Source organism: Aeromicrobium senzhongii (genome assembly GCF_014334735.1).
Taxonomy (GTDB): domain Bacteria; phylum Actinomycetota; class Actinomycetes; order Propionibacteriales; family Nocardioidaceae; genus Aeromicrobium; species Aeromicrobium senzhongii.
Map to the genome: position 1 here is coordinate 2316776 of NZ_CP060587.1, position 111720 is coordinate 2428495.

A 111720-nucleotide genomic window follows, 5' to 3' on the forward strand; every position below is an offset into this window, starting at 1 on the left:
GTGACCGATATCGATCAGATCCAGTGAAGGATTGCCCATGCTCGACGTTCGCCGGTTGCGCCTCCTGCGCGAGCTGCAGATCCGCGGCACCCTCGCCAGCGTCGCGGCGGCGCTGCACCAGAGCCCGTCCTCGGTCTCGCAGCAGCTGTCGCTGCTGGAACAGGAGGTCGGGGTCGAGCTGCTGCGCAAGGTCGGCCGCCGCGTCCAGTTGACGCCGCAGGCCGAGATCCTGGTCGAGCACACCTCCGCGGTCCTCGAGCGACTGGAGCGTGCGGAGTCCGACCTGGCCGCATCCCTCGACGAGGCCACGGGCACGTTCCGCCTGGCCGTGTTCCAGTCCGTCGCGCTCGCGCTGATGCCGGCGACGCTGTCGATCCTCGAGACCGAGCACCCGAGGCTGCGCGTCACGATGACCCAGCGCGAACCGGAGTCGGCGCTTTACGAGACGTGGGCGCGCGAGTTCGACCTGGTCATCGCCGAGAAGTACCCCGGCCACAACACCCCGTGGCACCCCGAGCTGGACGCCGTCGACCTCACGACCGACGAGGTGCGTCTCGCGGTCCCGCCGGCCGGAAACCGGTTCGGCGACATCACGTCGATCGCCGAGGCGGCGGACGCGCCGTGGGTCATGGAGCCACCGGGCGTGGCCTCGCGGCACTTCGCCGAGCAGGCGTGCCGGGTCGCGGGCTTCGAGCCCGACGTCCGGTACGAGACCGCCGACCTGCAGGCGCAGATCAGCCTCATCGAGTCCGGGCACGCGGTGGCGCTGCTGCCCGACCTGCTGTGGCAGAACCGCCGTCCCGCGGTGACCCTGCACCGACTCGAGGGCCGACCGCACCGCACGATCTTCACGTCCGCACGGCGCGCGTCGGCCCACTCCCCCGGCGTGGCCGCGACGCGCCAGGCGCTGTCGCGGGCGGTGGCCGAGGGTCAGTCCTGACCGGTCACAGGTTCATGCAGAGCCGGCGGGCATCGAAGATGGCCGCATGGACGCCGCGACTCGAGACCGCGTCGCCGATCCGGTAGAGCTCGAAGTCGCCGTCGGTGCGCACGACCCGCTGGCGCTCACCCCGCACGAAGGCGTCGATGTCGAGCTGTCCGCGGTTGGCCGAGCGTTCGCGCAGCTCGTCGTAGACCTCGCTGATCGGAACGGTCCCCTGCTCGACCACCACGACGTCGGCCCGCTTCTCGATCCGCTCGCCGGTGTAGTCGTTGGCGAACGTCGCGACCAGCTCGCCGCCGTCCTTGCGCACGCCCTGCAGGACCAGGTCGGGCGTGATCGCCACGCCGCCGTTGTAGAGCATCTTCATGAAGTCCGGACGCACCGTGTGCACGATGTCCAGGCCGACCTCGGCATCGGAGGTCACCAGTTCGATCTCGTTGCCCTGGCCGAGCAGGTGCTCGACCGCCGAGAGCGCGTGCTCGTCGCCGTGCTCGTCGTAGACCACGACCTGCTTGCCCGCGACGGGGGCACGCCCCAGGACGTCGGCGCTGGACACGACGAACCGCTCCCCTCCCTCGGGCAGGGTCGGGTCGGCCATCCCTCCGGTCGCGATGATGACGACGTCGGGATCCTGGGCCAGCACGTCGGCGGCCTCGACGTAGGTGCCGGTCCTGAGCGTCGCGCCCGCCATCCGCGCCTCGGCGGCCAGCCACTCGGTGATCGAGCGCTTCTCGGACTGGCGGTGCACCTTCGACATCGGGACGACCTGTCCGCCGAGGGTGTCGGACGCCTCGAACAAGATCACGTCGTGGCCGCGCTCGGCACTGGCGCGGGCGGCCTCCAGACCGCCGGGACCGCCGCCCACGACGACCACCCGGCGCCGGTCACGTGCCGGGGTGATCAGCTGCGGGATCGTCTCCTCGCGGCCGGTCGCCGGGTTGTGGATGCAGAACATCTCCGTGTTGAGGCAGAAGCTGGCGCCGACGCACGGCCGGACCCGATCCTCCTCGCCGCGCTCGATCTTGGCGACGATGTGCGGGTCGGCGATGTGGGCCCGCGTCATGCCGACGAGGTCGACGTACCCCTCGCGCAGCGCGTGGCGCGCGGTGGCCAGGTCGGCCACGCGTCCGGCGTGGAACACCGGGACCGGCACGGCCTCGCGGATCCGCCCGGCGACCGGGAGGTGGGCACCGAGCTCACGCCCCGTCGGCGGCATGATGTCCGACAGCTCGCGGTGGGTGAACCCGCCGCCGTAGATGATGTTGAGGTAGTCCACGTGCCCCGAGCCCGCCACGAGCCGGGCGATCTCGACGGCCTCGTCGGGCTCGATGCCGCCCTTCGCACCCTCGTCCCCGGGCAGCCGCACACCCACGACGTAGTCCGTTCCCACCTCGGCGCGGACCGCCTCGAGCACCTCGAGCAGGAAGCGCACGCGGTTCTCCAGCGAGCCGCCGTAGCGGTCGTCGCGCAGGTTCGAGCGCGGCGCGAGGAACTGGTCGATCAGATGACCGGCCAGACCGGCCAGCTCGACCCCGTCGAGACCGCCGCGCCGGGCCCGGCCGGCCGCCGCGGCGTAGTCGGCGATGACCCGCGGGAAGTCGAAGTCCTCCATCGGCTTGGGATAGCTGCGGTGGGCGCGCTCACGGATCCCCGAAGGGCTGACGGTCGGCAGCCACGGACCGGACGCGTCCCAGCCGCGGCGCCCGAAGTGGGTCAGCTGCACCATCGTCGCCGCCCCGTGGCGATGCACCCGCTGCGCGACGTCCTCGTAGAACGGCAGGACGGCGTCGGTGCTGGCGTCGATCGATCCGAACGAGGTCTGCGAGTCCGCCGACACGAAGCTCGACCCGCCGAACATCGTCAGGCCGATCCCGCCGCGCGCCTTCTCCTCCTGGTAGAGGGCGTAGCGCAGGCCCGGCCCCTCCGGCCCCACGAAGCCCGCCGGGGCGTGGGCCGTGCTGAAGATGCGGTTCTTCAGCGTCAATCCCTTGAGGGTGAAGGGTTCGAGCAGCGGGTCGGACATGCGGGGCCTTCCGGGGAAGAGGAAAAGGACAGGGGAAGCCAGGACGGGGTCGCTCGGGGGCGCGACCCCGCCCTGGCGGTCTGGGGGGTGGGTCAGCCGTTGATGGCGGACTGCTCGGAGATGCCGGCCTTCTCCAGGTTCTTGGCCAGCTCACCGGACGACTGGTACTCGGCGAGCACCTGGTTGACCGCGTCGCGCAGGTCCGTGGCGCCCTTGCGGATCATCACGACGGTCGCGTCGGTGCCGGTCGTCATGGCGATCTTGGGGGTCTCCTGCATGACCTCGTTCTTGATCTTCGCCGGGTTGCCGTCGGCGGTCAGGTAGCCGGCCAGGGCACCCTCGGTGAACAGTCCCGCGTCGATGCGACCGGCCTTCAGATCGTCGTAGACGGCCTGCTCGCTCTGGTAGAGCTTCACGTTGTCCGCGCCGAGCGCCTTCTGGGCCTCCCCGGTGAACAGGTAGCCCGTCGTGGTGCCGACCTTCTTGCCCTCGAGCTGCTCGATCGTGTCCCAGCCGTCCTTCGAGCCGACCGACATCAGCGAGAGGTAGACCGGGTCGGAGAGCTCGTACTTCGCGCGACGCTCGTCGTTCACGGTCCACGACCCGGCCGACAGGTCCGCCTTGCCCGTGTCCAGGGCGCTCACGACGCCGGGGAACGACGTGCTCTGGGCCTTCAGCTCCAGGCACAGGTCGGCGGCGACCTTCTTGAGCAACTCACCGTCGATGCCGGTCGGCTGGCCGTCCTTCGCCCCGATGTAGGGCGGGAAGTTCGCGATGGCCGCGGTCAGCGTGCCGTCCTTGACCGTCTCGACCTTGGCGATGGGCTCGCAGTCGTCCGCGACGGTGGAGGCTGCGTCGTCCGAGCCGCAGGCGGCCAGTGCCGACAGGCTGACGACGGCGCCCAGCGCCAGGCCGAACGTACGGGTGATGCGCTTCATGGTTCTCCTTGGGGGGATCAGGCCGGCAGGACTGCCGGACCGGACTTGTCGCGCCGCAGCACGTGGATCAGGGCGGAGGCGACGATCGAGACGGCGGCGTAGAACCCGCCGGCGACGAGGAAGACCGTCAGGTAGTCGAAGGTGACCGAGCCGATGCCGTACGAGCGGGCCAACAGCTCGGGCAGACCGATCGCGAACCCGATGGCGGTGTACTGGAAGATCAGCACGGCGAACGAGATCACGGGCAGTCGCACGATCGACAGTGCCTGCGGCAGCACCACGTGGCGCAACTCGTGCCACCCGGTCAACCCCAGGCTGCGCGCCGCCTCCCGCTGCCCGTTCGGGACGTCGAGGATGCCGACCCGGAAGATCTCCGAGGTGTAGGCGGCGGCGCTGATCGCCAGGCCCGTGACCAGGGCCGGTCCGGCGTCGAGCACGACGTCGATCGACGGCAGGCCGAAGTAGATGAGATAGACCACCACGAGCAGCGGCAGGCCGCGCAGCAGCTCGACCACGGCCAGCGTCGTCCAGCGGACGAGGCGGCTCGGGGCGGTGCCCAGCAGGCCCAGGACCAGGCCGAGCGGCAGGCCCGTCGCGATCGACAGGACGGCGTACCAGGCGCTGAGCTTCAGGCCGCCGAGCAAGATCATCAGGTCGTCGGTGGTCATGCCGCACTCCTTCGGCGCAGGGTCGCGTCCAGCCATCGCGAGGATGCGGCGATCGGCAGGCTGAGCACGAGGTACACGGCACCGGCGACCAGGAAGGCCGCCAGCGCGGGCTGCCCGCCGTTGGCGAGGTTGAGCGCCTGGAAGGACACGTCGCTCACGCCGATCACCGAGGCGAACGCCGACTCCTTGAGCAGACCGATCGCATAGGTCGCGCACGGCGCCATGGCGACCGCGATGCCCTGGGGCGCGATGATCCGCCAGAACAGCTGGGAGCGCTTGAGGCCCAGGGCCTGCGCGGCCTCCCACTGCCCCACCGGCACGCTCAGCAGCGCGGCCCGGTAGTTCTCGGCGACGTAGGCGGTGGCCACGAGTGTCAGCGCGATGATGGCCGTCGGGATCGGCTCGGAGCCGGTGAGGTTGGCCAGGCCGTAGAACAGCAGCAGCATCCAGGCGATGACCGGGACGCCGCGGACGACCTCGACGTAGGACGTGCCGACCCAGCGCAGCGGAGCGATGCGCGACACCCGCATGAGCGCGACCGGGAAGCCCAGCACCAGCGCGAGCGCCATCGAGACGACCGTGAGCAGGACCGTGACCCCGACACCCTCGAGCACCGTGGAGACGATGAGTCCCCAGTCCGCGTTCACTGCTCGGCCACCGCTTCGAGGAATCGTCGGGTCACGGCGTGCTGCGGCCGGGTGAAGAGCTCGTCGGGGTGCGACTGCTCGACGATCGCCCCGTGGGCGAGCACCGCGACCTGGTCGGCGACCTTGCGGGCGAAGCCCATGGCGTGGGTGACGACGATCATCGTGGTGCCCTGGTCGGCCAGCTCGCGCATGACGGCGAGCACCTCCTGGCCGACCTCGGGGTCGAGGGCGGAGGTCGGCTCGTCGAACAGCATGACGACCGGGTCGAGGGCCAGGGCACGCGCGATCGCGATGCGCTGCTGCTGGCCGCCGGAGCACTGCATCGGCTTGGCGTCGGCCTTGGCGGCCAGGCCGACCCGGTCCAGCAGCTTCAGGGCGACCTCGCGGGCCTCCTGCGGCTTGCGCCCGAGGACGAGTTCTTGGGCCAGGGTGACGTTGCGCAGCACCGACAGGTGCGGGAACAGGTGGAAGCCCTGGAAGACCATGCCGGTGCGCCGGCGGACGGCCAGAAGCTCGGCCTTGGTCGGCTTGCTCGGGACGGCCGCGACCGGCTCACCCGTGATCGAGATCGTGCCCGAACTGGGCGTCTCCAGGTAGTTGATGCACCGCAGCAGGGTGCTCTTGCCGGCACCACTGGGGCCGATCAGCGCGACGACCTCGCCGGGGTAGACGTCCAGGGCGATGTCATCGAGGACGACGTGGTCGCCGTAGGACTTGGTCAGGCCCTCGATACTCACCAGCGGGGTCGCTCCCGGGGTGTTCCTGGCGAGGCTTGCTCGTCGATCGTTCACGCGTCGTGCTCCCGTTGGTCGCGGACAGTGCGCTCAACGTACGGATGATGAGACGGGTGTCTCATCATGCAGACGTGCAGAATCGACGACTCACCCTTGGGACAGGCGTTCAAAGACCCCCCGCTCCTGAACAGATGTGCAGTCGGAGGGGTCGCATAGTTGAACACCTGCCCCTGACCCCGGCGCCGCACGGCGAACTAGCGTCGCTGCAATGACGAACGACGTGGGCAACACCGGACTGGACCTGTCCGGGCGGATCGCGGTCGTCACGGGGGCCGCCGGCGGGATCGGATGGACCACGTGCCTGACCCTGGCGCAGGCGGGAGCCGCCGTGGTGGCGCTGGCCCGCCGGGTGGCCGAGGCTCCCGGACCCGGTCACGTCATGCCCGTCGGCGACGGCGAGATCTGGACGGCGGAGGCGGACGTCACCGACACCGCCTCGGTGGCACGGGCCGTCGACGCCGCGATGCTGCGCTACGGCCGGATCGACGGCCTGTTCGCGAACGCCGGCGTCCTCTACCCGGGCGAGACCGTGACGGGCGACGACCAGCACTGGCACGAGACCATCGCCGTCAACCTGACGGGGGTCTGGAACACCGTGCGCGCCGTCGCCCCCGCCATCCGGGCCGGGGGCGAGGGCGGCTCGATCGTGATCAACAGCTCGGTCAACGGCGAGCGCGCGGCTGCCGGGTGGTCGGCCTACAGCGCCAGCAAGTTCGGCGTCGTCGGACTCGCCGGATCACTGGCGCAGGAACTCGGGCCCGAGCGGATCCGCGTCAACTGCGTCCTGCCGACCTCGGTGGACACCCCGATGATCAACAACCCCGCACACACCGCCCGCATGGGCGGCGAGGCGCAACAGGCCCTCTACCGGTCGGGGCACGCGCTGCCGACCGGGTGGATCGAGGCCCAGGACGTGGCCGACGCGGTCCTGTGGCTGATGTCCGACCGCTCGCGCTACGTGACCGGCGCGTCGCTACCGATCGATGCGGGGTATCTGGTGAAGGCCCCGGGCTCCCACGACCTCGGAGACGACTCGCTCGGAGCTGACGTGGGTCTGCTGACCTGAGTCGCGCAGGCGCATGACGGCCAGCCCGACCTGCAGCGTCATGCGGTCGGCACCGTCCTTGAGGGACAGGCCCGAGATCGTCTCGGCGCGCTGCAGCCGGTAGTACACGGTGCCGCGGCTGATCGACAGCAGCCGACAGGTGTCGGGCACGCTGCAGCCGGTGGCGAAGTACGCATCGAGTGTCTCGGCCAGGAACGGCGACTCCTCCTGCAGCATCGCGACCCCCGGCGGGATCGCGTCGTCGAGGAGCTCGTCGGGGATCGAGACGACCGCGCGCAGGGCCCCCAGGTCGCTCCAGGACTGGATCCGCGGCAGGGTGTCGAAGGCCGTGAGCGCCCGCACGGCCAGCCGCGCCTGGCGGAAGCTCGTCGAGGCCTCGTAGAGGTTCGCGACGGGATCGCCGATCCCGATGACCACCGAGCCAGGCGCATCGAGCTCGGTCTCGGTGACCTGCTTCGCGTGCTCGGCCACCCGCTCGGTGGCGCCCCGGCGCGTGACCGTCTCGGGCGGCAGCAGCATCACCGCGCGGCGCTGGTCCACGAACCGCCACACCTCGCCCGGCACCGCTCGCGGCAGCGGACCGTCCAGGATGCTGATCGGCAGGTTGGCCGTGTCGACGTCGCCGGTCAGGCTCATGACCAGCACGGCGACCGGTCCCTGGGGGTATCCCGCGACGTCGTAGAGCCAGCCCGCGGTGTCCAGGTGACCACGACGGTTGCTCAGCAGCAGGTCGCGCACGCTGCTCGCGCGATCGCGCAACCGGGACGTACGCCGGTGGATCGTCTCCGCGATCCGCTCGGCGTAGTCCGTCAGGTCCTCGATGTCCGACTGCGGGACGGACGTGCCGTTCTCGTCGATGATCCAGATGTAGCCGTACGTCCGCCCGCTCCACCGCGCCGGGACGACCCAGCGTGCCGAGACGCCGTTCTCGACGTCCTCGGGCGTGTGCAACGGCCCGGTCATCGAGGGTCGGACGCCCAGGGCCGCGTAGTACTCCTGCGACTTGCGCGGAGCGGCCCGGCTCAACAGCGACTCGCGCCGCATCCAGTCGACGTTGAGGGGGTGCGGGCCGGCGGCCAGATGGGCCAGCGTGAGGTCCGAGATCCCGACGGGCGCGGCGAGCCGGATCGTCAGCTCGTCGGCGAGATCCTGCAGGACGGACATGCCCACAGTATGGAGGAGCGCCGCGCAGGGTCCCGAGGAGGCATCGGGCCCCCGAGAAACCCCTGTGACCCCGGCCACTTCCCAAGATGTGTCAGGGGTGGCCCCGGCCTACCGTGAGACATGGTCACCATCGCGAGGAACATCGTCGACACGCTCGAGGCCAACGGCGTGGAGCGGGTCTACGGGATCCCGGGCGACTCACTCAACGGCTTCACGAACGCCCTGCGCAACTCGGGAATCAGGTGGATGCACGTCCGCCACGAGGAGGCCGCAGCCTTCGCCGCCGGTGCCGAGGCGGCGACCACCGGCCGGATCGCGGTGTGCGCGGGCAGCTGCGGACCGGGCAACACGCACCTGATCAACGGCCTCTACGACGCCCATCGCTCGCGCGTGCCCGTGCTGGCGATCGCCGCGCACATCCCGACCTCGGAGATCGGGTCCAACTACTTCCAGGAGAACCATCCGACGGAGCTGTTCCGCGAGTGCAGCGTGTTCGTCGAGAACGTCTCCAGCCCTTCGCAGATGCCGCGACTGCTGCGGATCGCCATGCAGACGGCGATCGAGAAGCAGGGCGTGGCCGTCCTGGTGATCCCCGGCGACGTCGCGCTCACCGAGGCCACCGACGAGACCGTCACGATCCTGCGCCCGACCGACCCCGTCGTGACCCCTTCACCCGCGGACCTGCAGCGTGCCGCCGACCTGCTCGACCGGGCCGGCCGGGTCACCATCCTGGCCGGGGCCGGCTGCGCCGGTGCCCATGACGAGGTCGTCGCCCTGGCCGACCACCTGGGTGCGCCCATCGTCCACGCGATGCGCGGCAAGGAGTACCTGGAGTACGACAACCCCTTCGACGTCGGCATGACGGGCCTGCTGGGCTTCGCGTCCGGGTACCGCGCCATCGAGGCGTGCGACGCGCTGCTGATGCTGGGCACCGACTTCCCGTACCCCGACTTCCTCCCGCGGGAGAAGACGATCATCCAGATCGACGTGCGCGGCGAGCAACTCGGCCGGCGGGTGCCGCTGGACCTCGGCCTGGTCGGCAGTGTCCGCGACACGGCACCGGCCCTGCAGGAGCTGCTCGACCACAAGGACGACCGCACCCACGTCGACGACTCCGTCGCGCACTACGAGAAGACCCGCGAGAAGCTCGACGAGCTGGCCGGACCCGTCAAGGAGGGGCGCGACCAGCACCCGCAGTACGTCGCGCGCACGATCGACGAGATCGCGAACGACGACGCGGTGTTCGTGCCGGACGTCGGATCGCCGGTCATGTGGGCCGCCCGCTACGTCCGGATGAACGGCAGGCGCCGTCTGATCGGGTCGTTCAGCCACGGCTCGATGGCCAACGCCGTGTCCCAGGCGATCGGCATCCAGGCCGCCCACCCCGGCCGCCAGGTCGTCGCCATGGCCGGCGACGGGGGCCTGACGATGATGCTCGGCGAGCTCATCACGCTGGTGCAGCTGAACCTTCCGGTGAAGATCGTGGTCTTCGACAACAGCTCCCTGAACTTCGTCGAGCTGGAGATGAAGGCGGCCGGCTTCGTCAACTGGGGCACGGGCCTGCAGAACCCCGACCTGGCCCGGGTGGCCGAGGCCATCGGACTGCGCGCCCTGCGCGTCGACCGCTCCCAGGACCTCGCGCCGGCACTGGCCGAGGCGTTCGCCCACCACGGGCCCGCGCTGGTGAACGTCGTCACCGAGCGCCAGGAGGTCACGATCCCGCCGTCGGTGAACGCCACGCAGATCAAGGGCTTCTCGCTCTACGCCATGCGCACCGTGATGTCCGGGCGCGGTGACGAGATCCTCGACCTGGCTCGCGCGAACCTGCGTCAGGTGTTCTGATCGGACGATGACCGAGGACCGCGTGACCGCCGCCCTGGACGCGGCGGGAATCGACTACACCGTGACCCGCCACGGGCAGGTCGGCTCCCTCGCCGAGGCGGCCGCCGCGCGGGGCGTCGACCCCGACCGGATCGTCAAGACGCTCGTCGTGCGGCGCGGGGACGACGATCACCTGTTCGTGCTCGTCCCCGGCGACCGCCAGATCGACTGGCCGAAGCTGCGCCGCGTCCTGGGCGTCTCGCGGTTGTCGATGCCCTCACCCGAGGACGCGTTCGCGGCGACGGGCTACGAGCGAGGCACGATCACGCCGTTCGGGTCGACCCACGCCTGGCCCGTGATCGCGGACCAGCACGTGACCGGCACGATCTCGCTCGGCGGCGGGGCCCACGGCGTCTCGGTGACGGTGCGGGCCCAGGACGTGATCGACGTCCTGGGCGCCACCGTCGCCGATGTCACCGACTCCCCCACCGACTAGCGGCGGGACCGGGTCCTACTTCTCCAGCTCGCGCTGCGCCGCGGCCAGCGCCTCGGCCATGTCGTCGATGCGCGCCTGGTACGTGGCCAGGTCGCCGTCCTCGAGCGCGGCCTGGGCCTGGTCGTAGTAGCGCGACGCGTCCGAGAGGTACTGCTCGGCCGTCTTGGCCGGTGCCGGGGCACCGCCGGCCTCGCCACCGCCCTCGGGCGCGGGCTCGGCCTCGGGCGTGGTGCCCTCCTCCAGGCCCAGTGCCACGCGCAGCGCCTCGTCGAGGGTCTGACCGACACCCACGCCGTCACCGAACGTCGCGGTGATCAGCTGGAGCACCGGGTAGGAGCCCTCGCCGACACGCTGGATGTAGATCGGCTGGACGTAGAGCATCGCGCCGCTGACCGGCAGCGTCAGCAGGTTGCCTCGGAGGATCCGCGTGTTCTGCGACTGCTCGTACTGCAGCAGCGCCGCGCGAACGCCCGCGTCGGACTCGAACTGTGCCGCGATCTGGTTGGGACCACCGACGCGCGTGTCACTGGGCAACTCGAGGATCTCGAGCTTGCCGTAGTTCTCGACGTCGGACGCCTCGGAGTTCACGCTCATGAACGCGGCCAGGTTCTGACGGTTGTTCGGCAGGTACACCGAGGTCAGGCTGAACTTCGGCGACGCGTCGCCGGGCCCGCTCGTCGACAGGTAGTACGGCGGCTGCTTGGTGCTGCCGGCCGCGGACGGGTCCTCGGGGATCTTCCAGCGCTCGCCGTCCTCGTAGAACGTCTGGGCGTTCGTCACGTGGTAGCGGCTGAGCACATCGCGCTGAACCTTGAACATGTCGACCGGGTAGCGCAGGTGCTGCAGCAGCGCGGGCGTGATCTTGGACTTCGGCTCGACCGCGTCGGGGAAGACCTTGGACCACGTCTTCAGGATCGGGTCCTCGGTGTCCCACTCGTAGAGCGTGACGGTGCCGTCGTACGCGTCGACCACGGCCTTGACCGAGTTGCGCATGTAGTTGACCTGGTCGGTCGGCAGCGCGATCTGGCTGGCGCCCTCGGTCAGCGTGTCACTGGTCGCCGTGGCCAGCGAGCGCGACTCCGAGTACGGGTAGGTGTTGCTGGTCGTGTAGCCGTCGACGATCCACACGACCTTGCCGTCGACGACGGCCGGGTAGGTGTCGCCGTCGAGCGTCAGCCACGGGGCGACCTTGCGGACGCGCTCGCGGGGGTGACGGTCGTAGATGATCTTGGAGTTCTCGTTGACGCGGTCCGACAGCACGATCTTCGGCTCGGCGAACTTGAACGCGTACAGCACCTGACGGAACAGCGAGCCCATCTCGACGCCGCCCTTGCCGTCGTACGTGTTGGCCGTGGAGTCACCGGCCTCCTCGTCGTCGGAGGCGCCGCCACGCGGCGTGTCGACCTCGATCGGTGCCGCGTCGTCCGGGCGACCCACGATCGAGTACGAGGGCGAGCTCTCGCCGAAGTAGATCCGCGGCGGGCCGTCGAACTTCAGGTCGCCGGTGGGCGGGATGTCCTTGGCGACCCACACCGGCTCGCCCTGCGAGCCGCGCTTGTTGCCGTACGCGGCGATCACGCCGTAGCCGTGCGTGTAGACCGTGTGGTCGTTCGACCAGGTGCGCTGCGTGGCCTGCAGGCCCTCGAGGTCGACCTCGCGCGCCGCGATGATGACGTCCTGCGGCTGCGGGTTGTCGCCCAGGGCGTAGCGGTCGACGTCGAGCGTCTTGGGGACCGTGTAGTAGCCGCGCACCTGCTGCAGCTGCTGGAACGCCGGCGAGATCAGCGTCGGGTCGAGCAGACGGGTGCTGACGCGCGACTCGGCCGAGGCGCTCAGCTCCTTGGGGGTCAGCTCGGTCTTGGCGGAGTAGTCGTTGGTCCCGACGTCCGCGACCCCGAAGGCCTCGCGGGTGCCCTTGATGTTCTCCTCCAGGTACGGGCCCTCGCGGTCCGGCTCGGAGGGGTTGACCTGGAACTGCTGCATGATCGCGGGCCAGGCGGCGCCGATCAGCAGCGAGGTCAGGAACCACAGGCCCAGGCCCAGCGCGGGCAGCGTCCACGAGCCCAGGAAGATCGTCGAGAAGAACATCAGGGCGCACAGGATCGCGACGACCATGAGGATGTTCTTGGCCGGGATCTCGGCGTTGGCCGCGGTGTACGTGATGCCGTCGAACAGGCCCGAGTTGTCGTAGGCCATCGCGTAGCGGTCGAGCCAGTAGTTGGCCGCGCGCACGAGCATCGCCAGGCCGATCAGCACGGCCACCTGGATCTGGGCGGCACGGCTGAACTTCGGGCCCTTGTTCGCCAGGCGGATCCCACCGAACACGTAGTGGACGAACGCCACCGCGATGGCCGTGATGAGCAGCAGCGCGAACAGGTAGGACACGATGAACTGCAGCCACGGCATGTCGAAGACGTAGAAGCCCACGTCCTTGCCGAAGTGCGGGTCCTTGCGACCGAACGACTCGCCGTTGAGCCAGAGCTGGAAGGTCTCCCAGCGGCTGCTGCCGATGATGCCCGAGAACAGGCCCACGAAGAGCGCGACCGCGAGCAGCGCCCAGCGGGCGATCGGCGTGATGGCCATGCGGTACCGGGCGGCCGGGTCGTCACGGCGCAGCCCCAGCGGGTTGGGGCGGTTGCGGTGCGCGAGCCAGACGTTCACGCCGATCACGAGGGCGCCGAACACCGCGAACGCCACGAACAGGGCGGAGCGGGTGAGCAGGACGGTCGTGAAGACGCCCTGGAAGTCCACCGAGCGGTACCAGAGGCGCTCGGTCCACAGACTGACGAACAGCGACCCGGCGACGAGCAGCACCGCCAGGGTGACGATCGTCGGGATCAGGACACGACGTCCACGATCAGAACGCGATTCGGGGTCGCGTCGAGGGGGTGTCGATCCGAAGATGTCGCTCACGGTTCTCCTGGCTCACGGCAGTGTGGGTCTGGCGCCAGCCTACGTGGTGCGGACGAACCCGGGTCGCGCGCGTGATCGCCTCGACGGCTCAGGCGTCCTCGACGAGCGTCTCGGCCAGCATCTCGACCAGTCCCGGGACAACGCCGGGGCCCTCGATGAGCGGGGCGTCGGCCGGATCCCGGGGGCGCACCGCGACGTGGGCCGAGCCGTCGCGCAGGACCGCCGCGACGATCCGCATCTCCTGACGGTCCGGGTGCGCGGCGGCGAACTCGATCGCTGCGGCCGGGTCGTCGGGAACCTGGTCCTGGGCGTCGGCCGGCAGGGTGAGCCGCTCCATGACGACGGCGCACCCGCCCACCTCGGCGGGCCAGCCGATCTCGGGCAACAGCTCCTCGACCTCGCGGCCGGGCGGGAGCTCCTGCTCGATCGGCGTGTACGACTCGGGGTCGCCGAGATCGTCGGCCAGCTCGGGCTGGGCGGCCAGCAGGTCGGCGGTCAGCACCAGGGCGAACAGGCGCGGCGGCTGGTCCCACCCACCGCCGTCGACGTGGGACTCGACCTCGAGGGCGGCCTGACGCACGGGCGAGTCCTCGCCCATGCCCTCGCCGCTGACGGTCAACCGGGGTTCATTCACAGCTCGACACCTTCGCGTTCGGGTTCTTCGCGAGCGCGCTCACCGCGTCGATCGCGTCCTGCAACTTCTCGACCTTGACCAGCGTCATGTCGAAGTCACCACCGGCCGTGGCCTCCTGACAGTTCTGCGCGGGCACCAGGAAGATGTCGGCACCCGCCTTCGCGGCGCCGGCCATCTTCTGGCGGACCCCGCCGATCGCCCCGACCTTGCCGTCCGGATCGATCGTGCCGGTTCCCGCGACGTTCTGCCCGCCGGTGAGTGCCCCGGGGGTCAACTCGTCGTAGATCGCCAGGGCGAACATCGCGCCGGCGCTCGGGCCGCCCACGCGGTCGCCGATGTGGTTCTCGATCTCGATCGGGAACTCGAACCCGGTGCCGACGGAGATGCCGACCCGAGCCTTCTCGGGGTCGTCGGGCATCTCGGTCGTGGTGATGGTCGCGGTGCCGTCCTTGCCGTCACGGCGGTAGCCGATCGTGACCTCGGCGCCGGGCTTGCGAGCGCTGATCGCCTTCCCCACCGCCTCCTGGTCGGCGACCTTGCGGCCGTCGACGGTCAAGATGAGGTCGCCGGCCTGCAGCTTGCCCTCGGCAGGGCCCCCCTCGACGACCTGGGCGACCTTGGGCAACTCGACGACGGTGAGGCCGGCGGCCTTCAGCGCCGCGGCGCGGGAGGCGTCCTGCGAGCTGGCCAGCTCGGCGGCTCCCTCGGCCCGGGACTCCTCGTTCGTCTGACGGTCGGGATAGACGAAGTCGTGGGGGACGACCGCCACGTCCGGGTCGAGCCAGCCCTCGATCGCGCCGCTCAGCGACATCCGGGACTCCGCTCGCGTCACCGACACCGTCGTGAAGTCCAGGCGGCCGTCCGTCGGGTAGGTACGGACGCCCTTGCCGAACGTGAGCATGGGCCTGCCGTCCAGGTCGCCGAGGGTGTTGAACACCGGCCCGGGGCGCATGGTCACGTACGGAACCGGGAGGAACGCCACGAGACAGGTCAGCACCGTCAGGAGCGCGAGACCGACGGAGAGGGTGAGCGTGCGCCGGCTGAGGCGCATCGGGGATGACACACCGTCACCCTAAGGCCGTGCGGAAACCGTCGCCCGGGCCGATGCCGCGGGCGGGAGCCACGGGACATGTCGTCAGGCGCGAGCGCCTAGGCTGAGTCCATGGCCGAGGAACCTCGCGAGGACCCGCAGAACCCCTTCAAGGGCACGCCCCTGGAGGGCCTGTTCGGACAGATGGGCGGGGGTCAGTTCGACCTCGGCCAGATGATGTCCCAGATGCAGCGGATGTTCGAGCCGCACGAGGGCACCGTGAACTACCGACTCGCCGCCGACGTGGCCCGCCACGCCGTCGCGGCCGCCGGGGAGGACCCCAGCCCGCACACCGGTCAGACCGGAGCCGTCGCCGACGCCCAGCGCCTGGCCGAGATGTGGCTCGACCGCGTCACCGACCTGCCCGCGGGCGCGACCTCGGCCGCGGCCTGGAGCCGCGCGGAGTGGGTCGAGCACACGATGGACACGTGGCGGGTCATGGTCGAGCCCGTGGCCCAGCACGTCGTCGCCTCGATGGAGGACGCGATCCCGCCCGAGGCCAAGGCCATGGCCGGTCCCCTGGTCGGGATGCTCAACCAGGCCGGCGGCGCCATGTTCGGCCAGCAGGTCGGCTCGGCGATCGGCGCCCTGGCCACCGAGGTGCTCTCCTCGACCGAGGTCGGACTCCCGCTCGGCCCCGAGCACACCGCGGCGCTGCTGCCGCACAACATCACGGCGCTCGCCGAGGGCCTCGAGGCCACGCAGGCCGACGTCCTGCTCTACGTGATGCTGCGCGAGAGCGCCCACCACCGCCTCTACGCCCGCGCGACGTGGCTGCGCGCCGCCGTCCTGGGCGCCATCGAGGACTTCGCCCGTGGCATCCGCATCGACGTGGCCGCGATCGAGGAGCAGATGCGATCGGTCGACCCCAGCAACCCCCAGGCGATGCAGGAGGCGCTCTCGGGCGGTCTCTTCGACCCGCGGCCCACGCCGGAGCAGGAGCGCGCCAAGGAGCGCCTCGAGCTGCTGCTGGCGCTGGTCGAGGGCTGGGTCGACGAGCTCGTCGCCCAGGCCACCGCCGACGTCATGCCCGCGGCCGGCGCACTGGCCGAGGCGTTCCGGCGTCGCCGCGCCTCCGGCGGCCCGGCCGAGGAGACGTTCGCGACGCTGGTCGGCCTGGAGCTGCGCCCCCGTCGCCTGCGCGATGCCGCCAACCTCTGGTCCGCGCTGCGCGATCGACGCGGCGCCGAGGCGCGCGACACCGTGTGGAGTCACCCGGACCTGTTGCCGACGTCCGCTGACCTCGACGACCCGCTCGGCTTCTGCGACAAGCAGACCGGCGCGTTGAGCGACGCCGACTTCGACGCCGCCCTGCAGCAGCTGCTGTCCTCGGACGAGTCCCGTGACGGCGAGTCGGGCGATGAGCCCGGCACCGACGACGCCCGGTGAGTCTGACCGACGACATTCGTCACGTGCTGGCGGCCTGGTCGCCGCCCGACGCCGAGCAGCAGGCACTGCGTGAGCTGTTCTCGTCGTACGCCACGGCGCACGACGAGCCGGGGGCACGCGCCTGCGCGCCCGATCACGTGACCGCCAGCGCGCTGGTGATCTCGGCCGACCACAGCGCCGTGGCGTTGGTCCTGCACCCGAAGTTCGGTCGGTGGCTGCAGACCGGCGGCCACTGCGAGTCGGCCGATCCCTCCCTCGCGGCAGCGGCCCTGCGTGAGGCGACGGAGGAGACGGGGATCGCCGGGCTGACCATCGATCCCGATCCCCTGCTGCTCTCGCGCCACCCGGTGCGGTGCCACGAGGGCGGCCACCACCTCGACGTGCAGTTCGTGGCCGTCGCCCCTGAGGGCGCCGAGCCGCAGTGCTCCGAGGAGTCCGACGACGTGCGCTGGTTCCGCGTGGACCACCTGCCCGAGCCGACGGACGCGTCCGTCAGGAGTCTCGTCGCTGCTGCCAGGTCACGCCTTCGAGGAAGCCCATCGCCTCGTCCATCCGGTGGAAGCGCCTGACGATCGCCTCGAAGTCACGCCCGTGGCCCGAGACGACCAGGTGCGCCAACTCGTGCACGAGGACCGCGTCGACGACGTGATCGGGCATGTCGTGCAGGCGGTGCGAGAGCCGGATGGTGCGATCGACCGGGGTGCACGAGCCCCAGCGGGTGTTCTGGTTGGTGACCCACCGCACCGACGCGGGCGCCGGCGCCTCGGGGACGTACAGGGCGGCCAGGCGCGCGGCCCGCTCCTCGAGCGCCGTGTCGGAGCGCGCCACCGAGCGACGCCGGTCGCGCGCGTCGAGACGGGCGACCATCTCGGCGACCGCCCGGCGCTCCTCGCGTTCGTTCATCGACGCCGGGATCATGACGATCGTGCGGCCACCCTCGCGTCGGGCCGAGACGGTGCGGGTCCTGCGTGCGCTGCGACGCACCTCGATCTCGGCCATGGCACCACGGTAGATCGCCCGTCGGGCAGCGGCGTGGCCGAGCGCCGGCACGACCGTCACCTCCCGTCGTTCATCCACAGGGCCGTGGCACATCCGTGCAGGTCAACGCGGTGTCAGCAGGCTCCGGAGGCCGCGATTCACCGGGCTGTCCACAGCTGTCCCCACACCTTCCCCGGCGTGGCCCACAACGTTGTCCCCAAGGTTGTCCACAGGCAGTGGACAGACCTGTCCGGAAAGCATTGACCTCGGCCCGGATCAGGCCTACCTTGAGCCGTGTTGAAGCCCTGCTCCGACGCGCAAGGGGAAGGCGCGCCGGGTGGGGCTTCAGCCTTGCTCGGAGCCGTTTTGCGCCTAGGCTGAGCGTGACCTGCGCCACAATCGGCGGCGCGGCATCGGCAAGGAGGCCGTTATGGCGGAGACATGGACGGGCGAGTTCTACTGCGTGAAGTGCAAGGACAAGCGCGAGACGAGCGGTGAAGTCCAGGTCAGCGAGAAGGGCACCCGCATGGCCAAGGGCGTCTGCCCCGAGTGCGGGACGAAGCTCAACCGCATTCTCGGCAAGGCCTGAGACTTGGCGATGGGGGCGGTTCGTCCGCCCCCATCGCCCCCCGGCGGGCTGTGGATCACCGGCCCGACCGCATCTGGGCTCGGTCACGATGGACCGATGCCGCCCTCCTCCTTCGACCGCGCCGGCTCGTGCGGACCCCGACTCCTGCCGGGGGCGCTCCTGCTGCGCCGCGACGCCCGCACCCTGCAGGTCGGCACCAGCCCCGGCGTGCTCATCCGCGACCGGCCCGGCATGGCCCGGCTGCTGCGGCTGCTCGACGGGTCGCTCAGCCTCGAACGGCTCCGTGCCGTCGTCGCGCGGAGCGTCCCGGAGTTCACCGACGACCTGGGCGCGACGCTCGACCGGTTGATCGTCTCGGGCGCGGTCATCGCGCCGGAGCCGGCGCTGCTCTCCCCCACGGTCGCCGTGCGCCACGACCGATCGACGTCCGCGTTCGCCGGTCTCCTGCTCGACGGGTTCGGTCCGCCCGGTGCCGACCCGGATCTGGAGATCCTGGTCAGCGGGGGCGAACCCGCGCGGTCGGCGTTCGAGGATCTGGTGACCGCGGGGGTCGTCCACCTCCCGGTGGTGCTCGACGAGCGGCGGGTGCGCATCGGCCCGCTGGTCGCGCCGGGGGACACTCCGTGCCTGGGCTGCCTCGACGCCCATCTGATCGCCGCCGATCCCGCGTGGGCCGCCCTGCTGCCGCAGTTCGAGCGGGTCCGGCTGCTGCCCCAGGCCCTGCCGCTGTGGCTGCTCCATCGCGCGGCCGCCGAGGTGATGCGCCAGGTCGACTGTCTGCGTCACGGGCAGCGACCCCCGGCCGTCGGTCACGTCCTCTCGGTCGGAACGGACCCGTCCGAGGTCGAGGTGCGCGCCGTCCCGTTTGCCGCAGCGTGCGTGTGCCGCCTGCTGGCCGCATGACCGGGCGGATGCGGCGGCCGCCACTATCCTGACGACGTGGCCGACGACGATGTGGACGACCCGCAGGAGAAGCCCCTCACCGGCAGCGCCCTGCGCCGTGGCGCCCGCCTCGCCGGACTGCCGGCCGGGTTCGCGGCCCGCACGACGTGGGGCATCGGCCGTCGTCTGGTCGGAGCTCCGGCGTCGGCGGTGATGAACGACGTCCAGCGTCGTACGGCCGACCAGATCTTCAGCGTGCTGGGCCAGCTCAAGGGCGGGGCGATGAAGTTCGGCCAGGCCCTGAGCGTCTTCGAGGCCGCGCTGCCCGAGGAGGTCATCGGCCCCTACCGTGAGGCGCTCACCAAGCTGCAGGACGCCGCTCCGCCCATGGGGCCGGGGACCGTCGCGCGCGTCATGGAGCGCGAGTTCGGCGCCGACTGGGCCGAGCGCTTCCCCGACTTCGAGCCGACTCCCGCGGCCGCCGCCTCGATCGGCCAGGTCCACCACAGCTGGTTCCTGCCCGAGCCCGACGACGAGCCCGTCGAGGTGGCCGTCAAGATCCAGTACCCCGGCGCCGCCGAGGCGCTCACGTCCGACCTGCGCCAGATCGGCCGGCTGGCCCGGATGCTCGGCACGATGATGCCCAACCTCGACGTGAAGGCCCTCGTGCGCGAGTTGCAGGAGCGGGTCGCCGAGGAGCTCGACTACGGCCTCGAGGCCGACGCCCAGTCGACCTTCGCCGATGCGTTCGAGGACGATCCGATGATCGTCGTGCCAGAGCCGCTCGCCCACACCGAGCGGGCGCTGGTGACCGCCTGGCTGCCCGGCGACCGGTCGCTGGCCGACGTGATCGCCAACGGCACCCAGGAGGAACGGGACCTGTACGGCGAGACCTACGTGCGGTTCCTGTTCGAGGGCCCCATCCGGGCCGGGCTGCTGCATGCCGATCCGCACCCGGGGAACTTCCGCGTCCTGCCCGACGGTCGGCTGGGTGTCGTCGACTACGGCGCCGTCGCCCGGTTGCCCGACGGACTGCCCGCACCCATGGGACCGCTGCTGCGTGCGGCCGCCGACGGCGACTACGCGACGGTGGCGGACGGCCTGCGCCAGGAGGGTTTCCTGCGCGGCGGTCAGAAGATCGAACCGGACGTGTTGGAGGGCTATCTGGGCCCGCTCGTCGAGCCGATCGTGACCGAGACGTTCACGTTCGACCGCGACTGGCTGCGCCGCCAGACCCAGCGCCTGGCCAGTACCGGCCAGGAGGGCATGGGCACCGCGCTCAAGCTCAACGTCCCGCCCGGCTACCTGTTGATCCACCGCGTCTGGGCCGGCGGCATCGGGGTGCTGTGCCAGCTCGGCTCGACGGCGCACTTCCGCGCGATCGTCGCCGACTCCCTGCCGGGCTTCGACCCCGTCTGACCCACTCCCCAGCGCCTCCCGAGATTTGCTCCCATTTCCACCTTTGAGGAGCTCTCAAAGGTGAGTTTCAGAGCAAATCTCGGGGCTGGGGCGGGGCTCAGGAGTCGGCGATGATCGCGAGGACGCCGTCGCCGTACTTCTCGAGCTTGGACTGACCGACGCCCGAGACCTGGAGCAGCTGCTCGGCGCTGCTGGGTCGCAGCGCCGCGATCGCCTTGAGCGTGGCGTCGTTGAACACGGTGAACGCCGGCTTGGACTCCCCCTGGGAGATCTCCTTGCGCCACGCGCGCAGGCGCTCGAACAGGGCCTCGTCGTAGACGAGGTCGGGCTCGGGCAGGCGCACCTTGCGCTTGGCGGCGCGGGACACCTGCACCTGCTCGGGCAGGAGCCGGTCGAGGAACCGGCTGGGCTTGCGCCGCGCCTGTCCCCCGGCCTTGCGCGCCGCGGACCACGACACCATGAGGTGCCGTCGGGCGCGCGTGATGCCGACGTAGAACAGTCGGCGCTCCTCCTCGACCGCTGCGGGGTCGTCCATCGTGGCGACGTAGGGCAGCGTGCCCTCCTGCGCGCCGGCGACGAAGACCGCGTCCCACTCCAGGCCCTTGGCCGCGTGGAACGTCGAGAGCGTCACGCCGTCGGTCGAGGGCGCGTGCGCCTGCTCGGCCCGGCGATCGAGGTCGGCCACGAGGGCGGCCAGGTCCGCCTGCGGCTCGGCCTGCGCCAGGTCGATCGCCATGGTGTGGATCGCCTGGAGGGACTCCCAGCGGTCGCGGACCGCGCCGCGTCCCTCGGGCGGCGTGTCGGAGAAGTCCATCGCGGCCAGCACGGCGCGCACGTCGTCGGCCAGCGACCCCGACCCCTCGCCCGCGCGCGCCGAACCACGCAGCAGCGTCACGGCCTGGCGCACCTCGGGACGCTGGAAGAAGCCGGTGCCGCCGCGCATCGAGTACGGGATCTGCAGCCGGCCCAGCGCCTCCTCGTAGACCTCGGACTGGGCGTTGATGCGGTAGAGCACCGCCATCTCGCGGTACGACACGCCTTGGCGGTGCAGGGCCACGATCCGGTCGGCGATGGCGTCGGCCTCGGCCGGCTCGTCGGCGAAGGGCCGGTAGTCCACGGCGGGGCCGGGCGAGTTCTGCGACTGCAGGCGCACGCCCAGGGTGACCGACGGGCCGCGCCCGGCGAAGACCTCGTTGGCCGCCGCGACGATCTGGGGCGTGGACCGGTAGTTGCGCACCAGCTCGATCTGGGGCGCGTCCGGGAAGCGGCGCTTGGCGAAGTCGCCCAGGATCGTGGCCGAGGCGCCGGCGAACGTGTAGATCGTCTGGCGCGGGTCGCCGACGACGCAGACCTCGTCGCGACCGCCCAGCCACAGGTCGAGCAGTGTGGACTGCAGCGGGTTGACGTCCTGGAACTCATCGACGACGAACCACTTGTACTGGCGGCGCACCTCGGCGGCGATCGCCGGCTCGTCGGCCAGGATCGCGGCGGTGATCAGCAGGATGTCCTCCATGTCGATCCGGCCGCGGTCGCGCTTGACCTGCTCGTAGGAACGCAGGATCGCGCCCACCTCGCCCGGGTCGATGTCGCCGACCGTGCGCTGGCGGCGGACCGCCACGGCGCCGTAGTCGTCGGGCCGCACGTTCGAGACCTTGGCCCACTCGACCTCGGCCGCGAGGTCGCGCAGCGTGGCCTGGTCGGTGCGGACTCCCACCTGGCGCGCGGCCTCGGCCACGAACGCGAACTTCGACTCCAGGATCTGCGGGAACTCGGTGCCGTAGACCCGCGGCCAGAAGTACCGCGCCTGGCGCAGCGCCGCGGAGTGGAACGTGCGGGCCTGGACGCCGTGCGCCCCCAGGGTGCGCAGCCGCTCGCGCATCTCGCCGGCGGCCTTGACCGTGAACGTCACCGCCAGCACCTCGGTGGGCTTGTAGACGCCCGTGGCCGTCCCGTAGGCGATCCGGTGCGTGATGGCCCGGGTCTTGCCCGTTCCGGCACCGGCGATGACGCACACGGGCCCGCGCAGGGTCGTGGCGACCTCGCGTTGTTCGGGGTCGAGTCCGCTCAGCAGGTCATCGGCGTCGAGGCGGTCAGGCAGGCCCATGGTCTCCGTTCGTGGAATGCGAGTGGCAGGCTGGAGGTTGAGGGTGGGAGCGGCACGATCGGCGATTCGCACGATCGAGGGCCCCACGACAGCGTAGTGCGAGGGAGCGACAGTCCATGACCGAGTCAGCCAGCGGGACCTTCACGATGTACAGCACCCCGTGGTGCGGGTACTGCCACCGCCTGAAGTCCCAGCTCAAGCGCGAGGGCATCGAGTTCGACGAGGTCGACATCGAGCAGCAGCCCGAGGCCGCCCAGCTCGTCGAGCAGGCCAATGGCGGCAACCAGACGGTGCCGACGCTCGTGTTCGCCGACGGCACGGCCCTGACGAATCCGTCCGTCGCCCAGGTCAAGGCGCAGCTCGGACTCTGAGCTGCTGTTCGGCCCCTTTCAGCACGATTCGCCACGCCTCGAGGGGCGCGGCGTTATCGTCGTTGCTCGTGACCCAGCCTCCCCATTTCCCTGACTCGCCTGGCCCGGTACCGGGGGACGGCTCATCCAGCCCCTACGGCGCGACGCCGTCGCCCTACGGGAATGCGTCCTACCCGCCGCAACAGGCGTACCCGGCGGCAGCGGGATACGCCCCCGGCTACGGGTACGTGCCGCAGCCCGCCCCGAACGGGATGTACCAAGCGGCCGCGATCATCAACTGGGTCATCCTCGGACTGGTCATCGTGGGCACCTGCGGACTCGGCATCATCGCCGCGGCCTGGTACATCCCGATGACCATCCAGATCCACAAGGGCGCGAAGGACCGCCAGAAGCACACCGCGCTGGCCGTCTGCACCCTGCTGTTCTGCAACCTGGTCTCCGGCATCCTGATGCTGGTCGAGGACGCCAACCGGCCGGCTCGTCCCGCGCTCTGACACGTCGGAGCACACCGGGACGGTGGCCGCTCAGGGAGCCACGAACAGGCAGAACGGGTGGCCCTCCGGGTCGGCCATCACGAACAGCGGCTCCTCGGCGTCGACTGACTGGTCCATCAGCAGCGACGCGCCGAGGGCCTCGGCGCGGGCCCGCTGGCGCCGCAGCTCGGCCAGGTCCGGCACGGTGCAGTCCAGGTGCAGCTGCATCGGCACGTCCGGGTCGGGCCAGGTGGTCTGGTCGAGACGATCGACCTGTTGGAACGCGAGCGCTCCCGAGCCGTCCGGGTGGCGCAGGACCAGCCAGTCGGCCTGGTCCTCGTCCGCGCGCGGCTCGTCGCCGGGCCGGTACTGCAGCCCGAGGAGCTCGCGGTAGAACTCGGCAGTGCGTCGCACGTCCGTGGCGTCGATGACCGTCTGGCGCAGCTGCGGGAACGCACTCATGACGGCATGCTCCTCGCAACGGTGGGCCGTGGCAACCGTCCCCGGCCTACCAGGCGCCGGGCAGGTCGCCGCCGTACCACTGCTCGATCAGCCAGCGCGAGATCGAGACCTTCGGCGGCGGCAACACGAGCTGCTCGGCCTCGATCGCCTCGAGCAGCTCGGCGCGCGTGAACCAGCGCGCCTCGGCGATCTCGGTGGGGTCGAGCACCAGGTCGGTCGTGGTGGCCCGGGCGTTGAAGCCCAGCATCAGGCTCTGCGGGAACGGCCACGGCTGGCTGGCGAGGTAGGTGGCCTCGTCGACGACCAGTCCGACCTCCTCGGCCACCTCGCGTCGCACGGCGTCCTCGAGGGTCTCACCCGGCTCGACGAATCCGGCCAGGGTCGAGAAGCGGCCCTCGGGCCACCGGGGGTTGCGCGCCAGGAGCACGCGATCGTCGAGGTCGGTGACGAGCATGATGACGGCGGGGTCGGTGCGCGGGTAGTGCTCGGTGCCGCACGACGGGCAGACCCGCAGGTGGCCCGCCTGGTCGGTGTAGAGGTACTCGCCGCAGCGCGAGCAGTACGTGTGCGCCTGCAGCCACCGGGCCAGGCCCACGGCGTGGATCGCCAACGAGAGCTCGTCGGGGTCGAGCAGCGGTGCGAGCGTGCGGATGCTGACCGGGGCCAGCTCGGCCGGGACCCGCGGGACCGCCACGGCGGCGTGGCGCCGGCCGTTCTGGTCGCCGAGCAGGATCCACTCGCCGTCGGGTGCCTCGTCGATCGTGACCCAGCGCAGCGCAGGGCCGTCCACGGTCGCGACGTGCTCGCCGCCGAGGACCAGGACGCGCAGGTCCGGTGTCCTCCACAGCTCATCGCGTCTCCGCAGGTTTCCCGCCCGGTCGTGCCGGGCCCGGTCGAACGCGAAATCCACGCTTCACCGTAACCCGAGACGGGTCTCGAGGGCCTCTCGGTCGGGCAGGTCGGCGAACGTGTGCGACTCCCCCAGCCGGACGTAGTGGAAGGTGCCGACCACACGTTCGGGCTCGATGCCCTGCAATTCCGCCCACGCGAGGCGGTAGAGCGCGAGCTGCAGGTCGTCGGCGTCGGCGACCCGATTGGTCTTCCAGTCGACGACCTCGAAGCCCTCACTGCCGTCCTCGAGGCGGACCGCGAACACCGCGTCGATCCGGCCGATGATCTGCTGACCGCCGAGGCGAAGCGTGAAGGGAGTCTCGACCGCGACCGGCTCACGCCCGGCGAACGGCCCGGACTCGAACGCCTCCTTCAAGGCGTCGAGGTCGGACTCGTCGGCCACCTCGGCGTCGCCGCGACCGGGCAGCTCGTCGGGGTCCAGCAGCGTCTGTTGGCCGTACCGGGCCTCGATCCAGGCATGGAACCGCGTGCCGAAGCGGGCGGCCGCCGAGGGTCGCCGCGGCATCGGCCGCGCCAGCGAGGCCACGAATGCCTCCTCGTCCTGCGCCAGCGCCAACACGTCGGTGGCCGAGAGCGAGGCGGGCAGGTCGACCACGACCCGGTGCTCGGCCCGGGCCCGGGCCTCCTCGAGCAGCAGGTCGAGGTCGGTGCGCAGCTCGGTCAGGCGCGGGTCGGCCTCGACCGGCAGCGCCTCCTCGCCGGAGAGGTGCTGACGGACGGCGTCGGCGAGTGCCCGGCGCCGGTCGAAGGAGGTCAGGGCGACGGGCCACGGCACGGTCTGGTCGACCAGGTGCGGGTTCTGGTCGTCGTCGGCAGGGGGCTCGGCCCACGTGATCGGCGCGACGCCACCCTGGGCCAGCCAGTCACGGACATCGACGAGGAAGGCCGACTCGGGGCGCGGGCGCAGCTGGGTGCGGCCCCAGCGGTGCCCGCTGACGTGCAGGCGGCGCTTGGCCCGAGTGAACGCCACGTAGGCCAGCCGGATCTCCTCCATCAGCGCATCGCGCCGGGTGTCCTCCTCGAAGGCCTTCTTGGCAGGGCTCGTGAACTCGGCGATCTGCGGCACGAAGTCGACGTCGCCGCGCAACGGGGCCGGCAGCGCCTTGGCGACGGTGGGCCATCGCGAGCGCCCGCGACCGGACGGGAAGACGGTGCCGGAGACGAACGGCACGAAGACCTCCTCGAACTCCAGGCCCTTCGCACGGTGGATCGTCAGCAGCTTGATCGAGTCCGCGTCGGACGGAGCGCTGAGCTCCATCCCCTCGTTGTACTCGCGCTCGGCGTCGAGGTGGGCCAGCAGGCCCGGCAGCGAGGCGTACCGGTCGTGCTGGGCGTAGTCGCCGATGGCGTCCATCAGCAGCGCGAGGTTGTCGGTGGGCACCCCCGCGACCGGCAGCTCGACGTCGAGATCGAGCTCGGTCACGACCCGGCGGGCGAGGTCGAGCAGCGGCTCATGGGCGTGACGGCGCAACCGCCGCAGCATCGAGGCGAGGTCGGCGAACCGGCGCCGTGCCGCCTCGGAGTACGGCCGGTCGCCCGGGTCCTCGACGGCCTCGGCGAGCGAGACGATCTCGGTGGGGTCGACGCCGGTGGTGGCCTCGTCGAGGGCGGCTTGCAGCACGGCGTCGGGGTCGCTGGAGTCGACCTGGTCGCCGTCGCGCCACATCCGGCCCAGTTCGGCGGCCCGCTGGCCCAGCAGGGCGAGGTCGCGCTCGCCGATGCGCCAACGCACCCCGGTCAGCAGACGCAGCAGCGCCGGGTTGGCGGTGACGTCGTCCAGGATCGCCAGGACCGACAGCACGTCGACGACCTCGGGCTGCTGGAGCAGACCGGTGAGACCCACGATCTCGACCGGCAGTCCGCGCGACCGCAGCGCGCGCACGATCTCGGGGTTCTCGTTGGTCGTGCGGACCAGGACGGCGATCTCGCGCCGCGGCACGCCCCGCTCGACCGCGTCGACGACCAGCCCGACGAGCGCCTCGATCTCCTCGGCGACGCCGGTGTGCAGGGCGACCGACACCTCGCCCTGCGGGTTCTCGGGGGCGGCCCGCAGCGGCGTGACGATGTCGGAGATGCCCGGAGAGCCGTAGTACTCGCGCGCCACGTAGCCGGCCAGATCGATGATCTCGGGCGCACAGCGGCGCGTGACGTCGAGGCTGAACAGTCGCCCCTTCTCGCCGTCGGCGCCGGGGAAGTCGTCGAGGAAGGCGGTGAGGTTGCCCGAGGCGGCACCGCGCCAGCCGTAGATCCCCTGGGCGGGATCACCCACGGCGCTGATCGGCCGCCCCGCGAACAATGACTGCAGCAGGTCGCGCTGGGCGACCGAGGTGTCCTGGTACTCGTCGAGGAGCACGACGTCGTACCGCTCGCGCAGCACCTGCTGGACCTCGGGCAGCGTGGCCAGCTGGGCGCCCCAGGCCATCTGGTCGGAGAAGTCCATGACGCCCGCGTCGGCCTTGGCGGCGCGGTACTCGTCGACCAGGTCGGCCAGCTCGTCGCGCTTGAGGCATGCGGCGACGATCTCGTCGTGCCACTTGAGCGGCTTCTCGACCGCCTGCGCCCGCTCGACCGTGGCCTGGTCGAACCGGCGCAGCTCCTCGGTGGTGACGAGGTGCTCGGACAACTGTCCGTCGAGGTCGAGCAGGTCGCCGATCACCGTGGGCAACCACGCCGAAACGTGCCGCAGCGGCCCGTCGTGACCGCGGGCGACCCGGGCGGCGATCTGGAATCGCGTGGCGTCGGCGAGCACCCGCAGATCGGGCTCGATGCCCATCCGCAGGCCGTGCTCGGCGATCAGCGTGCCGGCGAACGCGTGGTACGTCGACACGGTCGGCTCGCCGAACTCGGAGAAGTCGCCCACCTTGTCCAACGAGTCGCGGACGCGGCCGGCCAACTCGGCAGCCGCCTTGGAGGTGAACGTCAGGCCCAGCAGACGGTCGGGCGCGTACCCGAGATGGCCGACGAGCCAGACCACCCGAGCCGCCATGACCGCCGTCTTGCCCGCGCCGGCACCGGCGATGATCGCCTGTGGCAGGGCGGGGTCGGCCGTGATCGCACCCAGCTGCTCGTCGCTGAACGGGATGCCCAGGATGGTCTTGAGGTGGTCGGTGTCGCGCACGAGCGGCGTCACTGCGGACCTCCGATGGTGGGTCCGGTGATGACGGGGCACAACGGCTGGAAGTCGCAGAAGCCGCAGTGGTCGTTCGGGCGGGCGACCAGCTGCTCGTCACGCACCGCACGGGCCGACTCGGTCAGCAGGTCCAGGGCGAAGAAGGGCTGGTCGCCGGACTCGCCCGGCGCGGCCTGGGGCTGCACCTTGGGTGAGTCAGGGTCCTTCGCACCGGCGGGCGTACGCAGCTGGACGAGCTCGGCCCCGCCGGACCGGGCGTCCGCCACCCCCAGCGACTCGACGGCGCCGTGCTCGACGGCCACCTGGTAGATGCCCAGCTGCGCGTGCTCGGCGATCTTGCGGGGCGCCGGGGCGTTGCGGCTGGTCTTGAAGTCGATCACGTGGACACGACCCTCGGCGTCGATCTCGACGCGGTCCATCGACCCGCGCAGGAGGACCTCCTCGCCGCCGACGACGACCGTGGCGGTGAACGCGTGCTCGGCCGCGAGCACCGTGCGCGGATTGGCACGGTGCCAGCGAGCGAAGCGCACCAACGTCTCGTGGGCAGCCTGCCGCTCGCGCTCGCCCAGCCAGGCCGCCTGGTGGTCGAGGCGGTGCCAGACCTCGTCGAGGCGGGCGGCCATCGCCACCTCGTCCGGCTCGACGCCGCGCTGGACGACGTCGGCCGCCAGGGCGTGCACGATCGAGCCGAAACCCTGCGCGGAGGTGGAGGCCGACTCGCCGTGGGCCTCGCGGCCCAGGAACCAGCGCAGGGAGCAGGCGGTGATCCCCTCGACCGCAGAGCCCGACAGCGCCAGCGGCTGGTCCTCGGGCCGCCACGGCGTGTCCGACCGCGTGGTCTCGGCCAGGCCCCACCACCGGTCGGGGTCGGCCGGACGGGTGAGTGCCAGGTCGGCGCGGACGATCTCGGCCAGCATCGACGCGGTCTCGTCGCGCACGACGGGATCGTCGGTCTGCTCGCCGATGCGGCGCAGCTCGGCCACGACACCGCGCAGCGACACCGGGCGGACCGGGCGGCCGAGCGGCAGGGCCTCGGGTTCGCCGAAGCCCGCGGCCAGCAGTTCGGCCACGAACCGCGAGGGCTGGTCGCCGTCGTCGGTGGGCGTCTGCACGGCCGTGATCATGAGGCGCCCGGTGGCACGCGTGCAGGCGACGTAGAACAGCCGGCGCTCCTCGCGCAGCTGCTCGCCGCGCGCGCCCGGACCGACCGGCCCGTCGAGGTGCTCGGAGCGCAACAGGCTGCCGCGACTGCGCAGGTCGGGCCACCGCTGGGCCTGGACCCCCGCCACGACCACGAGCGGCCACTCCAGGCCCTTGGAGCGGTGGGCGGTCATGAGGCGCACGGCATCGGGCCGGGCGGCACTGGACTCGAGCTGGTCGGCCGGGATCTGCTGGGCCCGCAGCTCGGCGACGAAGTTGACGGTGTCGCGGCGCCGGCCGCCCTCCTCGGCCCGGGCCGCGTGACGGAACAGGGCGCAGACGGCGTCGAGATCACGGTCGGCGTGGGCCCGGCCCTCGACCGTGCCCCACTGCTCGCGCAGCCGAGCGGGCCACCGCGTGCCGTCCCACAGCAGCCACAGCGCCTGCTCCGGCGGCTCGCCGCGACGCAGGATCGCGGCGGCACGGCCGAGCAGGGCCGCCAGGCTGCGCGCCGCCTCGACCGCGTCGGCGGTGGAGCGGTCGGTGGTGGACAGCCCGAGCGCGGCGGGGTCGTGCAGCGATGCCGCGACGAGGTCACTGGACGGGGTCTCGGGGTCGCGGCGGCGCAGCGCCCGACCGAGCCGGCGCATCGCCGGCCCGTCGAGGCCGGCCAGCGGACCGGTCAGCAGGGCCTCGGCCATCTCGGGGTCGAGCGTCTCCTCGCGGCCGATGCGATCGGCCGCCTCGAGCGCGAGCAACAGGGTGCGGACGGCCGGCTCGGCCACCAGCGGCACCTCGTCGCCCGCCACCTCGACCGGGACGCCCGCCGGCGCCAGGACACGCTGGAGCCGGGTCAGGTCGGCCCCCGTGCGCACCAGGACCGCCATGTCGGACCACGCGAGCCCGTCGTCGAGGTGGGCCCGGCGCAGGGTCGCGGCGATGTGCTCGGCCTCGGCGGTGGCCGACGCGTAGGTGGCCACCTCGACCCGGCCCGGCTCGGGAGCGACCGACTGCAGGTTGCGGTGTCGCTCGGCCGCACGGGCGTCGAGACCCGGCGGGATCGGCGGGTGGCCCAGGGCCACGCGAGCCGCCTCGAGGATGCGAGGACCGAATCGCCGGGTGGTGGTCAGGGCCACCGTGGGCGCAGGTCTCCCGGCGGTGGCGAACTGCTCGGGGAAGCGGGTGATCGCACCGGGATCGGCGCCGCGGAAGCCGTAGATCGCCTGGTCGTGGTCGCCGACGACCACGAGGTCGCGGCCGTCGCCGGCGAGGTCGTGCAGCAGCCGGACCTGCAGCGGATCGGTGTCCTGGTACTCGTCGACCACGACCAACCGGAACCGGTCGCGCAGCACCCGCTGGTGGTCGCGGTCGCTCGCGATGGCGGCTGCCCGGGTGACCAGATCGGTGTAGTCGGTGCGGTTCTGCAGGTCGATGACCTGGTGGTACTCCTCGATCGCATCGGCGACCCGCTCCCACTCGGGGCGCTCGCGCGTGGCCGCGAGGGCGCGCAGGTCGTCGGGATCGAGGCCGCGCGTGACCGCCGCCGACATGAAGGACTGCAGCTCGGCCGCCAGCCCGCGGGTGCCCAGCGCCTCGCGCAGCGACTGCGGCCACGTGGACGCGTCGTGCCCGCCGAGCAGGTCGGCCACCACCGCGTCGCGGGCCGGTGCGGTCATCAACTCGGGCGGGGCGGCGAACGCCTCGGGGTCGCTGAACTCGCGGACCAGGGCGTAGCAGAACGCGTGGAAGGTCATCGCGGCGACGGTGCCCGAGGTGCCGGGCAGCCGGCGGCCGATCCGGTCGCGCAGCTCTCCGGCGGCCTTGCGGCTGAAGGTCAGCACGAGGATCTGGTCGGGGGTCAGCTCGCCGGACTCGATCCGGTCGACGACGACCTCGACGAGGGTCGTGGTCTTGCCCGTGCCGGGGCCGGCCAGCACGAGCAGAGGACCCCCGCGGTGGTCGACGACCGACTGCTGCGCCTCGTCGAGCCGGGGCGCGTCGGCGCGCACGCCTTCAGGGCGCTTCAGGACGAAATCGACGGGCACGTGCCCATGGAACCAGACAGCACCGACACCTTCGGGCGGACGTGTCAGAAGTCCGGCGCGAGGGCCTCGACGACCACCACGCGGCCGTTGCGCACCGGCGTCCCCTCGTCGCGCCAGTGCTCCTGGGCGTCGACGACGAGATGCGGCGGCAACGTGCCGTCGGCACGGACGACCCGCCACCACGGGACGCCGTGCCCCTCCAGGGACATGACGCGCCCCACCTGGCGGGCGCCCCCACGGCCGAGCCGCTCGGCGATCAGGCCGAAGGTCGCGACGGACCCCGAGGGGATCTGCTCGACGACCTCCAGCACCGCCTCGGTGAACGACTCGTCCATGAGGTCATCCTCGCGCAGGAGGACCGCTCAGTAGCTGGGCTGGCTGGGGTCGATCTGGTTGACCCACGCCACGACGCCGCCACCGACGTGCACCGCGTCGGAGTAGCCGGCGCCCTTGAGCACCGCCAGCGCCTCGGCCGACCGCACGCCCGACTTGCAGTGCAGGACGACCTGCTTGTCCTGCGGCAGCCGGTCGAACGCCTTGCCGGCCAGGACCTCACCCTTGGGGATCAGGACCGAGCCGGGGATCTGGTTGATCTCGTACTCGTTCGGCTCGCGCACGTCGACCAGCACGAAGTCGCGCTGGCCCTCCTCGCGCTCCTTGAGCCAGGTCTCGAGCGTCGACACCGAGATCGTGGCGTCGGCGGCCGCGTCCGCAGCCTCGTCGCTGATCGCGCCGCAGAACGCCTCGTAGTCGCCCATCAGCTCGGTGGGCAGCACGCCGTTGGGGTCACGACGGACCTTGAGCGTCGTGTACCGCATCTCGAGCGCGTCGTAGACCATGAGACGGCCGATGAGCGGGTCGCCGATGCCGGTGATCAGCTTGATCGCCTCGGTGACCATGATCGAGCCGATCGACGCGCACAGGACGCCCAGCACACCGCCCTCGGCGCACGACGGGACCATGCCCGGCGGCGGCGGCTCGGGGTAGAGGTCGCGGTACTGCGGGCCCTCCTGCGCCCAGAAGACCGACACCTGGCCCTCGAAGCGGTAGATCGAGCCCCACACGTACGGCTTGTTCAAGATGACGGCCGCGTCGTTGACGAGGTAGCGCGTCGCGAAGTTGTCGGTGCCGTCGAGGATCAGGTCGTACTGGCTGAAGATCTCCAGCACGTTGTCGTTGTCGAGGCGCACGTTGTGCGTGATGACGTTGACGTACGGGTTGGTCTCGGCGACCGACTCCGCGGCGCTGATGACCTTCGGCTTGTCGATGTCGGACTGGCCGTGGATGACCTGGCGCTGCAGGTTCGACTCGTCGACGACGTCGTCGTCGATGATGCCCAGCGTGCCGACACCGGCCGCGGCCAGGTAGAGCAGCGCAGGGCTGCCCAGGCCACCGGCACCGATGACCAGGACCTTCGCGTTCTTCAGACGCTTCTGACCCGTCATGCCCACGTCGGGGATGATCAGGTGGCGGCTGTAGCGACGGACCTCGTCGACAGTCAGTTCATCGGCGGGCTCGACCAGGGGCGCGACCACGGGCTTCTCCTTCGGTTGCTTGCTCACCGGTGCACAACCGGGGGCAGGCTTCCATTGTTCCTCGGCCATCCCAGCATGTGGCACTCCGTCCGCAGGGTGGACAGCCTGACCCGCACCCGCCGACGGTCTCCGGAGCACGGCGTTGGGAGCGACCCGTGGGTAACCTCCCGCTAGGGTTGGGGCGTGACCCAGACCCCAGAGGCCCGGCCCCGCGCGGGGCGTCTTCCCCGTACCGCGCGTCGGGCCCAGTTGCTGGACGTCGCGCTCGACGTCTTCGTCGAGCAGGGCTACCACTCCGCCTCGATGGACGAGATCGCCGAGCGCGCCGGAGTCTCCAAGCCCGTGCTCTACCAGCACTTCCCCGGCAAGCTCGACCTGTACACCGCTCTGGTCTCCAGCGCGGTCGACACGGTGATCGAGGGCGTGCGGTCGGCGCTCGCGTCGACGCAGGACAACTCCGAGCGCGTCCAGGCCACCATGCGCCTGTGGTACGACTGCGTCGCCAACCAGGAGAAGGCGTTCCGCCTCGTCTTCGAGTCGGACCTGACCAGCGACCCCGAGGTCAGCGGTCTGGTCGACCGAGTCACCTCCGAGTCCGCCGCCGCCATCGCCGAGGTCATCGTCGAGGACACCGGCCTGTCGCGCGGCGCCGCCGAACTGCTGGCCGCCGGCCTCGTCGGCATGGGCCACGTGGGCGCCCGCGCCTGGCTGTCCGGTGCCTCCGGCCTCACCCGTGACGACGCCGTCACCCTCGCCTCGACACTCGCCTGGCGTGGGATCGGCGGGTTCCCCAAGCCCACCAACGAAGGAGATGAGTGACCGTGGAGGTCAAGATCGGCGTCCAGAACGCCGCCCGTGAACTGTCCGTCGAGACCAACGCCGAGCCGGACACCGTGCTCGCGACGCTGAACCAGGCGCTGAAGGACGACTCGCTGTTCACCGTCACCGACAGCAAGGGCCACACCGTGGCCGTCCCGGCCGACAAGGTCGCCTACCTGTACTTCAACGCCGACAGCGGCCGCAAGGTCGGCTTCGGTCTGACCAGCGCCTGACCCCAGGCCCGTCCGAGATCTGCTCCTGATCTCACCTTCGCGCGGCGCGCAGAGGTGAGATCAGGAGCATTTCTCGTCTCTGCTGGCCTCAGGCGTCGAGGCCGAGGCGCGCCATGCGTTCGGTGTGCGCGTCGGTGATGCGGGCGAACATGCGCCCGATGGAGGCGAGGTCGAACCCGCCGGGGCGGTCGGCGGCACCCACGACGACGGCCGTCAGGACGTCGCGCTCCGCGACGACCATCTGGGCCTGGCTGAGCGCCTCGCCCATCAGCCGGCGGCCCCACAGCGCGAGCCGTCCGCCGACGCGCGGATCGGCCGCGATGGCCTCGCGCACCTGGTCGACGACGAACTCGCTGTTGCCGGTCTGGCTCATCGTCTCCAGCACGAGCTGGCGGGTGTCGGCGTCGAGGAAGGCCGCGATCTCGCGGTAGAAGTCGGCGGCGAGCCCGTCGCCGACGTAGGCCTTCAGCAGGCCCTCGAGCCAGTCGGACGGCTCGGTCCGGTCATGGAAGCGGGCGAAGGTCGCGCGGAACGACTCCATCACCGCGTAGGGGTCCTCCCCCAGCTCGATGAGGCGGTCGCGCAGCTGGACGAAGTGGCTCCACTCGGCGGCAGCCATCGTCAGCAACGAGACCTTGGTGGACAGGTCGGGCGCGTCCTGGGAGTCCTGGTTGAGCTGCTCGACCGCGCTGAGCTCGCCGTAACTCAGCAGGGCCAGCAGCTCGACCACGCCGGCTCGGTAGTCGGGATCGTCCAGGGGGCCGCCGGTCGTCGGGTCGGAGGTCATGACCGGGACTGTAGCGCGGCGATACTCCGCAACAAGGCCCGGAGCGATAGACTGGCGGGGTATTCGCCGATCCTGCCTCGCAGGATCCCAGCCATTTCCGAGATCCGCTGACAGTAGATCGCACACAGAAACCAGAGCAGACCCCTGACTACCTTCACTGAACTGGGCGTCATGCCCGAGATCGTCGACGCCCTCACCGACAAGGGCATCATCGAGGCCTTCCCCATCCAGGAGATGACCCTCTCGGTCGCCCTGATGGGCACCGACCTCATCGGCCAGGCCCGCACGGGCACCGGCAAGACCCTGGCCTTCGCCATCCCGGTCATCCAGCGCACCGTCGCCCCGCACGACCCCGACTTCGACCAGCTGGCCGCCCCCGGCAAGCCGCAGGCACTCATCGTGGCCCCGACCCGCGAGCTGGCCATCCAGGTCGCCGGCGACGTCGCCACCGCGTCCAAGAACCGCGGCACGCGCAACCTCACGATCTACGGCGGCGTCCCCTACGAGCCGCAGCTCGAGGCGCTCGAGTCCGGCGTCGACATCGTCGTCGGCACGCCCGGCCGCATCCTCGACCTGGTCAACCGCGGCGCGCTGGACATCAGCCACGTCAAGTCGCTCGTGCTGGACGAGGCCGACGAGATGCTCGACCTGGGCTTCCTGCCCGACGTCGAGTCGATCCTGGCCCGCACGCCCGAGACCCGCCAGACGATGCTGTTCAGCGCCACGATGCCGTCCTCGATCGTCACGCTGGCGCGCAAGCACATGCACCACCCGATGAACATCCGTGCCGAGTCGGCCGAGTCCGGCCAGATGGTCCCGGCCACGAGCCAGTTCGTCTGGCAGGCGCACGACATGGACAAGCCCGAGGTCGTCGCCCGCATCCTGCAGGCCGACGACGTCGAGCGCGTGGTCATCTTCACGCGCACCAAGCGCCAGGCCCAGCGCGTGGCCGACGACCTGGCCGACCGCGGCTTCCCGGCCTCGCCGCTGCACGGCGACATGGCCCAGAAGGCCCGCGAGAAGGCGCTCGACGGCTTCCGCGAGGGCAAGGTCAGCATCCTGGTCGCCACCGACGTCGCCGCTCGCGGCATCGACGTCGCCAACATCAGCCACGTCATCAACTACACGTGCCCCGAGGACGACAAGACCTACGTGCACCGGATCGGCCGCACCGGCCGCGCCGGCGCATCGGGCATCGCCGTCACGTTCGTCGACTGGGCCGACCTGCAGCGCTGGAAGCTCATCAACAAGGCGCTCGACCTGCCGTACGACGAGCCGATCGAGACCTACTCGACCTCGGACCACCTGTTCCAGGACATGGGCATCGACCGCAACGCCAAGGGACGGCTCAAGCCCGCGGCACCGAAGGAGCCCCGTACCGAGGGTGGCCGTGACGGCCAGAAGCGCGACGGCCGCAGCGGTGGCCGCGACCGCGACCGCAGCCGCAGCCGCGACGGCGGCTCGCGCCCCGCTGCCGGCTCGACCGAGAAGCAGACCGAGCGTCGCCCCCAGGCGTCGTCCGACGAGCAGGCCTCGGGCGAGGGCCAGGCCCGTCGCCGGCGCCGTCGTCGCACCCGTGGCGGCAAGCCCGCCGAGGGCGCTCCGCAGGCCGCGACCGACTGATCGACCCTCAGGCCGACCGTCGTCTCACGCCGTGACGACGACGGTCGTGCCGTCCGGCGCCCAGTGCCACAGGTACTTGGCGTCGGACTTCTTCTGCCGGACGCACCCGGCCGACAAGGGCTGGCCGAGCTGCTCGACGGTCTGCTCGGGCTTGCCGTTGTTGTAGACCGGGATCGAGTGGAACCCGATGGGCTCGCTGAATCCCGTCGCGAAGCGCACGAAGTACTCCATTGAACCGGTGTAGTCGAAGCTCGTGGCGTGCCGCTGACGCGACTGCACCGCGTACGTGCCGGTCTTGAGGTTGTCGAACCGGCTGCCCGAGACCAGGTACGTCCGGTCGACGGTCCCGTCCGCCTCGATCAGCCACACCCGCTGGTCCGACTGGTCGAACACGATGCGGCGGCCCGTGCCGGAGTTCGCCGGCGGGGCGGGATCGGCCTGCGCGGCGGCAGCCTTCTTCGGGGGCGCCGGTGTCGGCGTGGTCGGCGCCGTCGTGGCCGCGGCGACCGTGGGCAGCACGGCCTCGGCGACGGCGGCGCCCGTCCGGGTCTGGGTCGCGGCGGCGTCGGTCTCGGGCAGAACGAGCGAGACGACGGCGACGCTGGCGGTCAGCACGAGCGCACCGGCCAGTGCGGTCACCCGGCCGAGTCGCAGGCGGGTCGGGGGCGGGGAAGCCATGTCCTCCACGGTAGGCGCCACCCGGCGGCGATGGCCGACTTCGCGGGGCGTGCGCGTGGCGGACCCGCCGTCGCTCGGTCCCTGAGCCGTCATCGGCCCGCCATCAGCACGCGGGCGACGTCGCGATAGGCCTCGGCGCCCTTGTGCGAGCGCGCCGTGCTGAGGATCGTGCGGCCAATCGCCGGCGCCTCCGCGAAACGGATCGTCTTGGGGATCGGCGGATCGATGACCTCGAGGTCATAGGTCTCGCTGATCGCGGCCAGCACGTTGCGCGCATGGGCGGTGCGGCCGTCGTACATCGTGGCCAGGACCCCGCGGATGACGAGGTCGGGGTTGGTGAACCGGCGCACGTCGTGGATCGTGTCGAGCAGCTGGCCGACGCCACGGTGCGACAGGGTCTCGGCCTGCAGGGGAATGAGCACCTCGTCGGCGGCCGACAGGGCGCCGACGGTCAGCACGCCGAGCGCGGGCGGGCAGTCCAGCACGATCCAGTCGTACTCGTCGGCGATCTTGGCCAGGGCCACCCGCAGCCGCTGCTCACGGCCCGTGCGGCTGATCAGGTTCTCCTCTGCCTCGGCCAGCGCGACGTTCGCCGGCAGCAGGTCGAGCCCTTCCTCGGAGGTCACGAGCGCGTCGCGCACGACGGCCTTGCCCAGCAGCACCTCGGCCACCGTGACCTCGAGCTCTTCAGGGTCGATCCCGAGCGAGAACGTCAGGCTGCCCTGGGGGTCCAGGTCGACCAGCAGCACCCGCTGCCCCGCCTGGGCCAGAGCGGCCCCGATCGACGCGACGCTGGTGGTCTTGGCGACGCCGCCCTTCTGGTTGGCCAGGGCGAGGGTGGTGGTCACGCCGACATTGTGCCACCGACCGGGGCGCGGCAGCAGGCCTCGACGAGCGGCTCCGGTGAGATCACCGCCACGCTCCCGCGCGAGGGGAGCCTCCCGAGCGGCGGGCCGTCATGGAACTGGCATGCTGGCCCCATGACCCGCACGGCCCTGATCACCGGCGCCACCGCCGGCATCGGCAACGCGTTCGCCCGGCAGCTGGCGCGACGGGGAACGAACCTCGTCATCGTCGCCCGCGACACCCAGCGTCTCGAACAGTTGGCCTCCGACCTGTCGACGACCCACAGGGTCGACGTCGAGGTCGTCACCGCGGACCTCGCGACGTCCGAGGGCATGGACCGCGTCGCCGATCGACTCTCGGAGTCCGGGCGCCCCATCGACCTGCTGGTCAACAACGCCGGCGCCTCCCTCGCGGGCTGGTTCGGCACCACGGCCATCGCCGACGAGGACCGTCAGCTCGACCTGCTGGTGCGCGCGCCGATGCACCTCATGGACGCCGCCATCAAGTCGATGTCCGGACGCGGACGCGGCGGGATCATCAACGTCGCCAGCGTCGCGGCGTTCACGCCGCGTGGCGCGTACTCGGCGCACAAGGCGTGGCTGGTGAACATCTCGCAGTGGGCCAACTGGCACTACGCCGACGTCGGCATCACCGTGCAGGCCCTGTGCCCCGGGTTCACGCGCACCGAGTTCCACCAGCGCATGGGCGCCGAGATCGACAGCGTCCCCCGCTGGATGTGGCTCAAGGCCGACGCGGTCGTCAAGGGCTCGCTGCGCGACCTCGAGCGCGGCAAGGCCGTCTCGGTCCCCTCGCTGCGGTACAAGGTCCTCACCTCGATCGCCCGCCATGCCCCGACCAGCGTCGTGGCGAACGTCGCGAAGCGTGGTCGGTGAGGCAGGAGTGAGCGTTCCCAGGACCCTCGAGATCCCGGAGGGCGTGGAGGTCACCCGCGTCCTCACGGCCCGCAGCGAACACGCCGTGCACCGGATCAGCGCGGCCGGCGAGCGCGTGGGCTCGATCCTGCTCGTACCCGGCTGGACCGGCAGCAAGGAGGACTTCACCCCCGTCCTGCCGTTGCTGGCCGACCTGGGCTTCGACGTCGTGACCTTCGACCAGCGGGGCCAGTACGAGTCCCCCGGCGACGTCGAGGACGACTACTCGCTCGAGGGCCTGGCCGAGGACGCGCTGGCCCTGGCCGACGTCACGATCCAGGACGAGCGCTTCCACCTGCTCGGCCACTCGTTCGGCGGCCTCGTGGCGCAGACGCTCACCATCGGGCATCCCGATCGCATCCGGACACTCAGCCTCCTGTGCACCGGCCCCGGAGCGCTCGGCGACACCCCGACCCGGCCCCTCCAGCGCCTGGTCACCGCGATCGGCAAGGTGCCGCTGCTGCAAATCCACGAGCTGCGCGAGCAGGGCATCAAGCGCCCCGCCCAGATCACCGCGTTCCTGGCGAAGCGGTTCACGGCCAACGCCCCCGCCTCGCTCAAGGCGATGACCCAGCACCTGCTGGACGCCGAGGACCGCGTGGACGAGGTCGCGGCCACCGGGGTCCCGTGCTGGGTCGCCCGCGGCGAGACCGACGACGCGTGGCCGCATGAGGTCCAGGCCGAGATGGCCCGCCGGCTCGGCACCGAGATCGTGATCCTGCCGTCGGCGGCCCACTCCCCCGGCGTCGAGGCTCCCGAGGAGCTCGTCGACGACTGGCGCGGCTTCCTGCTGGCCCACTGAGGCGCTGACGCGACTCAGCGCGTGCGGGTCCGGCGCAGCGTGCCGGAGACGGCGCGGCGCGCCACCGGGCCCAGACCGTCGAGTGCTCGCGCCATCGCGGCGACGGCGTCGAACGAGCGGTCGGAGTCGGCCTCGGTGCGCACCGGATCGGTCAGCTCGAACCCGATGAACGCGGCCATCAGCAGGTCGGTGAACGCCTCGGGGTCGATCACGCCCTCGAAGGGTGAGCCCTTGACGAGCAGCCGCGACGCGACTCCGCTGAGCGGCTCGCGCCACAGCAGCAGCGCGTCCCGGGCGGCGCGGCCGATGCCGGGATCGGACTGGGCCATCACCAGCGCCTGGCCGAGCACCGAGACGTGCCCGGCTCCGCGCTCCGCCTCCTGGACGTCGCGGGCCAGCTGCACGAGGTCACCGTAGGACTGTGCCTGCTCGAAGCGCTCCCGGTGCAGTTCGACGCGCTCCCGCGTGGCGGTGACGCAGGCCTGCGCGACCAGGTCGGTGACCGAGCCGAAGTGGTAGAAGACCAGACCCTGGGCCAGCCCGGCGCGCTGCGACACCGACCGGGCCGAGACAGCGGTGATCCCGTCGGAGGTCATGACCTCGATCGTCGCCTCGACGAGGCGGCGCTTGGACTCCTCGGCTGACTTCGGCGGCACGGGGTTCAGTATGTCGCTGCGTGCAGCGCGGTGCGGCGCAGGTGCGCCCGCCACGAGAGGCGCAGGACGATCCACATGCTCGCCCCGGACACCATCGCTGCGCCCGAGGCCCACCAGAACGCCTCGACGGGCCGGGCATCGAAGAGGCCCACCAGGACGAGCGCCTCGACCCACGCGACGGCGGTGACCAGTGCCACGACCACGGCGAGCGCCCGCCGGATCCCCCCACGGGCCACGAGCCGGGGCCAGAGCACCACGCTCAGGATGGTCGGCAGGACCCCCGCGAAGAGCCCCACGAAGACACCGAGCCACAGCCCGAACACGGCCCAGACGACGACCAGCGCTCCCAGGACGTGCCACTCGAACGGGGACCCTCCCGCCACCTCGACGGCATAGGCGATCACGAGGCACCCGAGGGCGCACACACCGCCGGAGATCGTGGCGGCCCCCAAGCCGCAGAGGGTGATCTGGTCTCGCGTCATCATCTGCCCTTCGTTCTTGAGCACACGCTCAAGAACGAAGATAGCACTACCCGACGATCGCGCGCAGCGCTGCGACGTGATCGCGGTAGGCCTTCTTCCCGGCCTTGGTGAACGCGGCCCAGGAGCGCACGCGCCCCTCACGCGCGCCCTTCGACACCTTGACGTACCCGGCGTCCTCCAGCGCCTTGACCTGCTTGCTGAGCACCGACTCGCTGACGCCGAGCCCGTCGCGCAGGAGTGCGAACTCGACCTTGTCGACGGTGTCCAACATCGCGCAGATCTGGAGCCGGTGCGGTGCGTGGATCAGCGGATCGAAGGTGCCCGCACTCACGGCTGCTCCTCGATGCTGCGCACCCAGTCGGCGTCCCACGCCGGACCCAGGACCGCCCACGAGGCGGCGGTCACGACGGCGCCGATCACTGCCGGCACCGGCCCGAAGAAGGCGACACCCATCGCGACGAAGGAGATCCCCGCCATGAGCCACGCGCGCCAGGCGCCGGGCTCACGCAGCGTCGCCCACGCCACCGCGCCGGTGTGTCGCGTGTACCACTGCATCGCGCCGAACACCGTCAGCAGACCCACCGCATAGAGGGCCCAGCGCACCCAGCCGTCCAGGCCGAGCCCCACGATCACGAGCGCGGCGCCGGAACCGGCGACGGCGTAGTAACCCTTCGGGCTCGCGACCCGCTGCGCCGTGGTGCGGCGGGTGGCCGCGATCTGCTCGAGCGCCTCGCGCGCCTGGTCCCGTTCGTCCATGATCTCTCCTGAGCTCGACTTGCCAACACGGAAAGTCTAACTCGTGACTTTCCAGAATGGCAAGCCGTCACGGAAAGTCGGGGATCAGCCCAGCAGGCGCTCCAGCTCCGCCGGATCGGTGAGGTTGGCCCCGAGGTGGAACGCCGGGCCCTTGCCGGTGCCGTGGTAGTCGCTGGCCCCGGTCTTGGCCAGGCCGAGGTCGTCGGCGATGGCGGCGAGTCCCGCCCGCGCCCGCGCATCGTGGTCGGGGTGGTCGACCTCGACGCCGGCCAGACCCGTCTCGGCGAGCTTCGCCAGGAGCTCGGGCGTGATCTTGGTGCCGCTGTCGCGGGCCCAGGCGTGCGCGATGACGGGCTTGCCGCCGGCCTCACGCAGCAGGCGCACGGCCTCGAACAGATCGGCCGAGTACCGGCCGACGTACGCCGGCTTGCCCGGGACGAGCCAGTCGCGGAAGGCCTCGTCGCGGTCCTTGATGTAACCCTTGGCGATCATCGCGTCGGCGACGTGCGGGCGCCCCCAGGCCGCGGCGTCGCCGGCGACGGCGAGCACCTCCTGCTCGGTCAGCGGCATGCCGAGGGCGGCGAGCTTGTCCAGCAACCGCGGCAGCCGGTCGTTGCGGCCGCCCAGCACGCGGTGCAGCTCCTCGACCAGCGGCTCGTTCTGCGGATCGAACTCGTACCCCAGCAGGTGGACGCTCAGACCCTCGTACTGCGTCGAGATCTCGATGCCGCGGATGAGCCGCAGGCCCACCTCGTCGGCGGCCTCCTGCGCCTCGGCCCAGCCCTCGGTCGCGTCGTGATCGGTCAGCGCGACGACGTCCAGTCCCTCGAGCTTGGCCTTGCGGACCAGCTCGGCCGGGGTGTCGGTGCCGTCGGACCGGGTGGAGTGGGTGTGGAGGTCGATGCGCACCCTCAGAAGACTAAGGCCTCTCCTCATCGGCCTCTTCGCGGACGTTCCACCGGATCACGACCGGCTGGCCACGGTCGTCACCCAGGACGGAGTAGGTACCGGTGTCCAGCAGGAAGACCCGCCCGTCCGCCACGTCCAACCCCAGCCACCGGGCCGCGAGGACGCGCAGGGAGTGCCCGTGCGCGAACACGAGAGTGCGGCCGCCCAGCGACCGCGCCCGGGCCACGACCCGGTCGAGCCGCTCGGCCACCTGCTCGGCCGACTCGCCCGCCGGCGAGGGATGGCTCCAGACCGTCCAGCCGGGGACCGTCTCACGGATCTCCTCGGTCGTGACACCTTCGTACTCGCCGTAGTCCCACTCGACGACGTCCTCGACGATCTCGGGGTCGAACCCTGCCAGGTGCGCGGTGTCGAGCGCGCGTCGTCGCGGACTGCTCCATACGTGGTCGAACCCGACCCCCGAGAGCAGCGGACGCAGGGCGCGCGCCTGGGCGCGCCCTGTGTCCGTCAGCTCCAGGTCCGTGAACGAGGTGTGCCGCCACGCACGGCTCCACTCGGTCTCACCGTGACGCACGAGCCACAGCTCGGTCTCCCTCGCAGGCTGCTGATCCATGGACTCAGCGTGGCACGAAGGCCCAGTAGTCGAGGTCCAGCAGCACTCCGGCCGCGTACTTGCCGTCCTCACCCTTGAGCGTCATCGACTCGTCGCGGCCCTTCGTGGCGACCAGGCGCAGCCGCAGCGCGCCGACGCCGGGCGCCGAGGTCTCGGCCTTGTCGAGCACCTCGCTCCAGGCGTAGACGGTGTCGCCGGCGAACGCCGGGGACGTGTGCGCGCCGGCGTTGATCGCGGCGATCAGCTGGGCGTTGGCCAGCCCGTTGAACGACAGCGCGCGGGCCATCGAGATCACGTGGCCGCCGTAGACCAGTCGGTTGCCGTCGGGACGGGCCTCGACGTTGAAGTGCACCTTCGCGGTGTTCTGCCACAGGCGCGTGGCCTGCTGGTGCTCGGACTCGGTGAGCGTGACGCCGTCGACGTGGTCGATCTTCTCGCCGACCTCGTAGTCGTCGAAGCGGTGCGGCTCGCCGGCTGCGGAGAAGTCGTAGTCGGTGAAGTCCAGACCCTCGGGCACGATCAGGTCCGCGGGCGCCACGAACGGTGCCAGTTCGGGCACGACGGTCTCGGGCGCGGGGGCCTCGACGTTCCGCTTGTGCACCATGACCCAGCGGGCCCAGTCGATGACGACCTCGCCGCGCTGGTTGGTGGCGGTCGAGCGCACGTGGACGACGCCGGTCTTGCCGTTGGAGTTCTGCTTGAGCCCGATGACCTCGGACGAGGTCGAGATCGTGTCGCCCGGCACGATCGGCCGGTGGAAGCGGCACTCGGCGTACCCGAGGTTCGCGACGGCGTTGAGCGAGACGTCCGGGACCGTCTTGCCGAAGGCGACGTGGAACCCGATGAGGTCCTCGACCGGGTGCGGGTCCAGGCCGACGGACGCGGCGAACGCGGCCGAGGACGGCACCGCGAAGCGGGTCGGGTAGATCGAGCCGTAGACCGCCCGGTCCCCCTCGGTGATCGTGCGCGGAGTCGCGTGGTCGATCACCTGGCCGAGAGTGAAGTCCTCGAAGAAGTTGCCCGGGTTCGTCTTGCTCATGTCGTCCTCACAGTCGCCGATGGTGCGGCACCATCATGGCGGATGCTCAGAACGCGAGCGTCGCGGCGACCATGTTGTGGTCTGACGGCGGGGTCACGCGGTACTTCCCGCGTCGCAGGTTCGCGTCCACGACGGTCTCCCAGCCGCGGCCCAGGAAGCCCGACGTGAGGATGTAGTCGATGCGCACGCCCTGGTGGCGGTAGTACGACTTCGCCGTGACGCCACGCGGCCGCTTGAACCTCTTGTCCTTGAACATGCAGCGGTTGACGGCGGTACCGGCCTTCTTGCCCGCGATCGCGTTGGAGGTGTTGTAGTACGCCGTGATCCGCCGGGTCAGGTGCAGCGGCACGCGCGGGTTGCCGACGGCCGCCAGGCTCTTGGTCGACCCGACCGACTTGCAGGAACCGCGCCACTTCGTGCTCCTGGACCGGTACTTGCGCCGGTCGGTGCCGAGCAGGTCGACGAGGCCGGACTTCGTCATGACGTCCGCTCCGGTCTTCGCCATGGTCCGGCCCGAGCTGTTGAGATCGCCCGTGACGACGACCGGGAGCGTCCGGCCGGCGTACGCGCGCACCTTCCGCACGACGGCCACCGCCTGCGCCGCCTGCTTGCGGCGGAACGCGTTCGACGCGGAGGAGGTGATCGGCTTGCCGCGGTACTTCGCGTCGAAGTGGGTGTTCGCGAACACGAACAGCTTGCCGTTCGCGTTCAGCCGGAAGACGGTCCAGTCGACGGTGCGCACGTTCGAGGTCGCGCTGGACAGGCGGGTGACCCCGCCCCGGACCACCGTCATGACCCGGGAGTCGTAGATCGTGCGGTTGTCCGACGAGCTGCGGCCCGGCGAGGTCGTGCAGGTCCTCCACGGGGCCTTCGTGCCCTGCCACGACCCGTTCCAGACGGCGGGGTTGCGGCCCGTTGTCGGGCAGACCTCGCGGTGGGTGTTCGTCACCCGGTACGGCGCACCGGCCGTGCGCGCGTTCATCAGGTCGACGACGTGCTCGTACTGGCTGTAGTTGCGGGTGCCGAAGGCCCGGCGCTGCATCCAGGCCTCCGAGGCCTCCTGCAGTCCGATGACGTCCGGCGAGCAGCGCATGATCATGCCGACGAGCCGGTCGGCCCGTGCCTCCCACCTCGCCTGGGTGCGGGCCGAGCCGTTGTAGCCCGCGATGTTGTAGGACGCGACCAGCAACGGCGTACGGCCGGCGAGCCGGCCACCGGCCGAGGTCTCGCGGACGACCTCACCGTGCGCGGCACAACGGGAGCCGGCGGCACCGGCCGGCGCCGTGACGCCCGGTCCCGCGAGCAGACCGACGGCCAGGATCGAGGCCATCACCAGGACAGCGGGACGCAGACGCATGGGAGCTCCAGACTCGCGACTCCACCGAGCCGCACCTGCTCCACTGTAGTTACTCCTGCATCACTCGCACAGCCAATCGCAGCAGCACCGCGAGCGTCCGCGGCCCGGGCTCAGCCGACGGAGTGCCGGGTCGCCATGACCCGGTCGACCTGCTCGCGGTCGAAGGACTCCCCCAGCCACGTGAACAGGCCCTCGAAGACCCCCGGGTCGGCGACGTAGTCGTCGTAGTGCAGCGGGTACGTCAGGTCGCCCAGCTCGCGATGCGCGCGCTCCAGCCGTGCGTCGTAGTCGGCGATCTTGGCCAGGGCCTCGTCGCGTTCGTACTTGGCCCACCACTTGCTGCGCGCCACGTCCTCGGGATTGCGCGTGTTGAGCACGAAGCGCGCACCGGGGAACACCTGACGCGTGAACTCGAGCGTCTCGACGAGGTCACGGCGCCACCACCGGATCTCCTTGAAGCCCGTGACCCGGGTGTCCGGCTCGGGCTTGATGAAGACCTGCTGCAGGTGGCGGCGGATCGAGTCCGCGGCCTCCTGCGGCGAATAGTTGTCCAGACCGAACCACGGATTGACCGGCTGGCTGCCCTGCTTCGTCCCGATCCGCTTGTTCATGCGGCGGTGGCTCTCGAACATCCACTCCAGCGCGCCGTCGTTCTCGCCGCGGATGAGGTAGCCCGGGATCGAGTTCAGCAGGCCCTGCAGGAGTGTCGAACCGGTGCGCCCGTAGGTCACGATGAAGACGTAGTCGTACGACGTCTCGTCGCGTTCCAGGATCAGTTGGCGGCGCAGCTTCTCGGTCTCGCGGGTGAGCTGCGTGACCTCGGTCCGCAGCGCGTCACGGTCCTCCTTGAGGCGCCGAACGGCAGGGACCTTGAGGGCGACGTCCTTGGCGAGGGGCATGCACTACAAGGTACCGCCCGCACCACCCGTCACGAGAGGGCGGTCGTGCCGGGCATCGAGGCCAACAGCTCCTGCCCCCGCGCGAGGTACTTGTGCTCGACCAACAGCTCGTACTTGCTCGGCAGGATGGTCTTGACGCTCGAGAAGTCGCGCTGTCCGCGGCTCATCGCGTACCCGACGATCGCGATGACGGCGCCCCACACGACGCCGAGGATCACGCCGGTCAGGACCGCCTGGAGCCACTGCCCCTCGGCCGCGAAGATGCCCAACAACAGGCCGATCAGCAGGCCGAACCAAGCACCGCCGGCGACACCGCTGAGGATCACACGGCCCCAGGTCAGCCGGCCCGTCACACGCTCGAGCTGCTTGAGATCGGTGCCGACGATGAGGACGTTCTCGACCGGGAACTCCTGGTCCGAGAGGTGGTCGACCGCCTTCTGGGCGGTCGCGTAATCGTCATAGACACCGAGCGACTGCGGGTACTCCAACGAGAAGATCTGGGCCATTTCCACAGCGTAGACCCGTCACGGGCGACGGCCCAGCATCACGAGGATGCTGGGCCGTCGACGGCGCGGGCGCGTGGTGTCAGAGTTTGTAGTCCTTGAGCAGGTTGCGGCCGATGATCATCTTCTGGATGTCGGAGGTGCCCTCGCCGATCAGCATGAACGCGGCCTCACGGTAGAGACGCTCGATCTCGTACTCCTTGGAGTAGCCGTAGCCGCCATGGATCCGGAACGACGCCTCGACGACCTCGTTGCAGTACTCACTGGCGAGCATCTTGGCCATACCGGCCTCGACATCCATCCGCTTGCCCGAGTCCTTCAGACGGGCCGCCCGGACGACCATGGTGTGGGCGGCCTCGACCTTGGTGGCCATCTCGGCCAGCCGGAACAAGATCGCCTGGTGCTGAGCGATCGGCTTGCCGAACGTCTCACGCTGCTGCGCATAGGCGATACCGAGCTCGAAGGCGCGGTTCGCGATGCCCACCGCACGCGCGCCGACGTTGACGCGGCCGACCTCGACCCCGTCCATCATCTGGTAGAAACCCTGGCCCGGCGTGCCACCGAGGATCTGATCAGCCGAGATCTTGTGCTTCTCGATGATCATCTCGGTCGTGTCGATGCCCTTGTAGCCCATCTTCTCGATCTTGCCCGGCACCGTGATGCCCTGAGCCGTCTCACCGAAGCCCGGCTCCTTCTCGACCAGGAACGTCGTCATGTTCTTGTAGACGCTGTCCGAACCCTCATCGGTCTTGACCAGCACCGCCACCAACGTCGACGAGCCGCCATTGGTCAGCCACATCTTCTGACCGGTGATCTCATACGACCCGTCATCGAGCTTCGTGGCCTTGGTGCTGATCGCCGACACGTCCGAGCCCAGCGACGGCTCGCTCATGGAGAACGCGCCCCGGACCTCACCGGTGGCCATCTTCGGCAGGTACTTCTGCTTCTGCTCCTCGGTGCCGTGCTGGATCAGCATGTAGGCCACGATGAAGTGCGTGTTGATCACACCCGACACGCTCATCCAACCCCGCGCGATCTCCTCGACCACCAGCGCATACGTCAGCAGCGACTCACCCAGTCCGCCGTACTCCTCAGGGATCATCAGGCCGAAGATGCCCAACTCCTTCAGGCCTTCGACGATCTCGGTCGGGTACTCGTCCTTGTGCTCGAGCTCCGTCGCGACCGGAATGATCTCCTTCTCGACGAACTGACGCACGACCTTGAGAATCTCGACCTGCTCTTCGGTCAAACCCTCAGTACTGACAAGACGGGTCATGGTCTCCCCTGTTCTGTTGCATGGATCGGTGTGGGCGCCTCACAGCGTGGAGGCGTGACCGCCGTCGACCGGGATCACGGCGCCCGTCAGGAACGACCCCGCGCGCGAGGCGAGGAAGATCGCCGTTCCCGCCAGGTCCGACGCGTCGGCGAAACGCTGCAACGGGATCGGGGCCAGCATCTCGTCGGCCCCTTCGAGCTCGATGGCGTTCTCGAGCAACTGGCTCCGGTAGCGCCCCGGGGCGATGACGTTCACGGTGATGTGGGACGGCGCCAACTGACGGGCCAGGTGCTTGCTGAGGTGGTGCACGCCGGCCTTGGAGGCCGAGTACGCGTAGGTCTCGTGGTCCGGCACGTGGAAGGCGTCGATCGAGCCGATGGTGATCACGCGTGCCGGGTCCTCGGGCGACGCGGCAGCCAGCAGCAGCGGCTGCAGCGCCTGGACGAGGAAGAAGACCCCCTTGAGGTTGAGCCCCAGCACCTTGTCCCAGCCCGACTCCGGGTACTCCTCCAGCGTCTCGACCCAGATGTTCCCGGCGTTGTTGACCAGGACGTCGACGCGCGGCTCGCGCTCCGCGACGTGAGCGGCGAAGGCACGACACCCCTCGACCGTCCCGAGGTCGGCCGCCACGGCATGGCACTCGCCGTGGGCCGACAGCTCGGCCGCGGCCTTTTCGCAGTCCTCGGCCTTGCGCGAGCAGATGTAGACGCGCGCGCCGGCCTTGACGAAGCCCTCGGCGATGCCGAGACCGATGCCGCGACTGCCGCCTGTCACGACGACCACCTTGCCGGCGACGTCGAACAGCGTGGGGACGGAAATCTCAGACATGGCGCTCCTTGGCGACGACTCGTTATCGTGCATTATATACGTTCACTCCTCCCGCTCCGGAGCCGGGAGAAGTCGCTCAGCCCGTACGACGGGTCCGTCCGGTCACGCGTGCCCCGGTGGCACTCGTCCGTCACGCTGGGCGCCGTCGCCACGACCTCGTCGAGACGACTCCAGTCGTCGACGACCGTCCGGTGGGCGACGCGCCACCTGCCGTCGCGGCGCTCGAAGCGGTCGAGGTAGCGCCCCGCCCGCATCCGCGTGAACCTGGCGCCATCGATCTCCAGGTCCTGGCACGCCATGAAGTAGGTCTCGACGTGAGCGGTGTCCCCGAGCAACTCGATCAACACGTTGCCCAGGTGGTGCATCGAGGCCCGGGCCGCAGCGCCCCGCCCGACGATCGTGTCGACCACGACGTCCCGCCCGCCCCGGAAGTTCCCGTGGTCGTCCCAGGCGTCCTCGTGATACGCGTCGGCGATGAGGTCGGGGTCGCAGCGGTCGGTGCCGCGGGCGTACGAGTACATGACCTGCCGGATCTCCTCCCGGTCGAGCAGGTCCCGGAACCGCTGCTCGAGCGAGGCCGCGGGGACACCCGCACCGGTCACCGCGGCCCCGTCCCCATGGCGCGCACGAGCGGCTGCACGTCATCGATCTTCTCCAGGTGCAGCACGCCGTCCACCACCTCGTCGATCCGGTCAGCGGGCAGCACGCCCGAGGCATTGGCGCGGAACTTGGCGACCAGCTCGTCGGTCGTCAGATACGTGGACGGATCAGCGGACGGAGTGCCCTTCGGGTGCGTGCGCTCGGCCCGGAACGTGGTGCCGCGGGCATCCACCTCGACCCGCGTGGGGCGGGCCGAAGGGTCCTGGGAGAGCGTCTGGACGTAGTCCGGATGAGGCGCGAAGGTGACCTTCTCCATGAGGGCGAGGACCGAGGGCCGGCTCAACGTCTCGGCCGACTGCCAGGCCGGGCCCGGGGGGATCCGGTGCGCCCCGACCGCCAGGCCGTGGGCGATGCTGAACTGCGCCTCGTGCGGGTGGCGCACGTCGTTGTTGAGCCACACCGGCTGCTCGACCCAACCCTCACCCCAGCACCGGATCGCGTCGATCTCCTCGACGGCGATGTCGTGCGCACCCAGGATCTCGTTGAGGGCGTCGAGCGGCGTGTGTCCGACGCGGCAGTGCGGGTACGGCTTGTAGCTGTGAGCGGCAGGGAAACCCCAGGTCTCACCCAGGCCGTCGACCAGGTTCGAGGGCTCCCAACGGACGCTGCCGATGAACCGGCGGTAACCGTACTTCTCGTCGTCGAGGATGCGCAGATCGCCGGTGTGTCCCAGCCGCGCGGCATGCGCGGCGGTGAGCGCGGCCTGCGTGACGGGCCCGGCCATCGTGTACTTCACGGTCGAGTTGGGCACGTTGTCCATCCACGTGCGATAGGAGTTGACCGGAGTCAGGTGCCCCGCAATGCCCAGCGCGTGTGCGATCTGCTCGGCACCCTGGTCCTCGAGCATCGCCACGGCGACCGCCCCACCGAACACCGTGCTCGTGAAGCCGAGCACCTCGGGCAGATCCATCCCCCCGTCCTTGGGCGTGCGCATGTAGTCCATCGAGCGGCCGAACCGGTAGCTGATCTCGTGCGACACGGCGATGGCCTCCAGCACCCGCCGACCGGCGCTGTGCCCGGCCTCGGCCACCGCGATCGCACCGGGCAGGACGTACGGGGCGACGTGGCCCGGCGGCAGCACCGAGTCGAAGTCGAGTGCGTTGATGCTCTCGCCGTTCGCGAAGGCCGCTCCGTACACGGACGACCGGTGCGACGTCCCGAAGATCGTCGCGCCGTCGCCTCCGCCGGCGATGAGTTGCGCGAGGTCGGCGCCGATCCGGCTCTTGGGCTCGTCGACACCGGCCAACGCACAACCGATCGAGTCCAGGAGAACGCGCTTGGAGTCCTCCACCACGTCCTCGGGCAACTGTTCCAGCGACACCTCGCTCGCGAACTCGGCGAGCCTCTGCACCAGGGTCTTGTTCATCGTTCCTCTTCCTTCGTGGCGTGGTGCCGGCCGGGGCCGGCGGGGAGGTCAGTGGCCGAGCAGGTAGCCGCGACCGGGGTCACTTGAGCGCCCTGTCGAGCTTGCGGCCCCAGTCCGCCAGCACGTCGGGCGTGAGCTTCTCGGAGTCCTGCCACGTCCAGCCGGCCGGGTCCAGCGCTCCCTCCACGCCGTCTCGCGCGGGCACGCCGTACCCGTCGCCGTTGAGTGACTCCTGGCCGTCGGTCGAGAGCAGGAAATCCATGAACACCACGGCTGCGTTGGGGTGCGTCGCGTTCTCGAGAGCCGCCGAGACGTACTCGATGCCGTAGCCCTCGTCGGGATACGCGAAGTCGAGCGGAGCGCCGGACGCCTGCAGTTGCTTGACCACCGAGGGCAGTGCGGCGACCGTCGCGCCGACCTCACCTGCGGCGACGGCCTGGGTGATGGGGACGACCGACGGATACAGCTTCGGCTTCAGGGCACCCACTCGCTCCAGGTAGTCCTCGGACACGTTCGTCTCGACGAAGTCCAAGAATCCCGCGGCGCTCTTCGTGGCGTCAGCACGGAAGCCGAGCTTGCCCTTGACCTCGGGCTTCAGGAAGTCGTCCCAGTCGGAGAAGCCCTCGGGGAACATCTTCGTGTTCCACACGAACATCGAGTACGGCGAGCCGTGGACGTCGACGGCCTTGTCCGGCACGATCCAGGCATCCGCGCGCAGGCCCTCGCCGCTCGGACCACTGAGCGTCAACAGCTCGTCCTCATGAGCGCGGTACCACGCCGGGTCCGCGTGCATGAAGACGTCCGCGCCCTCGGTCCCGGTCTTCATCTGCGTCTCGACCCGCGGCACGATGTCGCCGCCGCCGGCCTCGATCACGACCTCGATGTCGGGGTACTTCTCGTTGAATGCGTCGACGACGCGCTGCGCCTGGTCGGCGCTGGCACCGATGTAGAAGGCGACCTTGCCCTCGTCCTCGGCGGCGGCGACGACGTCGTCCCATGACCCGTCGACGAGCTTCCCGCCGGACGATCCTCCCCCGCAGGCGCTGACGGCGAGGGCGCCTGTGACGACCAGAGCCACAGCACTGACGAACCGCTTCGTACGACCTGGACTACGCATCGATCCTCCATCAGTCGGTGTGATGTCGATCACGATACATCATATTTAATGCTGGTCAATGGCCAGTTTCCCAAGGCTTCGGCTAGGCGTTTCGATCCTCGAAGCGCATATGATGCATGAAGTACCCCACATTCCGAGGCCTTGGAGGACGATGCACACCGCCGGCGACATCACCGCGCTGCTGGACCTCCGGGACATCGGCGAGGACCGCTTCCGCGGGGGCCACCGAGCCCACTCGATCCTCGACAAGACGTACGGCGGACAGCTGTTCGCCCAGTCCTTGGTGGCTGCCACCCGGACCGTGGACCCACGGCGCGAGGTCCACGCGGTGCAGGTCGCGTGCCTCGAGGCCGGGCGGCACGACCAGCCCCTCGACTTCACCGTCCGACGCAACCGCGACGGTCGCTCCTTCGCATCGCGCACGGTGGAGGCGACCCAACAGGGCCGCGTGCTGGTGCAGCTCCACGCCTCGTTCCACGTCCGTGAGCAGGGCCTCCACCACGCGCCGGCGATGCCCGTCGCCCCGGGCCCCGACGGGTTGCCCGACCTGTTCGACATGATGCGCGAGCACAGTGCCCTGCCCCACGCAGCCTGGCGCCGCGAGTGGGACGGCGTCGACCTGCGCTACGTCCCGGAGTCGCTCGAGCGCTCCCGGCGCGAGCAGCAGGGGCGCCAGCAGGTCTGGATCCGCGTCGGCGACCGGCTGCCTGGCGATCCCGCACTCCACCGCCAGGTGCTGGCGTACCTGAGCGACGTCACCCTGCTCAACGCTTCGCTGCTCCCCCACGGGTTCCTGATCGGTGCACCCGACCTGCCGCGCGCCACGCTCAACCACACGATCTGGTTCCACGACGACGCCCGCGCCGATGAATGGCTCCTGGTGGACCAACACTCCCCGTGGGCCGGCGGGGCGCGCGGGCTCTCGTTCGCCGAGGTGTTCAGCACCGACGGCCGCCATGTCGCCAGCTTCGCCCAGGAGGGTCTGATCCGGCCCCGCGGCGACCTCCGGCGGGAGTACGGCTGGGACGGCCCCGTGGCTGGACCCGCCGACGCCGCCGCCGACTCGTGAGCGGCACCCGGGCGCGGGCGCGACTGGGCGGCGCCGGACGCCTGCTCCTGCCCGGCCTCATCACGATCCTGCTCATCGCTCCGTCACTTCTGCCAGGCACCCTGGCGTTCGCCATCCGGCGGGACTTCGACCTGAGCGTCACCACGATCGGCGCCGCCGTCTCCGGCTACTACCTGCTCTCGACCGTCGCCACACGCGCCGCGGTCCCCCTCGCCCGGCGTTACGACCCCTTGACGATGACACGTGCCTGCCTGCTGACCAGTGCGATCTGCGTGCCGGCGTCGGCACTGCTCGGCACCACCGGGGCACTCCTGGCCGGATGCCTGATCGCCGGCACCACGAACGGCCTCGCGACCCCTTCGGCGAACATGCTCATCGCTCTCAACGTCCCGGAGCGGCACCGCGGACTCGCCTTCGGGATCCGGGTCTCGGCCGTGCCGGGAGCCGCCGGTCTGTGCGCTCTGGCCGCGTACGTCGTGGCGACCCACGACGTGGCCTGGCCCGCCGCGTACCTCGCCTACGGCCTCGCGTGCCTGGTGGGGATCGGCTGCACGTTCCTCGCGCCGCCGACGACCCTCGCCGACACCGAGGACGAGGCCGAGGGGGCCAACGGCGCCTCCCGCGGCGGAACGCTGCACATCCTCGCGGCCGGCGGCCTCCTGGCATCCATTGCCGGTTCGGCGACCTCGCCGTTCCTCGTGGACGGGCTCATCGCCGGCGGGGCGGACCCAGGGGCCGCCGCCCTGTTGTTCGGCCTCTCCGCCTGGATCGGTGTCTCCGCCCGGATCATCGCCGGAATCGTCGCCGACCGGGTGCCGGGCGCGGTGCTCCACCTGGTGGCGGCCGCCGGCCTGTTGGTCTTCGGTTCGGTGGGCATGCTCATCCTGGGCTTCGGCCGGGGGACGCCCATGCTCGCCGTGGGCACCGTCCTGACGTTCGCTCTGGGGTGGGCGTGGCCGGGCTTGCTGCACCACGCCACCTTGACCGTTCACCGCACCCAGATGGCCCGTGCCACCGCGGCACTCCAGACCGGCACCTACGTGGGTGCACTGATCGGTCCGCTGGGGTTCGGCCTGATCGTGGAGCACCTCTCGTTCACCTGGGCGTGGTCCGGGTACGCGACGATGCTGCTGGCCTCCGCGGCGATGCTCGCCCTCGCGAGCCGACGCGTCCGGCGTGCGGGTGAAAGGGCTGTCCCGTGACCTGGGCCACGATCACCCGTTGCCAGACGGCGGAGTTTTGTACATAATATTTTTTACACACTGCTTGACCGACGGAGGACAGAAGATGAGTGGTTCGAACTGGCGGCGCACGTTGGCCGTGGCTGCGAGCGCGCTGGCGCTCCTCGGAGTCGCCGCGTGCGGCGGCGGCAGCGACACCTCGAACGCCAAGCCCCCGACGACCGGCGACGAGGCGTGGGACGCGATCGTGGAGGCCGCCTACGACGAGGGCAAGGTCAACGTCTACAACGCCGGCTCGCAGGAGCAGAACCGGCGTCTGAAAGAGGCGTTCAACAAGAAGTACCCGGGCATCAAGCTGTCCCTCACGACCGGCGCCACCGAACTGCCCGAGCGCGTCTCGGCCGAGCTGGCCAACGGCACCGATGGTGCCGACGTCCTGATGTTCAGTGACCCGAACTGGTTCATCGAGCACGAGGCCGATCTCGCTCCCATCGACGGGCCCGAGGCCGAGGGCTGGGACAAGGACTGGTGGGCCGTTCCGGGCAAGTCCGTCCTGGCCACGGCACTGCCGTGGAGCATGCTGGTCTGGAACACGAACACGTTCCCCGACGGCTTCGCGACCTACGAGGACCTCCTGGACTCCAAGGTGAAGGGCAAGCTCGGCACCCGCTCGCAGGTCTCGCCCTCGATCGCCGGCTACCTGGCGCACCTCGAGACGAATCTCGGTGCCGAGTACCTGACGAAGCTGGGCGAGAACAACCCGAAGTTCTACCCCTCGAGCATCCCGCTCATGCAGGCGGTCGCCTCGGGTGAGGTGGGCGTGTCGAACCTCGGCGTCCCGGCCACGGTCGCCGACCTCAAGAAGTCCGGCGCCCCGATCGACTTCGCGTACGCCGAGCCCGGATTCGCGTACAACCACGGCGCGAGCGCCTTCACCAAGTCCAAGAGGCCGAACGCCGGCCGCGTCTTCATCGACTTCCTGATGTCGCAGGAGGGTCAGACCGCGTACAACGGCAACGGCCAGGGCGGGTCCGCCCGCGACGACGTCGAGGGCGCGCTCCCGATGGACGGCTACTCGATGCTCGACACCACGAAGTTCTCCGACCCCAAGGTCCTCGCCGAGTGGAGGAGCAAGTTCGCCACGTACTTCGAATGAGCCACAACTGATGGAGGGGGCCCGCCCAGCGGGCCCCCTCCCCCATTCCTGGAGGAACCATGAAGAGAGCCCTGATCACCGGTGCCGCCTCAGGCATCGGAGCCGACGTGGCAGCCACCTTGACCCGGGCCGGCTGGGAGTCGGTCCGTACCGATGTGAAGTCCGGCGAGGACGTCGTCGCGTTGGACGTCACCGACCCGGACGCGTGGGCCCGGGTGCTGTCCGAGCACGGTCCGTTCGACGCACTCGTCAACTCGGCCGGCATCCGCGAGCGCGCCCGTCTGCTCGAGGTCACCCTCGACCAGTGGGAGCGCACGATGGCCGTCAACCTCACCGGGACGTTCCTGGGCATGCAGGCCTTCGCGCGGACCCTCGTGGAGTCGGGCCGCCCGGGCAGCATCGTCAACGTCGCGTCGGTGAACGCCGAGAAGCCGGTCGTCGGCCAGCCCCACTACTGCGCCTCCAAGGCCGGTGTCGCCATGCTGACCCGCGCGTCGGCGCTCGAGCTCGCTCGGCACCAGATCCGCGTGAACGCCATCGCCCCCGGTGCGATCCACACACCGATGCTCCAGGACCGACTCGACGACCCCGGCCAGGAGGAGGCGCTGGTCAAGCGGATCCCCCGCCGGCGGCTCGGCCTCCCCTCCGAGATCAGCGCCGGAGTCGAGTACCTGCTCTCGGACGGCGCCGACTACGTCACCGGGGTCGTCCTGCCCATCGACGGTGGTTTCCTGCTGACCTGACGGCAGGGCCGCCCCGGGGGTCACACCAAGGAGGTGGAACGACCGCCGTCGAGCTGGATCGTCTGTCCCGTGATGAATCCCGCCGGATCCGACGCGAGGAACGCCACGGTCGCGGCCAGCTCGTCGGTGGTTCCCGCCCGTTTGAGCGCTGTCTGATCGATCCGTCGCTGCAGGTCGTGGAAGGCCGAGAAGGTCGGGGTGACCACGGTGGCCGGGGCGACCGAGTTGACCGTGACACCACGCGGTCCGAGCTCGTGGGACAGGTGCTTGAGGGCGGCTTGCAGGCCCGCACGGTAGATCGTGGAGAGCGCGTGCTGGGGCATGGGCTCCTTCACACTCGCCGACGTGATGCCGACGATGCGTCCCCACCCGTTGCGACCCACGATCGGAGCCAGCTCGCGGAGCACCAGGAGGCCCGCGTCGAGCTGGTCCCGCCGCGCCGCGTGCCAGCGATCGTCGTCGTCCTCGTCGAGGAGATCGCGCATCGGGCTCGGCGGCCGCGGCGTGTTCACCACCAGGATGTCCACTCCCCCGGACTCGGCGACCTCACGCAAGGTGATGAGATCGGCGCGGTCGGACATGTCGCCGGCGACCGTCTCGACCACGACGGACCGGCCGGCACGCACGGCGTCACGAGCGTCGCGGAGCCGCTGCTCGTCGCGGGCGAACAGCACGAGGTCCGCACCCTCGGCCGCGAGAGCCTTCGCGACCGCCAGCCCGAGGCCGGAGCTGCCGCACGTCACCACCGCACGCCTGCCCGCGATGCCCAAGTCCATGCGTGATCCCTCTCAGCTCGTCCAATCGGCCAGCACGGCGCCCGGACCGTCGACCTCCACGCCGGTGGGGGTGGCGGGAGTCCGCGTGCCGGAACGGCCGAACCGCGGCGCCGGCGCCGGATGGAGGGCCCCGTCGACCGTCACGAAGAGGTCGCGCTCGCGGTTGTGCGGGTGGGTGGCTGCCTCGGCGAACGACAGCACGGGCGTGACGCACGCGTCCGTGCCCTCGTAGACCTCGGCCCACTGCGCCATCGTCCGGGTGCGCAGCGCGGCCGCGATGAGCTCGCGCAGTCGCGGCCACTGGCTCTCGTCGTTCTGGGCGGGCCAGTCGGACACGTCGACGCCGAGCCGGGCGACGAACTCCGCGTAGAAGTCGTCCTCGAGGGCGCCGACCGCCAGGTGGCGTCCGTCCGCGCACTCGTACGTGGCGTAGAACGGCGCGGCGCCGTCGAGGTAGTTGCTGCCCGGCTCGTCCCGATACAACCCGGCGGCGCGCAGCCCTTGGATCTTGGCGGTCAGCACCGCGACGCCGTCGACCATCGCCGCATCGACGACCTGGCCGCGCCCCGAGCTGCGTGCATCCAGCACGGCCGCGAGGATGCCCAGCGCCGCCATCGCGCCGCCGCCGGCGTAGTCGCCCAGCAGGTTGATCGGCGGCATCGGGGCGGCGTCGTCCGAGCCGAGGGCGTGCAGCAGCCCTGTCTGGGCGACGTAGTTGATGTCGTGGCCCGCTGCCTGTGACAGCGGCCCGTCCTGGCCGTAGCCGGTCAACCGGGCGACGACCAGGGTCGGGTTGCGGGCGTGGAGGACATCCGGTCCGAGACCGAGCCGCTCGACGACACCGGGCCGGAAGCCCTCGACGAGAGCGTCGGCGACCTCAGCCAGCGCCAGGACCTGGTCGACGCCCTCGGGCGACTTCAGATCGACGGCGACCGATCGGACACCACGGTTGACCAGGTCGTGCTCGGGGCCGAGCGCCGACGCCTGCGCCAGCGTTCGCGCGGCACGCTTCGGCGGGCGGGTGATGCGCACGACGTCCGCACCGAGATCGGCGAGCAGCATGCTCGCGAACGGCACCGGGCCCATGCCGGCGAGGACGACGATCTTCAGGTCCCGCAGCGGTCCGGACACCGGTGTCCCCTGCCTCACGCCACGCGCTCGAAGATCGCGGTCAGGCCCTGGCCGCCGCCGATGCACATCGTCTCCAGGGCGTAGCGCCCCTCCCGACGGTCGAGCTCACGGAGCATCGTCGTGAGGATACGCACCCCGGTGGCGCCGACCGGATGGCCCAGCGAGATGCCCGATCCGTTGACGTTGAGTCGCTCGAAGTCCGCCTCGCCCAGGCCCCAGGCCGTCGTGCAGGCGAGCGCCTGGGCGGCGAAGGCCTCGTTGAGCTCGATCAGGTCCATGTCGGCGAGCGTCAGGCCGCAGCGCGCGAGCGCCTTCTCGGTCGACGGGACCGGTCCGATGCCCATCCGGTGCGGCTCGACACCTGCGGCACCCCAGGTGACCAGCCGGGCCAGGGGGCGCAGGCCGAGCTTCTCCGCGTTCTCCGGGGTCGTCACCAGGCACGCCGCAGCGCCGTCGTTCTGCCCACTGGCGTTGCCCGCGGTGACCGTGGCCTCGTCGTCCAGCTTGAGCCGGACGGGACGCAGCGCCGCGAGCGACTCGAGCGAGACGTCGTCGCGCGGATGCTCGTCGGTGTCGACGACCGTCTCGCCGCGACGAGTACGGACCGTCACCGGGACGATCTCCTCGCGGAACCGGCCGTCTCGCTGGGCCGCGACCGCGCGACGGTGCGACTCGTACGCCAGTGCGTCCTGGGACTCGCGGCTGATCGCGAACTCGCGCCGGAGGTTCTCGGCCGTCTCGAGCATGCCGCCCTCGACCGGGTAGTGCTTGCCACCGGAGGTGATCCGGCCGCGGGCGATCCGGTCCCACATCGGCGTGGAGTCGCCGCGGTAGCCGAAGCGGCCGCCGACCGTGTAGTGCTCAGCCTGGCTCATCGACTCGGCGCCACCGGCGATCACCGTGTCGCAGGCACCCGTCTGCACGCGCATCGCAGCGTCGAGAACCGCCTGCAGGGCCGAACCGCAGCGACGGTCCAGCTGCTGGCCCGGCACAGTGACCGGGAAGCCCGCGTCGAGCGCCGCGATGCGACCGATCGCCGGGGCCTCGCCATTGGGGTAGCACTGGCCGAAGATCACGTCGTCGACCCGCTCGGGATCGATCCCCGTGCGTTCGACCAGACCTTGCAGCACCGTCGCGGCCAGATCGGCCGTGGGCACGTCCTTGAACACGCCGCCGTACTTGCCGACCGGGGTCCGCAGGGGTTCGCAGATCACTGCCTCGCGCATGATCACTCTCTTCTCGCTCGTCGTGGGGATGGAATCACGCTGACGTGGTGGTCGCCCCCGCAGGGGAAGGGCTTGCGGGGGCGACCGGGTGGGGCGGGGAGACTCAGATGCCCCGCCCGCCGGTGACCTCGAGCACCGCGCCGTTGATGTACGACGCCAGTGGCGAGGCGAGGAAGAGGACGGCGGTGGCCACCTCCTCCGGCTCACCGGCACGACCCATCGGGACCTCGGCCTCCTTGGCGGCGAAGATCTCGGGCTTCATGGTGAGCGTCATCTCGGTGCGGACCAGACCGGGCTGGACCGCATTGACTCGGACCCCCGAGGGGCCCAGCTCCTTGGCGGCGGCCTTCGTCAGGCCGATCAGGCCCGCCTTCGCCGCGCTGTAGTTGGTCTGACCGGGGTTGCCGATCTTTCCCGACAGGGACGACATGTTGATGATCGCGCCGCTCTTCTGCTCACGGAACAGCCCCGAGACGGCCCGGGTACCCAGCCAGGCGCCCTTGAGGCTCACGTCGAGCACGGAGTCGAAGTCCGACACGCTCATCTTCTTCATGTACTTGTCCCGGGTGATCCCGGCGTTGTTGACCAGGACGTCGATCCGCCCGAAGGTCTCGAGCGTTGCGGCGACCAGAGCGTCCTGGTCGGCCTCGACGGTCACGTCGCAGCGCTGTCCGGCCACTGCATGGCCCGCCTCGCGACGTTCCTTCACGACCGCCTCGATCTTCGCCTCGTCCACGTCGACCACCATGACGCGGGCGCCGTGGGCGAGGAACGTGTCGGCGATGGCCAGCCCGATCCCCTGGGCGGCACCGGTCACGATCGCGACCTGGCCGTCCAGGAGACGGCGGTCCCCCATGTCCTCGCTCATCAGTACGACTTCGGCAGGCCGAGGATCTTGTCGCTGACGTAGTTCAAGATCATCGCCTGGGAGATCGGCGCGATCTTGAGCAGTCGCGACTCACGCCAGAGCCGCTCGACGTGGTACTCCTTCGCGTACGAATAGCCACCGAGGGTCTGCATCGCCCGGTCGCAGGCCTCGAACCCGGCCTCTGCGCCCAGGAACTTCGCCGCGTTGGACTCCGGGCCACACTGCTCGTGGTTGTCGAACAGCTCGGCCGCCTTCATGGCGATCTGCTCCGCCGCCAGCAGGCGGATCCAGGAATCGGCGAGCGGGTGCGCGACGGACTGGTTCTTGCCGATCGGCCGGTCGAAGATGACGCGGTCCTTGGCGTACTGCGTGGCGATGTCGAGCGCCTTGCGGCCGAGGCCGATCTGCTCCATCGAGACGCAGATGCGCTCCGGGTTGAGGCCGTCGAGCAGGTAGTAGAACCCCTTGCCGACCTCGCCCACGACGTCCTCGTCCGGGATCTCGAGGTTGTCGATGAACAGCTCGTTGGAGTCGATGCAGGAGCGGCCGAGCTTCTCGATCTCGCGGACGGTGATGCGCTCGCGGTTCAGGTCGGTGAAGAACAGCGTCATGCCGGCGAAGGGCTTCTCCGGATCGCGCGGCGAGGTGCGCGCCAGCAGCAGGATGCGCTGCGCGTTCTGCGCATTGGTGATCCAGACCTTCTTGCCGTTGACGACCCAGCCGTCGCCGGCGGAGTTGCGCTCGGCGCGGGTCGTGATGCGCGACGTGTCGACGCCCGCGTCGGGCTCGGTGACGCCGAACGCCATGAGCAGCTCACCCTTCGCGACCAGCGGCAGGTACTTGCGCTTCATCTCCTCCGAGCCGTGACGGATCACGGGGCCGGGCGGGAAGATGTAGAAGTGGATGGCCGAGGCACCGCCGGTGCCGCCGGCGTAGCCGATCTCGTGGAGCATGACGGCCGACTCCTTGAGTCCGAGGCCGATGCCGCCGTACTCCTCCGGGATCATGGCCCCGAGCCAGCCGCCGTCGGCGAACGCCTTCACGAACTCCCACGGGTACTCGTGGTTCTTGTCCTTCTGCTGCCAGTACTCGAGATCGAACTTGCCGGCGATCTCGCGGGTCGCCTTGCGGATCAGTTCGAGATCGGTTGCGTCGCTGCTCATCGGTCTCCTGCTTCCTGGATGGTGGGGATGTCTTCAAGAGGTGTGGTCGGCTCCAGCGCCGACAGGTCACCGGCCGGCTGTCCGAGGTGCCGCGAGCGGATCGCGCGGCGCATGATCTTGCCGTTCTTGGTCTTCGGCAGCGTCCGCACGACGTGCAGCGTCGGCGCGAACGACCGGCCCACGTGGTGCAGTGCCGTCGATCGGACGTCGTCGAGGTCCGCGCCCTCGCGGACGACCGCGAAGGCCACCACGCGCTGGCCACGCATCTCGTCGGGGACACCGACCACGGCCGCCTCGAGCACGCGGCCGTCGCGCAGCAGGGCCGCCTCGATCTCCGCCGGCCCGACGCGCCGCCCGGACACCTTGATCGTGTCGTCGGAGCGGCCGTGCAGCTGCCAGGTGCCGTCGGGGTGGAGCTCGGCGAGATCGCCGTGGACCCACACGTCGGGCCACCGGTCCCAGTAGGTCTTGAGGTAGCGCTCGGTGTCCTGCCAGAACGCGTGGGTCATGCCGGGCCACGTGTTGAGCACGGCGAGTTCGCCGACCTCCCCGACGACGGGCCGTCCTTCCTGGTCCAGGACGGCGACGTCCATGCCGGGCAGTGGACCGCTGAAACCCGCTGCGGCCGCGGGAAGGAACGGGTAGCCGACGATGATCCCGCCACCGGTCTCGGTGCCGCCGCTGTAGTTGACGATGGGTCGCGTGCCGCCTCCGACGTCGGAGAAGAGCCAGTGCCAGGTGGGCGCGTCCCAGCCCTCGCCCGTCGAGGCGAAGGACCGCACCGTCGAGATGTCGTGCTGGGGCAGGGCGCCCTCGTTCATGAGCAGCCGAGCGGCCGTGGGCGCGATGCCCTGGAAGGTGACGCCGTGACGTTCGGCGATGGACCAGATGCGCTGCGGGTCCGGGTGGTGCGGCAGGCCCTCGACCAGGACGATCGTGGCGCCGAGCTGCAGCCCGCCCATGATGAGCAGCGGACCGAGCATCCAGCCCATGTCGGCGATCCAGGCGATGACGTCGTCCTCGTGGATGTCGAAGCCGTAGGCGAAGTCGACGGCGGCCTTCACCGAGAAGCCGGCGTGCGAGTGGACGATGCCCTTCGGCGCCCCGGTCGTCCCGGAGGTGTAGATGATCGTCAACGGGTCGTTGCTGTCCATCGCGACGGTCTCGACGGGCGCCGGCTCCTGGTCCAGGTCGTGCCAGTACACGTCCCGCCCGGCCTGCATCGGGACGTCCTCGCCCGACACCGCGACGACGATCGACAGCTCGACGGTCGGCGCCGTGGCGAGTGCCTCGTCCGCCACCTGCTTCATCGGGACCGGCTTGCCCCGGCGGGTGGTCCCGTCGGTCGTCACCAGGACCCGGGCGCCGGACTCCCGCATCCGCGTGGCGAGCGCCTCGGGGCCGTAACCCGTGAACGCCGGCACCACGATCGCGCCGATCGCCGCCGTTCCGAGGTAGGCCACGACGGCCTCGGGCACGACGGGCAGGAAGAGGACGACACGGTCGCCGCGTCCCACTCCGCGCGCCGCCAGGTTCGCGGCGAACCGGCGCACCTCGACGTCGAGTTCACGGAAGGTCAGGGACCGCTGCTGCCCACCGTCGCCCTCGAACACCACGGCGGCCTTGTCCGCCAGCGGGCCCTCGGCGTGACGGTGGCAGCACAGGTCGGCGGCGTTGAGCCGGCCCCCGACGAACCACTGCGGCAGCGCCGTGCCGGCGGAGTCGTCCTTCACCGCGGTGAAGGGCTCGCGGAAGTCGATCCGCAAGTCCTCCACCACGGCGCGCCAGTACCACTCGGGGTCGTCGACGGACGCCGCGTGCAACGCCTCGACGCTGTCGTACCCCCACCGCCGCATGGCGGACAGGAGACGGCTGCGTCGGAGTTGCTCCTCACCGGGCACCCAGTCGGGCTCGGCGGGCGCGGCGAACAGGCCTGGGCCTCTCATCGACTCACTCCTCTCGGTACGGGACGGACGGACTCAGGCGTCGGCGGTCTCGGCGACCGCGGACTTCTTGAACATGAAGCCGGCGCGCGTGCAGTCGCACACGATGTCGCCGTTCTGCTTGATGCCGTAGTGGCGGAACGTCACGATCCCGGCGTTGGGACGGCTCTTGGACTCACGACGGTCGACGATCTCGGTGCGGACCCGCACGGTGTCGCCGTGGAAGAGCGGCTTGGGGAACTGGACGTCGGAGAAGCCCAGGTTGCCCATCGTGGTGCCCTGGGTGGTGTCCTGCATCGAGATGCCGGTGACCAGGCCGAGGGTGTACAGGCTGTTGACGATCTGCTGGCCGTAGATGCTGTCCTTGGCGTACTCGGCATCGATGTGCAGCGGGGCCAGGTTGAGCGTCATGGCGCAGAACGTCATGTTGTCCGCCTCGGTGACGGTGCGGCGGGTCTGGTGCTCGATGACCAGTCCGGGTTCGAGCTCCTCGTAGTACAGGCCGGGCATGTCTCTTCCTCTCAGTTCGTGGTGAAGTTCTCGGCGTACGCGAGGACCTCGCGTGCGGTCTTGATGTGGGCGTAGTCGACGTGCATGCCCTCGTAGACGACGGCGGCGGCGCCCTGCGCCTCGGCCTGCTCGAAGGCGTCGATCATCCCGGTGTAGAAGTCGATCTCGAACTTCGAAGGGCTGAAGACCTCGTTGGCGACGTCGATGTGCGACGGGTGGATCAGCACCTGGCCCTTGAAGCCGAGCTCGCGGTTCTTGATCGAGAAGTTCCGGGCCCCCTCGGGGTCCTCGAGGTCCTGCCAGACGCCGACGAGCGGGAAGTCGAGTCCGGCGGCCCGGCAGGCCAGGACGGCCCGGCTGCGCAGGTAGAGGGTCTCGTCACCGCCGGGGGTGAACGTGAAGCCGATGGACCGCGAGACGTCCGCGTCGCGGGCCGTCCCGGCGAAGAGGGTCGCCATGCGCGGGGAGGCCTTGGCGATCGCCTCGCACTCGGCGTAGGACTCTGCGGTCTCGAGGTTCGCGATGAACTCGATCGAGCCGGGCTCCACGCCGTTCTTGGCCTCGAAGTGGTCGACCAGTGCCTCATAGCGGACGATGTCGTCCCGGCCGGTGAGCTTCGGCAGCGCGAAGCCGGTGAGCCCCGGGAGGGCGACGGCCTCGATGTCGTCGCCGGTGAGGCCCGTGTCGAGCGGATTCAGCCGGACGTAGACGGAGATCGTCTCCCCGTTCTCGCGGAGGCGGGTGATCGAGCGGGCCACTTCATCGCGGGCTTCAGCCTTCAGGTCATGGGGAACGGCGTCCTCGAGATCGAGGATGACGCCGTCCACTCCCTTGGCGATGGCCTTCTCGACCCACGTGCCCCGATGGCCGGGGACGAACAGCAGCGAACGGACTGGACGCATGTGTGCAACCTCCTCAGGTCTACACACAAAATATATTATGTTCTGTATTTAGTCCAGTCGTCCTACGTCGAGACCGCGTTCAACCCGCGATAGTCGCCAGAAATTGAAATATATTATATGTTCGAGCCCCACGAGGAGAGGCAGTCATGACCCACAAGCCCTTGGCCGGCGTCCGAGTCCTGGAGTTCGGCGGATACATCTCCGGCCCTTACGCCACGTCCATCCTGTGCTCGCTCGGCGCCGACGTCGTCAAGGTCGAGCGCCCGGGCGTCGGAGAGGACTTCCGCCGTGGCGCGAACATCGACAGCCTCTACTTCCGGCAGTACAACACCGGCAAGCGCAGCCTCGCGGTCAACCTCAAGGACCCCGAGGGCGTCGCCCTCGTCAAGGCACTACTGCCCCGCTTCGACGTCGTCCTGGAGAACCTGCGCCCGGGCAAGATGGACGCGCTCGGCCTCGGCCGAGGCGATCTGACCGCCCTGCGCAGTGATCTCATCTACACCTCGGTGACCGGTTTCGGCAACGGCGGCCCCATGGTCGACCGTCCGGCCTACGACATGATCGGGCAGGCGTTCGGCGGCCTGGTGTCGACCCTGAGCAACGAGGGGCACGCCCAGTTGGCCGGCACCTGCCTGGCCGACCTCATCACCGGCCTGTCGACAGCGACCGGCATCCTCGCCGCGCTCGTCGGCCGGGGCGCCGGGGGCGGCAGCACCCACGTCGAGACGTCGTTGACGGAGGCGATCTCCACCCTCACGATCGACGCCGTGACGCAGCTGTTCGAGACGGGCCGGGCCCCGTCGCGGCAGAGCCGGCATCCGCAGGCCCAGAACTTCTGCCTCGCCACCGCCAGCGGCGAGTTCATCGTGCTGCACCTGAGCTCCTCCCAGCGGTTCTGGGAGTGCCTCGTGGCCGCGATGGATCGACCGGAGCTGCTCGCCGACGCGCGATTCACCACCTACGCCGACCGGATGGTGCACTACCACGACCTCGCGAAGATCCTCGAGGGCGAGTTCTTGGTGCGCCCGGCCGCCGAGTGGGAGAAGCTCCTCATCGACCACGACGTGCCGTTCGCCCCCGTACTGGACGTCAAGACCTATCGCGAGCACCCTCAGGTCGAGTGGCTCGACATCTTCGAGCGCGAGACCGACGGTCTCGCGCTGACTCGGGTGCCGTGGCGCTTCGACGGCGAACGCCCCCGCCGACCGGGCACCGCGCCGCTGGTCGGCGAGCACTCACTCGAGATCGCGGGCGAGGTGTACGGCGAGGACGAGCTGCGATCTCTCGTCGCCTCAGGCACCCTCTTCCCGGCCCCGGCCTCGTCCTCCGCCTCGAAATAGGGACGTATGGGCGTGTGGCTGATAAAATCCATTTGATATCACGTCCGAAGGAGAATGACATGGCCGACCCCGTGACCTCATCCGTTCGGGCACCCAAGCGGCAGCAGTTGCCCGAGGAAGTCGCCGCGTACGTCCGCGAGCTGATCATCTCCGGTGACGTGAAGCCCGGCGAGTTCCTGCGCATCGAGCCGATCGCCGAGGCGGTCGGCGTCAGCAACACCCCCGTCCGCGAAGGTCTGCTCGCCCTGCGCAGTCAGGGCTTCGTCCGCCTGGCGCCGCGACGCGGCTTCGTGGTGGCACCGTTCAGCCAGCAGGACGTCCGGGACTTGTTCTGGGCCCAGGCCCAGCTGGGCGGCGAGCTGGCCGCGCGCGCAGCGAAGAAGATCAGCCCGGAGTCGATCAAGCGCCTCGAAGAGTTCAACGAGCAGTACACCGTCGCCGTCAAGAACCGCGATGCCGAAGCGGTCGCCGACCTCGGGCACCGCTTCCACCGCGAGATCAACCTCGCCGCCGACTCCCAGCGCCTGGCCCTGCTCCTCGGCTCGGTCGTGCGCCACCTGCCCAACCGCTTCTACGCCAACATCGAGGGCCAGGTCGACCAGACCCAGGGCGACCACCCCAAGCTGCTCGAGGCGCTGCGCGCCGGCGACTCCCGCAAGGCGCGCTCCCTCATGGAGAAGCACATCGAGAAGGGCGGCGAGCGCCTCATCGAGACGCTGCAGGCACGTGGTGTCTGGTCGGGCGACTCCACCTCCTGAACGACCTCAGGCCGTCGGCGGAGGGGTCCGCGGCCGCACCGGCCGCTCGTACGACGGGTCCTGTCGGTCCCGCGATCCACGATGGCTGCCGGCCAGGCGACGGTCCATGCCGCTGGCGTCGGCGCGGCACTGCCAGTCGAGCACGACGAGCCGCGTGAAGATGCGCCATTGCCCCTCCCGGCGCTCGTAGCGGTCGAGGTAGCGTCCTCCGACCAACTCGAGGTTGTCGCTGCCGCTGTTGCGAATGGCGACCTGGAAGTACGTCTCGGCGTCGGCCACGTCGCCGTCGATCACGACCGCGTGGTTGGTGACCGAGTGTTGGCAGGCCTCGCGGCGCGCCTGCGTGGGCATCCACGTCTCGATGAAGTTCTCCGGCGACCCGTCCATCTGGCCGTGGGAGTCGTGACCGTCCTCCCAGAAGGCTGAGCGGATGAGGTCCGCATCCAGCCGGTCGACGCCGCGGGTGTAGCGCATGAGGCAGTCCCAGATCGCCTGGCGATCCAGCAGGAGCCTGACGTCCGCAGCCAGCCGATCGTCCGTGCCATCCGTCGTCGTGTGCATAGAATGCATGATATACGAACCGAAGGAGCTGGGTGTGGACGATCGAACAGCAGGACGGTACGACGGCAAGGTCGCGGTGGTCACGGGCGCCGGGTCCGGCATCGGCCGTGCCATCACCGAGCAGTTGCTGCGCGAGGGGGCATCCGTCGTCGCGAACGACCTCGACGTGTCCGCCCTGGCAGCTGACGAGTCCCCGGGACGCCTGGTCACGGTCGCCGGCGACGTGAGCGCCGACGACATGCCCCAGCGGCTGCTCGACGCAGTCGTCACGCTGGGCGGTGGGCGAGTCGACGTGTTGTTCAACAACGCCGGCATCGGGTCGGCGCGTCCGGCTCTCGACATCCGTCCGGACGAATGGCGCCGGGTCATGGACGTGAACGTCGACGCCGCGTTCCGGCTCGCGACCACGGTCGGCCGGGTGATGGTCGACCAGGGTGCGGGCGCGATCCTGAACACCGCCTCGGTCGCTGGAACCCACGGCCTCCCCAGCCGTGTCGCCTATGTCGTCTCCAAGCACGCGATCGTGGGGATGACCCGCGCCCTCGCTGTCGAGTGGGGACCCAGCGGCGTCCGTGTCAACGCCATCTGCCCCGGTCTGACGGAATCGGGCATGAGCGAGCGCCTCAAGCGCGACTCCCCCGACTACTGGGCCGCACGCGAAGCCGTCGTGCCCCTGCGCCGCGCCGGCCTCTCTGCCGAGCAGGCATCCACCGCGCTGTTCCTGTGTTCGGACGAGGCCGCCTACATCTCCGGGATGATCGCGGAGGTGGACGGCGGGACCCACGCCCTCTACGCCGGCTACACGGTCCAGCGCCCCACGTCCTGACCCGCCTCCGGACGCACCACGGCCCCGCTCCCGAAGGAGCGGGGCCGTGCTGTCGAGCCGGACGGATCAGCGTCGTCAGAGCTTCTCGAGCGCCTTGCGGCCACCGAAGAACATGGCCGCCGCCACGCCGACTGCCGTCATGACCGTCATGATGAGCGCGATCACCGCGACCCGCGGGTACGAGCCGCTGGCGTACTGGTCGTACAGGACGACCGACATCACGTTCACGTCCGGAGCCCGCAGCAGCAGCGACACACCGAACTCGTGGGTCAGCAGCACGAACATCATCGCCGCCGACGTGACGATGCCCGTCCGCGAGAGCGGCAGCGTGATCTGGAAGAACGTCCGCAGCGGGTGGGCGCCACTGACCTGGGAGGCCTCCAGCGTCTGCCGGCCCAGCGACACGAGAGTCGCCAGCTGGTAGCGCACGGCGTACGGGATCATGATCGTCACGTAGGCCAGGATCAGGCTCGCCTTCGTGCCGTAGATACCGATCGCGGGGTTGGAGAACGCGAACAGGAAGCCGAAGCCCAGCAGCGCGGCCGGCACGGTCAGCGGCAGGTTGGCCACGATGTCGAGGACCGAACCCAGCGGCCTCCACAGCCTGTCCTTGTTGTAGATGCCCAGGGCCACGAGCATGCCGACCGGCAACACCAGCAGCACGCCCAGCACGGACACCACGAGCGTCGTCACGATCGACTGGCGCACCTTCTCGTCCGCCAGCACGTCACTGACGTTCTGCCCCGTGAGCACGCTGAAGTCGAGGTTGCCACTCCAGAACGGCGAGAACGCGACGAAGGCGATCGCCAGGATCGGCAGGACCGCGGCCACCAGCACGTAGGCGCTGACGACGAAGCCCGAGAGGGCGCTGACGAGCGGACTGAGCATCCGGTTGTCGACGGTCGCGGTGCCCTGGCCGACGAAGCGGTTCTGGTTGCCGAGCATGCGCCGCTGCAGCACGACCAACACGATGGCCAAGATGATGAGCGGCGTGCCCAGGGCGGAGGCCAGGCCGTAGTCCACCGGGTACTCGGCGCTGAGCTCGTACATCTCGGTCGTGACGACGTCCACCCCCTCGCGCCGGCCCAGGATCAGCGGGCCGGTGAACTGGCCCAGCGACAGCAGCAGGACCACGACGCCGGCGTAGATGAAGCTCGGTCGCAGCAACGGCAACGTGATCGTGAACAACGCGCGGAGGCCCCCGGCGCCGTTGACCCGGGCCGCGAGGGTGTAGTCGGAGCCCAGGTTGCGCAGGCCGGTGTACACGAACATGTAGACGAAGGCCGCCAGGTGCGTGCCGGTGTAGAAGATGATCCACGGCAGCGTGTAGACGTTGATCGGCCCGGTGGTGCCGTCGAAGAACGGAGTCCAGCGCAGGAACGAGTTCACGTAGCCGTTCTCGGGCGAGAACAGGAAGACGAATCCCACCACGTGCGCCACCGCGGGGATGATCATCGGCAGTACCGGCAAGAACTCCAGCACGGAGCGCAGCCGCGGCGTCATGGAGTAGGTGCACAGCGCCAGGATCGTGCCCATCAGGAGGCCGACGACCAGGCCGCCGAAGCCGAGGAACACCGTGGTGCGGAGGACCTCGACGACCCCTTCCATCTCGGTCAGGCGACGCATGCCGTCGGCGTCGTTCTCCCAGGCACGCAACTGCAGCGGGATCAGTGGCATCAGCACCATCACCGCCACGACGGCGGCGAGCAGCATCCACAGCAGCTGGTGTCCCTCACCCCCGGGAATGAGGGGACGGCGTCGCGGCGCGTCGGGCGTGGCCCGGCGCTGCGGGTCCGGCGCGGTGGCCGGCTTCTCGATCGTCTGCATCAGTTCGTCTCCGTGTCGTCGCCGGTCAGCGGATCGCGGCCCAGTCGTCGACCAGGCGGCCGTCGACGTCGTAGCAAAGGACGTGGTCGGGATCGAGACCGATCTCGACGTCCTGGTCGGGCTCGAGCTCCCCCAGGGCGGCGGGGACGTCGACGAACAGCGTCGAGTCGCCCATCACCACGACGTGCTCGGCGTGGTCGCCGGCGGGGAGCACCTCGAGCAGACGTGCGCCGGCGACCCAGTGCCGACGATCGTCCACGGTCGTGGCGCCCGCGGGACGGACCGTCAGGTCGCCGTCACGCATCCGCAGGGCGTAACTGCCGGTGAAGCCGGGCCGGACGAAGCCGGGCACGGGAACGCCGTTGATCGTCGCCGTGCCGTCCGCCGCCACCTCGAGCGCCATGCGGTTGCGCGCCCCGAGGAAGTCGGCCACGTACTCGGTCGCCGGGCGGTGGTAGACCTCTCCCGGCTTCCCGATCTGCTCGAACCGGCCCTCCTTCATCACGGCGACCCGGGTGCCCAACGCGAGCGCCTCCTCCTGGTCGTGCGTGACGTAGACCCCCGTGAAGCCGATCTCCCGGTGCAGCAGGCGCAGCTGGGCCCGCAGGTCGATGCGCAGCAAGGCATCGAGGTTGCTGAGCGGCTCGTCGAGCAGCAGCAGGGCCGGCCGCGGCGCGAGGGCGCGAGCCAGCGAGATGCGCTGCTGCTGGCCGCCGCTCAGCTCGGGCGGGTAGCGGTCGGCGAGGTGCCCACACTGGACGACGTCGAGGACCTCCTGGACGCGACCTCGCTTGATCTCGTCCTTCATGCGCCGTGCCTTCAGCGGGTAGGCGACGTTCGCGGCCACCTTCATGTGCGGCCACAGCGCGTAGTTCTGGAACACCATCGCGACGTCGCGACGGTTGGGCTGGACGAACACGCGGCGCTCGGCGTCGACCACCGTGCGCTCACCGAGTTCGATGCGGCCCTCGCCCGGCTTCTCGAGTCCGACCAGGCAGCGCAGCAGGGTCGTCTTCCCGCAGCCGCTGGGGCCCAGCAGAACGAGCAGCTCACCCTCCTCGACCTCCAGGCTGATGTCGTGCAGGACGTGCACGGACTCCTTATTGCGCTGGAACGTCTTGTTGAGATTGGTGATCCTGACCTGCACGGGACGAGCATCCTGCTCACCAGCCAGTGCGGCCCCGGCGGCGCCTCTGTCCATCACTTGACTCCTCATTGGGGGGCTCCTTCGCAACGTGTGACGACGCTCACTCTATACATAATATATCTGATTCGCCAAGCCGGGTCCTCCCCCTCCCCCGAGCCCCTTGCTCTCGGCTTCACATATCCCGTGTCATATCTGATGCACGAACTTGGCGTCGGTGCGCCTAGGATAGGGCTGCCCCATCCAGAGGAGAGAACACATGAGCAGGACGATCGTCACCGGCGTGGACGGCAGCGAGACCGCGGCCAAGGCGGCACACACCGCCGCAGAGCTCGCCCAGGCGCTCGATGCGCAGCTCTACGTCCTGAGCGCGTACGGCAAGTACCACGCGGACACCTTCAACAGTGGCGAGGAGGAGATCGTCTTCAGCACGGCGAAGGACGCCGAGCACACGGCGGAGGGCACCGTCGCTCAGCTCCGGCACGACTTCCCCGGCCTGCGCATCGTCGCCGCTCCGGCCGAGGGAAAGCCCGGTGACGCCCTCGTCAAGGCGGCCCAGCGACTGCAGGCCGATCTCATCGTCGTGGGCAACAAGCGGGTGCAGGGCCTCGCCCGGGTGCTGGGGAGCGTTGCCCGAGACGTGGCCGCGCAGGCACCCTGCGACGTCTATGTCGCCCACACGCACGATCGCTGACCGTTCGATGGCGCAACCGTCCTGGACGCAGATCGCCCAGCTCCCGACTCCGCACCGCCACACCGTCGACGCCTCACACATCGACCACAACGGGCACATGAACGTCGTGCACCACTTCACCGCACAGGTGGCGGGGGTCCGCGAGGCGCTGGCCGCGGTCGGGGTGACCGAAGACTATGTCGCCACGCGCCGGCTGGGGACGTTCGCAGCCGAGCACCATCTGAGCTACCTCGGCGAGCTGCGGCTCGGCGACCGGTACTCGGTGCGCACGCGCTTCCTGGGACGACGGGACAAGGTCGCTCACCTCGCGGCCTTCCTCACCAACGACACCGCCGAACAGCTGGCGAACGTCCTCGAGGTGATCTCGGTGCACGTCGACCTCGGGACTCGTCGGGCCACGGCGTTCCCCGCCGACGTCGGCGCGCAGATCGACGCCGCCATCGAGTCGGGTGACGCCCTGGGATGGACGTTCGAGCCCCGGCTCGGGCTGCGCCCCTGACCACAGGAAGAACCGCCCCGGGGCGCTGACGCACCCCGAGGCGGTTCCCGTACAACCCCCGTCAGCCGGCCAGTGCGGGCTCGCCCGCGACCACGTTGACGTCGGCCAGGTGGCCGATGGCGCGCACCGCGCGCGTCGGCTCGGCATACGTCGGCACCCCCGCCGCGATCAGGTCGGTGCGGGCCTGGCCCGATCCTCCCGACCAGGCGACGACGAAGGGCTTGTCCGTCGCCCGGTGGTGGCGCACGCAGACCTCGACGAGCTCGGCCGCAGCCTTGTCGGAGTTCCCCAGCACGACCAGCACGACGTCCGTCTCATCGCTCTCGCAGGCGATGCGCAGGGTCGTGTCGAGGATGCTCGGATCGTTGATCAGGGCGCCCGTGAGGTCGATCGGGTTCGCGGTGGATGCGAAGAAGGGCAGCAACGGTGCCACCAACTGGCGCGTCTCGTCACGCCAGGGTTCGATCTCGAGGCCGACGTCGACCGCGACGTCGCCGACCAGTGCCCCGGCGCCCCCGCTCTGCGTCACGACGCTGACCCGACGGCCCCCGGGACGACGGCCGGACGCGAACAGCAGCGCGAGGTCGGTCATCTCCTCCATGCTCTGCGCCCGCACCGCACGGTGGTGAGCGAGGATCTCGTCGAACTGCGCGTCATCGCCACCGCGGCTGCCGGTGTGGGCAGCGATCGCCCGATCACCCACCGGGGTGCGGCCCGACTTCAGCAGGACGAGCGGCTTGCCGGCCCCTGCGGCCCGAGCCGCCAGGCGGTCCAGGGCGGCCGGGTCCGTGAATCCCTCGAGGTGTCCCAGCAGGACCTCCACGTCATCGCGGTCCACCAGGGCGTCGAGGACCTCGACGACCGAGACGTCCACCTCGTTGCCGGTGTTCGCGAAGTACCGCACGCCCAGGCCCAACGCCGTCATGGCGCTGTACGTGAACGTGCCGACCGCACCGCTCTGGGACGCCAGGGCGATGGGCGAGTCGGGCAGGTCGCCCGGCACGTCGAACGCCGTCGAGAACGTCGCGAAGGCGCGCTGGTGCAGGGAGAACGTGCCCAGGCAGTTCGGTCCGATCACCCGCATCCCGGACTCGCGGACAGCGGCGGCGATGCGCTCCTGCGCCGCGACGCCCACGCCGTCCGGCGCCTCGGAGAAGCCCGAGGCGAACACGGTGGCAGCCCCGACGCCGGCCGCGGCACAGCGCTCGATCGCCTCGGGCACCTTGTCGGCCGGGACGACGATCACCGCGAGGTCGACCGGCCCCGGCACGTCGTTCACATCGGCGTGGGCCGGCACACCCTGGACCACGTCACGGCGCGGGTTCACGGCGTACAGCTGGCCCGCGTAGCCCAGCCGCTTCAGGTAGTCCAGCGGCCGGCCGGACAGCTTCTCCGGGTCCGAGGATGCACCGTAGACGACGATGCTGCGCGGGTCGAACAACAGCTGGACGAGATCGCCGGTCACGAGTGGACTTCCGTCGAGAAGACGGGCTTGCGGCGCTCGCGGTGCGAGGCGACGCCCTCGACGACGTCACTGCCGCCGAAGCCGAGGAACTCCAGCCCGAGCGAGACGTCGAAGATCGCGCTGTTCTGGCGGTACCACTCGTTGAGCGAGTACTTCGTCCAGCGGATCGCCTCCTGGGCGCCCTCGCTGAGTCCGCCGGCGATCTCGCGGGCCGTCGTGAGCAGGTCCTCCTTCGGCACCGAGAGCGAGACCAGGCCGGCCGCCTCCGCGTCGCGCCCGGAGATCTCCTTGCAGGTGAGCAGCAGGTACTTCGCCTTCGGCATGCCGCAGAAGAGGGGCCACACCACCGCGTGGTCGCCGGCCGCGACACCCAGGCGGGTGTGGCCGTCGATGATGCGGGCGTCGTGCGCGGCGACCGAGATGTCGGCCATGAGCGCGACGACCAGTCCGGCGCCGACCGCAGGGCCATGGATCGCGGAGACGATCGGCTTGCTGCAGTTCACGAGGTTGTAGTAGAGCTCCTTGGACTCGCGCATGATCTTCATGCGGAAGGCGTAGTCCTCGATCTGCTTGTCGATCAGGCCGAAGTCCCCGCCGGCGGAGAAGGCCTTGCCCTCACCACGCACCACGACCGCGCGGACCTCCGGGTCCTGGTCGATCACGGGCCACACGGCGGGGATCTCCGAGTGCGTGGGCTCATCGACGGCATTGAGGTTCGGGCCGTTGAAGACCACCTCGAGGACGCCGGGCTGGTTGTTCTCGAACGTCAACCGCGAGAACTGCTCCTGGTACTTCCTGATCACGAGAACTTCCTTTCGTCGTGGGCGTGGATGGACTCGTCCTCACACGCCCGCAGGGTCTTCACCCGTGGCCCAGCCACGCCTCGGCGTCTGCTTGGTATATCGAATATTGTGTATTATATCGGAGCATGACGCCACCCACCACCCTCTCCCTGCACGACCAACCGCTCGAGGGCCTGCGGGTCCTGGAGTGCTCGAGCTTCGTCGCCGGACCCTCCGGGTGCATGACGCTGGGCATGCTCGGCGCCGACGTCATCCGCGTCGACCCGATCGGCGGAGCCGCGGACCACAACCGCTGGCCGGTCTCCGTCCGCACGGGCGGAAGCCTGTACTGGACCTCCCTGAACCGGGGCAAGAAGTCGGTCGCCGTCGACCTGCGCTCCCCCGAGGGCCGCGAGTTGGTCGTCGCTCTCGCCACGTCCCCCGGGCCCGACGCCGGCCTGGTGGTCGACAACAACGTCGGTCGCCCGTGGCTCACCTACGAGTCGCTCTCCCAGCGCCGCCCCGACCTCATCCAGGTGCACATCCAGGGCCACGCGGACGGCCGCCCCGCGGTCGACTACACCGTCAACGCCGAGGTGGGCATCCCCGGCATCACCGGCCCCTCCGCCATGGCCGAGCCGGTCAACCACGTCCTGCCGGCGTGGGACCTCCTGACCGGGATGACCGCCGTCACCGGACTGCTCGCCGCCCTGCGGCGTCGCGACCGGACCGGCGAGGGATCCTTCCTGTCCATCGCCCTCGCCGACGTCGCCCTCTCGGGCGTGGCCTCGATGGGCTGGCTGGCGGAGGCCGCCGAGGTCGGTGACCGGCCGCGGCACGGGAACCACCTCTACGGGAGCTTCGGCGTCGACTTCGGCACCAGGGACGGCAGCCGGGTGATGGTGGTCGCGCTGACCGTGCGCCAGTGGAAGAACCTCGTCGCAGTGACCGGCATCGGGCGGGTCATCGGTGCTCTCGAGGAGGCCCTCGAGGTCGACCTCTCACTGGAGGACGACCGGTTCCGCCTGCGTGAGACGATCGCCGCCATCCTCCGCCCGTGGTTCGCCGCACGCTCGATGGACGAGGTCACTCGCGAGCTCGACGAGGCCCAGGTGCTGTGGAGCCGCTACCGCAGCCTGGCCGAGACCGTCCGGGAGCTGTCCAAGGAGCCGGGGACGTCCGTCTTCACCGAGTTGGAGCAGCCCGGCATCGGCACGGTTCCGAGCACCCGCTCCCCGATCCGGGTGGCCGGGGAGTACATCGAGCCGAAGCCCGCACCGCAACTCGGACAGGACACCGACCGCGTCCTCGCCGAGGTGCTCGGCCTGGGTGAGCACGAGATCGGGTCCCTGCACGATCGCGGCATCGTGGCGGGTGCGGCATGAGCCGGCGCGCCGCCCTGTGCGTCCCGGCGAACGAGCCGCGCAAGGTCGCGAAGGCCCTCGGCTCGCCCGCGGACGAGGTCGTCGTCGACCTCGAGGACGCCGTACCCGTGGACGAGAAGGTCGGCTCCCGGTCGACGGTCGCGGACCTCCCCGCCCGCGATCACGGGGCGCTCGCCGTCCGCGTGAACGCCGTCGGCACGCCGTGGCACGAGGAGGACGTCGCCGCGTGCGCCGCGAACCCGGCCGTGGACTCGATCGTCCTGCCGAAGGCCGAGAGTGCCGCGTCGATCCGGGCACTCGGGGAACGCCTCGAGGCCTTGGAGTCGGCCGCCGGCAGGACCCGTCCGCTGCGCATCCAGGCCCTCATCGAGTCCCCGGCCGGCGTGCACCAGGCGGCGGCCATCGGGACCGCGAGCGAGCGACTCTGCGCGTTGATCATCGGCTACGCCGACCTGTCCGCCTCGATGGGCCGCCGCGTGGAGGCGTCGTGGCAGTTCGCTCAGGACGCCGTCCTCCTGGCCGCCCGCCTCGGTGGGGTCGAGGCCATCGACGGCCCTCAGCTGACGGTCGCCGACGACGAGCGGCTGGCGGGCGCCGCCCGCTCGGCCGCCGACCTCGGATTCGACGGGAAGTGGGTCATCCACCCGGCCCAGATCGGGACGGTCCAGACGGCCTTCACCCCGTCGCCGGAGGAGATCGCCGAGGCACGCGAGATCGTCGCGGTGATCGAGCACGCCGCCACCGAGGGCCGCGGCGCCCTGACCTGGCGAGGCAGGATGCTGGACGAGGCACTGGCCGTGAGCGCCCGGCGCACGCTGGACCGCAGCACCGGGAAGGAGCCCGCATGACGCACCTCGTGGAAGGTCCGTACTTCGACGACCTGACGGTGGGTGACGTGTTCGAGGCACCCTCGGCCACGTTGACGAGCGGTCGCGCCGCCGTGCACCAGTCGATCCTCGGCGGCCGCCTGCAGCTGTCCCTGGACGAACACCTGTCGCGCGCCGTCGCCGGACGGGTCCTGGCCGACCCGGGATTGGTCACCGACCTCGCGATCGGCCAATCCACGCCCGTCACGCGCCGGGTCGTGGCCAACCTGTTCTACCGGGGCCTGGCGTTCCACCGCATGCCCGAGATCGGCGACACCCTGCGGACCCGCACCGAGGTCGTCGGTCTCCGCCAGAACTCCAGCCGGCCCAGTGGCCTCGCCGCCCTGCGGATGACGACACGCGACCAGGACGACCGGTTGGTGCTCGACTTCTGGCGGTGCGCGATGCTGCCGCTCAGCTCGCCCGACGTGAGCACCGGGCACGCCGACGACCTGTCGGCGGTCGGGTCGCCGGCAGATCCGTCAGCACTGCTCGACTCGCTCGCCGACTGGGACCTGACCGCCTGGCGCCCTGCCTCCGGCCCTGAGGTCGAGACCGGAGCGGTGTGGGACCTGGCCGCCGGGGACGTCGTGAGCAGCGCGCCCGAGCTGGCCCGGTCGACCCTCAACCTGGCGCACGTCCACCACGACCGGTTCAGCCAGCCGACCGGACGGCTCGTCTACGGCGGCCACACGATCGGCCTCGCCGCGGCACACGTCAGCCGAACGCTCCCCCAGCTGCTGACGATCGCCGGCTGGCACGGGTGCGACCACACTGGCCCGGTGCGCGAGGGCGACACCGTCGTCTCCCGCATCGAGGTCGAGCAGGTCACCGAGGCCGCCCACGGTCTGCGGGTGGCCGACCTGCGCGTCATCGTCCGGGCACGAGCGGACGACGGCGAGGACCGGCCGGTCCTGGACTGGCGTCCCATCGTCGTCCTGCGCTGACGACGCCTGAGGAAACGACGAAGGCCCGGTCGACGTGATGCTTCGACCGGGCCTTCGTGCGTGGTGTCAGAGTTTGTAGTCCTTGAGCAGGTTGCGGCCGATGATCATCTTCTGGATGTCGGAGGTGCCCTCGCCGATGAGCATGAACGCGGCCTCACGGTAGAGACGCTCGATCTCGTACTCCTTGGAGTAGCCGTAGCCGCCGTGGATCCGGAACGACGCCTCGACGACCTCGTTGCAGTACTCACTGGCGAGCATCTTGGCCATACCGGCCTCGACATCCATCCGCTTGCCCGAGTCCTTCAGACGGGCCGCCCGGACGACCATGGTGTGGGCGGCCTCGACCTTGGTGGCCATCTCCGCCAGGCGGAACAAGATCGCCTGGTGCTGAGCGATCGGCTTGCCGAACGTCTCACGCTGCTGCGCATAGGCGATACCCAGCTCGAAGGCGCGGTTCGCGATGCCCACCGCACGCGCGCCGACGTTCACGCGGCCGACCTCGACGCCGTCCATCATCTGGTAGAAACCCTGGCCCGGCGTGCCACCGAGGATCTGATCAGCCGAGATCTTGTGCTTCTCGATGATCATCTCGGTCGTGTCGATGCCCTTGTAGCCCATCTTCTCGATCTTGCCCGGCACCGTGATGCCCTGAGCCGTCTCACCGAAGCCCGGCTCCTTCTCGACCAGGAACGTCGTCATGTTCTTGTAGACGCTGTCCGAACCCTCATCGGTCTTGACCAACACCGCCACCAACGTCGACGAGCCACCATTGGTCAGCCACATCTTCTGACCGGTGATCTCATACGACCCGTCATCGAGCTTCGTCGCCTTGGTGCTGATCGCCGACACGTCCGAGCCCAGCGACGGCTCGCTCATGGAGAACGCGCCCCGGACCTCACCGGTGGCCATCTTCGGCAGATACTTCTGCTTCTGCTCCTCGGTGCCGTGCTGGATCAGCATGTAGGCCACGATGAAGTGCGTGTTGATCACACCCGACACGCTCATCCAGCCGCGGGCGATCTCCTCGACCACCAGCGCATACGTCAGCAGCGACTCACCCAGTCCGCCGTACTCCTCAGGGATCATCAGGCCGAAGATGCCCAACTCCTTCAGGCCCTCGACGATCTCGGTCGGGTACTCGTCCTTGTGCTCAAGCTCCGTCGCGACCGGAATGATCTCCTTCTCGACGAACTGACGCACGACCTTGAGAATCTCGACCTGCTCTTCGGTCAAACCCTCAGTACTGACAAGACGCCCCATGACGGTGCTCCTCGAATCTCGGTGGGAATCGGGGCGAGCCTACAGTGGCGCGATCGGCCGTATCGTCCGGGGACGGACGATTCAGTCCGCTACGAGCGTCTCGGCCGGCCGCGCCCGCCCGCTGGCCGCCGTGACGACCGCGAGACCGGCCAGGATCAGCACGATCCCGGCGTACGTCGCCCACGGCAACGCCTCGCCCAGGAAGGCCGCGGCGACCAGCGCGGCGCCGGGCACCTCGAGCAGGAGCATCAGCGAGACGACCACCGGCGACATGACCGCCAGCAGATGGTTGATGACCGAGTGGCCCAACAGTTGCGCGCACACCATCACGGCGACGATCAGGACCCACGCGCGGGCCGACCAACCACCCAGCGGCACGCCCGCGACCAGGCAGGCGATCAACAGGACCGCCGAGCAGATGCCGTAACAGGTGAAGGTGTAGGCCGTGGTCGAGAGAGTCTCGCGCACGCGCGCCCCGACGATGACGTAGACGGCGGCGAACAGGCCACCGGCGAGGGCCAGGGCGTCGCCCCAGATCGCCTCGCGCGAGATGGACAGGTCGACACCCGAGATCGCGACGACCCCCAGGACGGCCAGCAGCGCTCCCCCGACCACCGCGCGGGGGGCGCGGCGGCCCCGGAGCGCGTCGATCGCGATCACGAACAGGACCTGCATCGACACCAGCGCGGTCGCCGCCGCGACGGAGGTGAGCTTGAGCGAGGCCACCCAGCAGGCGAAGTGCGCCGCGAGGGCGGCGCCGGCGACGAAGGACAGGAGCCAGCCGTGGCGGTCCTGGCCGGTGATGGCGGCGCGGTGCCGCGTGAGGGCGAACGGCGCCAGCAGACCCGTGGCCATGGCATTGCGCCAGAAGGCGATCGCCAGGACGGGAGCCGCGGTCGCGGCCATGAGTGGACCCGACAGGGAGACGCCGACGACCGCGATGGCGGCCAGGACCAGGTTCACCGCGTCAGTCTCCCACCCGTCTCGCCCGTCTCGCGCTCCCCGCCCCGGGCCGGTGCGTCCGGTCCCATCCCCTGAGTCACGCTCCACCGGTAGCCTCGAACCCGTGACCAGCCAGCCGACCCGGATCTTCGTGTCCCGCCTCGTCGGTCAGGCCGTGTTCGATCCGGTCGGCGACCAGGTCGGCAAGCTGCGTGACGTCGTCGTCGCCGTCCGCAGCGCCACCCAGCGACCGCGCGTCCTGGGCCTGGTGATCGAGGTCCTCGGCCGTCGACGGGTGTTCCTGCCGATCACGCGGGTGACCTCGATGGACTCGGGCCAGATCATCACGACGGGCGTCCTGAACCTGCGCCGCTTCCAGCAACGCGCCACCGAGACGTTGGCCGTGCACGAGCTCTTCGACCGCCAGGTCACGCTCGCCGACGGCACGGCGGCGACGTTGTACGACCTCGCGATCGAGCAGGATCCGCGCCGCGACTGGTACGTCTCGACCGTCGCCGTCGCCGAGCACCACAAGCGCTTCGGCCGGCGCGGCACGAGCCACGTCCTGGAGTGGGACGAGGTCCACGGCCTCGCCAGCGAGACCGCCGCGCAGGGTGCCACCAACCTCCTCGCCACGATGGACGAGATGCGTCCGGCGGACATCGCCAACGCCCTGCGCGACCTGCCGCCCAAGCGCCGCATGGAGATCGTCCGCGAGTTCGGCGACGAACGTCTGGCCGACGTGCTCGAGGAGATGCCCGAGGCGCTGCAGATCGAGGTGCTGGGCATCCTCGACCCGAGCCGTGGCGCCGACGTCCTGGGCGAGATGGACCCCGACGACGCGGCCGACCTGCTGGGCGAGCTGCCGGCCCAGACGGCCGAGGAGCTGCTCGAGCTCATGGAGCCCGAGGACGCCGAGGACGTGCGCCGACTGCTCTCCTACGAGGAGCGCACCGCCGGCGGCATGATGACCACCGAGCCGGTCGTGATCGACCCGAGCGCCACCATCGCCGACGCGCTCGCGCTGATCCGCGAGCCCGAGCTCAGCCCGGCGCTGGCCTCCATGGTCTACGTGTGCCGGCCCCCGCTCGAGACGCCCACCGGCCGCTTCCTCGGCGGAGCCCACTTCCAGGCGCTGCTGCGCGAGCCACCGTCGACCCTGGTCAGCCAGGTCATCGACAACGACATCGACTGGCCTCGTCCCGACGCCTCGCTGGCCGAGGTCGCCGGGCTGCTCGCCGCGTACAACATGGTCGCGCTGCCGGTCGTCGACGAGAACCAGCACCTGCTGGGCGTCGTGACGATCGACGACGTGCTCGACCACCTGCTGCCGAAGGGGTGGCGAGAGAATGGCTGATCGCGAACGCCTCGACCAGCCCCGCGACCTGCGTCGCGGGCTGACGCGCAACCTCGCCGCGCGGCGCGAGGCCGCCGACCCCGAGCGGTTCGGCCGCTTCGCCGAGTCCGCCGCCCGCTACCTGGGCACCGCGCGCTTCATCGCGTGGATGACGGTCTTCATCCTGGTGTGGATCGCGTGGAACGTGCCCTACGGCCCCGACCGGCCGCGCTGGGACGAGTACCCGTTCATCTTCCTCACGCTCATCCTGTCGCTGCAGGCGTCGTACGCCGCTCCCCTGATCCTGCTGGCGCAGAACCGCCAGGAGGCGCGCGACCGCATCGCGGCCGAGCAGGACCGCGACGCCGCCAGCCGCTCGCACGCCGACATGGAGTTCCTGGCCCGCGAGGTCGCGAGCCTGCGGATCGGCCTGGGCGAGGTCGCCACGCGCGACTTCCTGCGCAGTGAGCTGCGCGGATTCCTGGCCGATCTGGAGCGGGCCGAGGAGCCCGGCGAGCAGGACTGACCCGGCGGTCCGATCCGCCCTGCGGAACGGATGCTGCCCGGTTGCCGACACGGCGCCCGGGCGTTGGTCTGTCCCCCGTAGACTCCACCTCATGGCTGACGTCACCCAGGAACAGATCACCGCGGCGCTCTCGACCGTCAACGACCCCGAGATCAAGCGCCCGATCACCGAGCTGGGGATGGTCGACACGATCACGATCGGCGAGACCGAGATCGTCGTGCGGCTGCTGCTGACCGTCGCCGGCTGCCCGCTCAAGGACACCCTGACCCGCGACGTCACCGCCGCCGTGGTCAAGGTCGCCCCGGCCCACACGGTCCGCGTCGACATGGGCGTCATGACCGACGAGCAGCGCAAGGCCATGCAGGAGCACCTGCGCGGCGGCCGCGCCGAGCGTGAGATCCCGTTCGCCCAGCCCGGCTCGCTGACCAAGGTCTACGCGATCGCCTCGGGCAAGGGTGGCGTCGGCAAGTCGACCGTCACCGTCAACCTCGCCGTCGCGATGGCCAAGCGCGGCCTGAAGGTCGGCGTCGTCGACGCCGACATCTACGGCCACTCGATCCCCGACATGCTCGGCGTGGGGGACCAGCGCCCCACCCAGGTCGAGGACATGATCATGCCCGTCCCGGCCCAGGTCGCCGGCACGACGATCAAGGTCATGAGCATCGGCATGCTCAAGCCCCGCAGGGACCAGGTCGTCGCGTGGCGCGGTCCGATGCTCGACCGTGCTCTCGTCCAGATGCTGGCCGACGTCTACTGGGGCGACCTCGACGCCCTCTTCCTCGACCTGCCCCCGGGCACGGGCGACATGGCGATCAGCCTGGGTCAGCACCTGCCCAACGCCGAGGTCGTCGTCGTCACGACGCCGCAGCAGGCCGCCGCCCAGGTCGCCGAGCGCGCCGGCACGATGGCGTCGATGATGCACCAGCGCGTCGTGGGCGTCATCGAGAACATGTCGTGGCTGCAGCTCCCCTCGGGCGAGAAGATGGAGGTCTTCGGCTCCGGCGGTGCCGTGCAGGTCGCGTCCACGCTCAGTGCCCGCCTCGGCTACGAGATCTCGCTGCTCGGCCAGGTCCCCCTGGAGGAGCGCATGCGCGAGGGCGGCGACTCCGGCGACCCGATCGTGGCCGCGGATCCCGACGCCGAGAGCGCCAAGGTCCTGCAGCAGATCGCCGACCAGCTCAGTGGCCGCTCGCGCGGCCTCGCGGGCATGCAGCTGGGCCTCGCGCCCGCCGGCCGACTGTAGGATCGCGCCCGTGGGCCTGGGCTGGATGGAGATCGGCACGATCCTCGTCGTGGCGATGCTCGTGTTCGGTCCCGACCGGCTGCCGGGCCTGGCGCGTCAGGCGGCGCAGTTCATCCGCACCGTCCGCCAGATGGCCGACAACGCGAAGGCCGAGCTGGGCCGCGAGCTCGGCGACGAGTTCAAGGACATCGACCTGCGCGACCTCGACCCCCGCGCGGCGGTCCGGGACGTGATGTGGTCCGACCCGACGCCTCCGCCGGTACCGAGCGTGCGCATCCTGCGGCCCGGCGAGGTGCCTCCGTTCGACCCCGAGGCCACCTGAGCCCTCTCCCCCACCCCGAGATTTGCTCCCATTTCCACCTTTGAAGCGTTTTGAATGGTGAGTTGGGGAGCAAATCTCGGGAGGGCGGGCGGTCAGACGCCGAGGGCGCCGAGCACGCGGGTCCGGCCGGAGCGCGGCTCGCGGTGCGCCAACTCCCGCCGCAGCGCGGCGCGTCCCCGGTGGACCCGCGTGCGGACCGTGCCGATCTTGATCCCCAGCAGCACCGCGATCTCGGCGTGCGCCAACTGCTCGACATCGGCCAGCACGACGGCCACCCGCAGATGACTCGGCAGGGTCGCCAGAGCGGCCTCGATGTCAGGATCGAACCCCGCGTCGTGCACCACGTCGGCCGGCAGCGAGCCGCCGTCCGTGAGCCGCTCCTCGTGGGCCGCGGTCAGGGCCGAGGTGGGCTGGCGACCGGCACGGCGCGCCCGGTCCAGGAAGAGGTTCGTGGTGATGCGGTGGATCCAGCCGGCGAGGTTCTGGGCCTCATAGCGGTCCAGCGACGTGAAGACGCGCTCGAACACGTCCTGGGTCAGGTCTTCGGCGTCCTGGGGGTTGCCCGTCAGGCGCGTGGCCAGCCGGCGAACCTGTGGCGCGTGCTGAACGTAGATCTCGACCTGCTCCTGCACGGTCGCGGTCGGGTTCGCATCGGCCATGCCTCGATCCTCGACCGCGAACCTGAGAGCAACCGAAGAACGCGCTGACGGTTGGCGAAGTCCGTCGCCCTCGCCACCGCGAGTCCCGTCGTCGACCGGCGCCCGGCGTCGATAGGCTGGGCCCACCCGCCGAACGAATTGCGAGGGGACGATGACGACCGAAGCCAGCCTGGCCTACGCAGAGCAGTACCAGCCCGAGGACGACCACCTGCGCACCGCGCGCCGACACGCCGAGTCCGTCGGCGTGGTTCCCGTCCTGCCCGGGGCACGGGCTGCTCTGACCTTCCTGGCCGGTGCGGCGAACGCCCGCAACATCGCCGAGATCGGCACGGGCACCGGCGTCTCCGGACTGGCGTTGCTCCGCGGCATGCTGCCGGACGGTGTGCTCACGTCCGTCGACCTCGAGGCCGAGAACCAGCGGCTCGCGCGCGACGTCTTCCGCGCCGCCGGCATCGCGCCGACGCGCTTCCGGCTCATCACGGGCTCGGCCCTGGACGTGCTGCCGCGGCTCAACGACGGCGGCTACGACCTGGTGTTCTGCGACGGCGACAAGGTCGAGTACGGCGAGTACCTCGACGAGGCGCTGCGCCTCACCCGCGCCGGCGGCCTGGTGATCTTCGACAATGCGCTCTGGCACGACCGGGTCGCCGACCCGTCGCGTCGCGACCCCGAGACGGTCGCCATCCGCGAGCTCGTGGAGCGCGTGCGCAACGACGAGGACCTGACGGCGCTGCTGCTGCCGCTGGGCGACGGCCTGCTGGTGCTGCAGAAGCCCCACTGACGCGGGCGTCAGCCCTCGAAGCGGGCGGCCGAGCGGAAGCCGGCCGGCCCGCGCACGACGGCGACGACCTCGAACGGCTCGATCTGCGGTGCCACGCCGGTCATCGCCGTGGCCGGGGCGTCGGCCGCCCGGGTCTCGAAATCGGCCTGGAACTCGGCGCGCACCTCGTCGCTGACGAAGACGTAGGTTCCCTCGAACCACTCGTCCTCGCGGGCGCGCCAGGTCTTGAAGCGCAGGCCCGGCAGACCCGCGAACTTCGCATGGGACTCAGCCTCGACGTACTCACGGAGCCGTTCGAGGGTGCCGGGAGGTGCGTCGGCCAGGGACCAACGCACCGAGAGTCCGTACATCGTAGGACTCAGACGGCCTTGAGCTGGTCACCCAGCGTGGCGGCCTCTTCGTTGTTGAGTTCGACCACCAGACGTCCGCCGCCCTCGAGCGGGACCCGCATGACGATGCAGCGCCCCTCCTTGGTGACCTCCATCGGTCCGTCGCCGGTCCGAGGCTTCATGGCGGCCATCTGTACCCCTCTCGTTCGTCACCCGAGAATTCGGGCCGGCACTCATTATCGCGCATCGCGGCGATGTAATCACCTCAAGGGTACGAAAGTGTCACGCCGAACGTAGTTCGCCCGGGCCATCTGCACGCTGGTCGGCGTCCGTCTCGGCACCGGGGCTGACGATGCGCGGGTCGATCTCGGGGCGCATGCCGAGCATCGCGACGAGCTCCTGCTCGGTGGCGAGGCGCTCCTCGAGCTCGTCGATCTGCGTGCTGCCGGCGGCCAGGTCGGCGCGCAGACGTGCGATCTCGGCCTCGCTGGCGCGCAGACGCTCGCTGACGGCGCGACGGAACGACGCGTCCACGTCGAGGTGCTCCCGCTCGCGCTCGGCGATGAGCCGGGCGTCGCGGACGCGGTCACGCGCGAACTTCTGGCGGAAGTCACGCAGTTCCTCGGACATGAGAACGGTCGACGTGATGCCGGCCGAGAGGGCCACGCAAGCGGCCATGATGAGGGCCGGAACCGTCTGCATCGCCACACCGGCGATCACGACGACTGCGGCCAGAGCAAGCACGATCGCTGCGGATGTCACACGCAGCGAGCGGGGAAGTGTGCGGCTGGACATGGAGCCAAGATTAAGGGCGAGCTCGCGTCGGCCGTCGACGGCACGCCGACGCGGATGGCAAACTTTCAGGTGATGGGTGAAACTTTGCGCTCGACAGGACGACTCGGGTCGACCTCACTACGGTGGAGCGAGTGTCTGCCGCCTCCTTCCCCGCCCGCGTCACGGTCGCGTCGCTGGCCGCCCTGGCCCTGCTGACCTCGTGCTCCACCTCCCCCGCCGATCAGGCCAGGACCGCCGAGCGCCAGTACCTCGCGATCGGCGACTCCTACGCCGCCGGCTACCGCCCGGCGCTCGACGGAGGCGAGGCCGAGAACACGACGGACGGGTTCGCCTGGAAGGTCGCCGAGAAGACCGGTCTCGGCCTGGTCAACGTGAGCTGCTCGGGCATCACGACGGTGGCCTTCGTGGAGGGCGACCCGTGCGACGAGGACCTGCGTGCCCCGGGCGCGCTGGCGCCGGTGAAGGGCTCGGAGGCGGCCGTGGCCCTGGACCACCTGGACCGCCACGCCGACGACGTCGAGCTGGTCACGGTGGTGCTGGGCGCGAACGACCTGCGCGCCTGCTCCTTCGACGCCGCCTGGCGCCGCTGTGTCGCCGAGACCATGCCGCGCGTCACGCGGGCGCTCGACTCGCTGCTGTCAGGCCTGCGCGAGCGGTTGGGACCCGACGTGCCGATCGTCGGGCTGACCTATCCCGACATCTGGCTCGGGGCGCCCGTGCGACAGCCGAAGTCCGCCGAGGCGCGCCGGGTCGCCCAGGCGTCGGTCGAGGCGTTCCGCACCGCCGTGAACCCGGCCCTGCGCCGCACCTACGCCGCGCACGGCGCCACCTTCGTGGACGTGACGGACGCGTTCGGCGCCTACCTCCCGGCCGACCGCACCATCAGGACCTCGAAGTTCGGCACGATCCCCGTGCGGGCCGCGCGCGTCTGCGCCGAGACCTACGCCTGCTCACTGGGCGACGCGCACCCGACCCCCGAGGGTCACCAGCGCATCGCCGATCTCGTCCTGGAGTCGCTCGAGGGTCAGTGACCCGACAGCCACTCGCGCAACCGGTCGTGCACGCGGTGCAGGTGCTCGACGGGAACCTGCTCATCGGCCTTGTGGGCGTAGCGCGGGTCGCCGGGGCCGTAGTTGACCGCCGGGACGCCCAGCAGGGTGAACTTCGCAACGTCGGTCCAGCCGAACTTCGGGCCGACCTCGCCGCCGATGGCCTCGACGAACGCGGCAGCCGCGGGACGCCCGAGGCCGGGCAGCGCGCCCGGCGCCGAGTCCGTGACGGTCAGCTCGTGGCCCGAGAAGACCTCGCGCAGATGCGCCAGCGCCGCCTCCTCGTCCCGGTCGGGCGCGAAGCGGTAGTTCACCGTCAGCACCGCCTCGTCGGGGATCACGTTGCCGCTCACTCCCCCGCGCACGCCCACGGCGTTGAGTCCCTCGCGGTAGGTCAGGCCGTCGATGTCGACCGTCCGCGGCGAGTAGCCGGCGAGCGTCGCCAGGACGGGCGCGAGGTCGTGGATCGCGTTGTGGCCCATCCATGAGCGCGCCGAGTGCGCCCGCTCGCCCGTGGTGCGGATCTCGACGCGCATCGTGCCCTGGCAGCCCGCCTCGACCCCGGCATTCGACGGCTCCATGAGGATCGCGAAGTCGCCCTGCAGCCACTCGGGGTGCTCACGGGCGATCCGGCCGAGACCGTTGTGGACGGCCGCGATCTCCTCGGCCTCGTAGAAGACCCAGGTGACGTCGCGGACCGGCTCGGTCACCTCGGCGGCGAGACTGAGCGCGATCGCGACCCCGCCCTTCATGTCGCACGTGCCCAGGCCCCACAGGGTGTCGCCCTCGAGACGTGAGGGCAGGTTGTCGTTGAGCGGGACCGTGTCGAGGTGCCCGGCGATGACGACGCGCTCGTCCCGGCCCAGCTCGGTGCGGGCGATGATCGTGTGGCCGTCGCGCACGACGTGCAGGTGGTCGCAGGCGCGCAGCGCCGCCTCGACGGCGTCGGCCAGCTCGGCCTCGTCGAGACTCTCGGACGGCACGTCCACGACGGCCCGGGTCAACGTCACGATGTCTGCCGTCAGGTCGAGGGAGGCCATGGGTGGAACCCTAGTCCCAATGCCTCCCCACTAGTGCGCATTGCGTGGTACCTTCCGGCGGTGACCTTCACCCGCACCTTCCGGCGGTTCGTCCTGCCGACCGCCTGGCTGCTCATCGGCGCCACCATCGCCGTGAGCCTCGCCGTCCTGGCCTTCGGTGGCGGCGCCACCGGCGCCGAGGGCACCGAGTCGCCCACGGCGGTCAGCCTCTCGCCCACCATCGCGGTCGAGCGCGCGACGCTCGAGAACTCGCTCGAGATCGATGGCACGATCGTCATCGACCCCGCCGTGCCGGTGAAGACCTCCGTCGACGGGACGCTGACCCACGTCCACGTCCCCAACGGCGCCCGGGTGTCGAAGGGCGATCCGCTGTTCGAGGTGCGCACGGTCGTGGAACCCGCCGTCGCCACCGAGGACGAGGACGACGAGCCGGCCGCGCCCGTCGTGAGGTTCGTCGCGGTCACGGCACCGGTCAGCGGCCGGCTGGCCGGCTTCACCGGGAAGGTCGGCGACGCGGTCACCGGCGACACCGCCACGGCCCGGATCAAGCGCTCCACCTTCACCGCACGCGGCACCGTGCCCGTCGTCGACCGGTACCGCCTGATGGACGCCCCCGACGAGGCGAAGGTCACGATCGACGGCGGACCCGAGCCGTTCACCTGCACCGACCTGCAGATCGCCGACGAGGGCGTCGAGGGTGCCGGCGTCCCGACCGAGGAGGGCGAGGAGCCCGAGTCCTCCTCCGCCGCCGAGGTGGTGTGCGACGTCCCTGAGGACGTCACCGTGTTCGACGGCCTCGAGCTGAGCATGCAGATCGACGCGGGCTCGGCGGAGGACGCCCTGGTGGTGCCGGTCACCGCCGTGCGCGGGCTGCTCGAGCGCGGCACCGTCTGGGTGGTCGACGACTCCGGTGAGCAGACCGAGCGGCGCGTCCGGCTCGGGGTGAACGACGGCAAGAGCGTCGAGATCCTCAAGGGCCTGGAGGAGGGCGCCCAGATCCTGCAGTACGTCCCGGGCTCCCCCACGGACGGCGACGACGGCGAGTCGGAAGCGGGCGTCTGATGACGGACGCGCCGGTCGAACTCGTCCGTCTGTCCGGCGTGGGGCGCACCGTCCTGCTCCCCGACGATGAGGACCTCACGATCCTGTCCGGCGTCGACCTGGTGGTGCACGGCGGCGACCACATCGGCATCGTCGGCCGTTCGGGCACCGGCAAGACGACCCTGCTCAACATGCTCGGCCTCCTCGATCGGCCGACACACGGCACCATGGAGTGGGCCGGGCGCGACGTCCGTCGCCTCTCCGGCCGCGCCACCGCCCACATCCGGGGCCGCGAGATCGGCTTCGTGTTCCAGCAGTTCAACCTGCTGCCCGGGCTCTCCGCGCTCGAGAACGTCATCGCACCGCTGATGTACGCCTCCGGGCGCGAGTTCTGGTCGCGACGGCGCATCGCCGCCGAGATGCTCGAGCGCGTCGGCCTGGCCGAGCGACTCGACAGCCGGCCCCAGCACCTGTCCGGTGGCGAGCAGCAGCGGGTCGCCATCGCGCGCGCCCTCGTGCGCTCGCCGCGGGTGGTGCTGGCCGACGAGCCCACCGGCGCTCTCGACGTCGAGACCGGCGCCCAGGTCATGACCCTGCTCGACGACGTCTCGCGCGACTCGGGAGCCGCCCTGATCACCATCACGCACGATCCGGGCGTCGCCGCGATCGCCCGCCGCCGCTACCGGCTCGAGCACGGCGCCCTCCACCCACTGGAAGCCGCCGCATGATCGGGCGGGTCCTGACCGGGTTCGCCGCCGCGGTCATCGAGGCCTGGCACGAGCTGCGCATCCACAAGCTGCGGGTGCTGCTGTCACTCGTGGGCGTGGGCGTCGCCGTGGCAGCACTGAGTGGCACCGTGGCCATCGCCGACATCGGCCAGCAGGCCCTCGTGGAGCAGTACGAGCGGGACGGCCGCCCGGCCATGCTCAGCGTCTACGCGTACGACCCGCAGGACGACACGGGGTCGGGTGCCGCCGCCGCCACCGTCCGGCCCGCCGTCGCCAAGGTGACGGAGCAGTTCCAGATCAGCCACGCGTCGATGGCCGGCAACACCCAGCTCGACGCACGCCGGGCCGACCGCGCGACTCGTGTCGACCTCCTCGTGGTCGACCCGCCGTACGCCGTGATGCACCGGGTCGTCACTCCCCGGGGACGCTGGCTGGTGGACTCCGACGCGGCCAACCTCTCGCCCGCGATCGTGGTCGACCCGAGGCTGCTGAAGGACCTGGGACTGGCCGAGGCGCGCCTGCCGGCCACGATCGACCTGGTCGGCGCCTCCACGACAGTGAGCGCCACGATCGTCGGGGTCACGGCGACGTCCGATCGCTGGATGGAGTTCGGCCGCGCCTACCTGCTGGCCGACGCCTACGAGCACTGGTTCGGCGCGACCCAGCCGATGACCGACGCCTCCTGGAAGATCTGGATCCCGACCGAGGGATCGCAGGAGCTGACCGAGGCGATACGGCGGTCGATCAACGCCGAGCTGCCCGGACTCGAGACCCAGGTCGAACGCAACGACTATCTCGCGTGGGGCGGCAACGACGACCTGGACTCGGTGAAGTGGGTCGTCGTCGCCATCAGCTCGGTGATCCTGCTGCTCGGCGCCCTGAGCCTGTTGAACGTCTCGGTCATCACGATCCAGCAGCGGGTCCGCGAGATCGGCATCCGGCGCAGCTTCGGCGCCACGTCGGGTCGGGTCTTCTTCTCGGTCGTGATGGAGAGCATCGTCGCCACCTTCGTCGCCGGGCTCGTCGGCGTGATGATCGCGATCGCGCTGGTCAACGGACCGTGGACCGCGGAGTACGTGCTCGAAGGCGTGGCCGACCCGCCGCCGTTCCCACTCTCGGCCGCGGCGCTCGGCATGGGCGTCTCGCTGCTCGTGGGCGCGCTGGCCGGGGTGCTTCCCGCGCTGGTCGCGGTGCGCGTGCGGATCGTCGACGCAATCCGCTTCTGAGGCCTCAGGCGTCGAAGACGCAGAACTCGTTGCCCTCGGGGTCGGCCATCACGGTCCAGCCGCGATCGTCACCCGGCGGCAGCAGGACGGTCGCTCCACGGGCGACGAGGTCGTCGACGGTCGCTTCGCCGGCCAGGGTGACGTCCCAGTGCACGCGGTTCTTGACCGTCTTGGGCTCCGGGACGTCCACGAAGTCGAACGACTCCGTCGGCGCACCGGGGATGTCGTCCACCCACGAATACTCGTCGTCCGACCCCAGCGTCGCGCCGAAGACGTCGGCCCACCAGGCACCGATCACGCGGTGGTCGACCGAGTCGACGACCACGTCCTTCAGGCCGTCGGGGCGCTCCCCGCCCTCGAAGACGCAGAACTCATGGCCCTCGGGGTCGCTGAACGAGGTCCAGCTGAACTCGCCCGGCTCGGTGATCCGGATCTGGTCCGCGAACGGCTCCAGGTCACGGGCCACGAGGTCGAGGTGGACCCGGTTCTTGACCCGCTTGAGCGGTGCGGGATTGAGCCAGACCGTCTGACCGGGATGCTCTCCGCGCAGGACGGCGCCCTCCTCGTCGATCTCACCGGCCAGGTGCAGCCAGCGTCCCCACCGGCCCGCGGCGGCCGCGGGGTCCTCGACGTCGATCACCAGGTCCTTGAACGTCACGAGCGCCATGCGCCCACGGTAGGACGGTCCGCCCGCGACGTCACCCCCTCGCGGAGTCAGGCCCGGAGCGCGGCGGCCACGGTCGGCGCGAGCGCGCGCAGGGCCCGGCCGCGGTGACTGATGGCGTCCTTGTCCTCGCGGGACAGCTCGGCGGTCGAGACGTCGAACCCGTCGGCGGCGAACAGCGGGTCGTAGCCGAAGCCACCCTCTCCCCGCTCCGCGTGCAGCACGCGCCCGGGCATCTCGCCCACCTCGACGACCTCGGTGCCGTCGGGGAGCACGAACGCCATGGCACACCGGAACGTGGCGCCGCGCCGCTCGTCGGGAACGTCGGCCAGCTGCGCGAGCAGCAACCGGTTGTTGGCCGCGTCGCCGCCCTGGTCCTTCGGGACACCGGACCAGCGCGCCGACAGCACTCCGGGCATCCCGTTGAGGGCGTCGACGCAGATGCCCGAGTCGTCGGCCAGGGCCGGGAGGCCCGTGACCTGCGCGGCAGTGCGCGCCTTGATCAGGGCGTTGCCCTCGAAGGTCGGCTCGGTCTCGGCCGGCTCGTCGTAGGGCTCGACGTCGGCCAGCCCCAGCACCTCGACGCCCGGGACGAGCGGCTCGAGGATGCGACGCAGCTCGTCGAGCTTCTTGGCGTTGCCCGATGCCAGGACCACGCGGGTCACGAGGCCAGCGCCTCGTTCTGCAGGCGGGTGAGGTCGGCGCAGCCCTTCTCGGCCAAGCCGAGCAGCGCGTCGAGCTCGGAGCGGTCGAACGGCGCGCCCTCGGCGGTGCCCTGGACCTCGATGAACTTCCCGGAGCCGGTCATCACGACGTTCATGTCGGTCTCGGCGCGCACGTCCTCGACGTAGGGCAGGTCGAGCATGGGCACCCCGTCGATGATGCCGACGCTGACGGCGGCGATCGAGTCGACCAGCGGGTCGCCCTTGACCGCACCCTGGGCCTTGAGGTGGGCGATCGCGTCGACGAGGGCGACGTAGGCGCCGGTGATCGCCGCGGTGCGCGTGCCGCCGTCGGCCTGCAGCACGTCGCAGTCGATCGCGATGGTGTTCTCGCCCAGCTGCGAGAGGTCGACCGCAGCACGCAGCGAACGACCGACGAGGCGGCTGATCTCGTGCGTGCGGCCCCCGACCTTGCCCTTGACCGACTCGCGCTGCGAGCGGTCGTGGGTGGCCTGCGGGAGCATCGCGTACTCGGCCGTCAGCCAGCCCTGACCCGAGCCCTTGCGCCAGCGCGGCACGCCCTCGGTCGCGGCCACGGCGCACAGCACCCGCGTCTTGCCGAACTCGATCAGGCACGACCCGGCGGCATGGTCCAGCCAGCCTCGGGTGATCGTGATGGGGCGCAGCTCGTCCGGGGTCCTGCCGTCTTCTCGGGTCACCCCGCCACCGTAGCCGGGCGGGGCTTTCCCCGGTGACGTGGGTTTCGTGTCACGTCACCGGGGAAACCGCCATCGCGTCAGCGCCCGCCGGGCTGCACGACGCCGTTCACGGTGAGCGTGTACGGGGCGTACTGCTGCACCAGCTCGGTCGACTCGTCGTAGCTGACGATGCCGCCCACGACCACGTCGTCGACCTTCAGGCCGCCCTCGTTCACCCCACCGTCGCAGATGTACCGGAACGCCAGCAGGAGAGCAATGGGGCGAGATTTACAACTGCACTACGTCGCCGGCCCGCACGAGGCGGTAGTCGCCCGTGTACTCGGTCCGCAGGTCCGCCTCGACCTCGTCGCGATCGGTCCACGGCGGGATGTGGGTCAGCAGCAGTCGGCCCACGTCCGCGGCCGTCGCGATGCGGCCGGCCTCGGCTCCGGTCAGGTGCAGGTCCGGTGGATTGTCGGCCGACTCGACGAACGAGGCCTCACACAAGAAGACGTCCGCGCCCGCGGCGAACCGCGTCAGCGCGGGGTCGAAGCCGGTGTCGCCGGAGTAGACCAGGGACCGGCCCTCGCACTCGAGCCGGATGGCGTAGGCCTCGACCGGGTGCGGCGTGCGCATGGCGCGCATCGTGAACGGGCCCACGGTGGTCTCGAACCCGTCGACGACCTCGCGGAAGTCGAACGGCAGCGTCATGCCGTTGGGGGCGGTGGTGCCGTAGGCGTTGGACAGCTGCCAGTCGGTGCCCACCGGCGCGTAGACCGGCAGCCGCGGCGGACGGCCGGACGGGTGGTACTTGCGCACCACGTAGAGCCCGCTCATGTCGAAGCAGTGGTCGGGGTGCAGGTGCGACAGGCTGATCGCGTCGATGTCGCGCAGGTCGATGTAGTCCTGCAACGGCCCCAGCGCGCCCGACCCGAGGTCGAGCAGCATCCGGAACGTACGTCCCTCGAACGGCGCCTCCACCAGGTAGCAGCTGGCCGCGGAGTCCGGTCCCGGGAAGGAGCCGGAGCACCCGACGATCGTGAGCCTCACACCGCTACCGAGGCGAACTGGTCGACCGACTCGATCTCGGGACCGAGGAACCGGCGACCCAGATCGGCGAACTCGGCCGGATGGCCGGTCGTCAGGAAGCGGTGCAGCGGCGCCGGCAGCACCGGATCGCGCTCGAGGTCGTGCGACGCGAGCAGACGGTAGACGTCCTTCGCCGTCTCTTCCGCACTGGACACGAGCGTCACCGTATCGCCCATGACGTACGACAGCACGCCCGTGAGCAGCGGATAGTGCGTGCAGCCCAGCACGAGGGTGTCGACGCCGGCGTCCTGCAGCGGGCCGAGGTACTCCTCGGCCACGGCGAGCAGCTCGGGGCCGCCGGTGATCCCGGCCTCGACGAACTCGACGAACCGCGGGCAGGTCTGGGTGTGCAGCTCGATGCCGGGGTTGGCGGCGAAGGCGTCGTCGTAGGCACCGGAGGTGGCGGTGGCGACCGTGCTGATGACACCGACCCTGCCGTTGCGCGTGGCGTTCACGGCGCGGCGGGTCGCGGGCAGGATCACCTCGACGACCGGCACGTCGTAGCGCTCGCGCGCGTCACGCAGAACGGCCGCGCTGGCCGAGTTGCACGCGATGACCAAGGCCTTGACGCCCTGGGCGACGAGGTGGTCGAGGCACTCGAGCGCGTACTCGCGCACCTGGGAGATCGGCTTCGGGCCGTAGGGCTGACGCGCGGTGTCACCGAGGTAGAGGATCGGCTCGTGCGGCAGCTGGTCGAGCACCGCGCGGGCCACGGTCAGACCTCCGAAGCCCGAGTCGAAGATGCCGATGGGTGCGTCGCTCACACGTCAGAGGGTAGACACGTCGAGGTCACGAAGGGGAGTCAACCCGGTGTTACGCCCGTCTCGTGCGCTCGGCTCAGGCGGAAACTGTGGGCAGCGACACCCCGCACTCGTCGCTCAGAGCGCCCGGAACCACTCTCGGGCAGGATGTCACTCATGAGTGACGTACCTCACTTCGGCAACGACTTCCTCTGGGGCGTCTCGACGGCGTCCTACCAGATCGAGGGCGCCGTCGACGCCGACGGTCGCGGGCGGTCGATCTGGGACGAGTTCAGCCACACCCCGGGACGAACGCTCGGCGGCGACACCGGCGACGCCGCGTGCGAGCACTACCGCCGCTACGGCGACGACGTCGCACTCATGGCCGACCTGGGGGTAGACGCGTACCGCTTCTCGATCGCGTGGCCGCGCATCCAGCCCGACGGCGTGGACGTCGAGACGCGCGGTCTGGACTTCTACGACCGCCTGGTCGACACCCTGCTCGATCACGGGATCGAGCCCAGCGCGACGCTGTTCCACTGGGACTCGCCGCTCGCGCTCGAGGCCGCGGGAGGGTGGCAGAACCGGGCCATCACCGACGCGTTCGCCGAGTACGCGCACGTCGTCGGCGAGCGGCTGGCCGACCGCGTCACCCGGTGGTTCACGCTCAACGAGACCGTCGTGTTCACGCTGCTGGGTCACGGCATCGGCGTCCACGCACCGGGCAAGGAGCTCGGCTTCGACGCGATGCAGGTCGCGTGGCACCAGCTGCTCGCGCACGGCAAGGCGGTCCAGGCCCTGCGCGCCGCCGGCGCCACGCTCGTCGGCCCGGCCAACAACCACACCCAGGTGCGGCCGGTCGACGACTCCCCCGAGACGCTCGACGCCGCCGCCCTGTTCGACCTGGTCTACAACCGCGCGTTCCTCGATCCGATCCTGACCGGGACCTGGCCGCTGCTCGGGATCGTCGACCCGGTGGCCGAGGACGGCGATCTCGCGATCATCAGCGAGCCGATCGACTTCCTGGGCATCAACTCGTACAACCCGCAGTACATCGCGGCGGCGCCGCCGGGTTCGGCCGTCCCGTTCGACATGGTCACCCCGGAAGGACTGGAGTACAACGATTTCGGGTGGCCGATCATCCCCGACGGCTTTCGGCAGATGCTCGTGGAGATGCAGGAGCGGTACGGCGACGCCCTCCCCCCGATCCTCATCACCGAGAACGGCGGTGCCTTCAACGAGGAGCCGGACGCCGCGGGACGCGTGCGGGACCAGCGCCGCATCGACTACACGGCGGCCCACCTGACCGCGCTGCGTGAGGCGATGGACGCGGGCGTGGACGTGCGCGGGTACTTCCACTGGTCGTTCATGGACAACTTCGAGTGGGCCGAGGGCTACTCGCAGCGCTTCGGCCTGACGTACGTCGACTACGCCACCCAGGAGCGGATCCCCAAGGACTCCTTCCACTGGTACCGCCAGATGATCGCGGCCCAGAAGGGTCGTCGGTGAGCACACCCGTCGAGCACCCGGCACCGGTCCGGTTCCCGTGGCTCCTCTCGATGGGACTGGTCAACCTCGGCACCTACGTCGCGTTCTTCGGCCCCCTGGCGGTCCTGCTCCCCCAGCAGACCGAGGCCATCGTCGGCGACGGCAAGGAGACCGCGCTGGCCGTCGTCACCGGCATCGGCGCCGTGGTCTCGATGGTGGCCAATCCGCTGTTCGGGGCCCTGTCGGACCGCACGCGCAGCCGGTTCGGCCGTCGCGTCCCGTGGGTCACCGCCGGCTCGGTCGTGGGTGCCCTGGGCCTGACGATCCTGTCGGGTGCGACCGCGTTCTGGCAGGTGGTCGTGGGCTGGTGCCTCGTCCAGGCCTCGGTCAACGCCTCGCTCGCCGCGATCACCGCCACCTTGCCTGATCGCGTTCCCGTCGCGCAGCGCGCCTGGGCCGGCGGACTGGTCGGCCTCGGTCAGACCCTGGGGATCCTGGTGGGCGCCGGGCTGGCGATCGCCTTCGGCGGGACACGCGGCGGCTACCTGGCGTGCACCGTGTTCCTGCTGCTGAGCGCGGTGCCCTATCTCGTGCGGAGCCACGACGAACCGATCACCGCGCGGCCCGTCTTCGCGCTCGGGCCGTTCGTGCGCTCGTTCTGGATCTCGCCCACGCAGAGCCCCGACTTCGCCTGGGCGTGGCTGACCCGCTTCGTGGTCAACCTCGGCAACGGGATCGCGACGCTCTACCTGCTGTACTTCCTGACCGACGCCGTGGAGGTGGACGATCCCGAGGGCGGCGTCTTCGTCGTGATCGCGCTCAACTCGGTCGTGGTCGCGATCTCGGCGGTGCTCGCCGGGCGCTGGTCGGACCACGTCCAGCGCCGGAAGGTGTTCGTGATCTGGGCGGGCGTCATCATGGCCGCGGCGGCGCTGCTGCTGGCGTTCTGGCAGACCTGGCCCGGGGTGCTCGTGGCCGCCGTCGTGCTGGGCATCGGGTTCGGCGCGTTCCTGGCCGTCGACCTGGCGATCATCACCGAGGTGCTCCCCGACGAGGACGGCTTCGCCAAGGACCTGGGCGTCATCAACATCGCGAACGCGCTGCCGCAGGTGATCGCACCCGTGCTCGCCGCGCCGATCGTGCTCTGGCTGGGCGGTTACACGACGCTGTACGTGACGGCGGGGGTCATCGGACTGGTCGGGGCGGTCGCCGTCGTGCGGATCCGCGGCGTGCGCTGAGCGTCGCCTCCGCTACGACCCACGACGGCCCCTCCCCCACTTTTGGAAACGGATCCACGCCAAGACGACTCAACAACGTGGATCCGTTTCCAAAAGTGGAGAGAGCGGGCGGGGCCGGGCGAGGGCTCAGGCGACGGAGAGCGTGACCTCGATGTTGCCGCGGGTCGCGTTCGAGTAGGGGCAGACCTGGTGCGCGGCCTCGACGAGCTTCTGGGCCTCCTCGCGGCTGACCTTCGGCAGGGTCACCTCGAGGGCGACGGCCAGGCCGAAGCCGCCCTCGCCGTTGTCACCGATCGAGACGTCGGCGACGACCTCGGAGTCGGAGACGTCCGCGCCGGACTTCTGGCCGACCAAGCGCAGGGCCGAGTGGAAGCAGGCGGCGTAGCCGGCGGCGAACAGCTGCTCGGGGTTGGTGGCACCCCCGGGTCCGCCCATCTCCTGCGGCGTGCGGACGTCGGTGGACAAGATGCCGTCGACGGACTCGACGTGGCCGTTGCGGCCGTCTCCGGTGGCAACGGCACTGGCGGTGTAAAGAGGCTTCATGACCACAACACTATTGCGCGCAATTCAATCGGGCAACAGATAGACTGGCGGCGTGGACGACTACCCGCAGCTCGCACTCGACCGACAGCTCTGCCTGCCGCTCTACGCCGCATCGCGCGCCGTGACGCGGCGCTACACCGAGCTGCTCGCCGAGGTCGGCCTGACGTACCCGCAGTACCTGTGCCTGCTGGCCCTGTGGGACGCCGGCGAGCCCCTCAGCGTCGGCGAGCTCGGCGCACGGCTGCACCTGGACTCGGGCACCCTCACTCCCCTGCTCAAGCGCATGGAGGCCGCAGGGCTCGTCTCCCGGTCGCGCGACGAGTCCGACGAACGACGGGTCCTGGTGTCGGTCACCGACCAGGGCTGGGCGCTGCGGCCACGCGTCGCGGACGTCCCCCTGCGGCTGGTGCAGGGCATGGGACTGGAGCAGGCCGACGGCGACGCCCTGCGGAGCCTGCTCGACCATCTCCTGGCCGAGCTGGAGCACTGACCCGGACGGTCAGAGCGGCAGCTTGGGCTGCGGCGGGGCGTGGGCCGGGTCGACCCCGTCGAAGAGACTGGAGACCGACTCGCCGGCGTGGATGCGCGCGATGGCCTCGGCGAACAGCGGGGCCACGGAACGGATCTTGAGCTCGGGCCAGTCGGCCGGCGCGGGAACCGTGTCGGTCGTGACGACCTCGGTGATGGCGGGGTGCGAGCGCAGCCGCTCGACCGCCTTTCCGGCGAACAGGCCGTGGGTGCAGGCCACGGAGGCCTCGGTGACGCCGAACTCCTTGAGCTTGTCCATCAGCTCGATGATCGAGCCGCCCGTGGCGATCTCGTCGTCGAGCACGATCGCGCGCTTGCCGGCGACGTCGCCGACGATCGTGTCGATCACGACCTTGTCGTCGGCCTTGCGCTGCTTGCTGCCGGCCGCCACGGGCAGGCCGAGCAGGCGCGCGAACTGCGAGGCGGTCTTGGCGTTGCCGAAGTCCGGCGAGACCACGATGGCGTTCGAGAGGTCCTGCGCCCGGTAGTGGTCGGCGAGCTCGCCCAGTGCCGTGAGGTGGTCGACCGGCACGGAGAAGAACCCGTGCACCTGCGGCGCGTGCAGCGTCATCGTGACGACCCGGCCCACCCCGGCGGTGGCCAGCAGGTCCGCGACCAGCTTGCCGCCGATCGAGATGCGGGAGGCGTCCTTCTTGTCCGAGCGCGCGTAGGCGTAGTGCGGGATCACGACCGTGACCGAGGCCGCCGAGGCGCCGCGCGCCGCGTCGACCATGAGCAGCAGCTCCATCAGGTGGTCCTGGGTCGGCGGCACCAGCGGCTGCACGATGTACACGTCGCGCTGGCGGCAGTTGGCCAGCAGCTGCACCTGGAGGCAGTCGTTGCTGAACCGCGTCGTCTCCGAACGGCTCAGTGCGATGCCGAGGTGGCTGCAGATCTCCTCGGCCAGGGAACGGTGGGCACTTCCCGAGAAGACCACGATGTCGCTCACGGATCGAAGGCTAACGGTTCGCGGCGGGCGATGAACAGGTCAGGCCCAGAGCTGACCCTCGAGGCGATCCTCCGCCTCGTCGATCGTGCCCTCGTAGGCCCCCGTCGACAGGTACTTCCACCCCGCGTCGGCCACCACGAAGGCGATGTCGGCGCGCTCGCCGGCCTTGACCGCCTTGGCGGCCTGGGCCAGCGCGGCGTGCAGGATCGCGCCCGTCGAGATGCCGGCGAAGATGCCCTCGCGGTCGATCAGCTCGCGCACCCGGCGCACGGCGTCGCGCGGCCCGACCGAGAAGCGCGAGTCGATCAACGAGGCGTCGTAGAGCTCGGGCACGAAGCCCTCGTCGATGTTGCGCAGCCCGTAGACCAGCTCGCCGTAGCGCGGCTCGGCGGCGACGATGCGGACGTCCGGCCGGTGCTCGCGGAAGAACCGTCCGACCCCCATCAGGGTGCCGGTGGTGCCCAGTCCGCCGACGAAGTGCGTGATCTCGGGCAGGTCCGCGAACAGCTCGGGCGCCGTGCCGCGGTAGTGCGCCTCGGCGTTGGCGGGGTTGCCGTACTGGTAGAGCATCACCCAGTCGGGGTGCTCCGCGGCGAGGCTCTTCGCGACCCGCACGGCCTCGTTCGAGCCGCCGGCGGCCGGCGAGCTGATGATCTCGGCCCCGAACATCGTCAGCAGCTGGCGTCGCTCGATCGACGTGTTCTCGGGCATGACGCAGATCAGCCGGTAGCCACGCTGGCGCGCGACCATCGCCAGCGAGATGCCGGTGTTGCCGCTGGTGGGCTCGAGGATCGTGCAGCCGGGCGTCAGCGATCCGTCGGCCTCGGCGGCCAGGATCATCGACAGCGCGGCACGGTCCTTGATCGAGCCCGTGGGATTGCGGTCCTCGAGCTTGGCCCACACCCGCACGTCGTCGCTCGGCGACAGGTTCGGCAGGCCGACCAGCGGCGTGTGACCGACCGAGTCGACGAGCGAGTCGTAGCGCATGCTCAGGCCGCGCCGCCCGCGACCGCGGGCAGGATGACGACGGTGTCGCCGTCGGAGAGCGCGGTCTCGAGACCACCGGTGAAGCGGACGTCCTCGTCGTTGACGTAGACGTTGACGAAGCGGCGCAGCTGGCCGTCCTCGAGGAGGCGCTCCTTGATGCCCTCGTGGTTCGCCTCGAGATCGTCGATCAGGGCGGACAGGGTGGCGCCGTCGGCGTCGACCGCGCGCTCACCCCCGGTGTAGGGGCGCAGGATCGTGGGGATGCGGACCTCGACGGCCATCAGTTGTCACCTTCGGTTCGGGGGGCTGCCTCGGCGGCAGTCGTGCTGTCTTCGGTGTAACGGTCCACGACGCGAACTTCTTCCTCGGTGATCTCGCCGTCGACGATCCGGTAGGAGCGGAAGTCGACCGGACCCGCCTCGTGGGCGCCGTCGCGGGTGGACACGAGCACGTAGTGGGCGCCGGGCTCGCCGGCGAGGTTGACGTCGGTGCGCGACGGGTAGGCCTCGGTGGCCGTGTGCGAGTGGTAGATGACGACGGGCTCCTCGTCGTTGTCGTCCATCTCGCGGTAGAGCCGCAGCAGGTCGCCGGAGTCGAACTCGTAGAACGTCGGCGACATCGCGGCGTTGAGCATCGGGATCAGCCGCTCGGGCCGGTCGGACCCGATCGGCCCGGCGATGACGCCGCAGGCCTCGTCGGGGTGGTCGCGGCGTGCGTGGGCGACGATCGCCTCGACGTGCTCGCGCAGGATGGTCAACACAGTGCCCGAGTCTATCGAGGCGCGTGCGTCACCCCGCCGGGCATCCGAGGGGCGGACCCGCGGAGGACCCTGATGTTCGTCTGGTTGAACTGCGACGTGGCGGCCCTCCGGCCGAGGTCGTCGTGGACCACGGCCTCCTCGACGAAGGCGACGCCCTCGGCGCGATCGGGGTAGGCGTCCGTTCCCGTGGCCGAGGACGTCTCACCCCGGGTGAGGAACAGCACCAGCCAGACGACGGCCAGCACAGCGACGACGGCGACCACCAGATAGAGCAAGCGACGGATCGTCATGACCGTTTCCCCCCGGTATCGGTGCGCCACTATGGCGCATCCCCGGGGTGGGCGACAAGAGCCTGCGACCGCTCAGGCGACGTTGACCAGGGTCTCCTGGACGAAGCCGAGCCAGTCGAAGACGTCACCCATCGCCACGGTGGACTCGTCGTCGGACTCGGCGAGGCGTTCGGCGTCCTCCTCGGTCTCGATCCCCAGCCGCACGGCCAGTGCGATCCGGATGTCGGTCAGCGCACGCAGCCAGGCCATGACTTGCGGCTGATCGAGCTCGACCTCGACGTGCTTGGCTCCCACATCGAGACCACCGGCCTCGAGGCTCTCGATGACGACGTGGGCGTTGGCGACCTTGCCCGACGAGAGCGACTGCTCGGTGAAGCGCCGGAACTCGGCGGACTCCTGCGGGTCGTCGCGATAGGCGTCGGGCAGGAGGCGCGCCAGCACCGGGTCCTCGGGCGGCAGGGCGGGGCCCGTCATCCCGATCATCTGCGCCAGCGGGTCGGGCTCGGACTCGCTGGGACCGTTGCGGTCCTGCAGCAGCTCGACGACCTGGCTGGCGAGGTTGACCAGCAGCTGCGCCTCGTTGAGCTCGAAGACGGCGGTGACGGTGCCGCGACGACGGCGGCGGAAGGGCTTCACACGTCGCTCCGCTCAAGAGTCGCCCACAGGCCGTACTCGTGCATCGCCTGGACGTGGCGCTCCTGCTCCTCGCGGCGCCCGCTGGAAACGACGGCGCGGCCTTCCTCGTGCACGGCGAGCATCAGTTGGTGTGCCTTCTCCTCGGTGTAGCCGAAGTAGGTCCGGAAGACGAACGCCACGTACGACATCAGGTTGACCGGGTCGTTCCAGACGATCGTCACCCACGGGTCCTCCAGCTGGATGACGAGGTCAGACTCCGGCTGTTCGGTCTCGACGGGGGCGGGGGTGGTCACGCCACCCATTGTGCCTGCCCGGGCCCGGCGCACGAAGGTCACCGTGGACCTACGCTGAGTCCATGGTGTCGACCGCGCTGCTCACCGACCACTACGAGCTGACGATGCTCCAGGCCACGCTGGCCGACGGCACCGCCGGCCGGCGCAGCGTGTTCGAGGTGTTCGGGCGGCGGCTCAACGGCGGACGCCGGTTCGGCGTCGTGGCCGGCACCGGTCGCGTGCTGGACGCGCTGGCCGACTTCCGCTTCGACCCGGCCGAGATCGACTTCCTGCGGTCGGCGCGCATCGTCGACGACACGACGTGCGACTGGCTCGCCGACTACCGCTTCACGGGCGACATCTGGGGCTACCCCGAGGGCGAGCTGTGGTTCCCGGGATCACCGATCCTGCGGGTCGACTCGACGTTCGGCGAGGGCGTCATCCTCGAGACGCTGATCCTGTCGATCCTCAACCACGACTCGGCGATCGCGTCGGCCGCGGCGCGCATGACGCTGGCCGCCGGCGACCGCCCCTGCATCGAGATGGGCACCCGGCGCACCCACGAGGAGGCCGCGGTGGCGTCCGCGCGCGCCGCGTACATCTGTGGCTTCGCCGCCACCTCGAACCTCGAGGCGGGCCGCCGGTACGCCATTCCGACCGCGGGCACCGCCGCCCACGCCTTCACGCTCGTCCACGACACCGAGCGCGACGCGTTCACCTCGCAGGTCGCCTCGCTCGGGTCCGACACGACGTTGCTGGTCGACACGTACGACACCGCGCAGGGCGTCGCCACCGCCATCGAGGTCGGTGGCGCTGCCCTCGGCGGGGTGCGGCTGGACTCCGGCGACCTGGGCGACGTGGCGCGCACCACCCGCGCCCAACTGGACGCCGCCGGGAACGCCGACACCAAGATCACGGTGACGAGCGATCTGGACGAGTACGCCATCGCCGCTCTGGCCGCGGCCCCGGTCGACGGCTACGGCGTCGGCACGTCGCTGGTCACCGGCTCGGGCTCCCCCACCAGCGGCTTCGTCTACAAGCTGGTCGCGCGGGAGGCCGGCGACGGCACGATGCTCGGCGTCGCCAAGAAGAGCAAGGACAAGGCGTCGGTCGGCGGCCGCAAGACGGCGTTGCGCCGGCTGAACTCGAAGGGCGTCGCCGAGGCCGAGGTCATCGGCATCGACATCACGCCGCGAGACGACGGCGACGACCGCGAGCTGATGGTCCCACTCGTCGAACAGGGCAAGCGCGTCCACGACGCGACCCTGCATGATGCCCGCGCACGTCTGCAGGCATCCCTGGGCGAACTGCCCGCCGCCGCGAGGCGCCTCTCCAAGGGCGACCCCGCGATCCCGACCATCTTCGAGGAGGGCTGAGATGAGCGGTCCACGCACGTTGCTCGTCGTCGACGTCCAGAACGACTTCTGTGAGGGCGGCTCCCTGGCCGTCACCGGCGGCTCGGCGGTCGCCGACGCCGTCGCCGAGCTCATCGCCCGGCAGGACTACGACCTGGTGATCGCGACCCGCGACCACCACATCGACCCGGGCTCCCACTTCAGCGACGAGCCGGACTTCGTCGACTCCTGGCCGCCGCACTGCGTGGTCGGCACGCCCGGCGCCGACCTGCACCCGGCCCTGAGCGACGACCTGTTCGCCGCGATCTTCGACAAGGGCGAGTACGAGGCCGCCTACTCGGGCTTCGAGGGCCGGAACGCCGACGGGCACGCCCTGGCCGACTTCCTGCGCGACCGAGACGTCACGGAGATCGCGGTGTGCGGCATCGCCACGGACTACTGCGTGCGAGCCACCGCCCTGGACGCCGCGGGCGAGGGCTTCAAGGTCACCGTGCTGGGCGACCTGACCGCCGCCGTGGCGCCGGACAGCATCAACCGGGTGCAGCAGGAGTGGGCCGCGGCGGGCATCAGCACCGTCACGGCCTCCTGACCCCGGCTCAGGCGACGAGCAGCTCCAGCGTCCGCACGCGGCCCGGCGTCGTGCGCGGGTCGGCGCCGCGACGCGCGGACGCGACCGGGTGCAGCATGACCTCGTCGACGTCGAACTCCGCCGCCAGCGCCTCGAGCTCCTTGCGCGCCGTGTCGGGGTCCCCGACCACCATGCGCGCCAGTCCGGAGTCCACGAGCGAGTCCATGCCCGGATCGAGCTCGAGGGCCTCGGCGTCCTCGACCAGGTCGATCGGCGCCAGCGGCTTGCCGGTCTGGAGTCGGGCCATGTTCTGCAGGTTCGGCAGCGCCAGGGCGGTCGCCTCGTCGGCGGTCTCGGCGACGACGATGTTGGCCGTCAGGAACGTGGTGGGGCGCTCGCAGATGTCGCTGGGCTGGAACTCGGAGCGGTAGACCGCGAGGGCCTCGGCCGTGCCGCGTCCGCTGAAGTGGTGAGCGAAGACGTACGGGAGGCCCTTGGCGGCGGCCAGGTGGGCCGAGTACATCGAGGAGCCGAGCAGCCACAGCTGCGGCGCGCTCACGGCGGCGGGCGTCGCCTTGAGGATGTACTGCTGGTTGGGGATCGGCACCCGCACGCCGCGGCCGTCCATCAGCGCGGCGACGTCGTCGAGGTACTGCGGGAACTTGGCGATGTCGGAGTCGTCGCGGCCAGCCGCACCGCGCAGGGCCCACGAGGTGACGGGGTCCGAGCCGGGGGCGCGTCCGATGCCGAGATCGATCCGGCCGGGGAACGCGGCCTCCAGGAGGGCGAACTGCTCGGCGACGGCCAACGGGGCGTGGTTGGGCAGCATCACGCCGCCCGAGCCGACCTTGATGCGCTCGGTCGCGGCGGCCAGCAGCGCGATGAGCACCGGCGGCGATGCGGCCGCGACGGCCGGCATGTTGTGGTGCTCGGCGACCCAGTACCGCTCGAAGCCCAGCCGGTCGGCCGTGCGGGCCAGCTCGGTGGCCGCGGCGACGGCGTCTCCCGTCGTCTGGTCGGTGCGAACAGGGACGAGATCCAGGACCGAGAACTTCATACCGGTCTCAACGACGCCGGGGGCGCGGGGATTCCCCTCGCGCTAGCGTCGGGGGATGCGCGAGGCGTTCGGAGCGACATTCATCGGACCCGAGGGGTACCTGAACACGGCGTCCTACGGCCTGCCGCCCACCGCGACGGTCGACGCCCTCGAGCGGGTCCACCGCCGTTGGGCGGCCGGCACGGCAGTGGGGTCCGACTTCGACGCCGACATCGCCACGGGTCGAGCGGCGTTCGCCGATCTCGCCGGTGTGCCGGTCTCGTCGGTCACGATGGGCGCGTCGGTCGCGGCCCTGCTCGGGCCGGTGGCCTCGGCCCTTCCCGACGGCGCGCGCGTGCTGGTCCCCGAGGGTGAGTTCACCTCGGTCAGCTTCCCGTTCGCGGCGCACCACGGCCGCGACGTCACCGTGACCGAGGCGCCGCTGCACCGTCTCCCCGAGGCCGCGAGCGAGTACGACGTCGTCGCGGTCTCGACGGTGCAGTCCGCCGACGGGGCGCGGGTCGACCTCACGGCCCTGCGCTCGGCGACCGAGGGTTCCGACACGATCGTGCTCCTGGACGCGACCCAGCAGCTGGGGTGGCTGCAGCTCGACCTGGGCTGGGCCGACGTGGTCGTCAGCTCGAGCTACAAGTGGCTGCTGGGGCCGACCGGCATCGCGTGGGGCGCCTACTCCGACCACCTCGTCGACCGCCTCGTCCCGCACCACGCGAACCGCTACGCCGGCGGCGCGCCGTGGGACACCACCTACGGCCTGCCGCTGCGGCTGACCGACGACGCGCGCCGCTTCGACATCTCCCCCGCCTGGTTCCCCGTCGTCGGTGCCGCCGCGAGCCTGGCCTGGATCTCGACGCTCGACATCGCCGAGGTCACCGCGCACTGTCGCGGCCTGGCGGATCGGGCACGTACCGCCCTCGGGCTGCCGCCGGGCGACTCGGCGATCGTCTCGATCCCGACCGAGCACGCGGCCGCCCGGTTGCAGGAGGCGGGCGTGCGCGCCTCGGTGCGCCAGGGGGCGGCGCGCATCGCCTTCGCTCTCTACAACACCGAGGACGACCTGGACCGGGTCGTCCGGGCCTTGAATGCGTGATGCCCGGTCCTGCGGGGAAGGCTGCAGGACCGGGCATCACTCCCATGTGGAACCCTGAGTTGTACGTTTGCACAGTTCTTGTGAAAAATCGAGCCCCTAGGTGCCCAAGTTCTCAATGAGGAAGCCCCCGGGGTAGCTGCGGATGCGCCGTGAGTCGCGCACGCTGCGGGGTGTGCGGCGCTCCGGCATGAGGCGGACGACCCGCCCTCGCAGGCGCAACGCCCCATGGGAGGCGCGCTCCAGCCAGGCCGGCGGATGGTCGTAGCCGAAGGCCGAACGCAGGTGCGGGTCCATGATCGCCACACTGAAGCGGCGCACCGCCGGCCGCAGCGGCCGGGGGTAGAAGGTGGTCAGCAGCGCCAGCGTCGCATCGGCCACGGCCCGCGACTTCGGGTCGAACACGAAGTGCTCGGCCTCGTAGTCGTCGAGCAACCGCTCGAACCCGGCCAGGTCCTGCGGCAGGTCGCGGATGCCCATCAGCCGACCGAGGCGCAGGTAGTACGCGACGCCCGCGGCGTCCTCGACCGGCGTCGTGCGGCGCCACCCGTACCGGTTGATCCACCGGTTCGGCATCACGACGAACGTCGCCAGCACGTACCGCAGATCGTCGTTGCTGATGTCGTAGCGGCCGTGCATCTGGTTCATCCGCCGGACTGCGGCACGGCCCGGATCGCTCTCGAGCCCCTGCTCGACCATCTCGCCCAGCAGCAGTGCCGTGTCGTCGTGGCGGCGCTGGGTGTCGGTCGTGAACTGGCCGGTGTCGTACAGCAGCCGCCCGATCGAGGGGACGGCATACGTGCGGAAGAGGGCGAAGCTCAGGGCCTGCTCGAGGTCCCACGGGAAGTCGTACTGGCCGAAGAGCCGCACGATCTGCTCGTAGTCGGCCTCGGGGTCCAGGTCCGCCGACCGGATGCGGCGGCTCATGCCGGCACCACGACGCGGGCGGCGACGAAGTCGACGATGTCCGCGACCGCATCCTCGGCTGCGGGCACGACACCCGGCAGGCTCAGGAACCCGTGCACCGTCCCCGGGTACTCCCGATACCGCACCGGCACCCCGGCCCGCTGCAGCGCCTCGCGGTAGTGGACCCCGTTGTCGAGCAGTGGATCGTGATCGGCCGTGAGGATGAACGCCGGCGGCAGCCCGTCGAACGAGGCGGCCCGCAAGGGCGAGGCGAGCGGGTCCTTCGTGCCGTACGCGTCGCCGAGGTAGAGGTGGGCGAACGCGCTCATGTTCTTCGACGTCAGGACCGCCTCGTTGGGCATCCTCAGCTCCGAGGCGAACTTCTCGTACATCTCCACGGCCGGATAGATGAGGACCTGGGCGCACAGCCGCGGACCGCCCTCTGCCACCGAGCGCTGGGCCGCGACGGCCGCCAGGTTGCCGCCGGCGCTGTCGCCCATGACGGCCATGCGGTCGATGTCGAGTCCCAGCGCGTCGGCCCGGTCGGCGATCCAGCCGAGGGCCTCCCACGTGTCGTCGACGGCCGCCGGGAACGGATGCTCGGGCGAGAGCCGGTAGGACGGTGAGATGACCGTCGCCCCGCTGCCCGCCGCCACCCGGGACGCCAGCCAGGCGGACTGCTCGGGCGTGCCCTGCACCCAGCCGCCACCGTGGAAGTTCACCACCACCGGCCGCTTCCCACCCACGCCGGTCGGGCGGTGGACCACGGCGCGCAGGGTGCGTCCCCGCAGCGGGATCTCGATCTCCTCGGCGCGGGCCCGTCGGTCGGGCCTCCCGAACACCATCCTCCCGGGCAGCGTCTGACCCAGGCGAACACGCTCGGCGCGCAGTTGCGCGTGATCGGTGGCCTCCTCGACGGGCGTGGCGAGGCGTTGCAGGACCGTGGCGAAGAACTTCGTGCGCAGTGGCAGTGGGGCACTCACGCGCACAGCCTAGAGGTCGCCTGTGATCGGGGACACACCCTCTCGGTGGTCCGGGCGCGACTCAGCCCGACGCGCGCAGCGCCCAGTCGCGCAGCAGGTCGATGCGGTGCTGCAGCTGGGCCGTGGTGGCCTGGGCCGCCGGCGGTCCGCCGCACTCCTGGCGCAGGCGGTTGTGCGTGACGCCGTGGGGCGTGCCCGTGCGGTGGTGCCACGCCGCGACGAGGGAGTTCAACTGGCGGCGCAGCTCGGCCCGGCGCTCGTACTCGACGTCGGCCTCGGCCCGCGCGGGAGCCTCGGCACGCTTGCGGTTGCGGGCGCCGCGCAGCAACTCGGCCACCTGGTCGCGCTCGAGCAGACCAGGGATGCCGAGGAAGTCGAGCTCGTCGCTGTCGCCGGCGACCATCTCGTAGTCGATCGGCGAGAACTCGTCGCCGTCGTAGACCACCCGGTCGAACGAGGCCTCGCTGCCGATCGCGGCGTACTGGTTGCCCAGCTCGTCGCTGGCGCCCTCGGACGCGTTGGCCCGGGCGATCAACGCCTCCTCGGCGGCGAACAGGTCGGACTCGTCGTGGACGGGCCGGCCGATCACGTGGTCGCGCTCGGCCTCGAGGTCGGCGGCCAGCTTCAGCAGCCCGGGAACGCTGGGCAGGAACACCGAGGCGGTCTCGCCACGACGCCGGGCACGCACGAAGCGGCCCACGGCCTGGGCGAAGAACAACGGGGTGGCGATCGTGGTGGCGTAGACGCCGACGGCCAGGCGCGGGACGTCGACGCCCTCGCTGACCATGCGCACCGCGACCATCCACGGATCGTTGCCGGCGGCGAACTCGGCGATGCGGGCACTGGAGCCGGTCTCGTCCGAGAGCACGAGGGTCGGCGCCTGCCCGGTCAGCTCCTTGAGCACCGCGGCGTAGGCGCGTGCCGACGTCTGGTCGCTGGCGATGACGAGACCGCCGGCGTCGTGGATGTCACGGCGCACCTCGATCAGGCGCTTGTGCGCGGCCTCGAGCACGGCCGGCACCCACGAGCCCGCGGGGTCGAGCGCGGTGCGCAGGGCCTGGGCGGTCTGGTCGCGCGTGAGCGGCTCGCCCAGGCGCGCCGAGACCTCGTCGCCGGCGCTGGTGCGCCACTGCATCTCGCCGGAGTAGGCCATGAACAGCACCGGCCGGACGACGCCCTCCTTGAGGGCCTCGCCGTAGCCGTAGGCATAATCGGCGACGCTGGAGATCGACCCGTCCCCCACCGGCGCGTACGTCACGAACGGGATCGGGTTGTCGTCGGAGCGGAACGGCGTGCCGGTCAGCGAGAGGCGGCGGATGGCCGGCTCGCACGCCTCCAGCACGGCCTCGCCCCAGCTGAGGGCGTCACCGGCGTGGTGGACCTCGTCGAGGATCACGAAGGTGCGGCTGCGCTCGATGCGCACGCGGTGACCGACCGGGTTGGTGGCCAGGCCCGCGTAGGTGACGCAGTAGCCGTCGAAGCGGGCGCCGAGCGCGCCGTTGAGAGTGGGCTCGAGCGCGATCCCTGAGCGGGCGGCTGCCTGGGCCCACTGCGTCTTCAGGTGCTCGGTCGGGGTGACGACCACGACCCTCTCGACGATGCGGCGGTGCAGCAGGTCGGCGGCGATCGTCAGAGCGAAGGTGGTCTTGCCCGCGCCGGGCGTGGCGACCGTGAGGAAGTCAGCGGGCTGCGTGCGGACGTACTGCTCGAACGCCTCACGCTGCCAGGCCCGCAGTGGCAGGCCGGCACTCACTGGTCGGAGTCACTCCCGGAGCCCTCGTCGTCGCCGGGCTTGAAGTTCTCCCAGATGTCCTTGCACTCGGGGCAGACCGGGAAGCGCTGCGGGTCGCGACTGGGGACCCACACCTTGCCGCACAGGGCGACGACGGGCGTCCCCATGACCATCGCCTCGGTCAGCTTGTCCTTGGGGACGTAGTGGCTGAAGCGCTCGTGATCGCCGTTGTCGAGGCGTTGTTCCGTGCGCTCGTCTGAAACGGTCTGGGCACCGCGGCCGAAGAATCCCACGTCCCCATCCTAGGCGACGGACCCGACGAGTTCGGCCGGTCCTCGCAGACGATCTCAGTTCAGGCCGGGATCGTCGGGAAGGTTCGCCCAGAACCGCACCTCGCCACGCTGGCGCCGGAGCACCTCGGTCCACAGCAACTCGGGAGTCGGCGAGATGAGGTCTGCGTCCTGGGCGGGCAGCACGAGCCACGCACCCGCCTCGATCTCGGTCTCGAGCTGCTCGGGCGACCAGCCAGCGTAGCCGGCGAAGACCCGCAGGCCGAGCAGCTCGCCGCCACCGGGCGGCGGTGCGTCGAGGTCGACCAGTCCGACCCGACCGGCGGTCTGGCGCCAGCCGATGGGACGCATCGACACGTCGGTGACGACTCCCACGGCCAGCGCCGAGTCCATGCCGACCGGTCCGCCCTCGAACAGCCGGCCCGGCGCGTTGGCCACGTCGCCCCAGTCGGGCAGCACCTCGTCGACGTCCGACTCCGTGGGGCGGTTGACGATCACGCCCAGCGCGCCGTCCTCGTCGTGGTCCAGGACGTACACGACGCTGCGCCAGAAGGGCCCTGCCTCGATCGCCGAGGTGGCGACGAGTAACTGGCCTCGCACCGATGCCATACCCCCATGATGCCTGACGTCACACGGTCCTGATCTAGACTGCCGCTCATGGCCGACGCCGAGCGCGACGAGGAGTTCACCGTCGATGTACTCGCCGAGCGGGCCGGGATGACGGTGCGCAACGTCCGCGCCTACTCCACCCGAGGCCTGATCGACCCGCCGCGGCTCGAGGGGCGCACCGGCTACTACTCCCAGAAGCACCTGCAGCGACTGGTCCTGATCCGCACGCTGCTGGGCCGCGGGTTCACGCTCGCCGCGATCGAGGACGCGATCTTGAAGTCGCCCTCCACGGCATCAAACGTGGCCCTGGACCTCATCAGCATCTTCGAGGTCGAGGACGACGAGGACCCGACCGAGTTGATCGGGCGGGCCGAGCTGGCGTCGATCTCGGGGCTGGGACCCGACCACGAGCTGCTCGACAAGATGACCGAGCTGGGCCTGCTGGAGAAGGTCGACGAGGACACGATCCGCATGCTCGAGCCGGGCGTCGTCCGGCCCGGCGCGGCCGCCGTGGCGATCGGCCTCAGTCCCGACAGCGTCGTCGACATCGTCCCGCACATGCGCGAGCACCTCGAGCAGGTCTCGGACCGGTTCGTCCACCACGTCACGCGCGACGTGGTCCAGCCGTTCCTCGACGCGGGCCTGCCCCAGGACGAGTGGCCGGTCGTGTTCGAGAAGATCGACCAGCTGATCCCCATCGCCAGCCAGGTCGTCGTCTCGATGTTCCGCAGCGTGCTGCGCCAGGC

Annotated in this window: 119 protein-coding genes (1 of these 119 running past the window's edge); 44 read left to right on the forward strand and 75 right to left on the reverse strand. The window is 70.6% G+C overall.

The annotated features are described in order from the left end of the window. Positions 1-37: 37 nt before the first annotated feature. The gene (locus H9L21_RS11430) at positions 38-940 is read left to right on the forward strand and encodes a LysR substrate-binding domain-containing protein (RefSeq protein ID WP_154596784.1); all 903 of its coding nucleotides are present in this window, start codon (positions 38-40) and stop codon (positions 938-940) included. 4 nt (positions 941-944) lie between these two features. Here the strand turns inward: H9L21_RS11430 and H9L21_RS11435 are convergent, their stop codons facing one another. From H9L21_RS11435 to H9L21_RS11455, 5 genes are all read right to left on the reverse strand, one after another. Next, positions 945-2966 (reverse strand): NADH:flavin oxidoreductase, encoded by a 2022-nt coding sequence (locus H9L21_RS11435; RefSeq protein WP_154596783.1) that lies wholly within the window; start codon positions 2964-2966, stop codon positions 945-947. 92 nt (positions 2967-3058) lie between these two features. After that, the gene (locus H9L21_RS11440) at positions 3059-3904 is read right to left on the reverse strand and encodes a substrate-binding periplasmic protein (RefSeq protein ID WP_154596782.1); all 846 of its coding nucleotides are present in this window, start codon (positions 3902-3904) and stop codon (positions 3059-3061) included. A 17-nt stretch (positions 3905-3921) separates the two neighbouring features. Then, positions 3922-4572, reverse strand: a complete 651-nt coding sequence (locus H9L21_RS11445) for an amino acid ABC transporter permease (protein WP_187411475.1) — start codon at positions 4570-4572, stop codon at positions 3922-3924. Then, a complete protein-coding gene (locus tag H9L21_RS11450; RefSeq protein WP_154596780.1) occupies positions 4569-5219 on the reverse strand; it encodes an amino acid ABC transporter permease in 651 nt (216 codons plus the stop codon). Before H9L21_RS11450 ends, H9L21_RS11445 begins: the two co-directional genes overlap by 4 nt. Beyond that, positions 5216-5956: an amino acid ABC transporter ATP-binding protein gene (locus H9L21_RS11455; protein WP_304518631.1), complete on the reverse strand. Its 741-nt coding sequence runs from the start codon at positions 5954-5956 to the stop codon at positions 5216-5218. Before H9L21_RS11455 ends, H9L21_RS11450 begins: the two co-directional genes overlap by 4 nt. A gap of 265 nt (positions 5957-6221) precedes the next feature. Between H9L21_RS11455 and H9L21_RS11460 the strand changes: the two genes are divergently transcribed. Then, positions 6222-7079, forward strand: coding sequence for an SDR family oxidoreductase (locus tag H9L21_RS11460; protein WP_154596779.1), 858 nt, complete (start codon positions 6222-6224; stop codon positions 7077-7079). Here the strand turns inward: H9L21_RS11460 and H9L21_RS11465 are convergent. Continuing rightward, positions 6987-8243 (reverse strand): PucR family transcriptional regulator, encoded by a 1257-nt coding sequence (locus H9L21_RS11465; RefSeq protein ID WP_154596778.1) that lies wholly within the window; start codon positions 8241-8243, stop codon positions 6987-6989. The two genes, H9L21_RS11460 and H9L21_RS11465, sit on opposite strands and share 93 nt — an antisense overlap. Before the next feature lie 120 nt (positions 8244-8363). On the opposite strand from H9L21_RS11465, the gene poxB reads away from it, so the two are divergent. Next, on the forward strand, positions 8364-10085 hold the full coding sequence (gene poxB / locus H9L21_RS11470) for a ubiquinone-dependent pyruvate dehydrogenase (protein WP_154596777.1): 1722 nt from the start codon (positions 8364-8366) through the stop codon (positions 10083-10085). Between the two features lie 7 nt (positions 10086-10092). Next, positions 10093-10560, forward strand: coding sequence for an aminoacyl-tRNA deacylase (locus H9L21_RS11475; protein WP_154596776.1), 468 nt, complete (start codon positions 10093-10095; stop codon positions 10558-10560). 15 nt (positions 10561-10575) lie between these two features. On the opposite strand, the gene H9L21_RS11480 is transcribed toward H9L21_RS11475, so the two are convergent. From H9L21_RS11480 to H9L21_RS11490, 3 genes are all read right to left on the reverse strand, one after another. Then, complete coding sequence (locus H9L21_RS11480; RefSeq protein WP_187411476.1) at positions 10576-13473, reverse strand: UPF0182 family membrane protein; 2898 nt, start codon at positions 13471-13473, stop codon at positions 10576-10578. A gap of 88 nt (positions 13474-13561) precedes the next feature. Further along, a complete protein-coding gene (locus H9L21_RS11485; RefSeq protein ID WP_222865775.1) occupies positions 13562-14107 on the reverse strand; it encodes a PPA1309 family protein in 546 nt (181 codons plus the stop codon). After that, entirely contained in the window at positions 14100-15170 is a 1071-nt protein-coding gene (locus H9L21_RS11490; RefSeq protein ID WP_154596775.1) for a YlbL family protein, read from the reverse strand. Before H9L21_RS11490 ends, H9L21_RS11485 begins: the two co-directional genes overlap by 8 nt. A 99-nt stretch (positions 15171-15269) precedes the next feature. Between H9L21_RS11490 and H9L21_RS11495 the strand changes: the two genes are divergently transcribed. Next, positions 15270-16586 (forward strand): zinc-dependent metalloprotease, encoded by a 1317-nt coding sequence (locus H9L21_RS11495; RefSeq protein WP_154596774.1) that lies wholly within the window; start codon positions 15270-15272, stop codon positions 16584-16586. Continuing rightward, positions 16583-17155, forward strand: a complete 573-nt coding sequence (locus H9L21_RS11500; RefSeq protein ID WP_187411477.1) for an NUDIX hydrolase — start codon at positions 16583-16585, stop codon at positions 17153-17155. The genes H9L21_RS11495 and H9L21_RS11500 overlap by 4 nt, the downstream gene beginning before the upstream one ends. Here H9L21_RS11500 and H9L21_RS11505 read toward each other — a convergent pair. After that, positions 17079-17645, reverse strand: a complete 567-nt coding sequence (locus tag H9L21_RS11505) for a M48 metallopeptidase family protein (protein WP_255467040.1) — start codon at positions 17643-17645, stop codon at positions 17079-17081. The two genes, H9L21_RS11500 and H9L21_RS11505, sit on opposite strands and share 77 nt — an antisense overlap. A gap of 349 nt (positions 17646-17994) precedes the next feature. On the opposite strand from H9L21_RS11505, the gene H9L21_RS11510 reads away from it, so the two are divergent. From H9L21_RS11510 to H9L21_RS11520, 3 genes are all read left to right on the forward strand, one after another. Beyond that, on the forward strand, positions 17995-18153 hold the full coding sequence (locus H9L21_RS11510) for a DUF5679 domain-containing protein (RefSeq protein WP_146827129.1): 159 nt from the start codon (positions 17995-17997) through the stop codon (positions 18151-18153). A gap of 96 nt (positions 18154-18249) precedes the next feature. Beyond that, on the forward strand, positions 18250-19056 hold the full coding sequence (locus H9L21_RS11515; RefSeq protein ID WP_154596772.1) for a hypothetical protein: 807 nt from the start codon (positions 18250-18252) through the stop codon (positions 19054-19056). A gap of 36 nt (positions 19057-19092) precedes the next feature. Further along, positions 19093-20454, forward strand: coding sequence for an ABC1 kinase family protein (locus H9L21_RS11520; protein WP_187411478.1), 1362 nt, complete (start codon positions 19093-19095; stop codon positions 20452-20454). Between the two features lie 97 nt (positions 20455-20551). On the opposite strand, the gene H9L21_RS11525 is transcribed toward H9L21_RS11520, so the two are convergent. Continuing rightward, the gene (locus H9L21_RS11525) at positions 20552-22558 is read right to left on the reverse strand and encodes an ATP-dependent helicase (RefSeq protein WP_154596771.1); all 2007 of its coding nucleotides are present in this window, start codon (positions 22556-22558) and stop codon (positions 20552-20554) included. Between the two features lie 116 nt (positions 22559-22674). Between H9L21_RS11525 and H9L21_RS11530 the strand changes: the two genes are divergently transcribed. Together H9L21_RS11530 and H9L21_RS11535 are read left to right on the forward strand one after the other, a co-directional pair. Then, positions 22675-22929, forward strand: coding sequence for a mycoredoxin (locus H9L21_RS11530; RefSeq protein ID WP_154596770.1), 255 nt, complete (start codon positions 22675-22677; stop codon positions 22927-22929). 68 nt (positions 22930-22997) lie between these two features. Continuing rightward, positions 22998-23423 carry a DUF4234 domain-containing protein gene (locus tag H9L21_RS11535; RefSeq protein WP_154596769.1) on the forward strand — a complete coding sequence of 142 codons (426 nt, stop codon included), beginning with the start codon at positions 22998-23000 and terminating at the stop codon, positions 23421-23423. Positions 23424-23453: 30 nt separating this feature from the next. Here H9L21_RS11535 and H9L21_RS11540 read toward each other — a convergent pair whose 3' ends face one another. The 6 genes from H9L21_RS11540 to moeZ are packed head-to-tail and all read right to left on the reverse strand — an operon-like array spanning position 23454 to position 32653. After that, the gene (locus H9L21_RS11540) at positions 23454-23864 is read right to left on the reverse strand and encodes a VOC family protein (RefSeq protein ID WP_154596768.1); all 411 of its coding nucleotides are present in this window, start codon (positions 23862-23864) and stop codon (positions 23454-23456) included. A 46-nt stretch (positions 23865-23910) separates the two neighbouring features. Beyond that, entirely contained in the window at positions 23911-24774 is an 864-nt protein-coding gene (gene nudC / locus H9L21_RS11545) for an NAD(+) diphosphatase (RefSeq protein ID WP_187411479.1), read from the reverse strand. A 3-nt stretch (positions 24775-24777) separates the two neighbouring features. Beyond that, positions 24778-27906 carry an ATP-dependent helicase gene (locus H9L21_RS11550; protein WP_187411480.1) on the reverse strand — a complete coding sequence of 1043 codons (3129 nt, stop codon included), beginning with the start codon at positions 27904-27906 and terminating at the stop codon, positions 24778-24780. After that, on the reverse strand, positions 27903-31091 hold the full coding sequence (locus H9L21_RS11555; protein ID WP_187411481.1) for an ATP-dependent helicase: 3189 nt from the start codon (positions 31089-31091) through the stop codon (positions 27903-27905). The genes H9L21_RS11550 and H9L21_RS11555 overlap by 4 nt, the downstream gene beginning before the upstream one ends. Before the next feature lie 44 nt (positions 31092-31135). Further along, positions 31136-31426, reverse strand: coding sequence for an MGMT family protein (locus tag H9L21_RS11560; RefSeq protein ID WP_154596766.1), 291 nt, complete (start codon positions 31424-31426; stop codon positions 31136-31138). A 27-nt stretch (positions 31427-31453) separates the two neighbouring features. After that, positions 31454-32653 (reverse strand): adenylyltransferase/sulfurtransferase MoeZ, encoded by a 1200-nt coding sequence (moeZ, locus tag H9L21_RS11565; protein WP_255467041.1) that lies wholly within the window; start codon positions 32651-32653, stop codon positions 31454-31456. A gap of 156 nt (positions 32654-32809) precedes the next feature. Between moeZ and H9L21_RS11570 the strand changes: the two genes are divergently transcribed. Further along, positions 32810-33445, forward strand: a complete 636-nt coding sequence (locus H9L21_RS11570; RefSeq protein WP_187411482.1) for a TetR/AcrR family transcriptional regulator — start codon at positions 32810-32812, stop codon at positions 33443-33445. Further along, the gene (locus H9L21_RS11575; protein ID WP_232418724.1) at positions 33442-33678 is read left to right on the forward strand and encodes a DUF3107 domain-containing protein; all 237 of its coding nucleotides are present in this window, start codon (positions 33442-33444) and stop codon (positions 33676-33678) included. Before H9L21_RS11570 ends, H9L21_RS11575 begins: the two co-directional genes overlap by 4 nt. An 88-nt stretch (positions 33679-33766) precedes the next feature. On the opposite strand, the gene H9L21_RS11580 is transcribed toward H9L21_RS11575, so the two are convergent. After that, the gene (locus H9L21_RS11580) at positions 33767-34465 is read right to left on the reverse strand and encodes a ferritin-like fold-containing protein (protein ID WP_154596765.1); all 699 of its coding nucleotides are present in this window, start codon (positions 34463-34465) and stop codon (positions 33767-33769) included. 171 nt (positions 34466-34636) lie between these two features. On the opposite strand from H9L21_RS11580, the gene H9L21_RS11585 reads away from it, so the two are divergent. After that, positions 34637-36088 (forward strand): DEAD/DEAH box helicase, encoded by a 1452-nt coding sequence (locus H9L21_RS11585; RefSeq protein WP_154596764.1) that lies wholly within the window; start codon positions 34637-34639, stop codon positions 36086-36088. Between the two features lie 24 nt (positions 36089-36112). Here the strand turns inward: H9L21_RS11585 and H9L21_RS11590 are convergent, their stop codons facing one another. Both H9L21_RS11590 and H9L21_RS11595 read right to left on the reverse strand, forming a co-directional pair. After that, entirely contained in the window at positions 36113-36766 is a 654-nt protein-coding gene (locus H9L21_RS11590) for a L,D-transpeptidase (protein ID WP_187411483.1), read from the reverse strand. An 89-nt stretch (positions 36767-36855) separates the two neighbouring features. Continuing rightward, positions 36856-37614 (reverse strand): ParA family protein, encoded by a 759-nt coding sequence (locus H9L21_RS11595; RefSeq protein ID WP_187411484.1) that lies wholly within the window; start codon positions 37612-37614, stop codon positions 36856-36858. A 132-nt stretch (positions 37615-37746) separates the two neighbouring features. Between H9L21_RS11595 and H9L21_RS11600 the strand changes: the two genes are divergently transcribed. After that, entirely contained in the window at positions 37747-38505 is a 759-nt protein-coding gene (locus H9L21_RS11600) for an SDR family NAD(P)-dependent oxidoreductase (protein WP_154596761.1), read from the forward strand. 7 nt (positions 38506-38512) lie between these two features. After that, positions 38513-39346, forward strand: a complete 834-nt coding sequence (locus tag H9L21_RS11605; protein ID WP_187411485.1) for an alpha/beta fold hydrolase — start codon at positions 38513-38515, stop codon at positions 39344-39346. A 14-nt stretch (positions 39347-39360) separates the two neighbouring features. Here H9L21_RS11605 and H9L21_RS11610 read toward each other — a convergent pair whose 3' ends face one another. The 15 genes from H9L21_RS11610 to H9L21_RS11680 form a co-directional block, all read right to left on the reverse strand. Further along, entirely contained in the window at positions 39361-40002 is a 642-nt protein-coding gene (locus H9L21_RS11610; RefSeq protein WP_154596759.1) for a TetR/AcrR family transcriptional regulator, read from the reverse strand. Positions 40003-40007: 5 nt separating this feature from the next. Continuing rightward, positions 40008-40487 carry a hypothetical protein gene (locus H9L21_RS11615; RefSeq protein WP_154596758.1) on the reverse strand — a complete coding sequence of 160 codons (480 nt, stop codon included), beginning with the start codon at positions 40485-40487 and terminating at the stop codon, positions 40008-40010. A 43-nt stretch (positions 40488-40530) separates the two neighbouring features. After that, the gene (locus tag H9L21_RS11620) at positions 40531-40815 is read right to left on the reverse strand and encodes a transcriptional regulator (RefSeq protein WP_187411486.1); all 285 of its coding nucleotides are present in this window, start codon (positions 40813-40815) and stop codon (positions 40531-40533) included. Beyond that, complete coding sequence (locus H9L21_RS11625) at positions 40812-41240, reverse strand: hypothetical protein (protein WP_154596757.1); 429 nt, start codon at positions 41238-41240, stop codon at positions 40812-40814. Before H9L21_RS11625 ends, H9L21_RS11620 begins: the two co-directional genes overlap by 4 nt. Positions 41241-41324: 84 nt before the next feature. Beyond that, entirely contained in the window at positions 41325-42149 is an 825-nt protein-coding gene (locus H9L21_RS11630) for a PHP domain-containing protein (RefSeq protein WP_187411487.1), read from the reverse strand. A 10-nt stretch (positions 42150-42159) separates the two neighbouring features. After that, positions 42160-42762: a histidine phosphatase family protein gene (locus H9L21_RS11635; RefSeq protein ID WP_154596755.1), complete on the reverse strand. Its 603-nt coding sequence runs from the start codon at positions 42760-42762 to the stop codon at positions 42160-42162. A gap of 4 nt (positions 42763-42766) precedes the next feature. Then, the gene (locus tag H9L21_RS11640; RefSeq protein ID WP_154596754.1) at positions 42767-43801 is read right to left on the reverse strand and encodes a MaoC family dehydratase; all 1035 of its coding nucleotides are present in this window, start codon (positions 43799-43801) and stop codon (positions 42767-42769) included. A 46-nt stretch (positions 43802-43847) separates the two neighbouring features. Continuing rightward, a complete protein-coding gene (locus H9L21_RS11645; protein WP_154596753.1) occupies positions 43848-45158 on the reverse strand; it encodes an endonuclease/exonuclease/phosphatase family protein in 1311 nt (436 codons plus the stop codon). Between the two features lie 110 nt (positions 45159-45268). Further along, positions 45269-46057, reverse strand: coding sequence for a sulfotransferase (locus H9L21_RS11650; protein WP_154596752.1), 789 nt, complete (start codon positions 46055-46057; stop codon positions 45269-45271). A 29-nt stretch (positions 46058-46086) separates the two neighbouring features. Continuing rightward, a complete protein-coding gene (locus H9L21_RS11655) occupies positions 46087-46563 on the reverse strand; it encodes a YflT domain-containing protein (protein ID WP_154596751.1) in 477 nt (158 codons plus the stop codon). Positions 46564-46642: 79 nt separating this feature from the next. After that, positions 46643-47836 carry an acyl-CoA dehydrogenase family protein gene (locus tag H9L21_RS11660; RefSeq protein WP_154596750.1) on the reverse strand — a complete coding sequence of 398 codons (1194 nt, stop codon included), beginning with the start codon at positions 47834-47836 and terminating at the stop codon, positions 46643-46645. Between the two features lie 39 nt (positions 47837-47875). Continuing rightward, a complete protein-coding gene (locus H9L21_RS11665; protein ID WP_154596749.1) occupies positions 47876-48664 on the reverse strand; it encodes an SDR family oxidoreductase in 789 nt (262 codons plus the stop codon). A gap of 32 nt (positions 48665-48696) precedes the next feature. Continuing rightward, on the reverse strand, positions 48697-49266 hold the full coding sequence (locus H9L21_RS11670) for a nuclear transport factor 2 family protein (RefSeq protein ID WP_222865776.1): 570 nt from the start codon (positions 49264-49266) through the stop codon (positions 48697-48699). After that, on the reverse strand, positions 49263-50690 hold the full coding sequence (locus tag H9L21_RS11675) for an MmgE/PrpD family protein (protein WP_154596748.1): 1428 nt from the start codon (positions 50688-50690) through the stop codon (positions 49263-49265). The genes H9L21_RS11670 and H9L21_RS11675 overlap by 4 nt, the downstream gene beginning before the upstream one ends. A gap of 79 nt (positions 50691-50769) precedes the next feature. Then, positions 50770-51807, reverse strand: a complete 1038-nt coding sequence (locus tag H9L21_RS11680) for an extracellular solute-binding protein (protein WP_154596747.1) — start codon at positions 51805-51807, stop codon at positions 50770-50772. A gap of 151 nt (positions 51808-51958) precedes the next feature. Between H9L21_RS11680 and H9L21_RS11685 the strand changes: the two genes are divergently transcribed. The 4 genes from H9L21_RS11685 (at position 51959) to H9L21_RS11700 (ending at position 55956) form a co-directional block, all read left to right on the forward strand. Further along, positions 51959-52876: an acyl-CoA thioesterase gene (locus H9L21_RS11685; RefSeq protein ID WP_187411488.1), complete on the forward strand. Its 918-nt coding sequence runs from the start codon at positions 51959-51961 to the stop codon at positions 52874-52876. Beyond that, a complete protein-coding gene (locus H9L21_RS11690) occupies positions 52873-54078 on the forward strand; it encodes an MFS transporter (protein ID WP_187411489.1) in 1206 nt (401 codons plus the stop codon). Before H9L21_RS11685 ends, H9L21_RS11690 begins: the two co-directional genes overlap by 4 nt. Positions 54079-54163: 85 nt before the next feature. Beyond that, positions 54164-55213 carry an ABC transporter substrate-binding protein gene (locus H9L21_RS11695; protein ID WP_154596744.1) on the forward strand — a complete coding sequence of 350 codons (1050 nt, stop codon included), beginning with the start codon at positions 54164-54166 and terminating at the stop codon, positions 55211-55213. Between the two features lie 59 nt (positions 55214-55272). Then, on the forward strand, positions 55273-55956 hold the full coding sequence (locus H9L21_RS11700; protein WP_154596743.1) for an SDR family NAD(P)-dependent oxidoreductase: 684 nt from the start codon (positions 55273-55275) through the stop codon (positions 55954-55956). Between the two features lie 20 nt (positions 55957-55976). On the opposite strand, the gene H9L21_RS11705 is transcribed toward H9L21_RS11700, so the two are convergent. The 8 genes from H9L21_RS11705 to H9L21_RS11740 form a co-directional block, all read right to left on the reverse strand. Further along, positions 55977-56732 (reverse strand): SDR family oxidoreductase, encoded by a 756-nt coding sequence (locus tag H9L21_RS11705; protein WP_154596742.1) that lies wholly within the window; start codon positions 56730-56732, stop codon positions 55977-55979. A gap of 12 nt (positions 56733-56744) precedes the next feature. Beyond that, entirely contained in the window at positions 56745-57863 is a 1119-nt protein-coding gene (locus H9L21_RS11710; RefSeq protein ID WP_187411490.1) for a CaiB/BaiF CoA transferase family protein, read from the reverse strand. 14 nt (positions 57864-57877) lie between these two features. Continuing rightward, positions 57878-59089: an acetyl-CoA C-acetyltransferase gene (locus H9L21_RS11715; protein ID WP_154596741.1), complete on the reverse strand. Its 1212-nt coding sequence runs from the start codon at positions 59087-59089 to the stop codon at positions 57878-57880. A gap of 103 nt (positions 59090-59192) precedes the next feature. Then, the gene (gene fabG / locus H9L21_RS11720) at positions 59193-59957 is read right to left on the reverse strand and encodes a 3-oxoacyl-ACP reductase FabG (protein ID WP_230081558.1); all 765 of its coding nucleotides are present in this window, start codon (positions 59955-59957) and stop codon (positions 59193-59195) included. Continuing rightward, positions 59957-61120 carry an acyl-CoA dehydrogenase family protein gene (locus H9L21_RS11725; protein WP_154596740.1) on the reverse strand — a complete coding sequence of 388 codons (1164 nt, stop codon included), beginning with the start codon at positions 61118-61120 and terminating at the stop codon, positions 59957-59959. The genes fabG and H9L21_RS11725 overlap by 1 nt, the downstream gene beginning before the upstream one ends. Then, positions 61117-63066, reverse strand: a complete 1950-nt coding sequence (locus tag H9L21_RS11730) for an AMP-binding protein (RefSeq protein ID WP_154596739.1) — start codon at positions 63064-63066, stop codon at positions 61117-61119. Before H9L21_RS11730 ends, H9L21_RS11725 begins: the two co-directional genes overlap by 4 nt. A gap of 33 nt (positions 63067-63099) precedes the next feature. After that, on the reverse strand, positions 63100-63573 hold the full coding sequence (locus H9L21_RS11735; RefSeq protein WP_154596738.1) for a MaoC family dehydratase: 474 nt from the start codon (positions 63571-63573) through the stop codon (positions 63100-63102). Between the two features lie 11 nt (positions 63574-63584). Further along, positions 63585-64475, reverse strand: coding sequence for an HpcH/HpaI aldolase/citrate lyase family protein (locus H9L21_RS11740; protein WP_154596737.1), 891 nt, complete (start codon positions 64473-64475; stop codon positions 63585-63587). Between the two features lie 146 nt (positions 64476-64621). Here H9L21_RS11740 and H9L21_RS11745 point away from each other — a divergent pair, with 146 nt between their 5' ends. Further along, positions 64622-65815 (forward strand): CaiB/BaiF CoA transferase family protein, encoded by a 1194-nt coding sequence (locus H9L21_RS11745; protein ID WP_154596736.1) that lies wholly within the window; start codon positions 64622-64624, stop codon positions 65813-65815. A gap of 59 nt (positions 65816-65874) precedes the next feature. Beyond that, complete coding sequence (locus tag H9L21_RS11750) at positions 65875-66573, forward strand: GntR family transcriptional regulator (protein WP_154596735.1); 699 nt, start codon at positions 65875-65877, stop codon at positions 66571-66573. A gap of 6 nt (positions 66574-66579) precedes the next feature. On the opposite strand, the gene H9L21_RS11755 is transcribed toward H9L21_RS11750, so the two are convergent. Continuing rightward, positions 66580-67134 (reverse strand): nuclear transport factor 2 family protein, encoded by a 555-nt coding sequence (locus H9L21_RS11755; RefSeq protein WP_187411491.1) that lies wholly within the window; start codon positions 67132-67134, stop codon positions 66580-66582. Positions 67135-67168: 34 nt separating this feature from the next. Here H9L21_RS11755 and H9L21_RS11760 point away from each other — a divergent pair, with 34 nt between their 5' ends. Next, positions 67169-67960: an SDR family NAD(P)-dependent oxidoreductase gene (locus tag H9L21_RS11760; RefSeq protein ID WP_187411492.1), complete on the forward strand. Its 792-nt coding sequence runs from the start codon at positions 67169-67171 to the stop codon at positions 67958-67960. Positions 67961-68035: 75 nt separating this feature from the next. Here the strand turns inward: H9L21_RS11760 and H9L21_RS11765 are convergent, their stop codons facing one another. Together H9L21_RS11765 and H9L21_RS11770 are read right to left on the reverse strand one after the other, a co-directional pair. After that, positions 68036-69787: an ABC transporter permease gene (locus H9L21_RS11765; protein WP_154596732.1), complete on the reverse strand. Its 1752-nt coding sequence runs from the start codon at positions 69785-69787 to the stop codon at positions 68036-68038. Between the two features lie 25 nt (positions 69788-69812). Beyond that, positions 69813-70934 carry an ABC transporter ATP-binding protein gene (locus tag H9L21_RS11770; protein WP_222865777.1) on the reverse strand — a complete coding sequence of 374 codons (1122 nt, stop codon included), beginning with the start codon at positions 70932-70934 and terminating at the stop codon, positions 69813-69815. 256 nt (positions 70935-71190) lie between these two features. Between H9L21_RS11770 and H9L21_RS11775 the strand changes: the two genes are divergently transcribed. Together H9L21_RS11775 and H9L21_RS11780 are read left to right on the forward strand one after the other, a co-directional pair. Continuing rightward, positions 71191-71625 (forward strand): universal stress protein, encoded by a 435-nt coding sequence (locus tag H9L21_RS11775; protein ID WP_154596731.1) that lies wholly within the window; start codon positions 71191-71193, stop codon positions 71623-71625. A 7-nt stretch (positions 71626-71632) separates the two neighbouring features. Continuing rightward, a complete protein-coding gene (locus H9L21_RS11780; RefSeq protein WP_187411494.1) occupies positions 71633-72124 on the forward strand; it encodes an acyl-CoA thioesterase in 492 nt (163 codons plus the stop codon). A gap of 61 nt (positions 72125-72185) precedes the next feature. Here the strand turns inward: H9L21_RS11780 and H9L21_RS11785 are convergent, their stop codons facing one another. Together H9L21_RS11785 and H9L21_RS11790 are read right to left on the reverse strand one after the other, a co-directional pair. Further along, positions 72186-73589, reverse strand: coding sequence for an acetate--CoA ligase family protein (locus H9L21_RS11785; protein WP_154596729.1), 1404 nt, complete (start codon positions 73587-73589; stop codon positions 72186-72188). Further along, positions 73586-74392, reverse strand: coding sequence for an enoyl-CoA hydratase/isomerase family protein (locus H9L21_RS11790; protein WP_187411495.1), 807 nt, complete (start codon positions 74390-74392; stop codon positions 73586-73588). Before H9L21_RS11790 ends, H9L21_RS11785 begins: the two co-directional genes overlap by 4 nt. Before the next feature lie 125 nt (positions 74393-74517). Between H9L21_RS11790 and H9L21_RS11795 the strand changes: the two genes are divergently transcribed. The 3 genes from H9L21_RS11795 to H9L21_RS11805 are packed head-to-tail and all read left to right on the forward strand — an operon-like array spanning position 74518 to position 77569. Then, positions 74518-75756 carry a CoA transferase gene (locus tag H9L21_RS11795; protein WP_154596728.1) on the forward strand — a complete coding sequence of 413 codons (1239 nt, stop codon included), beginning with the start codon at positions 74518-74520 and terminating at the stop codon, positions 75754-75756. After that, entirely contained in the window at positions 75753-76604 is an 852-nt protein-coding gene (locus tag H9L21_RS11800) for an HpcH/HpaI aldolase/citrate lyase family protein (protein ID WP_154596727.1), read from the forward strand. Before H9L21_RS11795 ends, H9L21_RS11800 begins: the two co-directional genes overlap by 4 nt. After that, positions 76601-77569 (forward strand): MaoC family dehydratase, encoded by a 969-nt coding sequence (locus H9L21_RS11805; protein WP_154596726.1) that lies wholly within the window; start codon positions 76601-76603, stop codon positions 77567-77569. The genes H9L21_RS11800 and H9L21_RS11805 overlap by 4 nt, the downstream gene beginning before the upstream one ends. A gap of 66 nt (positions 77570-77635) precedes the next feature. Here H9L21_RS11805 and H9L21_RS11810 read toward each other — a convergent pair whose 3' ends face one another. Both H9L21_RS11810 and H9L21_RS11815 read right to left on the reverse strand, forming a co-directional pair. Further along, entirely contained in the window at positions 77636-78829 is a 1194-nt protein-coding gene (locus tag H9L21_RS11810; protein WP_154596725.1) for an acyl-CoA dehydrogenase family protein, read from the reverse strand. 81 nt (positions 78830-78910) lie between these two features. Further along, on the reverse strand, positions 78911-79792 hold the full coding sequence (locus tag H9L21_RS11815) for a DMT family transporter (RefSeq protein ID WP_154596724.1): 882 nt from the start codon (positions 79790-79792) through the stop codon (positions 78911-78913). A gap of 103 nt (positions 79793-79895) precedes the next feature. Between H9L21_RS11815 and H9L21_RS11820 the strand changes: the two genes are divergently transcribed. The 4 genes from H9L21_RS11820 (at position 79896) to H9L21_RS11835 (ending at position 83198) form a co-directional block, all read left to right on the forward strand. Beyond that, on the forward strand, positions 79896-81128 hold the full coding sequence (locus H9L21_RS11820) for a magnesium transporter MgtE N-terminal domain-containing protein (protein ID WP_222865778.1): 1233 nt from the start codon (positions 79896-79898) through the stop codon (positions 81126-81128). After that, the gene (locus H9L21_RS11825) at positions 81121-81633 is read left to right on the forward strand and encodes a DUF1003 domain-containing protein (RefSeq protein ID WP_154596722.1); all 513 of its coding nucleotides are present in this window, start codon (positions 81121-81123) and stop codon (positions 81631-81633) included. The genes H9L21_RS11820 and H9L21_RS11825 overlap by 8 nt, the downstream gene beginning before the upstream one ends. 91 nt (positions 81634-81724) lie before the next feature. Continuing rightward, a complete protein-coding gene (locus H9L21_RS11830) occupies positions 81725-82876 on the forward strand; it encodes an Mrp/NBP35 family ATP-binding protein (protein WP_154596721.1) in 1152 nt (383 codons plus the stop codon). A gap of 10 nt (positions 82877-82886) precedes the next feature. Further along, on the forward strand, positions 82887-83198 hold the full coding sequence (locus tag H9L21_RS11835; RefSeq protein ID WP_255467042.1) for a sec-independent translocase: 312 nt from the start codon (positions 82887-82889) through the stop codon (positions 83196-83198). A 92-nt stretch (positions 83199-83290) separates the two neighbouring features. Here H9L21_RS11835 and H9L21_RS11840 read toward each other — a convergent pair whose 3' ends face one another. Next, complete coding sequence (locus H9L21_RS11840) at positions 83291-83857, reverse strand: sigma-70 family RNA polymerase sigma factor (RefSeq protein ID WP_154596720.1); 567 nt, start codon at positions 83855-83857, stop codon at positions 83291-83293. A 151-nt stretch (positions 83858-84008) separates the two neighbouring features. Here H9L21_RS11840 and H9L21_RS11845 point away from each other — a divergent pair, with 151 nt between their 5' ends. Continuing rightward, complete coding sequence (locus H9L21_RS11845; protein ID WP_154596719.1) at positions 84009-84638, forward strand: O-methyltransferase; 630 nt, start codon at positions 84009-84011, stop codon at positions 84636-84638. An 8-nt stretch (positions 84639-84646) separates the two neighbouring features. On the opposite strand, the gene H9L21_RS11850 is transcribed toward H9L21_RS11845, so the two are convergent. The 3 genes from H9L21_RS11850 to H9L21_RS11860 form a co-directional block, all read right to left on the reverse strand. Beyond that, positions 84647-84973, reverse strand: coding sequence for a hypothetical protein (locus tag H9L21_RS11850; RefSeq protein WP_255467043.1), 327 nt, complete (start codon positions 84971-84973; stop codon positions 84647-84649). A gap of 23 nt (positions 84974-84996) precedes the next feature. Further along, the gene (locus H9L21_RS11855) at positions 84997-85158 is read right to left on the reverse strand and encodes a DUF3117 domain-containing protein (RefSeq protein ID WP_082530405.1); all 162 of its coding nucleotides are present in this window, start codon (positions 85156-85158) and stop codon (positions 84997-84999) included. A 91-nt stretch (positions 85159-85249) separates the two neighbouring features. Next, on the reverse strand, positions 85250-85762 hold the full coding sequence (locus H9L21_RS11860; RefSeq protein ID WP_154596717.1) for a hypothetical protein: 513 nt from the start codon (positions 85760-85762) through the stop codon (positions 85250-85252). 131 nt (positions 85763-85893) lie between these two features. Between H9L21_RS11860 and H9L21_RS11865 the strand changes: the two genes are divergently transcribed. Then, the gene (locus tag H9L21_RS11865; RefSeq protein ID WP_154596716.1) at positions 85894-86793 is read left to right on the forward strand and encodes an SGNH/GDSL hydrolase family protein; all 900 of its coding nucleotides are present in this window, start codon (positions 85894-85896) and stop codon (positions 86791-86793) included. On the opposite strand, the gene dapE is transcribed toward H9L21_RS11865, so the two are convergent. Beyond that, a complete protein-coding gene (dapE, locus tag H9L21_RS11870; protein ID WP_154596715.1) occupies positions 86787-87851 on the reverse strand; it encodes a succinyl-diaminopimelate desuccinylase in 1065 nt (354 codons plus the stop codon). The genes H9L21_RS11865 and dapE overlap by 7 nt on opposite strands. 60 nt (positions 87852-87911) lie before the next feature. On the opposite strand from dapE, the gene H9L21_RS11875 reads away from it, so the two are divergent. The 3 genes from H9L21_RS11875 to H9L21_RS11885 are packed head-to-tail and all read left to right on the forward strand — an operon-like array spanning position 87912 to position 90846. After that, positions 87912-88913 carry an efflux RND transporter periplasmic adaptor subunit gene (locus H9L21_RS11875; RefSeq protein ID WP_154596714.1) on the forward strand — a complete coding sequence of 334 codons (1002 nt, stop codon included), beginning with the start codon at positions 87912-87914 and terminating at the stop codon, positions 88911-88913. After that, on the forward strand, positions 88913-89620 hold the full coding sequence (locus tag H9L21_RS11880) for an ABC transporter ATP-binding protein (protein ID WP_154596713.1): 708 nt from the start codon (positions 88913-88915) through the stop codon (positions 89618-89620). Before H9L21_RS11875 ends, H9L21_RS11880 begins: the two co-directional genes overlap by 1 nt. Next, positions 89617-90846, forward strand: coding sequence for an ABC transporter permease (locus H9L21_RS11885; RefSeq protein ID WP_154596712.1), 1230 nt, complete (start codon positions 89617-89619; stop codon positions 90844-90846). The genes H9L21_RS11880 and H9L21_RS11885 overlap by 4 nt, the downstream gene beginning before the upstream one ends. A 4-nt stretch (positions 90847-90850) precedes the next feature. On the opposite strand, the gene H9L21_RS11890 is transcribed toward H9L21_RS11885, so the two are convergent. The 6 genes from H9L21_RS11890 to murI form a co-directional block, all read right to left on the reverse strand. Next, positions 90851-91513 carry a VOC family protein gene (locus H9L21_RS11890; protein ID WP_154596711.1) on the reverse strand — a complete coding sequence of 221 codons (663 nt, stop codon included), beginning with the start codon at positions 91511-91513 and terminating at the stop codon, positions 90851-90853. Between the two features lie 47 nt (positions 91514-91560). Then, positions 91561-92175 (reverse strand): RdgB/HAM1 family non-canonical purine NTP pyrophosphatase, encoded by a 615-nt coding sequence (rdgB, locus tag H9L21_RS11895; RefSeq protein ID WP_187411496.1) that lies wholly within the window; start codon positions 92173-92175, stop codon positions 91561-91563. Continuing rightward, positions 92172-92891, reverse strand: coding sequence for a ribonuclease PH (gene rph, locus H9L21_RS11900; protein ID WP_187411497.1), 720 nt, complete (start codon positions 92889-92891; stop codon positions 92172-92174). The genes rdgB and rph overlap by 4 nt, the downstream gene beginning before the upstream one ends. A gap of 77 nt (positions 92892-92968) precedes the next feature. After that, positions 92969-93106, reverse strand: a complete 138-nt coding sequence (locus H9L21_RS11905; protein ID WP_154596710.1) for a hypothetical protein — start codon at positions 93104-93106, stop codon at positions 92969-92971. A 52-nt stretch (positions 93107-93158) separates the two neighbouring features. Continuing rightward, complete coding sequence (locus tag H9L21_RS11910) at positions 93159-93920, reverse strand: MBL fold metallo-hydrolase (RefSeq protein ID WP_187411498.1); 762 nt, start codon at positions 93918-93920, stop codon at positions 93159-93161. Then, positions 93917-94723, reverse strand: a complete 807-nt coding sequence (gene murI, locus H9L21_RS11915; RefSeq protein WP_187411499.1) for a glutamate racemase — start codon at positions 94721-94723, stop codon at positions 93917-93919. The genes H9L21_RS11910 and murI overlap by 4 nt, the downstream gene beginning before the upstream one ends. Positions 94724-94876: 153 nt before the next feature. Between murI and H9L21_RS11920 the strand changes: the two genes are divergently transcribed. Both H9L21_RS11920 and H9L21_RS11925 read left to right on the forward strand, forming a co-directional pair. After that, the gene (locus tag H9L21_RS11920; RefSeq protein WP_222865779.1) at positions 94877-96208 is read left to right on the forward strand and encodes a GH1 family beta-glucosidase; all 1332 of its coding nucleotides are present in this window, start codon (positions 94877-94879) and stop codon (positions 96206-96208) included. Beyond that, the gene (locus H9L21_RS11925) at positions 96205-97425 is read left to right on the forward strand and encodes an MFS transporter (protein WP_255467045.1); all 1221 of its coding nucleotides are present in this window, start codon (positions 96205-96207) and stop codon (positions 97423-97425) included. Before H9L21_RS11920 ends, H9L21_RS11925 begins: the two co-directional genes overlap by 4 nt. A 126-nt stretch (positions 97426-97551) precedes the next feature. On the opposite strand, the gene H9L21_RS11930 is transcribed toward H9L21_RS11925, so the two are convergent. Beyond that, positions 97552-97968, reverse strand: a complete 417-nt coding sequence (locus H9L21_RS11930; protein ID WP_154596708.1) for an organic hydroperoxide resistance protein — start codon at positions 97966-97968, stop codon at positions 97552-97554. A 52-nt stretch (positions 97969-98020) separates the two neighbouring features. Between H9L21_RS11930 and H9L21_RS11935 the strand changes: the two genes are divergently transcribed. Beyond that, entirely contained in the window at positions 98021-98458 is a 438-nt protein-coding gene (locus tag H9L21_RS11935) for a MarR family winged helix-turn-helix transcriptional regulator (protein ID WP_187411500.1), read from the forward strand. 9 nt (positions 98459-98467) lie between these two features. On the opposite strand, the gene H9L21_RS11940 is transcribed toward H9L21_RS11935, so the two are convergent. The 7 genes from H9L21_RS11940 to clpS all read right to left on the reverse strand — a co-directional run bounded on the left by H9L21_RS11940 (position 98468) and on the right by clpS (position 102420). Continuing rightward, a complete protein-coding gene (locus tag H9L21_RS11940) occupies positions 98468-99445 on the reverse strand; it encodes a ribose-phosphate diphosphokinase (protein ID WP_187411501.1) in 978 nt (325 codons plus the stop codon). A gap of 39 nt (positions 99446-99484) precedes the next feature. Continuing rightward, positions 99485-100432: a PLP-dependent cysteine synthase family protein gene (locus tag H9L21_RS11945; protein ID WP_154596707.1), complete on the reverse strand. Its 948-nt coding sequence runs from the start codon at positions 100430-100432 to the stop codon at positions 99485-99487. 2 nt (positions 100433-100434) lie between these two features. Next, positions 100435-100713 (reverse strand): MoaD/ThiS family protein, encoded by a 279-nt coding sequence (locus tag H9L21_RS11950; RefSeq protein ID WP_154596706.1) that lies wholly within the window; start codon positions 100711-100713, stop codon positions 100435-100437. Continuing rightward, entirely contained in the window at positions 100713-101192 is a 480-nt protein-coding gene (locus H9L21_RS11955) for a M67 family metallopeptidase (protein ID WP_187411502.1), read from the reverse strand. The genes H9L21_RS11950 and H9L21_RS11955 overlap by 1 nt, the downstream gene beginning before the upstream one ends. Positions 101193-101203: 11 nt before the next feature. Beyond that, positions 101204-101482, reverse strand: a complete 279-nt coding sequence (locus tag H9L21_RS11960; protein ID WP_154596705.1) for a hypothetical protein — start codon at positions 101480-101482, stop codon at positions 101204-101206. Between the two features lie 72 nt (positions 101483-101554). Next, a complete protein-coding gene (locus H9L21_RS11965; protein WP_187411503.1) occupies positions 101555-102118 on the reverse strand; it encodes a DUF2017 domain-containing protein in 564 nt (187 codons plus the stop codon). After that, on the reverse strand, positions 102115-102420 hold the full coding sequence (clpS, locus tag H9L21_RS11970; protein WP_154596704.1) for an ATP-dependent Clp protease adapter ClpS: 306 nt from the start codon (positions 102418-102420) through the stop codon (positions 102115-102117). The genes H9L21_RS11965 and clpS overlap by 4 nt, the downstream gene beginning before the upstream one ends. Positions 102421-102473: 53 nt before the next feature. On the opposite strand from clpS, the gene H9L21_RS11975 reads away from it, so the two are divergent. Beyond that, the gene (locus H9L21_RS11975) at positions 102474-103766 is read left to right on the forward strand and encodes a nicotinate phosphoribosyltransferase (protein ID WP_154596703.1); all 1293 of its coding nucleotides are present in this window, start codon (positions 102474-102476) and stop codon (positions 103764-103766) included. Between the two features lies 1 nt (position 103767). Then, entirely contained in the window at positions 103768-104334 is a 567-nt protein-coding gene (locus tag H9L21_RS11980) for an isochorismatase family protein (protein WP_154596702.1), read from the forward strand. Between the two features lie 7 nt (positions 104335-104341). Here the strand turns inward: H9L21_RS11980 and H9L21_RS11985 are convergent, their stop codons facing one another. After that, entirely contained in the window at positions 104342-105370 is a 1029-nt protein-coding gene (locus tag H9L21_RS11985) for an LLM class flavin-dependent oxidoreductase (RefSeq protein WP_154596701.1), read from the reverse strand. Positions 105371-105425: 55 nt separating this feature from the next. On the opposite strand from H9L21_RS11985, the gene H9L21_RS11990 reads away from it, so the two are divergent. Further along, the gene (locus H9L21_RS11990) at positions 105426-106457 is read left to right on the forward strand and encodes an aminotransferase class V-fold PLP-dependent enzyme (protein WP_154596700.1); all 1032 of its coding nucleotides are present in this window, start codon (positions 105426-105428) and stop codon (positions 106455-106457) included. 96 nt (positions 106458-106553) lie between these two features. Here H9L21_RS11990 and H9L21_RS11995 read toward each other — a convergent pair whose 3' ends face one another. The 5 genes from H9L21_RS11995 to H9L21_RS12015 form a co-directional block, all read right to left on the reverse strand. Next, positions 106554-107381, reverse strand: coding sequence for an oxygenase MpaB family protein (locus H9L21_RS11995; RefSeq protein WP_154596699.1), 828 nt, complete (start codon positions 107379-107381; stop codon positions 106554-106556). Next, positions 107378-108343, reverse strand: a complete 966-nt coding sequence (locus H9L21_RS12000; RefSeq protein WP_187411504.1) for an alpha/beta hydrolase — start codon at positions 108341-108343, stop codon at positions 107378-107380. The genes H9L21_RS11995 and H9L21_RS12000 overlap by 4 nt, the downstream gene beginning before the upstream one ends. Positions 108344-108404: 61 nt before the next feature. Next, complete coding sequence (locus tag H9L21_RS12005; RefSeq protein ID WP_187411505.1) at positions 108405-110096, reverse strand: DEAD/DEAH box helicase; 1692 nt, start codon at positions 110094-110096, stop codon at positions 108405-108407. Then, a complete protein-coding gene (locus tag H9L21_RS12010) occupies positions 110093-110368 on the reverse strand; it encodes a DUF3039 domain-containing protein (protein ID WP_187411506.1) in 276 nt (91 codons plus the stop codon). The genes H9L21_RS12005 and H9L21_RS12010 overlap by 4 nt, the downstream gene beginning before the upstream one ends. A 54-nt stretch (positions 110369-110422) precedes the next feature. Beyond that, positions 110423-110974 carry a YqgE/AlgH family protein gene (locus tag H9L21_RS12015; protein WP_154596698.1) on the reverse strand — a complete coding sequence of 184 codons (552 nt, stop codon included), beginning with the start codon at positions 110972-110974 and terminating at the stop codon, positions 110423-110425. Positions 110975-111022: 48 nt separating this feature from the next. Between H9L21_RS12015 and H9L21_RS12020 the strand changes: the two genes are divergently transcribed. Next, positions 111023-111720, forward strand: partial view of a MerR family transcriptional regulator gene (locus H9L21_RS12020; RefSeq protein ID WP_154596697.1) — the 5' portion only. It continues 67 nt past the right edge of the window; only the first 698 of its 765 coding nucleotides appear in the window; it begins with the start codon at positions 111023-111025; its stop codon lies off the right edge, out of view.

Coding starts and splice junctions, on each gene's coding strand:
- H9L21_RS11430 (WP_154596784.1), top strand. CDS start 38: ATGCTCGACGTTCGCCGGTTGCGCCTCCTGCGCGAGCTGCAGATCCGC.
- H9L21_RS11435 (WP_154596783.1), bottom strand. CDS start 2,966: ATGTCCGACCCGCTGCTCGAACCCTTCACCCTCAAGGGATTGACGCTG.
- H9L21_RS11440 (WP_154596782.1), bottom strand. CDS start 3,904: ATGAAGCGCATCACCCGTACGTTCGGCCTGGCGCTGGGCGCCGTCGTC.
- H9L21_RS11445 (WP_187411475.1), bottom strand. CDS start 4,572: ATGACCACCGACGACCTGATGATCTTGCTCGGCGGCCTGAAGCTCAGC.
- H9L21_RS11460 (WP_154596779.1), top strand. CDS start 6,222: ATGACGAACGACGTGGGCAACACCGGACTGGACCTGTCCGGGCGGATC.
- H9L21_RS11465 (WP_154596778.1), bottom strand. CDS start 8,243: ATGTCCGTCCTGCAGGATCTCGCCGACGAGCTGACGATCCGGCTCGCC.
- poxB (WP_154596777.1), top strand. CDS start 8,364: ATGGTCACCATCGCGAGGAACATCGTCGACACGCTCGAGGCCAACGGC.
- H9L21_RS11475 (WP_154596776.1), top strand. CDS start 10,093: ATGACCGAGGACCGCGTGACCGCCGCCCTGGACGCGGCGGGAATCGAC.
- H9L21_RS11495 (WP_154596774.1), top strand. CDS start 15,270: ATGGCCGAGGAACCTCGCGAGGACCCGCAGAACCCCTTCAAGGGCACG.
- H9L21_RS11510 (WP_146827129.1), top strand. CDS start 17,995: ATGGCGGAGACATGGACGGGCGAGTTCTACTGCGTGAAGTGCAAGGAC.
- H9L21_RS11515 (WP_154596772.1), top strand. CDS start 18,250: ATGCCGCCCTCCTCCTTCGACCGCGCCGGCTCGTGCGGACCCCGACTC.
- H9L21_RS11525 (WP_154596771.1), bottom strand. CDS start 22,558: ATGGGCCTGCCTGACCGCCTCGACGCCGATGACCTGCTGAGCGGACTC.
- H9L21_RS11530 (WP_154596770.1), top strand. CDS start 22,675: ATGACCGAGTCAGCCAGCGGGACCTTCACGATGTACAGCACCCCGTGG.
- H9L21_RS11540 (WP_154596768.1), bottom strand. CDS start 23,864: ATGAGTGCGTTCCCGCAGCTGCGCCAGACGGTCATCGACGCCACGGAC.
- H9L21_RS11560 (WP_154596766.1), bottom strand. CDS start 31,426: ATGGACGAGTCGTTCACCGAGGCGGTGCTGGAGGTCGTCGAGCAGATC.
- H9L21_RS11580 (WP_154596765.1), bottom strand. CDS start 34,465: ATGACCTCCGACCCGACGACCGGCGGCCCCCTGGACGATCCCGACTAC.
- H9L21_RS11585 (WP_154596764.1), top strand. CDS start 34,637: ATGCCCGAGATCGTCGACGCCCTCACCGACAAGGGCATCATCGAGGCC.
- H9L21_RS11590 (WP_187411483.1), bottom strand. CDS start 36,766: ATGGCTTCCCCGCCCCCGACCCGCCTGCGACTCGGCCGGGTGACCGCA.
- H9L21_RS11600 (WP_154596761.1), top strand. CDS start 37,747: ATGACCCGCACGGCCCTGATCACCGGCGCCACCGCCGGCATCGGCAAC.
- H9L21_RS11615 (WP_154596758.1), bottom strand. CDS start 40,487: ATGATGACGCGAGACCAGATCACCCTCTGCGGCTTGGGGGCCGCCACG.
- H9L21_RS11625 (WP_154596757.1), bottom strand. CDS start 41,240: ATGGACGAACGGGACCAGGCGCGCGAGGCGCTCGAGCAGATCGCGGCC.
- H9L21_RS11635 (WP_154596755.1), bottom strand. CDS start 42,762: ATGGATCAGCAGCCTGCGAGGGAGACCGAGCTGTGGCTCGTGCGTCAC.
- H9L21_RS11640 (WP_154596754.1), bottom strand. CDS start 43,801: ATGAGCAAGACGAACCCGGGCAACTTCTTCGAGGACTTCACTCTCGGC.
- H9L21_RS11645 (WP_154596753.1), bottom strand. CDS start 45,158: ATGCGTCTGCGTCCCGCTGTCCTGGTGATGGCCTCGATCCTGGCCGTC.
- H9L21_RS11650 (WP_154596752.1), bottom strand. CDS start 46,057: ATGCCCCTCGCCAAGGACGTCGCCCTCAAGGTCCCTGCCGTTCGGCGC.
- H9L21_RS11655 (WP_154596751.1), bottom strand. CDS start 46,563: ATGGCCCAGATCTTCTCGTTGGAGTACCCGCAGTCGCTCGGTGTCTAT.
- H9L21_RS11660 (WP_154596750.1), bottom strand. CDS start 47,836: ATGACCCGTCTTGTCAGTACTGAGGGTTTGACCGAAGAGCAGGTCGAG.
- H9L21_RS11665 (WP_154596749.1), bottom strand. CDS start 48,664: ATGTCTGAGATTTCCGTCCCCACGCTGTTCGACGTCGCCGGCAAGGTG.
- H9L21_RS11675 (WP_154596748.1), bottom strand. CDS start 50,690: ATGAACAAGACCCTGGTGCAGAGGCTCGCCGAGTTCGCGAGCGAGGTG.
- H9L21_RS11680 (WP_154596747.1), bottom strand. CDS start 51,807: ATGCGTAGTCCAGGTCGTACGAAGCGGTTCGTCAGTGCTGTGGCTCTG.
- H9L21_RS11685 (WP_187411488.1), top strand. CDS start 51,959: ATGCACACCGCCGGCGACATCACCGCGCTGCTGGACCTCCGGGACATC.
- H9L21_RS11695 (WP_154596744.1), top strand. CDS start 54,164: ATGAGTGGTTCGAACTGGCGGCGCACGTTGGCCGTGGCTGCGAGCGCG.
- H9L21_RS11700 (WP_154596743.1), top strand. CDS start 55,273: ATGAAGAGAGCCCTGATCACCGGTGCCGCCTCAGGCATCGGAGCCGAC.
- H9L21_RS11705 (WP_154596742.1), bottom strand. CDS start 56,732: ATGGACTTGGGCATCGCGGGCAGGCGTGCGGTGGTGACGTGCGGCAGC.
- H9L21_RS11715 (WP_154596741.1), bottom strand. CDS start 59,089: ATGCGCGAGGCAGTGATCTGCGAACCCCTGCGGACCCCGGTCGGCAAG.
- fabG (WP_230081558.1), bottom strand. CDS start 59,957: ATGAGCGAGGACATGGGGGACCGCCGTCTCCTGGACGGCCAGGTCGCG.
- H9L21_RS11725 (WP_154596740.1), bottom strand. CDS start 61,120: ATGAGCAGCGACGCAACCGATCTCGAACTGATCCGCAAGGCGACCCGC.
- H9L21_RS11730 (WP_154596739.1), bottom strand. CDS start 63,066: ATGAGAGGCCCAGGCCTGTTCGCCGCGCCCGCCGAGCCCGACTGGGTG.
- H9L21_RS11735 (WP_154596738.1), bottom strand. CDS start 63,573: ATGCCCGGCCTGTACTACGAGGAGCTCGAACCCGGACTGGTCATCGAG.
- H9L21_RS11740 (WP_154596737.1), bottom strand. CDS start 64,475: ATGCGTCCAGTCCGTTCGCTGCTGTTCGTCCCCGGCCATCGGGGCACG.
- H9L21_RS11745 (WP_154596736.1), top strand. CDS start 64,622: ATGACCCACAAGCCCTTGGCCGGCGTCCGAGTCCTGGAGTTCGGCGGA.
- H9L21_RS11750 (WP_154596735.1), top strand. CDS start 65,875: ATGGCCGACCCCGTGACCTCATCCGTTCGGGCACCCAAGCGGCAGCAG.
- H9L21_RS11755 (WP_187411491.1), bottom strand. CDS start 67,134: ATGCACACGACGACGGATGGCACGGACGATCGGCTGGCTGCGGACGTC.
- H9L21_RS11765 (WP_154596732.1), bottom strand. CDS start 69,787: ATGCAGACGATCGAGAAGCCGGCCACCGCGCCGGACCCGCAGCGCCGG.
- H9L21_RS11775 (WP_154596731.1), top strand. CDS start 71,191: ATGAGCAGGACGATCGTCACCGGCGTGGACGGCAGCGAGACCGCGGCC.
- H9L21_RS11780 (WP_187411494.1), top strand. CDS start 71,633: ATGGCGCAACCGTCCTGGACGCAGATCGCCCAGCTCCCGACTCCGCAC.
- H9L21_RS11795 (WP_154596728.1), top strand. CDS start 74,518: ATGACGCCACCCACCACCCTCTCCCTGCACGACCAACCGCTCGAGGGC.
- H9L21_RS11800 (WP_154596727.1), top strand. CDS start 75,753: ATGAGCCGGCGCGCCGCCCTGTGCGTCCCGGCGAACGAGCCGCGCAAG.
- H9L21_RS11805 (WP_154596726.1), top strand. CDS start 76,601: ATGACGCACCTCGTGGAAGGTCCGTACTTCGACGACCTGACGGTGGGT.
- H9L21_RS11810 (WP_154596725.1), bottom strand. CDS start 78,829: ATGGGGCGTCTTGTCAGTACTGAGGGTTTGACCGAAGAGCAGGTCGAG.
- H9L21_RS11825 (WP_154596722.1), top strand. CDS start 81,121: ATGGCTGATCGCGAACGCCTCGACCAGCCCCGCGACCTGCGTCGCGGG.
- H9L21_RS11830 (WP_154596721.1), top strand. CDS start 81,725: ATGGCTGACGTCACCCAGGAACAGATCACCGCGGCGCTCTCGACCGTC.
- H9L21_RS11840 (WP_154596720.1), bottom strand. CDS start 83,857: ATGGCCGATGCGAACCCGACCGCGACCGTGCAGGAGCAGGTCGAGATC.
- H9L21_RS11845 (WP_154596719.1), top strand. CDS start 84,009: ATGACGACCGAAGCCAGCCTGGCCTACGCAGAGCAGTACCAGCCCGAG.
- H9L21_RS11855 (WP_082530405.1), bottom strand. CDS start 85,158: ATGGCCGCCATGAAGCCTCGGACCGGCGACGGACCGATGGAGGTCACC.
- H9L21_RS11860 (WP_154596717.1), bottom strand. CDS start 85,762: ATGTCCAGCCGCACACTTCCCCGCTCGCTGCGTGTGACATCCGCAGCG.
- dapE (WP_154596715.1), bottom strand. CDS start 87,851: ATGGCCTCCCTCGACCTGACGGCAGACATCGTGACGTTGACCCGGGCC.
- H9L21_RS11880 (WP_154596713.1), top strand. CDS start 88,913: ATGACGGACGCGCCGGTCGAACTCGTCCGTCTGTCCGGCGTGGGGCGC.
- H9L21_RS11885 (WP_154596712.1), top strand. CDS start 89,617: ATGATCGGGCGGGTCCTGACCGGGTTCGCCGCCGCGGTCATCGAGGCC.
- H9L21_RS11890 (WP_154596711.1), bottom strand. CDS start 91,513: ATGGCGCTCGTGACGTTCAAGGACCTGGTGATCGACGTCGAGGACCCC.
- H9L21_RS11920 (WP_222865779.1), top strand. CDS start 94,877: ATGAGTGACGTACCTCACTTCGGCAACGACTTCCTCTGGGGCGTCTCG.
- H9L21_RS11930 (WP_154596708.1), bottom strand. CDS start 97,968: ATGAAGCCTCTTTACACCGCCAGTGCCGTTGCCACCGGAGACGGCCGC.
- H9L21_RS11945 (WP_154596707.1), bottom strand. CDS start 100,432: ATGCGCTACGACTCGCTCGTCGACTCGGTCGGTCACACGCCGCTGGTC.
- H9L21_RS11950 (WP_154596706.1), bottom strand. CDS start 100,713: ATGGCCGTCGAGGTCCGCATCCCCACGATCCTGCGCCCCTACACCGGG.
- H9L21_RS11960 (WP_154596705.1), bottom strand. CDS start 101,482: ATGACGATCCGTCGCTTGCTCTATCTGGTGGTCGCCGTCGTCGCTGTG.
- clpS (WP_154596704.1), bottom strand. CDS start 102,420: ATGGGTGGCGTGACCACCCCCGCCCCCGTCGAGACCGAACAGCCGGAG.
- H9L21_RS11975 (WP_154596703.1), top strand. CDS start 102,474: ATGGTGTCGACCGCGCTGCTCACCGACCACTACGAGCTGACGATGCTC.
- H9L21_RS11980 (WP_154596702.1), top strand. CDS start 103,768: ATGAGCGGTCCACGCACGTTGCTCGTCGTCGACGTCCAGAACGACTTC.
- H9L21_RS11985 (WP_154596701.1), bottom strand. CDS start 105,370: ATGAAGTTCTCGGTCCTGGATCTCGTCCCTGTTCGCACCGACCAGACG.
- H9L21_RS11990 (WP_154596700.1), top strand. CDS start 105,426: ATGCGCGAGGCGTTCGGAGCGACATTCATCGGACCCGAGGGGTACCTG.
- H9L21_RS11995 (WP_154596699.1), bottom strand. CDS start 107,381: ATGAGCCGCCGCATCCGGTCGGCGGACCTGGACCCCGAGGCCGACTAC.
- H9L21_RS12015 (WP_154596698.1), bottom strand. CDS start 110,974: ATGGCATCGGTGCGAGGCCAGTTACTCGTCGCCACCTCGGCGATCGAG.